Below are 114,346 nucleotides of genomic sequence, written 5' to 3' on the forward strand. Positions count from 1 at the left end.
ACCGGCGCGATGATTGGAAGGATAGATACGGTCAAAGGACATTCCTGGCTCCGAATAGCGTTGATGCCCGCACCCCGCAGGCTTCTACGTTCCCTTTTTCGGTCGGAAGCCCGTCGCGGTTACTGCTGTAACCGCTGCGACAACGGTGACGAATAGCCCGGTGTACTCACCTGCAGGGATCCGCCATGTCCATCTTTCGCAAGCTTTGCGCTATCACGCTCTTCAGCCTGCTGTTTGCCACGCCGTTGCTGGCCCAACCCATCCAACCCTTCACCACCGCAGCGCTCAAGGCCGCCCAGGCGGCCGGCCAACCCGTGCTGGTGGATGCGTATGCAAGCTGGTGCCCGACCTGTCGCAAACAGGCGCCCACGATCGATGCCATGGCGAAAGACCCCGCCTTCGCAAAGCTGCTGATCCTGCGACTTGACTACGACAACCAGACTGCCGAAAAGCGCGCGCTGGGAATTGTCACGCAGAGCACCTTGATCGCCTACGACGGCAGCAAGGAAACCGGCCGCAGCGTCGGCGTGACCGATCCCGGCCAGATCAGGAAACTGGCGCAGTCAGCCCTGCCCTGAGCACGCTCAGAAACTGAATTCGTGGCCAATGCTTGCCCACCACGTGCCGGCGGCAGGATTGGAGAAATGCAACCGGCCTTGCCGATCCGGCTCGCCAGTCGTGACATGACGATAGACGCCAGCCTTGTTCCATCCCCGTGCATACGCCAGCGCCACGTCGAAGCCGCCAAGTCGGCGCGATAGCGTGGCGCTGGCATCTTGCCAGCTGTAGCTGGAGAAATGATTCACGCGCTGCCTTCCATAGTGAAGCGCAAGGCTGTAGCCATGCCCGAGGTCGACGTTGCGCGCAAGATCGATATATCCCGAACCGCGCGAATGGCTGTTCGCACCGATGCCAAGCGTTTGGCTGTTGTCGCCGAAATAGTCGCGGCTCACGGTAAGCGAATAGCTCAGCGACCATTCGCACCATGTCATGCCCGCTACCAGTTCCGAATAGCCATACCGGGTATTCGTCGCGGTAACCCTGGCACCTGGATAACGATAATCATACAAGGCGACCTGGTAATTCAGCGCCCCGAACTTTCCACGCTTTCCGGCATAGATATCCCATTCGACGCGCCCGCCTTCGATTGCATACGGGCTGATCGTCGAGAGCCAGCTACCTGCATACCATCCGTTCGGTGCCCCGTACTCCACGCCACCCTGCAACGCGGGCCTGCCCCAGCTTTGCTGGAAGCCGCGCGATACATACTGCGATGCCGCGGTGAGATTGCCAGCCAACGCGCCGCGTCCATCCTCGGCGTGAGCGCATGTAACGGCACAGCCAAGCGCCACGATCGGCGCGATCCGCCTCTTCATGACGAACTCCTATCGCGCTAGCGCTGGGCTTCGTTCGCCAATGCTTTCACCAGTCCACGCATGTACAGCAGCAGCACCAGTGAAAACGGCAAGCCGCACAACACCACCGCGGTTTGCATCGCGGTGAAGTTGCCCCCGCTTGCGTAAAGCAGGCCGATGGTCACCACGGTGGTGGTACTCGCCCAGAAAATGCGTAACCAGACTGGCGCGTCCTCTTCTCCACCGCCGCCCTGGGTGGACAGGTTGGCGATCATCAAGGTGCCCGAATCCACTGGCGTAAGGAACAGCACGAAGCCGATGATCACCGTGACGCCGGCAACGATGCGGGTGAAGGGCAGATATTCGAACAACTTGAACAGGGCCATCGGCGGATTGGCCTGCGCCACTTCGCCAAGTTCCTTCGCTCCGTGGTTGAACACCAGGTCGATCGCGGTATTGCCGAAGATGGACAGCCACGCCAGCGTAAAGCCAAGCGGTATCAGCAACACGCCAAGTATCACTTCGCGAATGCTGCGCCCGCGCGAGATGCGTGCGATGAACATGCCTACGAACGGCGCCCAGGCAATCCACCAGGCCCAATAGAACAGTGTCCATTCGCCCAGCCACTTGCGTGCCGTGCCATACAGGTAGAGGTTGAAGCTGCTTTGCACGAACGATGAGAGATAGTCGCCGACGTTCTGCACCATGCCGTCGAACAAGTGCAGCGTGGGTCCGCACGCCAGCACGAACAGCAGCAGCACGCACAGCAATCGCACGTTGAGATCGGAAAGCATGGCGATGCCTTTTTCCACGCCCGATACCGCCGCGATCGTGGCGACCACCATCATGACGATGACCAGCATGGTCAGCACGTGCGGTGTCGCCGGAATGCCGAACAGATAGTGCAGGCCGGAATTCAGCATCAACGCGCCGATCCCCAGGTTGGTCACCATCGATACCAGCGTCGCCAGAATGCCGAAGCCATCCACCGCATGCCCGATCCAGCCGTGGATGCGATCGCCAAACAGCGGATACAGCGCCGAACGCAAGGCAAGCGGCAAGTCTCGCCGATATGCAAAATAACCCAACGCGACGGCCATCAGCGCGTACAGCGCCCAGCCATGCAGGCCCCAGTGCAGGAAGCTGATCGCCATCGCCTGGCGCGCCGCCTCGGCGGTGCCACCGATGCCTTGCGGCGGCGAGAGAAAGTGATCGAGCGGCTCGTAGGCGCCGTAATAGATCAGCGCAATCCCGATGCCCGCGGAAAACAGCATGGATGTCCACGACACATAGCCGAACGCGGGTGCTTCGTGATCCTTGCCGAGCTTGACGTTTCCGTGCCGGGAGGCCGCCAGCCACAGCACGAAAACCAGGCAGGCCATCATGATCAGCACGTAATACCAGCCGAAGACGCGGGAAATCCATGCCTGCGCGTGGTCCAGCCAGACGGCGGCGGCCTGGGGCTGGAGCACCATCAGCGCGCCCAGCAGCAGGATCACGATGGCCGAGCAGAAGAACACCTTGGGATTGAGCCGCATGGCCGTCGCGACCGGGCTTTGCGTGTGTTTCTTATCCATGTACCTGCATTCCGTTGCGAATCCGATCATGCGCCAGCACCACTTGGCCGAGATCCAGGGCGTGTGCACGCTCGAGTCTATCGATTCCTGATTGAACGTTCAATCAAGATAAACTAAGCTTCCAGGCCTGTTCCGACCAGACTCTTGCTCCGTTATGCCCAAGCTAGGCATGCCACCGATCCGGCGCGATCAATTGATCCGTGCGACCTTCGACACCATCGACAGGGTCGGGCTGGCCGATGCCACCATCGCGGAGATTGCCGGACGCGCGGGCTTGTCCACGGGCATCATCAGCCATTACTTCGGCGGCAAGGACGGGCTGCTCAACGCGGCCATGCGGCAGATCCTGCGCGACCTGCGCAACGCGGTCGCGCGCCGCGCCGTCATGGCCGCGCCCGATCCCCGGTCCCAGCTGCGCGCCATCGTCGAGGGCAATTTCGACCCCTCGCAGGTGAGCGCGACCGCCATGCGCGTCTGGCTCACCTTCTGGGCGGCCAGCATGCACGATGCACAGCTGCGCCGGCTGCAACGCGCCAACGATCGGCGCCTCTATTCCAATCTCAGCCATCAATTCCAGCGTGTGCTGCCGCCTGAGCCGGCACGCACGGCCGCACGCGGACTCGCCGCCATGATCGACGGCCTGTGGCTGCGCGGAAGCCTGGCCGGCGGTGAATTCGATGTCGCACAGGCCCAACGGATCGCCTACGAATACCTGGATCAACACCTGCCGGAGCGCGCGCACTGAAAGCGCCGACGGCCGCAAGCATGGAGAGCACATGGCCCATCACGAACCGCAAAAGCTTTATATCCACGGTACGCGCGCCGACGCGACCAGCGGCGAAACTTTCGAAACCGTAAATCCCGCCAATGGCGACGTCATCGCCCAGGTGCAGCGCGCTTCGCAAGCCGACGTCGAGCGCGCTGTCGCGAGCGCCGAACAAGGCCAGCGCGAATGGGCCTCGTTCACCGCGATGCAACGCTCGCGCGTCATGCGGCGGGCCGTCGACATCCTGCGCGAGCGCAACGACGAACTGGCGCTGCTAGAGACCCTGGATACCGGCAAGCCCTATGCGGAAACCTCCACCGTGGACATCGTCACCGGTGCCGACGTGCTGGAGTATTACGCCGGCCTCGCACCCGCCCTCGAAGGCGAACAGGTGCCCCTGCGTGAATCGAGCTTTTTCTACACGCGCCGCGAGCCCCTCGGCGTCGTGGCGGGCATCGGCGCCTGGAATTACCCGATCCAGATCGCGCTTTGGAAGTCCGCCCCGGCGTTGGCGGCAGGCAATGCCATGATCTTCAAGCCGAGCGAAGTGACCCCGCTTACGGCGTTGAAGCTGGCGGAAATCTATACGGAAGCCGGCCTGCCCGCCGGCGTGTTCAATGTGCTGCAGGGTGCCGGACGATCGGTCGGCCAGTGGCTGACCGAACATCCCCGGATCGAGAAGATCTCCTTCACCGGCGGCGTGGAAACCGGCAAGAAAGTGATGGCCAGCGCGGCATCCTCCTCGCTGAAGGAAGTGACGATGGAACTGGGCGGCAAGTCGCCGCTGATCATCTTTCCCGATGCCGATATCGAGCGCGCCGCCGATATCGCGGTGATGGCCAATTTCTTCAGCTCCGGCCAGGTGTGCACGAACGGCACGCGGGTGTTCGTGCACCGTTCGATCCAGGCGCCTTTCGAGGCAGCGGTGCTGGCACGCACCGCGCGCATCCGCATGGGCGATCCCACTGAGCCGTCGGTGAATTTCGGCCCGCTGGCGAGCTTTGCGCATATGGAAAAAGTGCTGTCGTTGATCGCGCAAGGCGAGCGCGAAGGCGCGCAGCTGCTTGCCGGCGGCCGGCGCGCCACCGATGGCGCGCTGGCACGCGGCGCCTATGTGCAACCGACGGTATTTACCGACTGCGCCGATGACATGACCATCGTGCGCGAGGAAATCTTCGGCCCTGTAATGAGCATTCTCAGCTGGGAGGAAGAAACCGAAGTGATCGCGCGCGCGAACAACACCTACTTCGGGCTCGCCGCCGGCGTGGTCACGCCCGATCTCGCATGTGCGCATCGTGCCATCCATCAATTGCAGGCAGGCATTTGCTGGATCAATACCTGGGGCGAATCGCCGGCCGAAATGCCGGTAGGTGGCTATAAGCAATCCGGTGTCGGCCGTGAGAACGGCATCAGCACACTGGCCCATTACACGCGCATCAAGTCGGTGCAGGTGGAACTGGGACCGTTCGCCTCGGTGTTCTAGACCACGTTTGCGCGATGCCGGCACGGGGTCCGTCGCTGGCATCGCCGCTGCCTTCATTTGCCGCCATCACACAAGGAATCGACATGGCCGACATTCGGGAATACGACTACATCATTATCGGCGCAGGTTCCGCCGGCAATGTACTGGCAACGCGCCTGACCGAAGACGCGCATGTCACCGTGCTGTTGCTGGAAGCAGGCGGACCGGATTATCGCGTTGATTTCCGCACGCAGATGCCCGCCGCCCTCGCCTATCCATTGCAGGGCCGGCGCTACAACTGGGCCTATCTCACCGATCCCGAGCCTTATATGAACAATCGCCGCATGGAATGCGGCCGCGGCAAAGGACTGGGCGGTTCCTCGTTGATCAATGGCATGTGCTACATCCGCGGCAACGCACTCGACTACGACCACTGGGCCAGGCGACCCGGGTTGGAAAACTGGACGTATCTGGATTGCCTGCCTTATTTCAGGAAGGCCGAGACACGCGATACCGGACCGAACCTCTATCACGGCGGCGACGGCCCGGTGAGCGTGGCGACGCCCAGGCACGGCAACAACGTGTTGTTCCATGCCATGGTCGAGGCCGGCGTGCAGGCAGGCTATCCGCGTACCGACGACCTCAACGGTTACCAGCAGGAAGGCTTCGGCCCGATGGATCGCACGGTCACCCCGCGCGGCCGCCGTGCCAGCACCGCACGCGGTTACCTGGACCAGGCGCGTGCCCGTCCCAACCTCACCATCGTTACGCACGCATTGACCGACCGCATCCTGTTTGCAGGCAAGCGCGCCGTAGGCGTGACGTGGCTGCAACGCGGCCACGCACAACAGGCGCATGCACGCCGCGAAGTATTGCTGTGCGGCGGCGCCATTGCTTCGCCGCAGATCTTGCAACGCTCTGGCGTAGGTCCGGCCGAGCTGCTGCGCGGACTGGATATTCCGTTGGTTCATCACCTGCCCGGCGTCGGCGCGAACCTGCAGGACCATCTGGAGATGTACATCCAATACGAATGTACCCAGCCGGTATCGCTGGCGCCGGCATTGAAACTGCATAACCAGGCAAGAATCGGCGCCGAATGGCTATTCTTCGGCAGCGGCATCGGCGCCAGCAACGAATTCGAGGCCGGCGGCTTCATTCGTTCGCATGAAGACTTCGAGTGGCCAAACCTGCAGTACCACTTCCTGCCGATCGCCGTGAACTACAACGGCTCCCATCCGATCAAGGTGCACAGCTTCCAGGCCCACGTCGGCTCGATGCGTTCACCCAGCCGCGGCCGCATCCACCTTCGTTCGAAAGACCCACGGCAGCCCCCGAGCATTCTCTTCAACTACATGTCGCACGAGCAGGACTGGCGGGAATTCCGCGCGGGTATCCGCATCACGCGCGAGATCTTCCAGCAGCAGGCGCTTGCTCCTTATCGCGGCCGGGAAATTTCGCCCAGTGCCAATTTGCAAACCGATGCCGAGCTGGACGCCTTCATCCGTGCGCACGCCGAAACCGCCTATCATCCCTCTTGTTCGAACCAGATGGGCAACGACGACATGTGCGTGGTGGACGGCCAGGGCCGTGTGCATGGCATCGAGGGCCTGCGCGTGGTGGATGCCTCGATCATGCCGCAGGTAACCACTGGCAATCTCAATGCGCCGACCATCATGATCGCGGAAAAAATCGCCGATGCGATTCGCGGCAGGGATCCGCTACCGCGCGCGCAGGCTCCTTATTACGTCGCCAACGGCGCACCGCTGCGCTCGGCTTCCTGATCGACCCCAAGGATGCCAGCGCCTGTTCATACCCTTCGCATCGTGCCGAAGACTGTTTGCTCGCCAGCCAAGGAAGAGCGACGGCGTATCCGCCGTACACGACCGAGTGATGACGCCGCCTGGCGGCCAGACAGACCCGACTCGTAGGTGAGCGTTGCATGGCCGCCGTGCGATAGCGCGCGGCTTGCCTTGGCAGCCAGCCACGAACGCTAACGCGGGCTATGCGATGGTGCGAACAGTCCCTGGAGCATCCGATCGCCACTCGGTCTATGCTGGCCCTACATGCCGAGGGCCAGCCATGCATAGCCGCAACCTGTTGTTGGCATCGATCGCGACGCTAGCGCTCACGGGTTGCGTGGCCCCGGCCGCCAGGCATGCTGACCGAGGCCTGCCCATATCCTGGACGGACTACCGCTGCAGCGACGGGCAAACCGTGCAGGCGGCTTATCCAGATGCCGATACCGCCTTGATCAAGGTCCATGGTGAAGCGCATACCTTGCATGTCGCCCTGTCCGGCAGCGGCGCCCGCTATACCGGTGACGGCTGGCAATGGTGGACCAAGGGCATGCACGACGGGATGCTGGCACCGCTGGCATCCGGCGAAACCATTGCCAGTTCGCCGAGCATCGACTGTCAGGCCCGCTGATATCACGCGGCTCTAACGAATGGCCATGCCCGTCATCAAGACGTCCGCACATCGCCACGGTAATGACGCATGGGCTTAATCGGCGCGTCATGGCCCAAGCGCATGCTTTCACCATCGGTCAGGAGTATTTCCGATGGTTCCGCAATACGTGTTTCCCTCTAGCCGCGGCTTGTTCCGCATCGTCCGGCATGGTCATCGCTGGCGCTCGCTGGTCGAGGCAAACGAAGTGGCGCGGCACGATTCCGCGCAACAGGCGTTGGACGCGCTGCGTCAGGCGTGGCCGCGGGCACGCCTGCCCCAGGCATTAGGCGAATGGCGTTACTTGCCCGAGCCGGGCGATCGGGCGCACGCCCGGCTGGCTCGCGCGACCCACGTTTCCAGGATGGCGGGCTTTGATCCCTCCCCGGCCCACGTGCGTCGTTCGCGTCGTTCGCAAGGCCGCACAGGGCGAGGCGTGCCCGAGCATGGTGATCGTTCACCATGGCTATAAGAGTGCGGTGGCTGATCCGCCTGTCCGGCTACCTGCTGCCCGCAGGGGAGTTCATTCGTTCGCGTTGATCACTTCGAGAAAGTCGCGGCCATAACGCTTGAGCTTGGCTTCGCCGATACCGCTGATCGATGCAAGGTCTTCTTCGCTTTCCGGCATTGCGCGCAGCATGGCCAGCAGCGTGGCGTCATGGAAGATGACGTAGGCGGGCACGCCATGCTGTTTGGCTAGGCGTGCGCGCAAGGCGCGCAGCGCGTCCCACAGCGGCTGCTCGTAGGCTTCGATACCGAGGCTCGCGCCCGTCACCAGCTGGCTGTCGCGCCGGCGCGATGCGCGGTGTGCCGGTCGTGTTTCTTCGCGCATGTGCACGCTACGCTGGCCGATCAATACGTCGCGACTGGCTGCCGTAAGGCGCAGGGTGCCGAACCCTTCCGCATCGGTGGCGAGCAGGCCGGCCGCCAGCAACTGCCGGAACACCGAACGCCATTGCTTTTCGTCCATGTCCGCGCCAATGCCGAACGTGGTCAGGCGATCGTGGCCAAGCTGGCTCACACGTTCGCCGTCGATACCGCGCAGGATATCGATGACGTGCCCCGAGCCGAAGCGTTGTCCGCTGCGATACACCGCGGACAAGGCTTTTTGCGCGGGAATGGTGGCATCCCAGGTTTTTGGCGGATGCAGGCAGTTATCGCACTGACCGCAGGGTCCGTGGTAAGCCTCGCCGAATGCGGCGAGCAGCAGCTCGCGGCGGCACTGCGTAGCTTCCGCGTAGGAAAGGAGTAGATCCAGTTTCGAGCGTTCGATGCGCTTGCGATCATCACCGGATTCGGATTGCGCGATCATCTGGCTCATCGTCACCACGTCGGACAGGCCGTAGACCATCCACGCATCGGCCGGCAAGCCGTCACGTCCCCCGCGGCCGGTCTCCTGGTAATAGCCTTCCATGCTGCGCGGCAGGTCCAGATGCGCCACGAAACGCACATCCGGCTTGTCGATGCCCATGCCGAACGCGACCGTCGCCACCATCACCACGCCATCCTCGCGCAGGAAGCGCTGCTGGTTCGCGGCCCGTGTCGCGGCATCGAGGCCGGCGTGATAAGGCAACGCCTCGATGCCCGCCTCGGCCAGCCACGCCGCCGTTTCATCCACCTTGCGCCGGCTGAGGCAATAAACGATGCCGGCATCGCCGCGATGCCCATCAAGAAAGCCAAGCAACTGGCTGCGCGGGTTGTGGCGTAATGCAACGACGTAGCGAAGGTTGGGCCGGTCGAAACTGGACACGAACCGTTGCGCGTCCTGCAAGGCCAGCCGCTCGACGATTTCCTCGCGCGTGCGCGGATCGGCGGTGGCGGTAAGCGCGATGCGCGGCACCTGCGCGAAGCGTTGGTGCAGGATCGTCAGCTCACGGTATTCCGGCCGGAAATCATGTCCCCATTGGGACACGCAATGCGCTTCGTCGATGGCGAACAACGCCACTTCGGTCCGCTCGAGTAATTCGAGGAAACGCGCGGTGAGCAAACGTTCCGGCGCCACGTAGAGCAGGTTCAGTTCGCCGGCCAGCAGCTGGCGTTCGACCTCGCGCTGTTGCTGGGCGTCGAGGCTGGAATTGAGGTAGGCCGCGGATACGCCGGCCTCGCGCAAGGCATCGACCTGATCCTGCATCAAGGCGATCAGCGGCGACACCACGATCCCCGTGCCCTGCCGCAACAGGGCGGGAATCTGGTAGCACAGCGATTTGCCGCCGCCGGTGGGCATCAGCACCAGCGCATCGCCGCCGTCGGCGACGTGCTCGACGATGGCTTGCTGCGGACCGCGGAAACTGGCGTAACCGAAAACGCTCTGGAGAATATCGAGGGGACTGGCAGGCATCGGCGAAAGGCTAGCGTGGCTCACGGGAAACGGAAAGAAACAAACAGTGACACCAGATATTCAAATCCATGCAAATGCATCAACCGGCGACCTCAGCGGAAAATTGTAGGCATCGACCACTACGCCATTGCGCGCCTGCCGCGGGGTTCATTCCCATCCCCACACGGCCCGATCCACATCCGCGTCCAAGCCAAACCGCGACAGCGGCACGCGCCCATTCTTCACTTCGACACCTTCGGCACGCAGCCGCCGGCATTGCTCGCGGAAGCCGCGGCTGCCAGGCGGCATGGCGATATGGCCGCTCGAACGCAGTACCCGGTACCAGGGCAGCACCATGCCATCGGGCACCTCGCCCAGCAGCCGCCCCACCAGGCGGGCACGACCCGGCAAGCCGGCCCGCGCGGCAATCGCGCCGTAACTGGCGACGCGCCCGGCTGGAATGGCGGCGATCGCCGCGAAGACTCGCAAATATTCCTCTTTCATGGTGCACCTTCACCAAGCTCGTGGCAGAGTACCAGCCATCCGTCTTCCCTTTGGGACAGCCGCATGCATCACTTCGAAGCCGTGCGTTCGCTGATCGGCAGCCTGCATACCCTGCGGCAGAACGATCCCTATCTGATCAGCTTCGATCTGGCGCTTCCGCATGGCCGCCACCAGGGCATCTACCTGGCCGAACTGGAAGATGAGCACGGACACCGCTACCTGCGCATTTCCACGCCGATCGGCCCGCTCTCCGGCACCGATCCCAAGCGCTGCCTGCGCTTCAACTGGGAACAACGCAACGGCTTCCTGGCCGTGACCGACCTGGATGGCTCGCCCTACCTGCACCTGTGCGAGAACCGGCCCTATGAACTGCTCGACCAGCAGGAGCTGCGCCGGCTCATCGGCGAGTTGGGCAGCCTTGGCGACCAGTTGGAGCAGGTGATCGTGAACGGCGGCGACAGCTTCTAGGGGCGGGCCACCCTATTCGCGTGGCTCGCGCCGATCCATGATTAGCCAAACTGCCGGGCCAGGTACACGAACGCGCAGGCGACCAGCGCCGTCACCGGCAGCGTGAGAATCCACGCCCAGACCATGCGCTCCACCACCGACCAGCGGATGGCATTGAAGCGCTTGGCCGCGCCCACGCCCATGATCGACGACGACACCACGTGCGTGGTCGACACCGGCAGGCCAAAAGCCGACGCGCCGAGGATCACCAGCGCCGAGCTGCCTTCGGCCGCAAAACCGTTGATCGGATGCAGCTTCACCATTTTGTGGCCGAGCGTCTTGATGATGCGCCAGCCGCCGCCGGCGGTACCTCCGGCCATGGTAAGCGCGCACACCACGGCCACCCATGACGGCACCGCGAAACCGCCGTGGGTCGATTCATGGATGCGCAGGAACGACAGCCATGCGGGCAAGCTGTCGAACTGCCCTGCCGCCGTCGCGCTGGCCAGCGCCAGCGCGATGATGCCCATGCTTTTCTGCGCATCGTTCATGCCGTGCGCCAGCCCCATCGCACTGGCCGACAGAATCTGCGCCTTGCCAAAAAAACTGTTCACGAACGGCGTGCGGCCGAGGTAACGCAGGAAGCTGCTGCGGCTGGCGAACCAGGCCAACAGCGCGTAGAGGCCGCCCATCAACAGAAAGCCGAGTACGAAACCCATCACTGGCGACACCACCATCGGCAGTACCACCTTGGGCAATACGCCCTTGCCTTCCCACCAATGCACGCCGCCCTGGGCCCAGATCACCGCCCCGAACCGCCCGCCGGATTCGGCGATGGCCGCGCCCACCAATGCGCCGACCAGCGCATGGCTGGAGCTGGATGGCAGGCCCAGCCACCAGGTAATCAGGTTCCACACGATAGCGGCCAGCAGGGCGCAGACCAGCAATTGCGGACCCGCGTCGACCACGCCGGTGTTGACGATACCCGCGGCGATGGTGGCCGCTACCGCAGTACCCCACAACGCGCCGATCATGTTCGTCACGGCGGCCAGCAGCACCGCCTGCCCCGGCGAAAGCACCTTGGTGGCGACCACGGTGGCAATCGAGTTGGCGGTGTCGTGAAAGCCGTTGATATAGGTGAAGACGAGTGCGATCAACACCACCACGGCGACCAGGCCAAGGCTCATGCGCGCGCTCCAACGACCCGTTCGCAGCGCCTGTGCGGGCCGCATGGCGTTTGCCTGGGCCGCATGCCTGGAGCAAGCGCGTATTCCAGGCGCGGTGCATGCGGCTGTCGCGGGCAGGCTTCCGGCGCATGCCATGCATGAAGGAGAGCGTGCAAGGCGTGCTCCTCAGGAATTCTTCAACACAATGGAATAGACGATGTTGCCGACGTCGCGGCATTTGTCGATGGCCTTCTCGATCAGCTCGAACAAGTCCTTCGCCAGCATCGCGCGCATCGCATCGTCACTCTCAAGGTAGAGCGTGCGGTAAGGCGCCAGCAGCATGCGGTCGCCTTCCGACTCCAGCGTCTGCAGGCGATCCTGCAGCTTCTTCAGCGGATCGATGCGCAGGCCGTGGCGCAGTTCACCGATCATCTGCACCACCACTTCGGTAGAGCGCGCCAGCACCAGCGCCCGCTGGCCGAAATCCACGCCAGCCAGCCGGGCGGCAACGATCTCGTAGCGCTCGGCGAATTTCTCCACGCTCTTGGGAATCTTGTAGAGCGCGGTATTGAGAGCCTCGATATCCTCGCGATCCAGCGCGGTGACGAAAGTGTTCACCAGCTCCTCGCTGATCTGCGCCGCCAGCGCCTTTTCCCGCGCCCGGGCGCGCGAGAACGCCGCCATGACGGGCGCGTGGTCGGCCTGGGTCACCAGCTCATGCAGGGCCTTGGCGCTTTCGTGGGCCGCTTCGGCACTCTGTTCGAGCAGGCCGTAGAACTTGTCGCCTTTGCCGAAAATTGTCTGGAGTGAAAACATGCAGGAAGGACCTGGGCAGCGCGGGAGGGGCAAACGTGCCGCGCATGTTACAGGACGGCCGGAGCCAGGGACGAGAGGCCAGCCGCCGCGCCGCAGGGGACCCACGGGCAAACCCGGCCCACCGCGCCACGCCGGGCGTCGCCCCGCGCTGCAGCGGGCGCCTCGCCTCGCAGCCCCCGGTGTGTCTTACACTGATTGGCATGTCACGACCAACCGCCCCGTCGCGATGCTGACCACGATCGCGCTCGTTGTTGTCCTCGCCCTCTGCAACGGCTTCTTCGCGCTCTCCGAAATGGCGCTGGTTGCCTCGCGCAAGAGCCGGCTCAAGCAGATGGCCCGCACCAGCCGTCGCGCGCAGATCGCGCTGCGCCATGCGGAGGCGCCGGAGCATTTCCTCTCGACCGTGCAGGTCGGCATTACGCTGGTGATGCTGATTACCGGCGCGGTAGCCGGCGATGCCGTGGGTTCGCGCATCGCCGACCTGCTGCACAATGGCAGCGTGTCCTGGCTTATCCCCTATACCCGGATCATCGGTATTGTGCTGGGCTTCGCCGTGATTTCCTTCATCCAGATCGTGATCGGCGAACTGGTGCCCAAGCGATTGGCGCTGTCCGCGCCGGAGAAGGTTTCTACGGTTGTCGGCATGCCGATGCTGGTGCTGTCGCGCGCCACCGCGCCGTTCGTATGGATGCTCAACCGCTCCAGCAGCGCGCTGCTGAAAGTACTGCGCGTGAAGGATCGCGGCGAAAGCGCCGCCACGGAAGAGGAAATCCGCCTGCTGGTGGCCGAAAGCACCGAGCAAGGTGTGCTCGATGCGGACGAGCAGGCCATGGTGAACCGCGTGCTGCGTCTGGGCGACCGCACGGTGGATAGCGTGATGACCCCGCGCACACGTATCGCGTGGCTCGACATGAACGCTCCGCTAGAAGAAAACCTGGAGATATTGCGGCAAACCTCCTACTCGCGTTATCCGGTCTACCGTGGCGATGAAAGCGATATCGTCGGCGTAATGGAAGTAAAGACCTTGCTCGGCAGCATGACGCTTGGCAAGCCGGAACTGTTCCGTACCCTGGCCAAGCCGCTGTACGTGCCCGCTACCGCGCGCGCGCTCGACCTGCTCGAAGAATTCCGCGACGCGGAAACGCCGATGGCGCTGGTGGTGGACGAGTACGGCGACATCGACGGCATCGTCACCCTCAACGATCTGTTGGCGGCGGTGGTGGGCGCCAGCCAGCTCGGCCACGGCGGCGAGGAAAGCCAGCCGATCGTGCAGCGCGCGGATGGCAGCTGGCTGGTGGACGGCGCGATTTCTACCGACGACCTGCGCGAACTGCTGCAGCTGGACCATTTGCCGGGCGAACAGGAACACGAATTTCGCACCGCGGCAGGCATGGTGATGGCGGCGCTGGGCCGCATTCCGCAAACCGGCGAAGTCTTTGCCTGGCGCGGCATCCGCTTCGAAGTAGTGGACCTGGACGGTGCTCGCATCGACAAACTGCTGGTGACGCCGGCACCGCGCATCAACGTGGCCGACGACGAACAATAGCGGGCAGCAGCGCGGAAGGCAGCGGGCGCCATGCGGCCGGCAGCCGGACGCGCGCGGGCCAGGCTATTTTTTTCCGGCGGCCAGGCGCGCCATCCGCTGCGCATCGGCAAAGATACCGTGCAGCATGCGCAGTTCGCGCTCATCCATCTGCGCGCGCTGGAACAGCTTGCGCAAGCGCAGCATGATGGTGGTCGGCGCGCGCCCCTTGTGGAAGTCGATATCGTCCAGCATCTGCGCCAGGTGTTCGTAGAAACGCTCCATCTGCGCCGCATCCGCCGGCGGCTCGTCATGCAGCGACGGCGGGGCCGTCGCGCGCTCGCCGAGCGAAGCCATGCGCAGTTCGTAGGCCATCACCTGGACCGCCTGCGACAGGTTGAGCGAGCTGAAATCGTCCACGCTGGGAATGCGCACCATCGCGTGGCAGCGCGCCAGCTCCTCGTTCTCCAGGCCGGTGCGTTCGTTGCCGAACACCAGCGCCACCTGTCCGCCGCGTTCGGCCGCGGCAAGCGCCTGGATGGCCGCCTCGCGCGGCGTCAGCTCGGGCAGGTTCACGCCGCGGCGGCGCGCCGACAGGCCCAGGGCGAGGCTGCTTCCTGCTAGCGCATCCACCAGTCCCGGATGGACCCCGGCGCCATCCAGTACAGCGTCCGCGCCCGCCGCCAGGGCGGAGGCCTCCCGGTCCGGAAAGCGATGCGGCAGGACCAGTTCCATGCGGGTGAAGCCCATGGTCCGCATGGCCCGCGCCGCGCTGCCGATATTGCCTGGATGGGAGGTGCGCACGAGCACGAAGCGCAAACGATGGGGAAGGTCGTCGATCATGCCTGGGCGCGCGCCGTGCGTAGGAGGGTGGCAAGGATAGTGGGAGGAAGCACCAGCGGCGAGCGGCGCAACCGCGCAAGCTTGCGATTCCGGTGCCGCCATCGGCTTGCATCCGCCCTGCCCGCGCCCGGCCGCTCGCCCCTCCCACCCCGCTCTGTTAACATTCCCGGCCGCTAACCCGTTCTTTTGCCAAGCCAAAGCCATGACCAGACCCGCCGTCAACGTCGCGGTACGCGCCGCGCGCTCCGCCGGTAACGTGATCCTGCGTTACATGAACCGCATCGAGGGCCTCAACGTTGTTGAAAAACAGCGCATGGACTTTGCGTCCGAGGTCGACCGGCTGGCCGAGGCGGAAATCGTCAAGGAACTGCGTCGCGCCTATCCCACCCATGCCATCCTCGCCGAGGAAAGCGGCGCCACCGGCAAGGGGCCGCTGGTATGGGTGATCGATCCGCTGGATGGCACCCATAACTATCTGCGCGGTATCCCGCACTTCAGCGTTTCCATTGCCCTGCTCGACAAGGGCGAACCGGTCTATGCGGTGGTATTCGATCCACTGCGCGATGAATTGTTCACCGCCAGCAAGGGCGACGGCGCATATCTCAACGATCGCCGCATCCGCGTCGGCAAGCGCGAAAACCTCAACGGCGCCATGATCGCCACCGGCTTTCCCTATCGCCAACGCGCTCATCTGGATTCGCAGCTGGCGATGACCCGCGCCCTGCTGACACAGGCCGAGGATATCCGCCGCTCCGGCTCCGCCGCCCTGGACCTGGCCTACACCGCGGCCGGCCGCTACGACGGTTTCTTCGAGATCGGCCTCAAGCCGTGGGATATGGCGGCCGGCGTATTGCTGGTGCGCGAAGCGGGCGGCCAGTACGGCGATTTCGCCGGTCGCGACGGTATTCCCGAAAGCGGCAACATCGTTGCCGGCAACCTGCATGTGGTGAAGGCAATGGTGGAAACGATCGGCGCCCACGCCACCCCGGCGCTGCTCAGGGCATAACTGGGCCGTAACCAAAAAAAGCGCCCTCGGGCGCTTTCTGTCATTTGGCACGGATGCATTTTCATACCGTGATCTCGATGCGGTTGCCGTCCGGGTCCAGCACGACACTTTCATAATAGCCATCGCCCGCGCGGCGCGGCCCGTCAAGCACTGGATAGCCTTCTTCCCTCAGGCGCTGCGTAAGCAGATCGACTTCCTGCTCCGAGCCCACCGCTATCGCCATGTGCGTCAACCCCATGCGCTGTACGCCTGGCGCAGCAGCCGCGGGCGCCAGGGCGGTCGTCTTCATTACCTCCAGGCGAGCCCCGTCGTCAAAACGCAGGAAACAGGATTCAAACCCCTTGCTGGCATGGATATACCGGCGGCCCGCCTTCGCACCGAAATGCGACGCATAGAACAGGACACATCTATCGGCTTCAACTCCGTCTAAAGCGCGTGCGAATTTTGAGGCGACGCCAATAACGCTGGCAGAACGCATACGCGGTAACCAAGCACATCCGGACCTGGTCGCGAAATAACAAGAGCTGAAACCACAGAGCAAGATCACGTCCAGCACGCTCGCATCCAGCAGCACGCCAAGGAAGGCGAACTGTGGATTCAGCACCAGCACGGTGACCAGCGCGATCACCATGATACCGACCAGTTTTCGCCACCAAGGCATGCTTGCCTTGACGCCGCCCGGGATCTTTCCTGAGATCACGACGGCCCCCATCTCCTCAATCGGGAATTTGCCTGGCCTCACGCAGCACGTTGCGCAGGAAAGGCACGGTCACGCGGCGCTGCGCCGCCAGGGATGCCTGGTCGAGCCGATCCAGCAGATCGAGCAATGCGCCAAGGTCGCGCGCGTAACGGGCAAACAGCCAGTCAAGCACCGTGTCGTCCAATTCGATGCCGCGAAGCGCGGCCTGGCGCTTCAATACCTCGCGCCGCTCGACGTCGTCCAGCGGCTTGAGCACGAACTGCGTGCATGCGCCAAGGCGGGAGCGAAGGTCCGGAAGCACGAGCGGCAGCTGTGCTGGCGCCGCTTCGGCCGCGAAGATCAGCGAGGTAGCTTCCGCGCGGGCACGGTTGTAAAGATCGAACAGGGCATGCTCGGCCTCGCGTTCACCGGCGAGCGCATCCAGGTGATCGAGTGCAATGCACTCGCTGCCGGCCACGCCGCGGATCGCCGCGGCATGCTCGCGCAGGTTCTTCAGCGGCAGGTATTGCACGGTGCGCCCGGCCTCGCTGGCGGCTTGGCACGCGGCCATCAGCAGATGGCTTTTGCCGCTGCCGGTCACGCCGCTCAGGTACACCCAGGGTGCATGCGCTTGCGCGGCGAGCGCATGCACCGCCGCTACCGCCGCTTCATTGGCGCCGGCATGGAAATGTTCGAAGCGCTGGCGACGCGGCCAGCGCAGGCTCAACGGCAACTGCGCGGTCATGGCTTGTGTGGTTCGTCGACTTTGGCGACCTTGGCGTCGGCTTGTAGCTCGCCGTTGGCGTCTTGGCCAACCTTGACGTCCACTTCGGCGATCACGGTATCGGGCTCGCCTTCTTCCGTGTAAAGCTCGCTGAGCCGATAGCGTTGCGCCAGGTACCGCAGCAACACCACGATCACCGAGGCGGCCGGCAGGGCCAGCAACACGCCCAGGAAGCCGAACAGGTAGCCACCCGCCAACACCGCGAAGATCACCGCTACCGGGTGCAGGCCGATCTTTTCGCCCACCAGCCGCGGCACCAGCACATAGCCTTCCAGCAGTTGTCCGACCACGAAAACGCCGACCACCATCAGCAGGTGCGGCCAGTCGCCGTGCAGCACCAATGAAGCGATGATCGCCGCGGCGAATCCGGTGATGAAGCCCAGGTACGGCACGAAGCTGAGCAAACCCGCGACCATGCCGATCAGCGGGCCTACCGAAATACCGATCAGGGTCAGCGCCACGCCGTAATAGATGGCCAGCGCCAGCATCACCAGCAATTGCCCGCGCACGAAGGCGCCGAGCACCGCATCGGATTCGCGCGCCAGGTGTGCGACGGTCGGTTCGACCGAGCGCGGCAGGATGCGGTCGATCCACGCCACCAGGCTGTCCCAGTCGCGCAGCAGGTAGAACCACACCACCGGGATCAGCACCAGGTTGGTAAGCCACATCATCACGCCGAAGCCGGAACGCGAAATGCTCCCGATCACGCTGCCGATGGAACCTAAGTGCTCCTTGAACTGGGCGACCAGCCGGTCGGTGTCGAAGGTCCCCGGATCCAGGTGCAGTTTCGTCTGCAGCCAAGGCAACGCGGTGTCCCTGGCCCATTCCACATAGCGCGGAAAGTTTTGCACCAGGTTTTCGATCTGGCGTGCGATCAGCGGTACCAGCAGCAGCAGCGCGGCCGCGATCAGCAGGACCAGCACCACGAATACGATACTGACCGCCAGCGTGCGCCCAAGCCCCAGGCGTTCCAATCGATTGGCCAGCGGGTCGCCCAGGTAGGCCAGCATGGCGGCGATCGCGAACGGCATCAGTACCGGCGCAAGCAGCCACACCAGCAGACCGATGAAAACGGTGATCGCCAGCATCTGCCAGCGGCGGGATGTCTCTTGGCTTATGGACACGGACAGTTCATCGGTAGCGGACAGACCCAGGGAAGTGTGGCCTATCTAACGGGCTGTTCAAAGCCTTGCGGCGGGCACCGGAAGCGCTCACGAGGTTCGGCGCGCATGCCAGGCCCGGCGCGACCAGCGCAGTACATAGTCCAGGCCGCTTGCCACGCACAGCCCGGCGACCGGCCAGATGAATGCCGGCGCTGGCGGTGATGGCCACTGCGCCAGCGTCAACAACACAGCCAGCAGGTACGCGATCTGCATCAGCGTGCAGGCTTTGGACAGCAGGCTCTGCTGCGGATCGATGCGGCCGATCAGCAGCCGCCAGAGCAATGCGCCGGATGCGATCACCAGGTCCCGTCCGCACACGACCAGCGCGAGCCAGATCGGCGTCTCCCGCAACCACGCCAGGATCACGAAGCAGCTGATCAGCAACAACTTGTCGGCGACCGCGTCGAGCATGCCGCCTAGCCGGCTTTGCCAGCCATAACGACGGGCAAGGAACCCATCCACGCCGTCGGAGATGCCGGCCACGGCAACCAGCGTCAGCGCCGCCGGCCAGTTCCGTTGCAGCAGTATCCCGCAGATCGGCGCGACCAGCGCCACCCGCATTATCGATATGGCATTGGGCAAATGCCGCCAAGGCGAAAGCGACGCGGCAGGCATCGCGCCAGTCATGCGCTTTCAGTGCAGCCAACGCAAGCTGACGTCTGCGCCGTCGTGCGCACTGCCCTGGATCAAGTGTCCGCCGGCGGCAAGATTGGCGGCCAGGCCATCCAGGGGCATGCCCGCCTTCACGGCCAGCAGCACGCCATCGTCCTGCCCGCCCAGCGTGCTGAGCTTCTGCACCGATGGATCGGCGCGCAAGGTCGCCAGCAAGTTCGCGTAATCCATTGCCGTGTGCAGTCCGGTGATCCACAGCTTGCCATCGACCGTGGTCGCCCCGATGACGTTGAGCGCCTGGCCCAGGCGGTTGGTGGCGTTGGCACCGGCATCGGCGAACAGGCCGTCTTCGCTGTCGCCCTGTGCGTTCCAGTGTTGCGCCTGGCCACCACTGACCAGCGTCCAGTCGGCAGCTTTGCCGTGGAGATCGCCGATCAGCACCAGGCCCGTGTGGTAGAGCCGGCTGATGGCCGACAGCGCGGCCGGATCGGCAGCCGCCAGTTTTGCCAAGTCCGGCAGCTGGGAGGGGTCGGCGTAGCTCACCGCATAGCCCTGCTTGGCGACCGCGTCGCTGAGCGCACCCAGGTCGTCCTTGCCAAGCAGGTTGCCATCGCTTCCCTTCACTATCAGCAATAGCGGCGGCTTTACGCCGGCCGTGGCGGCACCCATCTGGGTAACGAGGCGCTGCACGGCGCCTTGATCGAAGGTGATCGACAAGCTCAGGCTCGGCGGGCTGCCCGCGCCGCGTTGGTATTGGAACTGCTTGACGATGCCACCGGCGTTCTTCAATGCGTCGGCATAACCATCCTTGCCGCTCAGGTCCTGGCCGCCGGAAACGCGCGCCAGCACTTGCCCGAGGGCGGTGGAAAAAGCCTGGCTGCGTTGCGCGTCGCTGACATCGGTGACCGGCACCGCCACCGTATAGGGCGAGGTCGTCTGAGCGGGGGCCATCCGCGGCAGGCCGCCGACGAGACCAAGCAACAGGGTGGCGATCAGCAGGCGTGACAGACGCATGGGCGGGGCCGTGTCCAGGGCGGGGATTGCAGGAAAGTCTGCCCAATCCAACCCTTAACGTCTATCATTGCATGTTTTCCGAGGCCGGGTTCCACCATGTCCGACGCCCTTACCTACCGCGCCGCCGGCGTGGATATCGATGCCGGCAATGCCGTGGTCGAACGCATCAAGCCGCTGGTCAAGCGCACCTTCCGCCCGGAGGTCATGGGTGGCCTGGGCGGCTTCGGTGGCCTTTTCAACCTGGGTACGCGCTACCAGGAGCCGGTGCTGGTCTCGGGCACCGACGGCGTGGGTACCAAGCTCAAGCTCGCCCAGCAGCTCGGCCGGCACGATACGATCGGCATCGACCTGGTCGGCATGTGCGTCAACGACGTGCTCGTGCAGGGCGCCGAGCCATTGTTCTTCCTCGATTACTTCGCCACCGGCAAGCTCGACGTGGAGACCACGGTCGCCGTGGTCGGCGGCATCGCCAAGGGCTGCGAATTGGCCGGCTGCGCCTTGATCGGCGGCGAAACGGCGGAAATGCCCGACATGTATCCGCCGGGCGAATACGATCTGGCCGGCTTTACGGTGGGCGCGGTGGAAAAGGCCGCGCTACTGAGCGGCGACACTATCGTTGCTGGCGATGTCGTGCTGGGCGTGGCCTCTTCGGGTCCGCATTCGAATGGCTATTCGTTGATCCGCAAGATCGTCGAGCGCGCGGGCAATCCGCTGGAGTTGGATCTTGGCGGCGTAAGGCTCGCCGATGCGCTGATGGCGCCGACCACCATCTACGTAAAACCGCTGCTGGAACTGCTGAAGCTGGGCACCGTGCACGGCATGGCGCACATCACCGGCGGCGGGCTAAAAGAAAACATCATCCGCGTGGTACCTGACGGCCTCGGCCTGAAGCTGGACGCCAACGCCATCGTACTGCCGCCGGTGTTCGACTGGCTGATGCGCGAAGGCAACGTGGCGCGCGAGGAAATGTGGCGCACCTTCAACTGCGGCGTGGGTTTCACCGTACTGCTGCCACGCGATGCCGTCGCCGCCGCATCGGCCTTGCTGGCCAGGCATGGACTGGATAGCCGGGTCATCGGCGAAGTGATCAAGGCGCAAGGCGACGAGCGCGTGCATATCAGCTGATAACTCGAACAACCCTTTCCTTTCCGGAAAATCCGGATGAAGGGGTCGCTACGAAGTGATGCCGGACTGCCGTTTTCATCGGATATTGGCCTGGCCGTTCGCGCTTTACTCCCTGTTCTTTCCGAAGCAAAGAAAGCCTCCGCCCAGGCACACAATGCCCTCACCGTTTCGCATCGCCATCCTCGCTTCCGGCCGCGGCAGTAATGTCGCCGCCTTGCTGGCCGCGCGCGAACGCGGGGAACTGCCAGTGGAGTTCGTGCTGGTTGCCAGCGACAAGCCCGCCGCGGGCGCGCTGCAACTAGCGCAGTTGGCGGGCGTGCCCACCGTCGTGCTCGACCCGCGCGATTATGCCGAACGCCGCGATTACGACTTCGCCCTGTTCGAACGGATCGCGGCAAGCAAGCCGGATCTGCTGGTACTTGCCGGCTTCATGCGCATCATCGACGGCGACGCCTTGCAGCCGTGGGCCGGCCGGATGATCAATATCCATCCGTCGCTGTTGCCGAAATACCGTGGCCTGCACACTCACCGTCGAGCGCTCAAGGCTGGCGATGCCGAGCACGGCGCGAGCGTGCATTACGTGACGGCCGAACTCGATGGCGGCCCGGTGATTGCGCAGGCGCCGCTGTCGATCGAAGCGGGCGATGACGAAAATACCCTGGCTGCCAGGCTGCTCCCGCTCGAACACCAGCTGCTGCCCGCGGTGGTGGCGCTTATCGCAGCCGGCCGGTTGGCCCTCGACGAAAACGGTGTCAGTTTGGATGGCGAACGGCTCCGCCATCCTTTGCGATGGCAGCACGGGAATTTGCTCTGCTAAGCGCGCAACGACGTGTTCAGGATTTGTGCGTACACTGCCGATCCATGCGCACCCTCAAACTACCCCGCACCCTCCTCGCCGGCTTTGCGCTGGCCGTATTCACCACCGCCGCGCTGGCCGCGCCGCCGACGCCTTTCACCGCCACCTACCAGGTCTCGCGCGATGGCGAAGCCATGGGTGAAGCCACCATCACGCTCAAGTCGCTGGGCCATGGCGAGTACGAATACAGCAACCAGATTCACGGCACTTCCGGCCTGGCCGCGATGCTTGGCGCGAATTCCAGCGACGTCACGCGCTTTCGCTGGAACAACGACGCACCCGAGACCGAGACCTACAATTCCAAGGTGAGCGCGCTCAAGACCAGGCAGCGCGTGATGCAAGTGAACTGGAACGCTAAGCAGGTCAGCGTCAACGAAGGCAAGGGCGTCACCACCTATGCCGCCACGCCCGGCATGGTAGACCGCAACACGATGTCGCTGGCGCTGGGACTCGCGCTGCGCGCCGGCAACCAGAACGTGACCTTGCCGGTGGGCGTGAAGCAGCGCGTGGAGCAGCAGCAATTCAAGGTGCAGGGAACCGAATCGATCAAGGTGCCGGCCGGCAGCTTCCAGGCCGAGCGCGTGACGCGCACCGATTCGGACAAGCACTTCGATGCCTGGTATGTGCCGAAACAATTCCCGCTGCCGGTGAAGATGGCGCAGAGCGATGGCGGCGATTTGACTTTGGAGCTGGTGCGCTACAGCTCGCCATAAAGAAAAAGGCCGCGTCGGCGGCCTTTTCCATCTGCATCTGCGGGTGTCGCTGCGTTTAATCCGGCAGCACGCCCTGTCCCATTCAAGTCGGCAGTCGGCGAATCTTCGCACCCAGCGTGCCGAGCTTCTCTTCGATGTTCTCGTAGCCGCGATCGATGTGATACACGCGATCGACCGTGGTGTCGCCCTCGGCGACCAGTCCGGCCAGCACCAGGCAGGCCGATGCGCGCAGGTCGGTCGCCATGATCGGCGCGCCGCTCATCTTGTCCACGCCCTGGATGATGGCGGTATTGCCCTCGAGGCGGATGTCCGCACCCAGCCGCTGCAATTCATGCGCATGCATGAAGCGGTTTTCGAAGACGGTTTCGGTGATGATGCCCACGCCCTCGGCCACGCAGTTGAGCGCGGTGAACTGCGCCTGCATGTCGGTGGGAAACGCCGGATACGGCGCAGTGGTGATGTTCACCGCCTTCGGGCGGCGGCCTTGCATGTCCAGTTCGATCCAGTCCGGGCCGGTGGAAATGTGCGCGCCGGATTCCTCCAGCTTGGCCAGCACCGCATCCAGCGTATCGGCGCGCGCATTGCGGGCCCGCACCTTGCCGCCGGTCATCGCCGCGCCCACCAGGAAGGTGCCGGTTTCGATGCGATCGGGCAGCACTTCGTAGGAAGCGCCGTGCAGGCGCTCCACGCCGTGGATCACCATGGTCGAGGTACCCGCGCCTTCGATCTGCGCGCCCATCGCATTGAGGCAGTTGGCCAGGTCGACCACTTCCGGCTCCTGGGCCGCGTTGTCGATGACGCTGGTGCCGGAAGCCAGCACCGCCGCCATCATCACGTTTTCGGTCCCGGTCACGGTGACCATGTCCATGACGATGTGCGCACCTTTGAGCCGCTTGGCGCGCGCGCGGATGTAGCCGTTCTCGACATCGATATCGGCACCGAGCGCCTGCAGGCCGCGAATGTGCTGGTCGACCGGACGCGAGCCGATCTGGCAGCCGCCGGGCAGCGAAACCTCGGCCTGGCCGAAGCGCGCCACCAGCGGTCCGAGCACGAGGATCGAGGCGCGCATGGTTTTCACCAGTTCATACGGCGCGAAATAACGATCGGTGGAACGCGGATCCACCTGGATCTTCATGCGGTCGTCCACCACCAATTGCACGCCCATCTGGCCGAGCAGTTCCATGGTGGTGGTCACGTCGTGCAGGTGCGGTACGTTGCTGATGGTTACCGGTTCGTCGGCCAGCAGGCAGGAGGCGAGAATCGGCAACACGGCGTTTTTCGCGCCGGAAATACCAACTTCGCCGCGTAGCGGCTCACCGCCGCTGATCAGGATCTTGGCCATCGGGAATCCTTAAGGAAGCAAAATCCGGCAAGCGGCTGCAGCGGCCATCAACGGCGCGCAGCGGCTTCTTCCGGCGTAAGAGTCTTGAGCGCGAGCGCATGGATCGCGCCCCCCATCAGGTCGCCCAGCGTGGCATAGACAAGACGGTGACGCGCCAACGGCAATTTGCCCGCGAACTGCGCAGCGACCACTTCCGCCTCGAAGTGCACGCCATCGTCCCCTTGCACGTTTGCCCGTGCGCCGGGCAGGCCGGTTTCGATCATTGCCTGGATGCTGGCTGCGTCCATTGTTTTTCCAATACTGGGATCCTGAACGCTGGCTGCCGCTTGCGGCGGGGCGAGCCATTGGCGTCAGGCATCAAGATAGAATGCGAATATGCCATGTTAATGGAAATCCGCTGTCGCAGAAACGACACGGAGGTGGCACCCCGCTCCAGCTGCCGAGGACGCATGAACGCACCCATCGCCAAGCCCAAATCCACCCAGGTGGATGCCGCCGCCATCGTGCGCAGCGCGCGCACCGTGATCGCCACCGAGGCGGCCGCCATCCGTGCCCTGGAGCCGCGCGTCGACCAGACTTTCGTCGAGGCCTGCCGGCTGATCCTTGGCTGCAAGGGGCGCGTGGTGGTCACCGGCATGGGCAAGTCAGGCCATATCGGGCGCAAGATCGCCGCTACCCTGGCCTCCACCGGCACCCCGGCCTTCTTTGTGCATCCCGGCGAAGCCAGCCATGGCGACCTGGGCATGATCCTGCCGCAGGACGTGGTGCTGGCCCTGTCCAACTCGGGCGAGACCGACGAAATCCTGTTCATCCTGCCGGTGATCAAGCGCCAGGGCATCCCGCTGATCGCGATCACCGGCAACCCGGATTCCTCGCTGGCCGGCCAGGCCGACGTACACCTGGACGCAGGCATCTCGGCCGAAGCCTGCCCGCTTGGCCTCGCCCCCACCGCCAGCACCACGGCCGCGCTGGTGATGGGCGACGCACTTGCCATCGCATTGCTGGAGGCACGCGGGTTTACCTCCGAGGACTTCGCGCGTTCCCATCCAGCAGGGAGCCTCGGGCGCCGCCTGCTGCTGCATATCAGCGACGTGATGCACACCGGTCCGGGCATCCCCATGATCGCCCCCGATGCCAGCCTTACCGAAGCCCTGATGGAAATGACCCGCAAACATTTAGGCATGACCGCGGTGGTGGATGACGATCGGCATCTGCTGGGCGTATTCACCGACGGCGACCTGCGCCGCGCGCTGGACGACGACGGCGTCGACCTGCGCAATGCCCGTGTCAGCGACCTGATGACGCGCGGCCCGAAGGTCATCGGCGCGGACAAACTCGCCATCGAGGCGGCGCAGCTGATGGAGAAATACCAGATTCACGCCTTGCTGGTGGTCGACGACGCGCAGCGCGTGGTCGGCGCCCTGAACATTCACGACCTGCTGCGCGCGCGCGTGGTTTGACGGACATCGCATGCCTTACCTCTCCGACCTTCCCGCCGACCTGCTTGCCCGCGCCGCCAACATCCGCCTGGCGGCGTTCGACGTCGACGGCACGCTGACCGACGGCCGCCTCTGGTACAGCGAGGGCGGACACGAAACCAAGGTTTTCCACGTGCACGATGGCCTCGGCCTGAAACTGCTGCAGGCGCATGGCGTGCAGGTAGCCATCGTCAGCGCGCGCATCAGCCACCCGGTGGCGCTGCGTGCGGAAGAACTGGATATCGCCCACGTCTACCAGGGCCAGGGCGACAAGCGCGAATGCCTGCGGCAAATACTTGAAGCGCTGAAGCTGCAACCCGAACAGGCCGCCTTCGTCGGCGACGACCTGCCCGACCTGCCCGCGATGAACCTCGCCGGACTTGCCATCGCGGTAGCCAATGCGCATCCGTGGGTAGCCGAGCAGGCTCATTGGCGCACGCGCCTGGGCGGCGGCCTGGGCGCGGTGCGCGAAGTATGCGATCTCATCCTGCACGCACAGGGCAAGAGCGCGGCCGAACAGGAGCGCTGGCGGTGAACGTGCGCCGATACCTGCGCGACAACCGCACCACCGTCGCCATCGTGCTGCTGGCCATTGCCGCGCCGGCGAGCTGGATGCTGCAACGCTGGGTCGTGGGCGCGCCCGCGGTCAGCGATTTCATCGGCCCGCCCATTTCCGACTACGTGCTCTACAACTCCAAGGTATGGAGCTACGACGTCACCGGGCTGCTGAGCTTCACCATGACCTCGCCGCGCATGGATCGCCGTGGCGGGGACGAATCGCTGTACATCAATGCGCCAGTGTTCGACATCACCGCCAAGAAACCCGGCGTGCCGGACTGGCATGGCAACGCACCCTACGGCTGGGTCAATAAGAGCGGCACGCTGATGCGACTGGATGGTTCGATGTACATGCAGCGGCCGGCCTACGTGCTCGCGGGGAAAGCAAATCCCGTGTCAACATTATGCACCTCCAATGTCACCGGCTGGCCGAAAGAGAACCGCATGGAAACCGCGGATCCGGCCACCATGACGCAGGGAGCAAGCGTAATGAACGGGGTCGGCATGCGTGCCAGTCTCAACGACAATCACCTGGAGCTGCTTCATGAAGTGCATGGCACGATCTATTCCAGCCAGAACAATGCTACGGCTAAGCCTATTGACTGCCGGGCTATTGCTCATGCAGCCGGCACTGGCCAGACAGGATGATCGCAACCAGCCGATCAACGTCGTGCATGCCGATCATATGGACGGCTACAACGCACCCAACTCCGTCACCACGCTAACAGGCAATGTCCTGATTACGCAGGGGACGATGAAGCTGACCGGACAGCTCGCAAAGATTTACACCGCGAAGGAAGACACATCCGTCGATCACATCACCGTGACCGCGACGCCGAAGAAGCAGCCGCATATCGAACAGATCGACGACAACGGCAACCTCATGACGGGCGATGCGGATCAGCTGTATTACGACAACGTCAACGGCGTCGCGATCCTCACCGGGCACGCGCACATCTGGCAGGCCACCAAGGGCGAGTCCTTTGGCGCCAAGCTCACCTACAACCAGAACACCGGTTACATCGTCGGCGAAAGCGGTAACGAAGGCCCGGTACATATGACGTTCCTGCCGAAGCAGAAACCGGTTACGCCCAAACACCCGGCGCCCGCGGGCAGTACACCCGCCAAACCCGGCGCTCCTGCCTCGAGCACGGCCAAGCCGGCTCCGGCCTCCACCGCACCGGCGCCTGCCAGCAGCGCGCCGACCAAGGGATAACCGCTACATGCTTTCCGCTGAAGGCCTGCAAAAAAGTTTCCGCGCGCGCCAGGTCGTGCGCGATTTCGCGTTCTCGATCCGCCAGGGCGAAGTGGTGGGCCTGCTCGGCCCCAACGGCGCCGGCAAAACCACCTGCTTCTACATGATCGTCGGCCTGATCGAGGCCGATGGCGGGGCGATCAAGCTCGACAAACAGGACATCACGGGCCTGCCCATGCATGCCCGCGCCAAGCTGGGCATCGGCTACCTGCCACAGGAGGCCTCGGTATTCCGGCGCCTCAGCGTGGCCGATAACATCATGGCCGTGCTGGAGCTGCGCGAAGGCCTCGACCAGCGCAAGCGCGACGCCGAGCTGGAGAGCCTGCTGGACGAACTGAAGATCTCGCACATCGCCGGGCAAAAAGGCATCAGCCTGTCCGGCGGCGAGCGCCGCCGCGTGGAGATCGCCCGCGCGTTGGCCGCGCAGCCGCGCTACATGTTGCTGGACGAACCGTTCGCCGGCGTCGACCCGATCTCGGTCGGCGAAATCCAGCGCATCGTGCGCCATCTCAAGGAACGCGGCATCGGCGTGCTGATCACCGACCATAACGTGCGCGAGACGCTGGGCATCTGCGACCGCGCCTACATCATGAACGAGGGCGAGGTGCTCTCGCGCGGTACCCCGGCGCATATCCTGGCCGACGAAAAGGTACGCGAGGTCTATCTGGGCCGCGAATTCCGCTTGTAATACTCCAACTAAATCGCTCGCACAAGCCGCAACATTGCGCCGTTTCACATCGCCATGCACAGGCGGCCATTCCGGCTCCGGCAGCTATGGCCGGTCTTCCGTTGAAGGGTTAGGATGATGCCAACGTCACCCCTTTGGCAGGCATGAAACCCGGACTTCAGTTCCGCCTTAATCAACAGCTGGCTCTCACGCCGCAATTGCAGCAAGCCATCCGGCTGCTGCAGTTGTCGCAGTTGGAGCTGGCCGCCGAGTTGCGCCAACTTGCCGAAAGCAATCCGTTGCTTGAATTTGCCGAAGATGCCGATGCCGAGCAGGACGAGGCCGAAGGCGAAAGCGAGTTCGACATCAAGGCTTCGGCGCCAGGCAGCGATACCTCATCCAGCAACGATAACGATGAAGTACCGGAATGGACCGAACCTGACATCCGTTCCGACGAACCGATCGATTTTTCTTCCGGCAACGGCAGCGGCAGCGGCTCGAACAACCACGACGATGAAGGCATGGAACCGCAGAACGCGGCGGCCGAATCGTTGCAGGAGCACCTGCTGTGGCAGCTCAACCTCACGCCGATGGAACCGCGCGCCAAGGCCATCGCCACGGTGCTGATCGACGCGCTGAATACGGATGGCTATCTGGCCGAAGGCATGGATGCCGTGCTCGCCGCGCTGCCGCCACACTTGAAAGCCACTGCCGAGGAAGTGGAGAGCGTGCGGCGCCGGCTGCAACACTTCGATCCTGCTGGCGTGGCCAGCATCGATCTTCCCGATTGCCTGCGCGCGCAGCTGGAACAGTTCGATCCCGCCACGCCATACCGCGACCTGGCCTTGCGCATCGTCGAGAGCGAACTGGAACTGCTTGCCCGCAACGACATGGCCAAGCTCGCGCGGCGGTTGCATGCCAGCGAGGACGAAACCGCCGGCGCGGCCATCCTGATTCGCAGCCTGGACCCGCGTCCGGGCGCGGCCATGGATACCACGCCGGTCGAGTACGTCGCCCCCGACGCCTATGCGCGCAAGGAAGGCACGCGCTGGCGGGTTGCCCTCAATCCCGACAGTCAGCCCAAGCTGAGCCTCAACCAGCATTACTGCAACCTGATCGCCCAGGCGCGCAGCGACGACGCCAGTTGGATGCGCGGGCAATTGCAGGAAGCGCGCTGGCTCATCAAGAGCCTGGAATCACGGGCCGAGACCTTGCTCAAGGTGGCGGAAGCCATCGTGCGTCGGCAAAGCGCCTTCCTCGACTATGGTCCGGAAGCGATGCAGCCGCTGGTGCTGCGCGAGGTAGCCGAGGAGGTGGGCATGCATGAGTCAACCATTTCACGTGTCACCACTCGCAAGTACATCCATACGCCGCGCGGAACATACGAACTGAAGTATTTCTTTTCCAGCGGCGTTTCCACCGAGGATGGCGGCAGTGCATCGGCCACCGCGATCCAGGCCATGCTACGCAAGCTGGTCGACCAGGAAGACCCGCGCAAGCCCCTGTCCGACCAGGCGCTCGCCGAAGCGTTGCACGGCAAGGGCATTCAGGTGGCGCGACGCACCGTCGCCAAGTACCGGGAAATCCTGCGCATCCCCAGTTCCAGTGAACGACAGCGCAACAGCTGAATCACGCCGGTACCGTTAAGGATGCTCTGATCAATGCTACGCAGGCGTCACCAGCTCTGTCTGTTCGCAGACCATAGGTTCGTCGGCGCACGCGGGGAGGGTACATGGATGTACCCGGCTTTGAGGAGCGAGGAAGGCAGACTGGCTGGCTGTCGAGACGACGGACCGCACGCGGGGAGAGTGCATGGATGCACTCGGCTTTAAGGAGCGAGGAAGGGATGCGGACAGACAGAGCTGGCCCCAACATGTTGAATTTAAAGCGATGGGGTGATGACCAGAAGGCTCGCAGAGTGCGCCGCGCGGCTTGGCAAGACGGCCAGTCTTCCCGGCGCCGCACAACACACTCTGCGAGCCTTCTGGACATCATGCCGCCTACGTAGCATTGATCAGAGCATCCTTAAGTCGGGAACTTGCGACTTAATGGAACGATCCCATCTCTGAGAGTAAGGTTTGGCTTCACGGTTTAGCTTCACGACGCAATGATCGTGTTCACGGCGATCGGCGCGTCGACCAACGCCGCCGCTGGCGGCCAGCTCTAGAAGGAGGCGCACCATGCAATTCCAACTCAGTGGTCAAAGGATCGATGTCACCCAGGCCCTGCGCGACCACGTCACGGCCAAGCTCGATCGATTGACCCGCCTCGACGACCGCATCGTCAGCCTGAACATCGTGCTTTCGATCAACAAACTGCAGCAGCGGGCCGAAGGAACCATCAGCGTGGCCGGCAACGCGCTGCACGCCGAAGCCACCGAGAGCGACATGTACGCCTCGATCGATATCCTGTTCGACAAACTCGTGAACCAGCTGCGTCGCTACCGTGAAAAGCTGTGTGACAAGCACCAGCGTGAAGTACGCGAGGTTCGCCAATACGTTTGATACCGCCGGCCCGCCCCTCCCGGGGCGGGCTTTTATCCTTCCAGCACCCGGCCACAACCCGCCGCATCGCCCAAACTGGCACAATGTTCCTGCCGCCGCCCCCGAACAGGCAGCCCTGCGGCGCAAAGGAACGTCCGTGGACCGGCTTACTGCACGACAACTCTTCGATGACATCCACGAGCGCATGGCCTTGCGCTGGATCGCAGGCGTGCGCGGTGAAGGGCGCGTGCTGGAATACGGCTCCACGCCGGCGCGCCGCCCATCGCTGGTGGGCTATCTCAACGTCATCTATCCGAACAAGATCCAGATCGTCGGCACCGAGGAACTGAGCTACCTCGACAGCCTCGACTCGCGCCAGCGCTGGGAAGTCATCCACAAGGCGGCCGCCACGCAGCCGGTTGCTTTCATCGTCACCAAAGACCAGACGATTCCCGCGGATCTGCGCGAAGTGGCGGAAGAAACCGACACCCCGCTGTGGATCAGCACCAAACGGGGCCACGAGTTGCTGACATGGATGCAATACCATCTCGCGCGTTCCATGGCACCGCGCGTCACCTTGCACGGCGTGCTGCTGGAAGTGTTCTCGATCGGCGTGCTTATCACCGGGGAAGCCGGCTCCGGCAAGAGCGAACTGGCGCTTGAACTGATCAGTCGCGGCCACCGGCTGGTGGCGGACGACGCGCCGGAGTTCACCCTGATCGCGCCCGATGTCATCGACGGCGCCTGCCCGGAACTGCTGCAGGACCTGCTGGAAGTACGTGGACTGGGCGTGCTCAACGTGCGTGAGATGTTCGGTCATACATCCGTAAAGCCATCCAAATACCTTCGCCTGGTCGTGCACCTCAAACCGTTGCGCGATGGCGAATACACCGATGGACTGACGCGCCTCACTGGCGACGTAGGCCATCGCGAGATTTTCGATGTCCAGGTACCGATGATCACCCTGCCCGTCGCACCCGGCCGCAACCTGGCCGTGCTGGTGGAGGCCGCCGTGCGCAGCCATATGCTCAAGAGCAAGGGCATCGACCCGGCCCAGAGCTTCATGGACCGCCAGGCCCACCAGATGCGTCGACTTCCGCCTTGGTAATCCTATGAGCCAATACGAAGGCCTTATCTCCAACGACGATCCGGATGCCATCCATCTGGTGGTGTTGACCGGCATGTCCGGCGGCGGCAAGACCGTTGCCCTGCGCGCATTGGAAGATCTGGAGTTCTACTGCGTAGACAACCTGCCCAGCGCCCTGCTGCCGCAGCTGGTCGAAGCGGCGACACGTGGCGACAGCCATCGCCGGCGCATCGCCGTCGGCGTGGACGTGCGCAATCGCGATGAAGATTTCCAGCACATGCCCCGGGTGCTATCGGCGCTTGCCGCCACCGTGCACGTACACCTGATCTTCCTCGACTGCAACGACGCGGTCCTGATCAAGCGCTATTCGGAAACCCGCCGCCGCCATCCTCTTGCGATACGTGGCATGTCGCTGGCCGACGCGATCGCCGAGGAACGTCGCCGGCTGCGGCCGTTGATGGCAATCGCCGAGCGCGTAATCGATTCCAGCGACTTGAATGTGCATCAACTTCGTCGCCTGATTGCCACCGGCTACGCGCAGACCACCGCCGGTCTGACCCTGATGTTTCAATCGTTCGCTTTTCGACGCGGACTGCCGCTGGATTCGGACTTCGTTTTCGACGCGCGCTGCCTGCCCAACCCGCATTGGGAACCCACGCTGCGCCCGTTGTCCGGCAAGGACGGCCCGGTACGCGAGTTTCTCGAACGGCAACCAGTGGTCGGGGAGTACTTCACCGATACCGCGCGCTGGCTGGACGCCTGGCTGCCGCGCTTCGAAGCGGACGACCGCAGCTATGTCACTATTTCCATCGGCTGTACCGGTGGCCGCCACCGTTCGGTCTATCTGGTCGAAAAACTTGCCGCGCACTATCGCACTGGCCGCGAAAGCGTCCTGACTTTCCATCGTGAACTTGAGTGAGTCCCATGCTGTCACTGACAAGCCCAATCAAAGCCGCCGTGTCATGACTGTTGGCGTGCTGTTGATGACCCACGAGTCGGTCGGGCAGGCGCTGGTGAAAGCCGCACGTCACGTGCTGCCGAAACTGCCGCTGCGGGTCGCCACCGTGGAAGTGCCCGCACGGTCCGATCCGGATGTGATGCGCACGCTGACCGCCAAGCATGCGCGCGAGCTGGATCACGGCGAGGGGGTGCTGGTGCTGGCCGACCTTTACGGCGCCACGCCCTGCAATATCGGCTTATCGCTCAGTACGGTGGGCGTGAGGCTGCGTTGCGTTTCGGGATTGAACTTGCCCATGTTGCTGCGCGTACTCAATTACGCCGACAAGCCGCTGGATGAACTTGCGGAAATCGCGGCCAGCGGCGGCCGCGGAGGAATCTTCATAGACCATGCTTGAAAAAGAACTCGTCGTCTCCAACAAACTTGGCTTGCATGCCCGCGCATCGGCAAAACTGGTGCAGCTCGTGCAAGGTTTCAAATCCACCGTGTGGCTGGTCAGCAAAGGTCGCGAAGTGAATGCGCAAAGCATCATGGGCGTCATGATGCTGGCCGCGGGCATCGGTACGCCGCTCATCGTGCGCGCTGACGGGCCGGACGAATCGGCGGCACTCGATGCGGTGCTGGATTTGTTCAATCGTAAATTCGACGAAGGGGCGTAAGATGATCGACTCGGGAATCGCACGTCGCGAATCGGGAATGCCGGCCTCACCGTCTCCGGGTGCGTGGGCCTGGGCGCTTCCCATCCACGAATCGCGATTCGCGATGTATGCGCCGACCGGGGCCAGTCCATGAGGCAAATCCTCGCCGGCACGATGGCTTCGCGCGGCATGACGCTTGGCCGCGCACGGCTGGTCCAGCCCAGCCGCTATCTGGTCGATACACGCCCATTGAGCGAAGAGGACATCCCGTCGGAACTGGAGCGGCTGCATGCCGCGCTCGATACCGCGCGCCTGGAACTGCACGAGCTGCGCGGCAAGCTGCATGGCGCGCTGGCACGCGAGGTCAATGAATTCATCGACGCGCACAGCCTGCTGCTCGATGATGCCGAGTTGTTGCGCGGCCTGGACGAAATGATCACCATCGGCCGTTACCGCGCCGGTGCCGCCCTGAAGAAGCAGCGCGACCGTCTTGCCGGCGTATTCGGCGCCATGGACGATCCCTACCTGCGCAGCCGCATGGAGGACATCGACCAGGTCATCGGCCGCGTGATCTCGGCGCTGCAACGCCAGACCAGCGTGGAAGAACGCAAGCTTGCCGCGCGCGTCGGCGAGATCCTGGTCGCCGATACTTTGGCTCCCGCCGACATGGCGCACCTGGCGGGGAACGGCCTGCTCGGCGTGATCACCAGCTCGGGCAGCCCCTATTCGCACAGCGCGATCCTGGCGCGCAGTCTCAGCCTGCCGATGCTGGTTGGCACCCGCGATGCGCTGTCGACCATTCATGACGACGACCTGATCCTGCTCGATACCGAGCATGGCGAGGCGGTGGTACATCCCACCGCGCAGGATCTGGCCCGCTATCGCGCCTGGCAGCGCGAGGCCGCCCAGGAAGGCCGTCGCCTCGCCAGCCTGGCCAATGCGCCCACGCGCACCCGCGACGGCATCGACATGCGCCTGCTGGCCAATGCTGAATCCGCCAGCGATGTCGCACTGGCGCGCACGCGCGGCGCGGATGGCATCGGCCTGTATCGCACCGAATTCCTGTTCTTGCGGCACAAGGGCCTGCCGTCGGAAGACGAGCAATTCATCGCCTATCGCGATGTAGTCCTCGGCATGGGTGGCGCGCCAGTTACCATCCGCACCCTCGATCTGGGTGCGGATAAGGCCGATGCCGCCGGACTGGTGATTCGTGGCGAGGAAAACCCCGCGCTGGGCGTCCGCGGCGTGCGCCTTTCGCTGCGCCATCCGGCAGTGTTTACCACGCAGATTCGCGCGATCCTGCGCGCTGCCTGCTATGGGCCGGTGCGCGTGCTGGTGCCGATGGTGACCCAGCCAGACGAACTGATCGCCGTGCGCACGCTGTTCAAGCTGGCGCGGCAGGAACTCAAGCGCGAGAACGTGGACCTGCCGGAAAAGCTGGCGCTGGGCGCGATGATCGAAGTGCCTGCCGCGGCGATCAACGTGCGCGCATTGCTCGAGCACGCCGACTTCCTGGCGATCGGCACCAACGATCTGGCGCAGTACGTGCTCGCTGCCGATCGCGGTAACGACGCTTTGGAAAATATCTACAACCCGCTGCAGCCCGCCCTGCTGCGCCTGCTCTCGCACGTGATCTCCGCCGGTCGCCGCGCCGGCAAGCCAGTGAGCCTGTGCGGCGAGATCGGCGGCGACGTCCAGTTCACCGCCCTGCTGCTGGCACTGGGCCTGTGCGAATTCAGCATGCATCCCAGCCGCATTCTGCACGTGCGCGATCGTCTGGCCACGCTCGACCATGGCGTATTGCGCAGCCAGGCTCCCAAGCTGATTCGTGCACGCACGCACGAGGAAGCAGAATCGCTGTTGGCAGCCATCGTGGGTTGCGCACCGTAACCACCTCTGCCCTGCGTTGATTCCACTCGCGGCGCTTTGGTCACGGCGGCGCACCGAAGTTCATGGGAGCCGGCTGGCCACGCATCGCGGCACAGCGGCGAAAACTCATGCCACCGAATGCAGGAACGCCTCCAGCGCGGCGCCGCGGTATTTTTCCCGATGCAGCAGGATCGAGAGCTTGCGCCGAAGATCCAGGAACGGCGTTTTGAGCGCAACCAGCCGTCCTGTCGCCACGGCGTCCGTTACCGCCACTTCCGGCAAGCAGGCAATGCCCAGCCCTGCCGTGACCGCTTGCTTGATCGCCTCGATCTGGTCCAGTTCCATCACCGTCTCGCCAGGCGGCAGTTGGGCAAGCGCCCGCTCACTGGTGGCGCGCGTGGCCGAACCGGGTTCGCGCAACACCCAGCGCGCGCCGGCGAAATGTTCGGGCTTGAGACCGCGCTTCCTGGCGAGCGCATGGCCTGGCGGCGCGCACACCACCAGCGCGTCATCGCGCCAGGGACGCACTTCGAGCAATGGATGCGTCACCGGACCTTCCACACAGCCCACATCCAGGCTGTGGTCGAGCAAGGCGGCGGCGATATCGCCGGTATTGGCCACGCGCAGGCGGATCGCCACCTGCGGGTGGGCCCTGACGAACTCGCCCAGCAACTCGCCTACCCGGTAATTGCCGACCGTATTGCTCGCGCCAATCCGCAGGTCGCCCGCCAGCGACGTGGTCTTGCCGCTAGCCCGGCGCCCGAATTCAGCGTGGCGTTCGAGCAGCTCCTGTGCCAGCGGCAACAATTCCCGCCCGCGCGCATTGAGCCGCAGGCGTCCGCGTTCACGGTCGAAGACCGGCGCATCCAGCTGCCGCTCCATTTCCGCCAGCGCCATGCTGGCTGCCGGCTGGGTCAGGTAGAGCCGTTCGGCGGCGGCACGCACGCTGCCATGCATCGCGATTTGCACAAAAACTTCGAGCTGGCGCAGGCTGACATTTAGCATCAGCTTAGTTTATAGGCTTGATTAGATATTTCAAATTTTCCTAATAGGCTGCGCCGAGGACAATGCATCCAGTCCCCAAGGCCACCGCCATGAACGCCGTATCGGTTTCCCCCGCCGCCCTTTTCCCTGCCCTGCGCCTGCGCGCATCGGGCCTGTTGCTGGCGCTCGGTATTTCCCTGCTCGCCTGGTACCTGGGCCAGGTCCTGCCGCTGATCGGTGGACCGGTGTTCGGCATCCTGCTCGGCATGACGGTGCGCAATCTGCTCGCGCCATCGGACGGCTTCAATCCCGGCATCCAGTTCGCCAGCAAGCAGATCCTGCAATGGTCGATCATCGCGCTCGGCTTCGGGCTCAGCCTGACCCAGGTGGCGCGCACGGGCCTGCAATCGTTGTCGGTGACCCTGGTAACCATGTCGGTAGCCTTCATCAGTGCCCTGCTGCTCGGCCGCATGCTGAAGGTGCATGACAAGCTGAAGGTGCTGATCGGCGTGGGTACGGCCATCTGCGGCGGCTCGGCCATTGCCGCGGTCACGCCGATCATCAAGCCCGACGATCACGACACGGCGTTTGCGATCTCCACCATCTTCCTGTTCAACGTGGTGGCCGTGCTGCTGTTCCCGCTGCTTGGGCACCTGATGCATCTGTCGGACCTCGGCTTCGGCATGTGGGCGGGCACCGCGATCAACGACACCTCCTCCGTGGTGGCTGCGGGTTACAGCTACAGCAAGGCGGCCGGCGATTTCGCCACCATCGTGAAGCTGACGCGCGCCACCTTGATCATTCCGGTCTGCCTGATCCTGGCCATCGCCGTAGCGGTGCGCGAAAAACGCGCGGCGAAGCAGGCGGGCACCGCCGACCATTTCAGCCTGGCGCGTATCTTTCCCTGGTTCATCCTGTGGTTCCTGGTGGCCTCGGCGATACGTACCCTGGGTTTCGTGCCGGGCGTGCTCTTGCCGGCGATCCACCTGGCGGCGGAATTCATGATCATCGTGGCACTGACCGCGATCGGCCTGTCCGCCAACCTGCGCAAGATGGCCTCCACCGGTGCGCGACCGATCCTGCTGGGCCTGGGAGTATGGGCGGCGGTATCGATCAGCAGCCTGCTGGTGCAGTGGGTGATCGGGCAACTGTGACCGGAAATGGAAGATCGCGATGCTGTTACGGATCGCGCGGCGCACGTTCGGCCATGGTTAACGCCACTTTGTCGCGCAGGTATACCGGCAACGCGAGCTCCGGCGCGTGCGCACGCCCCGCCTTGAATTCGGCTACGGCCAACGTCGCCACATGACGCGCCTGCGGAAAGCAGGCGCCATCTGCTGAAACCGGCTCCGCGCCCAGCCTGGCGCGCAAGGCTTCCGCGTAAACAGTCCAGCCGGTGCCGACCACTCGCCACGCATGCGCTGGCGGCAGGAGCAGCGAATCGGCCGTGCCGACACGCTCCTCGTCCAGCGCAACCAGGCCGCCGTTGTCGTCGCGCCGATAGCTGGCCGCATAGATCTCGCCCATGCGGGCATCGATCACCGCCAGGATCGCCGCGCCATCCTCACCCTCCGGTGCCTCCAGCGCCAGCGCCGCCAGCGATGAAACGGTTACCACCGGCAAGTCCAACGCCAGCGCCATGCCCTGCGCCAGCGACACCGCCAGGCGCACACCGGTGAACGCGCCAGGCCCGCGACCGACCGCGATAGCGTCCAGCGCGTGCTTGCCGATACCGGCTTCGGCCAGCAATTCATCCGCCATCGGCAGCACGCGCTCAGCGTGCCGGCGAGGAGCAAGTTCGGTTCGGGCGATAACCGTTTCGCCGTGCACCAGCGCGACGGAACAGGCTTCGGTGGCGGTTTCGATAGCGAGCAGATTCATCGCGCCATTCTCGCAGAGATGGCGCCCGGGCGCGGCACCGCCCCTCCCTTCGAGGCACCGTGGTATCCGGCAAGCCCATGAACATCCTGGAACTGGATCAAAAGCCCTCGCACTGGCCGACAACAAGACGACGCAGGTGTTGCGATAGCTGGCGCCCGCCGCAGAGGGCATATTTTTGGCAGGTCCCGCCGCGGCCCGTACAATGGAGCACTCCACCTAGACCAGCGCGCACCCTCCGGTGCGCAAACGCGAGCCCCTGATGGAAAAGAGTTTCGAGCCCCGTCCGATCGAGTCGAAGTGGTATGCCCGCTGGGAAGCTGGCGACGTCTTCCATCCATCGGGACACGGCGAGCCCTACTGCATTTTGCTGCCGCCGCCGAATGTCACCGGCACCTTGCACATGGGCCACGCTTTCCAGCAGACCGTGATGGATATGCTGATCCGCTATCAGCGCATGCGCGGCATGCGAACGCTGTGGCAGGTTGGCACCGACCATGCCGGCATCGCCACGCAGAAGATCGTGGAAAACCAGCTCGCCGTCGAGAGCAAGACACGCCATGACCTGGGCCGCGAGCCGTTCGTCGAGCGCGTGTGGCAATGGAAGGAAGAGTCCGGCTCCACCATCACCAACCAGATGCGCCGCCTCGGCGTGGCCGCCGACTGGTCGCGCGAACGCTTCACCATGGACGAAGGCCTGTCGGCCGCCGTGCGCAAGGTGTTCGTGGAGTGGTACCGCGCCGGCCTGATCTATCGCGGCAACCGCCTGGTGAACTGGGATCCGGTATTGGGCACGGCCGTGTCGGACCTGGAAGTGAACAATGTGGAACGCGACGGGCACATGTGGTCGATCCGCTACCCGATCATGGATAGCCGCGACAGCCTGGTCATTGCCACCACCCGTCCGGAAACCATGCTGGGCGACGTCGCCGTCGCCGTGCATCCGGACGACGAACGCTACCAGCACCTGATCGGCAAGACGCTTGCCCTGCCACTGAGCGGCCGCCAGATTCCGGTGATTGCCGACGACTATGTCGACAAGGCGTTCGGTACCGGCTGTGTGAAGATCACGCCCGCGCATGACTTCAACGACTATGCCATCGGCCAGCGCCACAAGCTCGCGCCCATCGAGATCTTCACGCTCGACGCGAAGGTGAACACGAACGCGCCAGCCAGATATCAGGGCATGGACCGCTACGAGGCACGCAAGCTCGTGCTCGCCGACCTGGATGCCGCCGGCCTGCTGGTTGAAACCAAACCGCATAAGCTGCAAGTGCCGGTGAGCCAGCGATCGGACGCGGTCATCGAGCCGATGCTCACCGACCAGTGGTTCGTCGACCTCACCAGCGACAAGGGCCGCCAGGCCATCACCGAACCCGCGCTCGATGCGGTGCGTTCGGGCGAGGTCAAGTTCGTGCCGGAGAACTGGGCCAGCACCTACACGCAGTGGCTGGAAAACATCCAGGATTGGTGCATCAGCCGGCAACTGTGGTGGGGCCACCGCATTCCGGCCTGGTACGACGAAGCCGGCCAAATTTTCGTGGGCGAAGATGAAGCCGACGCGCGCAAACATGCCGCAGTCGCTCCGATCGGCGCACTGAAGCAGGACGAAGACGTCCTCGACACGTGGTTCAGCGCCGCGTTGTGGCCGTTTTCCACGCTCGGCTGGCCGGCGCATGGCCCGGTCGCCAACGAGCGCGGCGAGATCGTCGCCAACTGGGAAACCGACCGGATCTTCCTGCCCAGCGCCGTGCTGGTCACCGGGTTTGACATCATCTTCTTCTGGGTCGCGCGCATGGTGATGGCGACCAGGTATTTCACTGGCAAGGTGCCATTCCGCGAGGTGTACATCAACGCCATCGTGCGCGACGCGGAAGGCCAGAAGATGTCCAAGTCCAAAGGCAACACGCTCGATCCACTGGATCTCATCGACGGCATCGAACTGGAGCCGCTGGTGGCAAAGTCGACCCGGTCGCTGCTGATTCCGCAAGTACGCGAGAAGGTCGAAAAGCGCATCCGCAAGGATTATCCCAATGGCATTCCCGCCATCGGCACCGACGCGCTGCGCTTCACTTTTGCCGCACTGGCCAGCTACAGCCGCACCATCAATTTCGACATCAAGCGCGCCGAAGGCTACAAGGCGTTCTGCAACAAGTTGTGGAACGCAGCGCGCTTCGTGCTGATGAATTTGCCGGAGGGCGAATTGCCCGCACCGTCAGGCACGCCGGCGACGGAGGCCGAGCGCTGGATTCTCACCCGGCTCAAGCTCACGCTCGGCGAAGTCGAACAGCATTTCGTTACCTATCGCTTTGATTTGTTGGCGCAGGCGTTGTACGAATTCGTGTGGAACGAATATTGCGACTGGTTCCTGGAACTGTCCAAGCCCGCGCTCAATGGCGATGATGCCGCAGCTGCGGCTTCGACCCGGCATACCCTGCTGGTGGTGCTGGAAACGGTGCTGCGCGCGTTGCATCCGATCATTCCGTTCATTACCGAGGAAATCTGGCAATCGGTGGCGCCGAAACTCGGCATCCAGGTCGAAAGCATCCTGCAACGCCCATGGCCGCACGCCAGCGAGATCGTCGCCGACGAAGCCGCTACAGCCGAAATCGAATGGTTCAAGAACGTGCTCAGCGGCATTCGCCGCATCCGTTCGGAAATGAACATCGCGCCAGGCAAGACCATTCCGCTGCTGCTTGCCGATGGCGATGCCAACGATCGTGCGCGTGCCGCCAAGTTTGCCGCGCAAATCAGCTTTCTCGCTCGCGTGGACACCCCGCAATGGATTGCTTCGGGCACCGACGAGCCCGCTGCCGCGGCCGCCGTGGTCGGCTCCCTGCGCGTGCTGATTCCGCTCGCCGGCCTGATCGACCTTGGCGCGGAAAAGGCACGCCTGACCAAGGAAATCGGCCGCATCGAGGTCGAGATCAAGAAATGCGAGGGCAAGTTGGGCAATGCGAACTTCGTCGCCCACGCACCGGCCGAGGTGGTCGCGCAGGAACGCCAGCGCATCGCCGATTGGGGCACCCAGCTAAGCGCCATGCGCGAGCAGTTGCAGAAACTGGGATAACCCCGGCCCTCCCTCTCCTTGCCGGGAGAGGGAGCAACAAACTCAGGACAGCGGAAACTCCAACGCCATCACGATCGCATCTTCGCGACCGCCATGCGCGGGGTAGTAGCGCGGCCTTCGCCCGATCTCGCGAAAGCCCAGCGACGCATACAGTTGCTGGGCATTCGGATTGGACGGCCGCACTTCCAGGAACACCCGCTCGGCGCCATTCCAGCGCGCGATATCCAGCAGCCGGCGCATCAGATGACGGCCAAAACCCTGCCCGCGATGCTCCGGTCCGATACAGACATTGAGCACGTGTGCCTCGCCGGCACCCACGGAAAGAATGCCGTAGCCGATGACCTGCCCTTCGCTGCACAGCACCCAGCAAGGATGCCCGGCCTTCAGGCAGTCGCCGAAGATGCCCGCGGTCCAGGGAAAATCGTAGGAAGCGATTTCCAGCGCGCCCACCCGCGGCAGGTCTTCGCGCCGCATCGCGCGCATCTCCAGCGAGGGGCGCGCTACTGCAACCATTACGGCTGCCCGCCTGTCCATGCGCGGCGCATGGCCCGCAATGCCTGCCATAGCCGTCGCTTGGACGCCGCCTGCGCAAGCAGGTCTGCGGGCGCATCGGCCAGCACGATCTGCGCATCGCGCATGACTTCCGCCGGCAACGCACGCCCAAGCGCATGCGCCTGCGCCTGACCAAACACCAGATAGGCGCCGGCATGCGGCACCGCCATGGCTTCGTTCTCGGCCGCCTCGATACGGGGCGCACGCGCTAGCCGCGGACCGAATGCGTACAGCGCACGGCCGATCAGGTCCAGCTCCCGTACCGCACATCCACGCGGCAGCACCACGACTACACCGTTACTCGCAGCGATTTCCGCGGGTGTCTCGCCAAGCTGCGCGATCGGCGCCGCAGCAGCTTCGCGCCTGCGCCAGGGCACCACGCCCAATGCGCGCAGCATGCGGGCACGATGGGCGGGGCTGGCGGCTGTCGCGCTCATGCCGTTCCTCGCCGTGGGCGACGGCGGCGCGTAGCCAGTCCCCACAGCGTCACCACCGGACCGGACAACAGGTAAAGCGTAAACACCGCCAGCAAGACGCGCGGCGGATCGACGAAGAAAGGCACCAGGATCAATACCGCGACAAGAATCCACAGGAACGGCACCTTGTCCCCCATCGGCAGGGATTTGAAGCTGTAGTAGCGGAAGCGGCTTACCATCAACAAGCCTACGATCACGGCCATGAATGGCGTGAACATGTCCAGGGTGGTACCGGAAACGCCGAAATTATCCATGCTCCACACGAAGGACATGCATACGGCGGCGGCAGCCGGACTGGGCAGCCCCTGGAAATAACGCTTGTCGATCACGCCAACCTGGGTATTGAAACGCGCCAGGCGCAACGCGGCGCACACGGCATAGATGAATGCCGCCGCCCAGCCGACCTTGCCCCACAGCGGGCCATACTGGCCGAGGCTCGACAACGACCAGTTGTACATCACCAGCGAGGGCGCCAGGCCAAAGCTCACCAGGTCCGAGAGCGAGTCGTATTGCACGCCGAATTCGCTCTGCGTATTGGTCAGGCGCGCGACGCGGCCGTCCATGCCATCCAGCAGGGCGGCCACGAATACGGCAATGGCGGCGTCCGCGAAGCGGCCACCGATACTGACCACGATCGCGTAAAAACCGGCGAACATGGCGCCGGTGGTAAACAGGTTCGGCAGGAGATAAATACCGGGATGCCGCGGCGCCCGGACTGGCGTGGTGTCGCTCATGAATCCATCCGTGACGGGATGCGCGAAGTGTAGCAGGGGGCCAAAACACCTCGGAACGTGCAAGCAAGCACGTTATTGGACATTCCGGCCCAGCTGGCGCTTGAGTCCGGCCCAGCACCGGATGTTAACTAGCGCGTCGCCCCTTCTTCACTTTTGCCGGAGTCTGCCATGCGCTCGTCCATCGCTCTCGTGCTGCTGCTGGTCGCGCCGCTGGCCTGCGCCCAGGTCTACAAATGGACCGACGCCCAAGGCACCACTCATTACTCCGAAGCACCGCCGCCGCCAGGCACCAAGTACAGCCAGGTCACCGTCAGCGGCGACGATCAGCCGGCGGCGGCTTCCGCCGGTTCGTCGGATGCGTCCTCCCCTGCCGCCGCCCAGGCCAGCGGCAACGCTTCGCAGCCGTCCGTGCCCGACACACCGCAAAATCGCGCCAAGCTGTGCGCCTCGCTGAAGGCGAACGTCGGCGCGCTGCAAGGCAACGGTCCGGTCGTGATGCAAGGTCCCGGCGGCCAGCAGCAATTGCTCAACGCGGACCAGCGCAAGCAGCAGCTCGACGCCAGCCAATCCCAGTTCAATCAATATTGCGCCAACAGCCAATAGGCCCGCGAGCGCGGCGCTTCGTCCGCCCATGGCCCAGCCGGGATGAGCAACGTCCGGTAACGGCAGCATCCACCGACAGCGGCTTCCATGGTCACCGTCTGCAAGGATTGCCTGCAGCCGCAGGCTCCACGGGCGCGGGGCGAACGCCAAAAGCTTTCATCCACCGCGTTGCGTTTCCGGGTTCGGGGCGAGGGCCCGGCTATAATCGCCGTTTTATCCGCCGGACCCATCGCCCATGCGCCTTAGCCAATTCCATCTGGCCACCGTCAAGGAAGTCCCCGCCGAAGCCGAGATCGCCAGCCACCAGCTGATGCTCCGCGCGGGCATGATCCGCAAGCTCGCTTCCGGCCTGTACACCTGGTCGCCGCTGGGCCTGCGCGTGCTGCGCAAGGTGGAGCAGATCGTGCGCGAGGAAATGAACCGCGCCGGCGCGATCGAAATGCTGATGCCTTCGGTACAACCACGCGAGTTGTGGGAAGAAACCGGGCGCTGGGAAAAATTCGGCGGCCAGCTGCTGAAGATCAAGGACCGCAAGGAACAGGAGTTCTGCTACGGCCCCACCCACGAAGAAGTCGTCACCGACTTCGCGCGCAACGAGCTGAAGAGCTACAAGCAGCTGCCGGTCAACTTCTACCAGATCCAGACCAAGTTCCGCGACGAGATCCGCCCCCGCTTCGGTGTGATGCGCGCGCGCGAGTTCCTGATGAAGGACGCCTATTCCTTCCATCTCGACCAGGCATCGCTGGCCGAAACCTACGAGGCGATGTACCAGGCGTACACCCGTATCTTCACTCGCCTTGGCCTGAAGTTCCGCGCTGTGCAGGCGGACACCGGCGCCATCGGCGGCAACGCCAGCCATGAATTCCAGGTGCTGGCCGATTCCGGCGAAGACGCGATCGTGTTCTCCGATGGCTCGGACTACGCCGCCAACGTCGAAAAGGCCGAAGCGCTGGCACCTGCTGTCACGCGCCCGGCTCCCGCGACAGCGTTGCAGCGTGCGGAAACGCCGCGCGTGCGTAGCGTCGAAGACGTCACCCGGCATTTCGGCATCACTGCCGATCGCGTGCTGAAGACCGTGCTGGTGCGCGGCAAGGATGGCGGCCTGGTGGCGCTATGCCTGCGCGGCGACCACGACATCAACGAAGTGAAGGCCGCCAAGCTGGCCGAACTGCCGGACGAATCCGTGCTGGCCAGCGAGGAAGAAATCCTCGCCGCTGTCGGCACGCGCCCCGGCTTCATCGGGCCGGTCGGCCTGCCCGACTCGATTCCCGTGATCGTCGACCGCAGCGCCGCCGTGCTTGCCGATTTCGTTTGCGGCGGCAACGCCAACGACGCGCACTACACCGGCGCCAACTGGGAGCGCGACGCACGTATCACGCGGGTGGAAGACATCCGCCAGGTGGTCGCCGGCGATCCCTCTCCGGACGGGCACGGCCAGCTGCGCTTCGCACGCGGCATCGAGGTCGGCCACGTCTTCCAGCTCGGCAGCAAGTATGCCCAGGCGCTGGATGCCACCGTGCTCGACGACCAGGGCAAGAAGCAGGTGATGTTGATGGGCTGCTACGGCATCGGCGTCAGCCGCATCGTCGCCGCCGCCATCGAACAGCGCCATGACGAAGCCGGCATCCTCTGGCCCGAAGCGATGGCCCCTTGGCGCGTGGCCGTGTGCGTAATCAATCCCAAGCACGCGCCGGACGTGAATGCCGCCGCCGAATCGCTCTACAACGAACTGGTGGCCCGCGGCATCGAGACGGTTTGGGACGATCGCGGCCTGCGCCCCGGCGCCATGTTCGCCGACATGGAACTGATCGGCATTCCCCATCGGGTAGTAGTCAGCGAACGCGGCCTGGGCGCCGGCACCCTGGAATATCGCGCCCGCGACGCGGCCGAGAGCCTCGCCATCACTCGCGATGAGCTATTGGAACTACTCGGATGAAAATCGTTTCATCCTCCAAGGTAAAGGCCGCCTCGTGCGGCCTTTTTTATGGTCCGTCCAAGGCGCGGCGTTTATTGCGGCGCGCAGTGCCATTAACGCCCCGCCATATATTCCGGTAACGGATTGAGCCGCCACCGGACGATTATTGCCTCCATATTGCTTTGCAAATCCATCATTCATGCGAGATAATCAAAAATGCTTCCGGGCATTTATCCCATAATCCCAGTCCGGACTGTCCCTCCATTACCCCATCCATTGCTCATTTCCCCGGAGTTGCCTCATGGCCATTGATATCAAGAATCTCAACCATACCCAGCTCAATGACCTGATCAGCAAGGCACAGCAGCGCCAGGACGAATTGCGCAAGGAAAAAGTCGGCAAGCTGCGCGAAAAGGTGCACGCCCTGCTGAAAGCCGAAGGTTATTCCTTTGAAGACGTGTTCGGCGCCGCCGGCCCTGGCCGCGGCAAGCGTCGCAGCACCGGCTCCGTCGCGCCGAAATACCGCAATCCCGCCGATCCGGAACAGACCTGGTCCGGCCGTGGCAAGCGCCCGCGCTGGTTCAACGATGCACTGAAGGCCGGCAAGAAAGAAAAAGACCTGGCGATCTGAGCTGCGGTTTAAGTTCATGCCAAAAACGCCGGCGCATGCCGGCGTTTTTAATTAATGATTCGGTCCGTTGCCCGGCATGCCCCAAAGCTTGGGCTTGCGTGTGCCCGGAATACGTATTCGAATCCGCCGCATTCGAAAGATTAAAGCGATCGCCGCGGCGCAACCAGCAATTCGCCGAACATCAGCCCGCCGACCAGGGATATCAGCAAGGTCACCAGCAATAACCCGGAATCGAACCCCAACGAGGTATTGCGCGCCAGCAAATAGGAAACGCTGCGGAATCCCACGCTGCCAGGCACCAGCAGCAAAATGCCCGGCTCACGCACCACTGCGCCCGGGCGCCCGGCATAACGGGCATACAGATTCGCCATGGCGCTCAACAACAAACCACCCAGGAACACGCCGAATGGCGCGCCCGGCAAATTGATCGAGATCTCGCCGCCCAGGCGCGTGGCGAGATACCCGACGATCACTGCCGCGATCACCACCGGCCAGTCGCGCCAGGCGGCGCGGAACAGCATGGCAAAGGCGATCGCCGCTACCAGCAGCGCCGGGTAATCCATCCAATCCGGCAGCGCCGGCAGCTCGAAATCGCGCGGCGCGATGGCGAATACGGCACAGATCTGCGTGGCGGCCACGGTGCCGAACGTCAGCTTGAGCAGCGTCGCCATCGCCCCGCCCATGCGCGCCATGCCCGAGACCAGATGCTGGCTGGAGATCTCGCGTACCGCGGTAGTCAACGACATGCCCGGCACCAGCACGATCAACCCGGCCAGCACCACCGACTTGATCGCCAGCGGCAGCACGAAGGCGCTGAACACGATGGCGACCAGGGTGGCAACCATCGCGCAGATTGCATCGCTGGCTACCGCCAGGCGCGGGCGCGTCGCCGAAAGGATGGTAATGGTGCCGATGATCAAGCCAACGAAGGCCGCCACCAGCAGATCCACCCACGAACTGTGCAGGAACAGGGCGTCGATCGCCGCCGCGGACAGGCCGTAGCTGACGATCACGCCAGCCTGCTGGCGCGGTGTATCGGGCAGTTCCAGTGCTCGCAGCAGGCGGAAACCTTCGCGCAGATCCAGTTCGCCGGCGATGACCTGGTCGGCGATCTCGTCCGCGCGGCACAGCTTGTCCAGGTTTACGTCGCCCGGCAGCAGCCGCACCACCTGGGTCGCCTGCGCTACCCGGCCTTCGTCGCCCTGCGCCAGGTCGGCAAAGGAAATGATGATCGCCGTCGGGCTGGACCACACGTCCGCACTCAGGCCAATGCGCTGCGCCGAACCGGTGATCGCCATTTCCAGGCGCGGCGACGAGGCGCCGTATTTGTGCAGGCGAGTGGCGAGTTCCACCAGGAAGGCAATGCGGGTATTGAGCGCCGTCGTGGCGAATTGCACGCTCATGCACCGGCCATCCTGGGCAGGGCGGCGGCAACGGAAAGTATTGGCAAGCGATGGACGATGGCTACGGGCATGCCGCCATTCTTACCGGAAGCGCTGCATTTGGGTAAGCCAAAGACGCGCATCATCGCAACGTCCCTGCCCGCCTGCCGCGCATACGGCTAAACCGGCCGTACCTTCAGCAGCGTTCCTTCCACCGCCACCACTTCCACCGTGCTGCCAGCCGGCAGGTCCGGTCCGCTCACCAGCCATTGGCCATCGCCCACGCGCGCCTTGCCCTGGCCGTTGACGATCGCCTCGATCAATTCGTAACGCTTGCCGATCAACTGTTCGCCGCGGCGATTCAAGCGCTCGTTGCCTGGCTGGTCGCGTTGCAATGTCGGACGCACGCCGTACCAATAGGCCGCGCAGGAGCCGAACGCCAGCACCACGAAGGCGATGGCCTGGGACAGCAACGACAGTCCCGGCATGACCAGCACCAGCACGCCGGTGATGGCGGCGCCGATGCCGATCCATAGCATGAAGAAGCCGGGCATCATCACTTCGATGGCAATCAACACCAAAGCGACGATCCACCACAGATAATGCACAGCAATGCTTGTGGACATGGAAGCTCCGTGAAAGTGTCGACAGGCCGACCGCGCGCGGCCGGCGCTCAACTCAACGGCGGTTGGCGGCGCACGGCAAGTTTTTCCTGCTGTTGCGCCAGCGAATCCTTCGCCAGTTCAGCGATGCCCGCCAGCGACCCGAGAATGCCGGTTGCTTCCATCGGCAACATCAGCATCTTCTGGTTGGGCGAATGGGCCATTTCCTTCAGTGCCTCCACGTATTTGTTGGCGACGAAGTAATTGAGCGCGTTGACGTTGCCGCTGGCGATCGCATCGGAAACCAGCTTGGTGGCCTGCGCTTCGGCCTCGGCCAGGCGGATGCGCGCTTCGGCTTCGCGGAACGCCGCCTCCTTCTTGCCTTCGGCGGCGAGGATCGCCGACTGCTTCTCGCCATCGGCCTTCAGCACCGCCGCCTGGCGGAAGCCTTCCGCCTCCAGGATATTGGCGCGCTTCTCGCGCTCGGCCTTCATCTGGCGCGCCATCGAATCGACCAGGTCGCGCGGCGGGGCGATGTCCTTGATCTCGATGCGATTGACCTTCACGCCCCAGGGATGGGTGGCTTCGTCCACCACCTTCAGCAGCTTGGCATTGATCGCGTCGCGCTGGCTGAGCGACTCGTCCAGGTCCATCGAACCCAGCACCGTGCGGATGTTGGTCATGATCAGCGCGAGCGCGGCCTGCTCCAGGTTGGATACCTCATACGCCGCCTTGGCCGCATCCAGCACCTGGTAGAACACCACGCCATCCACGCGCACCACGGCGTTGTCCTTGGTGATCACGTCCTGGCTCGGCACATCCAGTACCTGTTCCATCATGTTCATCTTGCGGCCGATGTCGTAGATGAAAGGGATCAGGAAATGCAGCCCCGGCGAGAGCGTGCGGGTGTATTTGCCGAAACGTTCGACCGTCCATTCGAAACCCTGCGGAACGATGCGCACCAGCTTGGCCAGCACGATCATCGCGACCACGACCACGATCAACGCAAACACGATTCCCATGGCAACTCCTCCTTTGGCAAGGCGGAGTATAGGACAGGGTGCGGGACAGGCTGGCTACCGGCCCTACGCCGTGGCGGCGGCGGACAGCGGCAGCACCAGGGTGACACGCAAGCCGCCATCCTCGCGGTTGGCCAGGGCGATGCGCCCGCCGTGTGCCTCGCTGATCTCGCGCGCCAGCGCCAGGCCCAGGCCGGTGCCGGAACGCTTGGTGGAATAGAACGGCAGCAACGCCTGCGCCAGCACGGCCTCGCTCATGCCTGGGCCGCGATCGCCCACCTCGATGCGCAGTTCATGCCCGACCACGTTCAGCGCCAGGGTGACGCCCTCCGGCGTGCTGCCCGATTCGTGCGCGTTCTTGATCAGGTTGATCAGCACCTGCTCGATCTGCGCCGGATCGAACCAGCCAGGCTGCTCGGGTGGTTGCTCGTGCAACTGGAACTGGCAATGCAAGGCCAGCGCGTCGAGAAACGGCTTCCAGGCCACCGCCACCGGACGGGGCGCCGGCAGCTTGGCAAACCGCGCGTAGCCGTCGATGAATCCATGCAAGTGGCGGGCACGCTCGCCGATGGTGGCGAAGACTCCCGGCAGCCGCTGCACGTCGCCGCGGCGCGCCAGCTCGGCACCCGAATGCGCAAGCGAGGAAATGGGCGCCAGCGAATTGTTCAATTCGTGGCTCACCACGCGGATCACGCGCTTCCACGCCGCCACTTCCTGCCGCGACAATTCGCGCGTCATGCGCCGGAACAGTTGCAGGCGATGCGGACGCCCCTGCAGCCGGAACGCGCGCTGCGATAGATGGAAGGTCTCCTCGCTGCCGTCCATTTCCACGCTGAAAAGCGCATCCTCGCTGCCTTCGGTAGCCTTGCGCAGGGCCTCGGGCGCCGCGGCGATCAACTGCGTGAAATCCAGGCCGTTGAGGCTGCGTCCTTCGTTGAACAGATGCCTGGCTGCGATGTTGGCATAGGCCACGCGACTGTTGGCATCGGTCAGCACGAGCGCAACGGGTGTGTTCTGCACCACCGTATCGAGCAGCAGCTCGCGTTGCGCCAGATTCTGTCGCTGTTCGCGCAGCGTCTGTCCCAGGTCGTTGTGCACGCGGATCAGGTCGCCCAGTTCATCGCGACGGTCAAGCGCAATGGAAATGCTGAAATCGCCGTCGCGGTAGCTGGCCACCGCACCCTCGAGCGCGCGCAGCAATCGCTTCACCGGCTCCATCACGATATGCGCGAACCACCACGACAACGGCAACAGGATGACCACGCAAAGGGTGACCGCTTCGGCGCGGTCGGGCTGCGCGATGGTCACGCCGAGACTGTCGTGCATCCATGCCAGCATCTGCGGCAGCGGCCAGTGCGTCACGCCCACATACAGCAACGCGCCGGTTAGCGCGGCCACGCCGAGCAGGATCGCCAGGCGTCCTTCCAGTGACCTCAGCCGCATGATGCGATCACGGCCTGGAGTATGCGGTGGTGCATGAATGATCTCCCTGGAGAATGTGATGGTTCTACACGCCGCACCGTCCACGCACCACTGTCGGGAAGCCTGCTCAAAACTGCCATGCCGCTTTCTTCTTCGGGAAAATGGAGCAACTCACGCCTGCGAGATCAACCCATACCGTTCCATGCGCCGATACAGCGCCTGCCGTGACAATCCCAGCGACTGCGCGGCGCGGCTGACCACCCCTTCCGCCTTGTGCAGCGCCGACTCCACCAGCTCGCGACTCGGCTCGTCCAGATTGCGCACGGCAGCGCCCGCATGCTGCGGCAGGTTGAGCTGCTCGGGCGTGATCGGGCCGTTGCCGGACAGCAGCGAGGCGCGTTCGATGGCGTTTTTCAATTCGCGCACATTGCCGGGCCACGGATAGGCCAGCAGCGCTTCGCGCGCCGCATCACCAAGCTCGGCACGCCCAGCCAGGAAATGTTCGGCCAGCGGCAGGATGTCGTCGATGCGCTCGGACAGCGGCGGCAGGTTCACATCGATCACGTTGAGGCGGTAATACAGATCCTCGCGGAAGGTGCCGGCACGGATCATTGCCTTGAGGTCGGCGTTGGTCGCGCTCAGCACCCGCACCTTCACCTTGCGCGTGCGGCCGGAGCCGAGCCGCTCGAATTGCCCGGTTTCCAGCACGCGCAGCAGTTTCATCTGACCGGGCAACGGCAAGTTGCCGATTTCGTCCAGGAACAGCGTGCCGCCATCGGCCAATTCGAAACGTCCCTCGCGCGCCTTGTTGGCGCCGGTGTACGCGCCCGCTTCGGCACCGAACAATTCAGCCTCGATCAACTCGCCCGGCAGCGCGCCACAATTGACCGCCACGAACGGGCCGTTCTTCACCGATGAATTGGCGTGCACGATGGCGGCAATGCGCTCCTTGCCAGCACCGTTGGGGCCGGTAATCAGGACCGGCACATCCGAGCGCGCCACCTGGCACGCCAGATCCAGCGTGCGCGCCATCGCCTCGGACGCGAATACCAGGCCATCCAGCTCATACTTGCGCTGCAAGGCATCGCGCCGCTTGCGTCGTTCCTGCCGCGTGCGATTCACCTCGCGCGTGGACTCGGAAAGCTCCAGCAGGTTCTCCACCGTGGCCAGCAGCTTGGCGTCGTCCCATGGCTTGGCGAGATAGTCGGCAGCACCGGCCTTGACCAGTTCCACCGCGGTTTCCAGGTGTGTCCAGGCCGTCAGCAAGATGACCGGCAGGTCGGCATGACTCTGGCGGATGGCCCGGAACAGCGCCACGCCCTCCTCGCCGGAGGTGGTATCGGCGGTGAAATTCATGTCCTGGATCACCACGTCCACGGCGCCCCGCTCCAGTACCCGGAGGCCTTCGTCGGGCGTGAGCGCCACCAGCGGCCGCACATCGTGCAACGAAAGCAAGAGCGACAGCGCCTCGCCCACGGCCGGGTTGTCATCGATGATCAGTACGGTTCGCATTCGTTTTCTACACATGCAGGCATGGATGCCGCTCCGATCCAAAAGGTTGCCATGCCGATCGGCCTACGTATATGAAATTCGCTCACACCGACCTCGTCGCCACCACCGGCGGCACCGCCGCCGCGCGCAGGGCCGGACCCAGCACCGCCAGCTGGCCGAGCAGCCAAAAGACCATGGCACTGCATGGCAGGTAATACCAATGCATGAGCCGCATCTCGTAGTGCTTCATCAAAAAGAGGTTGACGCCGAAAGCCATGGCCATCCCGATCGCTACGCCAGCCGTAGTCAGCAAAAAGTTCTCGGCACGAAAATAATCGAGGATCTGTCCACGCGATGCCCCTAGTGCTCGACGGATACCAATTTGTCTTCGTCGCTGCTGCACCCAGAAACTGGTGAGGCCGACAATACCAAATGCGGTCACCGCCAACATCACGGCGCACACTACCACCAGCATGCCAACCATGCTGTTTGCATCAGCGAAATAACTTTCGCGAATATCGGTGTAGCGTTGTGCCTTGACCAGCGCGCCAGGATTCAACGTGCGTAGCCTGGCTACCGCTTGCCTCATGATTCGATCGCGATCTTTGGGTGCGCTCCGTAGCACGTAATAGTCCAGCGACCCACTTGGCCCGGTGAAACCTAGCGCGCTGGCGGGGCTGATCGGAAAGAAGCCACTGTCGTAGAAGCCCTGTCCATCCTTTCCGCGCACGCCATCGTCCGGGCACAGCACGTCACCCACCACTCCCACCACGGTGTACCAGAGCGGGCTGGAATACAGTATTTTGCCCAGAGCCGTTTGTCCTGGCCACATGCGTTGCGCCAGGCTGGCGGTAATGATCACTACATGAGCGCTGGGCATAAGCTGCGGACCGAGCGTGCTGTTGGCATATTCCTCAGCATTGAAAAAGCGACCTTCGATCAGGTGCAGGCCCATCGCCCTATCAGCACCCTCGCCAAGCAAGTAGTACTCGACGTCCACATCACCGGTGTCGTTGACCGTTGCCTCCGGTCGCGTACCGAAGCTCCAGTCCAGGCCTTGGCCGTTCAACGGCGTAGCACTGGTGGTCGCTGCCTCCTTCACGCCGGGAATGTCCCGGAGCACGGCCAGATCGCGAGGGATATCGCTTGCGGCGGTCTTTGGATCGACGCCATTGAGACTGACGACTGATAGCCCCCGCTCGTCAATGGCGTTAGTCAGCCGGATGTCATCCATGCTTTGGCCGATCATCGACATGGCATTACATAGCACTGCGCAGGCCAAGGCAATCTGCGCCACGACCAACAGCGATGGAACACGATGCGCGCGAAGACTGGCAAGTATCGGATGAATGGCCATGCTCATCATCCCGCCTTGACTTGATTCGCCGGCGCCACCCCGCTGGCGCGCCACGATGGCAACAATCCCGCCGCCAGGCTTGCGGCCAGTGCAACAGCAAAGGTCAGCAGAAACATGTGCGTGTCCAATCGCGCAAGGCTGGCGTATTCGGCCGGCTGATGCCGTGTTCCCCATAGGCCAAGCTCGGCAAATAGAAGGCCGAACATGCCGCCAGCTACACCAATCACGCCAGCTTCCACCATGAACTGAGCGAAGATCGCCATTCGCGTCGCTCCCAACGCACGCCGCACACCGATTTCCTGTGCTCGGCGCAAACACTTGGCCAGCAGCAAGCCAACCGTATTCATCACGCATATCAGCAAGAAGCCAAAGGAAAGTCCCGCTTTCAACTTGACCGTGTCGGGCACTATTTCCTCTCTGCGCATTAGCTCCATGAGGCCAGGCAGCGCTACATCGGTGCGATAGAAACGCCCTTGTGCGATCTGCTCATGCACGTAACGAACCAGGAAATCCAGATAACTTTTTTTCGCGTCTGACCCATCAAGCTCCACCCAAAAGCCTAACCACGTACACGGCATCGTTCGCGGATTGCGCTGATCGCCGATACCGAAACAGCTTCCCGGCTGGCCAGCCACCCCGACATCCAATGCAGCATCCAGAGGCATGAATAAGGCATCGCCTTCACCGTAGGCATGCCCGTCCAGTTCGCCCCCGTAGAAGCGCGGTTGCGGTGCCCAATGCTTCAGCACGCCGACAATGCGAAAATCGTGATCGTTGACGCGAATACTTTTGCCGACACTGTTTTTACCACCGAACCATTTATCGTTGAGATATCCGGCAATCACTACGAGATCTTCCCGCGCAGCATCATCTGCCGCACTCCAACCGCTGCCGTACTGAAATGGCGCATCGAATATCGGAAAGAAATCCGCCGTAGCTACCACGGCGTTGCCAAAATAGGGATGACCGCCTTGCGCTCGGGTTACCTTGGCCGGCCCTGTCCCTACCGCCGTCTGGTAAGTTGCTTCATGTGCATGCAACAGATTCATGGCGTCGACATAGGTGAGCGTAAACGGCGGCCTTGTCTGGCCCGGCAGATATCGCTCCCTGGTAAATGGATCTACCTGCGGATGGAACAGCCTCGCGCTTTTTAGAGGTAACGGATCGCCCGAAAGCAACGTCACGACGGTCAATGTTGTGATCGAAGCTCCGATACCCAGCGCCAGTGTAAGCACCATCAATGCCGTCAACACTTTGTTGCGTCGAAGACTTCTTAGCGCCAGTTCCAGGTAGTAGCCGAACATCCCTCTACTCCGCGACGTGGGTGTCATGACGGAACAGCAGCATTTATACCGACCTCGTCGCCACCACCGGCGGCACCGCTGCCGCGCGCAGGGCCGGACCCAGCACCGCCAGCTGGCCGAGCAGCCACATCGCCGCCGCGCTCGCGAGCAGGTAGGCGACCGGCAGGTGCGTGACCTCGTAAAGCCGCATCAAGACAAGATTCAAGGCATAGGCCAGCAGTACGCCGAAGGCGATGCCCAAGCTGACGATGAGAAAATTTTCGGTCTGGAAATAGCGCAGGATATCTGCGCGCGTCGCGCCTATCGCCCGTCGGATACCGATCTGCCTGCGCCGCTGCTGCACCCAGAAACTGGCCAGGCCGACAATGCCCAGGGCCGTCACCAGCATCAAGGCCAGGATCACGCCGACCAGCAGCCCGGCCATGGACCGGTCGTTGCGGAAATAAGCTTCACGCAGATCGCTGATGGCGCTGCTGTTGTCATGATCGATCACCACATCGGGCGCGATCTTTTTTACGGTCAGCATCGCCTGGCGAAAGACGCGCGGCAGTTCGCGCGGGTCCGCCTGCAACAGGTAGCTGCCGGCGAGCTGCGCGCCCGGCTGCACCGGCACGAACACCGACCAGTCCCTGCCCGCCGGACCACGGCTTTCCGGCTGCGGAATGACCAGATGATCGATCACGCCGATCACCCGGAAATGAAAATGGATACACCAGAATTCCTTGCCCAGCGGACTGCTTCCCGGCCACAGCGAATCGGCCAGCGAGCGAGTGATGAGCACCAGCGAATCATCCGGCACGAAGCCATCGATGGGTCGATAGTCATCCGGCACCGGCATGCGCCCGGCGACCAAGCGCAGGCCAAGCATGTGCAGGCTTGCCGCGTCGCCGGTATAGGTATTTACCACGTTGTTGTAATGCTGGCCGGCAGGATCGGTGGTAATGCCATTCATGCTGCCCAGCTGGCTGAAAGGAACACCGTTGATGATGCCGACGGACTTCACGCCAGGGATCGCCGACAGGCCTGCCACCATGCGCGCGTTCAAGTCCTTGGCATGCTGCGGGTCGTAACCGTCGACGTCGATCAGTGCCAGCGATCGCTCATCCACGCCACTGACCATGTGCATGGCGTCGACGCGGTTGAAGATCAGGAAGCAGGCGTTGCACAACACCGCGCACGCGAGCGCGATTTCCAGTGCGATCAGAAAGGTCGCCAGTCGATGACGACGCAGCGCGGTGAGGATGGGCTGAATCTGCATGGCGCTCGTCCTCAGAGTGTTTTCAACTGCAGCGCGGGCGCGATGCGGCTGGCGCGCAAGGCCGGTAGCGTGCCGGCCAGCAGGCTTACAAGCACGGCCAACAGGAACGTGGTGAAGAACATCGGCAGGTCCAGGTGGGCCAGGTCCGCATACGCCACCGGCTGGCTGCGTACCCATTGCAGGCCGAGCATGGCGAGCAGCAGGCCGCCGCCCCCACCCAGCAAACCGATGACACCCGCCTCGATCAGGCATTGCATGAAGATCTGCGAGCGCGAAGCGCCCAGAGCGCGGCGCACGCCAATTTCGCCACCGCGGCGCAGGAACTTCGCGAGCAACAGACCGACGGTGTTGCACAGGCATATCACCAGAAAGGAGAGCGCCAACCAGGTTTGCAAGCGCACGTCGCCAGGGATGACCTGATTGAAGTCCAGCCATGCCATCAGGTTGCGCAGGCGCGTGTTGTCCACGTAACCGATGCGTCCCATCGCCTGTTGCTGCGCGGCGTAATCGGCCAGGAAGTTGCGGTATGCAGCGACTTTGGCCGCGGTGTCCAGTTCCACCCACAACCCGATCCATACACAACCGGCATCCACCAGATGACCGGGCTGTTTCGGTACTTCCCAACAATTGAACTGGCGGAAATTGCCATCATTGATCTCCAGCCCGGTGCTGAACGGCGTAAAGACGTCTTCCGGCTTCGAGTAATAATCATCCGTCTGGCCATGCGCATAACGGCCGCCCACCACATCGTAGAATTGCGGCGTCGGTCGCCATGGCTTCAACACGCCGACGATGCGCACGTCGGCGTCACGCAACCGCAAGGTCCGTCCCGTGCTGTCGGCACCGCCGTACAGCTTGTCGTTGAGATTGGCCGAAATCACGGCCACGCGCGCATGGCGCAGATCGTCGTCGCCGCTCCACGGACCACCGTATTGGAACGGAACATCGAACATGGTGAAGAAATCCGCGGTCGTGGACAGCAGCATGCCCATCAATGGCGGCTGGTCGATATCCGGAGCAAGCATCTTCACCTGGCTGTCGACGACCAATGCCTGCCGGTCCGCCTTGCGTGCGCTCCACAAGTCGAGCGCCGAACGATAATCGAGCATGTCCGGCGGCTCCTTGGGATTGCCCGCCGCAAATTTCGGCATGCCGTCGACCTGCGCATAGAACAGTCGATCGCTCTTGCCCGGCATCGGATTGCCGGACAGCAGGTGCATCACGGTGAGCGTGGTCATGCTTGCGCCGATACCCACGGCGATCGCCAGCACCATCAGGCTGGTGAGTACCTTGTTGTGTTTCAGGCTGCGCAGCGCCAGATCGACGTAGTACTCAAACATGGCGTTCCCCTCGCACACTCATACCGACCTCGTCGCCACTACCGGTGGCACAGCGGCCGCACGCAAGGCCGGGCCGAGCACGGCCAACTGCCCGATCGTCCATAGCAACATCGCGCCAACCGGAAAGTAGATCGCCGGCAGGCGCGGCAACTCGTAGTGCACGATCAGGAACAGGTTGATGCCATAGGCCAATACCATGCCGAACACGATGCCCATGCTGGTCAGCAGGAAATTCTCGGTTTGGAAATAGCGCAGGATGCTGCTGCGCGTAGCGCCCAGCGCACGCCGCACACCGATGCTGCGATTGCGCTGGGCCACCCAGAAACTGGCCAACCCCACGATGCCCAGGGCGGTCACGATCAACAGCGCCAGGCAAACGCCGACCAGGATGCCGGTCATCGCGCGATCGTCCTGGAAGAAATCGTGCCGACGCTGGTCGAATGTGCCTTTTCCCAGCACGATGCGATTGGGATCGAGCGTGTTCAGCTTGGCAAGGGCCGCGCGCAGTACCCGGTCGCGATCCTGCGGTGCGCAGCGCAGGAGGAACGCGGTGCCCTGCGTCATCGGCGTGCGGATCGGCATGATCGCACTGAAGTCCGCGCCCTTGCCGGGGCTGGGCCGCAGCAACTGCGCTATCACGCCGACCACGGTGAGCGAGATGTGCTTGCCTACGTACAGCTGCTTGCCGAGCGGATCCTGGCCCGGCCACAGGCGTGCCGCCACTGCACGGGTGATCAGTAACGCTCGAGGTATGCCGCTCAGGTCACCGGTGCGCAATGCCGCATACACGCGCGACACATCGACGTATTCCTCAGGCCGCAAATTGCGTCCGGACACCAGTTTCACGCCCAGCGTCCGGGTCAGGTCTTCGCCGAAATATTGCGAGACGTTGATCAGGTCGTGCTGCTGTGCCAGATCGGTTCGCACGCCCATGTTCGAGGACGAACCACTGAAGGGAAACTGATTGGCCAAGGTCACCGATGTGACGCCGGCGATCGATTGCAAAGCCGCGATGTCCGCAGCCGAACGCGCCGCATTATCCGGGTGCTCGCCGATATAGGCCATCTGCACGAATACCAGTTCGTGCTCGGCGACGCCGCTGTCCGCGTGCATGCGCTCCAGGCGTTGCCCGATCAGGAACACGGCGTTGCAGATGATCGCGCAGGTCAGCGCGATTTCCATCACCAGCAGGAAGGCAGTGAACTTGTGGCGCCCCAAGGTGGAAAGGATCGGCCGAATGTCCATGTCAACTTCCTTTCAATTGCAGTGCCGGCGTGATGCGGCAGGCGCGCCATGCCGGCAGCACCCCCGCCAGCAGGCTGGCGCCAATGGAAAACACGAAGGTGACCAGCAGCATGGCCAGATCCATGTGGGCGAGCTTGGCGTAATCGGCCTGCTGCTGGCGCACCAGCCACAGGCCAAGCATGGCCAGCAGCAGGCCGCCGAAGCCGCCGGCGAGGCCAATCACACCCGACTCCATCAGCAGTTGTCCGAACAGCGCGCGCTGCGACGCGCCCAGCGCCCGGCGCACGCCGAGTTCGCCGGAGCGGCGCATGAATTTGGCCAGCATCAGGCCAACCGTATTGACCAGGCATACCACCAGGAAACCCAGCGCAAGCCATGTTTGCAGCAGGGTGTCGTCGGGCACCACCTGCATGTAATCCAGCCATTGCATGACGTTGCGCAGGCGCACGTTCGGCGGGCGCTCGAAACGCCCCAGCGCGTGCTGGTCGCGCGAATAGTTTTCCAGGAAGGCCTTGTACGCCGCGACGCCGGCCGGGTTGTCCAGTTGTACCCAGAGCTGCAGCCAGGTGCAATTGACGTGCTCGAGATTGTTCGGATCGCCGCCGGAGTCGCCCCAGCAATCCACGCTGCCGTCGTGCTCCATGCGCAAGTCACGCGAGGTCGACAACGGGACGAAGATATCTTCGTCCCGGTTGTAGTAACCCATGTACAGCTCGTAGAAATGCGGATTGGGATGCCAGTTGCCCAGCACGCCGGCAATACGGAACGCCGTGCCCTGCAATTGCAAGGTGCGGCCCACGCTATTGCTGCCGCCGAACAACTTGTCGTTCAGGGCACTGCTGATCACCACCACGCGCGCCTTGGCGTCGTCTTCGGCGACGCCCCAGCCATTGCCGTATTCGAAAGGCACGCCGAACATCGGGAAAAAGTCGGCGCTGGTGTAAAGCGCGCTGGCCTGGAACGCATCGATGTCCGGCTGCGCCGGCTGCAGCGGCACCATGCCGCCGGTCATCAATGCCTGGCGGGTAGCGCGCCTGGCGCGCAGCAGGTTCATGCCGTCGGTCCAGGTGAGTTGCTCCGGCGGCTCCGGATCGGCGCTGAGGCCTTTCATGTCCTGTGGATCGAGCTGCGGGTAATACAGCGATCCGCTGCGCCCTGGCAGCGGATCGCCCGACAGCACGTGCAGCACCGTCAGCGTGGTCATGCTCGCGCCGATGCCTAGCGCAACGGCCAGCACCATCAGCGCGGTCAGCGCGCGGTTTCGCCTGAGGCTGCGAACCGCCAGATCCAAGTAATAACCGAGCATGCCCTGGTCCCCCCGAAGCCCCGATTTCACACCGTGCGCGTGGCGACCACCGGTGGCACGTTGGAAGCGCGTCGCGCCGGCACGAACACCGCGGCCTGCCCCAGCACCATCACCACCGCCAATCCGGCAAGCACGTAGACGATGGGCATGCGATCCATTTCGAAGTTCCTGATCAGCAGCATGTTCAAGCCAATCGCCAGCACAATGCCGACGACCGCGCCGGTGCCGGCGATCAACAGGTTCTCCAGTTGGAAGTAACGCAGGATGTCGATCTTGCGTGCGCCCAGCGCACGCCGCACGCCGATTTGCCGATGGCGCTGGCCGACCCAGAAGCTGGTAAGTCCGACGATACCCGCCGCCGTCACGGCAAGCAGGATCAGGCATACCACCCCCATCAGCACCGCCATGCCGACGTCGGCGCGATAGGCTTCGGCACGGATGTCGGCAAACGACTTGACGCTGTCGTCATCCAGCACGCGCATGGGATCGACCGCATAGAGCGCTCCCGGCACGGCGCGCATCGCCGCCTGCATGCGTCCGGGCTTGGCCCGGACCACGTAGCGCGAGAAATTGGCGTTCAGCCGGACCGGTGCGATGGTCGCGTTCCATACGAAGCTGCTGGCCCAGCTATCCACGGACGGCACCTGCAGGCGCGCCACTTCGCCGATGATGGTGCTCGGCTTGTTGTCACCGTTGAGGTAGATCACCTTGCCCACCGCATTGCCCTGCGGGAACAGCTTGTCCGCCAGCGCCTTGGTGACGATCACGATGTCGGGCTGCGAGTTGTCGCGGAAGCCCTTGTTGACGACGTCCGCGGCAGTGAAATCGCGGCCGGCGATGAGGTGCACGCCCAGCGTAGCCAGGAAGTGTTCGTCGCCGAAGTAATACGTGGTGCGCGCATTGCCCGAACGCATGTCCACCCCAGGCTTGAGCGATGCCGAACCGTTCCAGCTCGAGTTGAGCAAGGGTAGCGAATCGGTCGGCGTTACCGATGCGACATCCGGCAACGCGCGTAGCGCGGCCAGATCCTCGCGCTGCATGACATCCAGTTTTTGCAGGCTGGCCTTGTCATCGCCAGTTGGCGCCCCGACCCATTGCTGCTCGACCATGAAGAGATTGTTCTCGTCCATGCCGGTAGGCCGGCGCACGTGATCGACGCGCGTGTAGATGATGAAGGTGGCATTGCAGACGATCGCCAGCGTCAAGGCGATCTGCAACGCAATGAGTACGACGCCGGCCTTGTGCTTGCGCAACGCGGCGACAATCGGTGGCATGGTCATGGCATCGCTCCTCAGTTTGACTTGAGCTGCAGCGCAGGTTGCACGCGCGAGGCCCGGAAGGTGGGATAAAGACCCGCCAGCATCGTCGCGATGACGGCCACCAGCAGGGTAAGCAGCAGCAAGCCGAGATCCAGGTGCGCCAGCGTTGCGATTTCCTTGGGCAACACCCAGCCCACGCTTTCCACCCCGACCCAGGTCAGCAGCAGCCCGAGCACGCCACCGGTAAGCCCGACGATGCCCGCCTCGGTCAGGAATTGCGTATAGATGGCCAAACGCGGCGCACCCAGCGCGCGCCGCACGCCGATTTCCGAACTGCGGCGCAGGAACTTGGCGAGCAGCAATCCGGCCGTATTCACCAGGCAAACGACCAGCAGGCCCAGGGCCACCACCAGCGAGATCTTGGTGTCGCTGGGCACGACGTGCTCGGAATCGAGCCAATCGTGCAGATCGCGCAGGCGGTTGTTCAGCGGCCAGCTGAAACGTCCGGCGCGTTTCTGGTCAAGGAAATAGCCGTCCAGGTAATCCTTGTAGGCGGTGGCGGCGGCCTTGTCGTCAAGCTCGGCCATATAGGCGATCCACACGCAGGTCGATTGCTGCAGACCAACGAAGCCGGAACCCTGGGGAATTTCCGCGCAATTGGTGTTGCCGTCGTTGGGCATGCCGACGTCGATGGCGCGCTCGAACGGCACGAATACGTCCTCGTGCCCGGTCGTGAAGCCACCGGTATTGACCACGTCGTAGAAGACCGGCTTGGGCGTCCAGTTATTCAGCACGCCGACCACGCGGTAATCCTTGCCGTCGATATTGACCGTCTTGCCTACGCTATTGGCGCCTGCGAACAATTTCTGGTTGATCTCGCCATTGAGCACCACCACCGCGGCACGCTCGGCGTCGTCGGCAGCGCTCCAGCCGCTGCCGTATTTGAACGGCACGTCCAGCATCGGGAAGAATTCGCTGTATACCGCATGGCCACCGACATTGATCGGATGCTTGCTCGCATCCGGCGGCACGATCGAGGGCGAGATGCGATACAGCGCCGACTGGTATTTCGCGCGATGCGCGCGCATCAGGTTGATCGCATCGGTGTAATCCATCGCATCCGGCGGATCATTGTTGTTGCTGCCATCCTGGCGCCCTTTCGGACCCCAGATATCGATCTGCGGTACATACAGCCGCGAGGATTTCCACGGAATCGGATCGCCCGATACCGCACGGAATACCGAATAGCTGGTCATGGAGGCCGCCACCCCGAACGCGATGGCGAGAATCATCAGCACGGTAAGGCCAGGGCTTCGCTTGAGACTTCTTACCGCCAGATCCACGTAATAGCCCAACATGGGGCACCTCCATTGAAAGGAAAACCGGGTATCGCGGATCGGCAATGGAAAACAGCAGGGCCACGCTGCGAGCAGCTTCGCGCCGATGTTTCCATGATTGCCGATTCACCTTCCCACTCATTCACACCGATCGCGTCGCTTCCACCGGCGGCACGTGCGAGGCACGCAACGCCGGCGCCAATACGGCGCCCTGCCCCAGCAGCAACAGCGTCGCCACGCCCAACAGCACGTAACCCGGCGCCAGGCGTTCCATCTCGAACTGCTTCATCAGCCAAAGATTCAGCACCACCGCCAACAGGCCGCCGAGCGTGACGCCAGCCAACCCGATCAACAGGTTTTCGGTAAGGAAATAGCTGAGGATGTCGCGCTGCGTCGCGCCCAGCGCGCGCCGCACGCCGATCTGCTTGCGGCGCTGGCCGACCCAGAAGCTGGTCAGGCCCACGATGCCAGCGCCGGTGATCGCCAGCATGATCATGCTGATGCCGCTCATCAGGATCGCCATGCCGCGATCGCCGCCATAGGCAAGCTGGCGCACTTGCGCAAACGTCTGCACGCCGTCTTTCGGGCTGATCACGCGCATGCGATTGGCGGCATACAGGTCTGCCCGCACCCGGTGAGCGACCGCTTCCAGCTGGCCAGGCTGGGTGCGCAGCACATATTGGGTTATCGGCTCCAGCTGGCGATAAGGCACCAGCGTCGAGTAATCCGCCCATTTGGCAAAGCCGGTATCTACCCACGGCGTGCGCATGCGCTCGACCACGCCGATGATGAGGCTCGGCTTGGCACTGAGATAAGCCACCTTGCCTACTGCCGAGCCATCCGGAAACAGCAGCCGGGCAAGCGCGCTGGTAATGATGATCACGGACGGCTCGACCCGGCCGTGCCGATCGATCTGCCCGATCTCATCGGCGTGGAAGTTGCGGCCGGCCGCCAGCTTCAGGCCGAGCGTGGATAGCGCGTTCGCATCGGCGAAATAGATCGCGGTGCTCGATATGGGTTTCAGCTTGTCCGGCGTATGACCGATACCGTAGGCAATGCCGCCATCGCTCAACGGATAAGTATTGGTGGCATAAACGTTCGCCACGCCGGGAATCTTGCGCAGCGTAGCCAGGTCTTCGGCCATCAAGGCCGCGATCTGGTCCGCGCCGGGCTTGCCCGCCCACTCATTGCCCACCACCAGCAGGTGCGGTTCGTCGATGCCGCTCGGTTGCGCCAGGCGGGCCAGCCGTTGCTGGATGATGAACAATGCATTGCAGACGATCGCCAGCGTCAGCGCGATCTGCATCGCGATCAGCAGGGTGCCTGCCTTGTGGTGCCGGAGCGCGGCGATGATCGGCTTTATCTGCATCGTGGCCGCCTCAGTTCGATTTCAGTTGCCACGCGGGCTGCACGCGCGCGGCACGCCAGGTGGGATAAAACGCGGCCACCACGGTGGCGACTATTGCGCAAAGCAGGGTCAGGCCCACCAGGCTTGCGCTCATATGCGCCAGGCTCGCGATATCAGGCTGGAAAATCAGGCCGATGCTGAGCACGCCAACGCCGGTAAACAACAGGCCCGCCACGCCGCCGGCAACGCCGATCATGGCCGCCTCGGCCAGGAACTGCACCCAGATTTCCCGGCGCGAAGCGCCGAGCGCGCGACGCACACCGATCTCCGCCGAGCGGCGCAAGAATTTGGCCAGCAGCAAGCCCACGGTATTGACCAGGCATACCAGCAGAAAGCCCAGCGACAACAGCAGGGACATGCGCGTTTCGGGTGGAATTACCTTTTCGTGGTCCAGCCACTGCATCAAATTGAACAATTTGGCGTCAGGCGGCCAATTGAAGCGTCCCGCCCGATCCTGCTCGGCGCCATAGCCTTGCAGATAGTTTCGATAGGCGCGCACCGCGGCGCTATCGGGCAGTTCGACCCATAGCGACACCCACGCGCAAGTGGATTGCAGCCAACCCTCCCAGCCGGCGTTATAGCCGGAATTCCCATGGCAATCGTTGTTGCCGGCGGTGTCGGTATGTATATCCACCGCATAGGTAAACGGCAGGAAAAAATCGGGTGGATCGCCGAAGCCATCCGAATTGTTGACATCATAAAAGCGCGGGCGTGGATTGAAGTTCGCCAGCACGCCGATCACGCGGTAATCGTGATCGTCCAGGCGCACCGTGCGGCCTACGCTGTTCGCGCCACCAAACAACTGCCGGTTGAGCTGGTTGCTGATCACGACCACCGGCGCATGCGCATCATCCTGCGCGGCATCCCAGCCGCTACCGTAGAGGAACGGCGCCTGGAACATCGGAAAGAAATCGGCATAGGTGGCATAGCCCAAGACATGCATCGGTTCCCGCCCGGCATCCTGCGGGATAGCGGTATAGGCCACCGGATAGATCGCCGCCTGCCGCGCAGCCCGGTGGTCGCGCATCAAGGCCATGGCGTCGGCGTAGCTGAGCGCATCCGGCAGGTCACGACCTTCGGCGCGGCTTTGCGGACCCCACAGGTCGATGATCGGCACGAACAGCTGGGAGGACTTTTCCGGCAATGGATTGCCGGATACCGCGCGGAATACCGCATAGGTGGTCATCGATGCGGCCACGCCCACACCGATGGCCAGTACCATCAGCGCGGTCAGCAGCGGATTTTTCCGCAGGCTGCGCGCACCCAGGCGCAGATAATAGGCCAGCATATGAATCCGCGATTCCCCACTGTCTTTGGCCGATTGCGCGTTCATGCCGGTCGCGTGGCCTCCACCGGTGACACGCGGGAGGCACGCAACGCCGGCGCGAATACCGCGCTCTGTCCCAACAGCAACAACACGATCGCCGCGACCAGCAGATAGCTGCCCGGCAGATGCTCCATTGCGAAGCGCGCCACCATCCATAAGTTGATACCGACCGCCAGCACAATGCCGACGAACACCCCAGCCGCGCCGATCAGGAAATTCTCGGTCATGAAATAGCTGAGGATGTCGCCGCGCGTCGCGCCCAAAGCGCGGCGCACGCCAATCTGCCGGCGTCTTTGGCCGACCCAGAAACTGGTCAAGCCGACAATGCCCGCGGCAGTGATCGCCAGCAGCACGGCACTGACGATGCCCATCAGGATCGTCATGCCGTAATCACGCTCATACGCCTTGGCGCGGATCTGCGCGAATGTCATCACGCCATCCTTCGGATCGAAGATGCGCAGGCGGTTTTGCGCGAGCAACGTCTTGGGCGCATCGCGCATCGCTGCCGCCAACTGGCCGGGCCGGGCGCGGACCAGGTAATAGGTACCATCGACCGCGATATCCCGCATCGGCACCAGCACGACGTTATACGCATAGGGCGTATCGTCGCTGCCCATCAAGTGCGATTGCAGCGTATCGGTAATGCCGATGATGGTAGAAGGCGTATTGTTGCTCATGGCATAGATCTGCTTGCCGAGCGCATCGCCATCCGGAAACAGTACGTGCGCCAAATCCTTGCTGACGATGATCACCGGCCACGACTTGGTGTCCTGCAGGGACGTCGCCTTGATTTCATCGGGAGTGAAATTGCGCCCCGCGACGAGCCTTACGCCCATCGTGCCGAGCGTATGTTCATCCGAGAGATAGATCGCCGAATCCGTCGTCATCCGCACCTGCTGCGGTTTCATGCGGATGAAGTTGTCCCATCCGCCACCACGCAGCGGATAGCTGTTGAGCGACGTGGCATCCTGCACGCTGCCCAGCTGGCGCAACGCAGTGAGATCGGCCTGAATCTGCACGTCGATGTTGCGATTGGATGAGGTATCCGCCCACATGTTCGAGATGACGAAGAGATTCGATTCCTCCATGCCCGAAGGGCGTTCGACGCGGGCGACGCGCTCGTGAATGATGAACAGCGCGTTGCAGACGATCGCCAGCGTCAACGCGATCTGGAATCCAATCAGCAACGTGCCTGCCTTATGCCGGCGCATTGCGACGAGTATGGGCTTGATCTGGATCATGGTCGCCTCAGTTGGATTTCAGTTGCCACGCCGGCTGCACCTGGGCGGCGCGCCAGGTCGGATAGAACGCGGCAATCACCGTTGCGAACACCGCGACGGCGAGCGTGGTAATCAGCAACGAAAAGTCCAGGTAGGCCAGCTGCGCGATCTCCGGCTCGAACAGCAAGCCGATGCCTTGCATGCCCACGATCGTCAACAACAGACCTAGCGCGCCGCCGGCCAGGCCAATGGCGGCCGCCTCCATCAGGAACTGCGCATACACTTCGCGCCGCGTCGCGCCGAGCGCGCGGCGCACCCCGATTTCCGCCGAACGCTGCATGAATTTGGCGAGCAGCAAACCGATCGTATTGACCAGGCAGATCACGAAGAAGCCGATCGATACGGCTAGTGAAATGCGGCTCTCCGTGGGAACGACCTTATTGAAATCCAACCATTGCAGGACATTGCGCAGGCGCACGTTGGGCGCCCACTGGAAGCGTCCGGCACGCTGCTGGTCCGCCGCGTAGGAGGTAAGGAAATCCCTGTATCGCTGCGCATCGGCCGGACTCGGCAGCTCGACCCAGAACGGAATCCAGGCACACTCGCGATGCAGCCATTCCTCATCGCTTGCAATGTGCATCGGCGCGCCGCCGCAGTTGTTGCGTCCGGACTGAGCGATATTCAGGTCGATGGCGCGATTCAGGTCGACATACAACTGCGGCGGATCGGCGAACTGCATGCCGTCGAACACGTCGTAGTAGCGTGGCTTAGGATCCCAGTGCCCGGTCACGCCGACGATGCGGTAAGTGCGCATGCCTAGCGTTACATCACGGCCGACGCTGTTCGCGCCACCGAAAAGCTTTTGGTTCAGCGCGTCACTGATGACCGTCACCGCGGCATGCGCATCGTCATCGGCCCTGGCCCATGGAGCGCCATATTTGAACGGCACGTCGAACATGGTGAAGAAGTCGGCCGTGGCCGCATAGCCGTCCGCGGTAAAGGGCAGGCCCTGCGCATCATTCGGCAGTACCGACAAGGCGACATCGTAGAACGCGGCTTCGCGCCGAGCCTGGTGGGCGCGCAGCAGCGCCATTGCATCGGTGTAGTTGAGCGCTTCCGGCGGCTCATTGCCGGGCTCGTTGTATTGCGGCCCGCGATTGTCGATTTGCACGTTGTACAGCTGGCCGGATTTCCACGGAATCGGATCGCCCGAAACCACCCGGAACACCGACCAGGTGATCATCGACGCGGCTACGCCGAAGCCGATCGCCATCACCATCAGCGCGGTGAGCACTGGGTTGCGCTTGAGGCTGCGCATGCCGAGCTGGAAGTAATAGGCGAACATGGGTTGGAAAGTCCGATCTCTGGTGAGGTTGTGGCATGGGTGGTCCCTCACCCCGACCCTCTCCCCGGAGGGAGAGGGAGCGGTTGCGTCAGCCGCGAATCTGTCCGGCGGCCGCCGTATAAGCGGTGTGGAAGCGCGGATCTTCGGCCAGATCCACCACCTGGCCGTCGATGATGTGCACGTTGCGCTGCGCGCGCGCGGCAAGTTCCGGATCGTGCGTGACCATCACGATGGTGGCGCCTTCGCGGTGGATTTCTTCCAGCAATTCCAATACGCCGCGGGCCATCTGCGTATCCAGGTTGCCGGTCGGTTCGTCGGCGAGCAGCAGGCGCGGGCTGCCGGCGAGCGCGCGGGCGATGGCGACGCGCTGTTGCTGGCCGCCGGATAACTCGGCCGGATAGTGCTTGGCGCGCGAAGCCAGGCCAACCCGTTCCAGCGCACCCATGATGCGCTCCTTGCGCTCGGGCCCCTTCATGCCACGGTAGCGCAGCGGCACCTCGACGTTGTCGAACACGTTGAGATCGGGAATCAGGTTGAAGGCCTGGAAGATGAAACCGATTTTTTCATTGCGGATCTTCGAGCGCGCGTTGTCGTCGAGCCGGCTGACCTCGATGCCGTCCAGGTGGTATTCGCCGCCGGTGAAGGTTTCCAGCAAACCCGCGATGGTGAGGAACGTGGTCTTGCCCGAACCGGATGGACCGGTGACGGCCACGAACTCGCCTTCCTTGACGTTGATGTTGAAATCGCGAAGCGCGTAGGTTTCCACCACTTCGGTGCGATAGACCTTGGAGAGATGCGTCATCTTCAGCATGAGTTTGTCCTTCGGTTGATGGATGCCCCTCCTCCCGTTCGCAGGAGGAGGCTGGGACGGGGTGAAGGCTTGCCGCAATGGCTCACCCCACCTCAGCCCTCCCCTGCGAGCAAGGGAGGGAGTAACTGTCAGCGGCTGATCACTACCCGCTGCGCGCCTTTGAAGTTGTCGGTGCCGGAAATCACGATGTTGTCGCCTTCCTTGAGGCCATCGAGGATCTCCACTTTGTCGATGCTGCTTTCGCCCGCGCGGATCGGCGTCTTGGTGGCGATGCCATCGCGCACCACGTAGGCATAGCTGCCGCCGGATTCGTCCACGAAGGAACCGCGCTGCACGGTGAGCACGTTCTCGCGATGATCGAGCAGGATGCGCACGGACAGGCGCTGGTTCTGGCGCAGTTGCTTGGGCGTGCTGCCTTCGAAACGCACGCGGGCGGCCACTTCGCCGTTCACCACTTCGGGCGAGATGGCGCTGACCACGCCCTTCCAGGTGTTGTCGTTGCCGCTGATTTCGCCAGTCATGCCGATGGCCAGGTCGCGGGCGAAGCTTTCGGGCACCTTCACTTCCACTTCCAGCGCTGACAAGTCGATGACGCTTAGCAACTGCGCATCCTTGGCGACGGTGGCGCGCTCGGCGATAAACAGCTGGCCCACCTGTCCGTCGACCGGCGAACGCACATTGAGGTTATCGACCTGGCGCTGCAGGTCTTGCACCAGCAGCAGCTGGCGATCGTGCGCGAGCTTCTTCGCCTTGATGTCGAAGACCTGGCTGTCGTTGCCCAGGTTGCGATCGGCCTCGGCATGGCTGAAGGTAATCGATGCCTTGCGCAGCGCGTCGTTGGCGCGATCCACGTCCATCTGCGATACACCGCCCGCCTTGTAGGCCTTTTGATAGCGGTCCAGGTCGCGCGCGGCGGTTTCTTCGTCGATCTTGGCGTTGTCGTACACCTTCTGCATCTGGGACGTCTTCGTGCGTGCGTCGATCTGCGCGCGCAGGTAGTCCACTTCCATCGCGTCGGTGTTGGATTGTTCCTGCGCGAGCTTGTTGAGCAGTTCGGGGCTGTCGATGACCGCCAGCACCTGGCCCTTCTTCACCGTATCGCCGGCGTGCACTTTCAAGGTGACCGCGCCGCCATAGGTGGCGTACAGCGTCGGGCTCACCGCGGCGACCACTTGTCCTTCGGCGGCGATATCGCGCACGAAGGGACCTCGCTGCACGGTGGCGAATGCGAGACGCGAGGCGCTGACGGAGGAATCGGCGGAAAACAGGCGCGCGATGCCCGGCATGAAGATGCCCAGCACGATCACGGCAGCCACCGCCGCGCCGATCCACAACAGCTTCTTCCTGGGATTGGGCTTGACCTGGATCAGGCGATCCTGGGCTGAGGTGTCTCGAATCATGGTGCGTTCCTTGGCCGCGGACAGTGCGGCCCCACACCTGACTCAGCAATCTGCGTGCCAGCGCGAAAGTGGAAGATAATTTCTTTTTAATCAATCACTTACTTAACAATCGCCGGCTCGTGGCGCTGTCCGCGGACACTGGCCGGACAGCGGACAGACGCCGTCCGTTCCAGCGCCTGTTCCCACTATTGGCGTGATCCGCGCTGAGCTGCTTGCTCGCCAGAAGGAAGAGCGGGGGCGTGCACGTCCGTACAAGAGCGCATGATGACGTCGTGCGGCGGGCACAAAGAGCCGCCCTTCGGGTTTAGCGTGGCGCGCGTGGCTCCCACTGCACGTGGCGAGCAGGCAACGCTACTGCGGGCTGCGCGAACAGTTAGTGCGGACAGGGCCCCTGGTTCGTCAGCACGGCCGACTCCGCGTGGGCGATGCGCGCGGCGATCCGGTCGCCCAGCGGCGACAAGCGTGCGGGCCGTCCAGATTCCAGCACGGCGATGCCCGCCAGCTCGCGTAACCGGAACGCGGTCACGCTGGCGCTATCGGGCCGGAACCGGATGACGCCGGCGGACACGGGCGTTCGACGTTCTGGCTCACATGGCGCCATCAGAGCTTCCCACGCGAAGTAATCCGTGTCGGGCAGCAAATGCAGCCGTGCCTGCGTGCGACCGAAGGCATCCATGCATTCGAACCACTCGCGCGGACCATCGTCGGTCACCGCACTGGTGGCCACCAGCCAGCGTGTGTCCAGTAGCGGGGCGAAAGCGCGATGCCCAACCAGCAAGCCGCGCGGCAGGGCCTGCACCGGCGGCTCGCCGGACGCGACATGCAGGTAGAGCACGCTGCCAAGGGCCGGCAGCTTGCGCCACAACGCCAGCGGATGAATTCGCCGGCTGCGGCGCGATACGACTGTCAACGGCGCATGGCGACAAAGCGATGAGGAACGGGCAGCCAACCAGCCGAACATGGCGATCTCCTGAAGATCAGGCTGGCATGCGCCCGGGCGCGCTGGCGGATAGGGGAAGCAGCCTCTCGAACACGAGGGCCGCGATTTACTTGGTGAGGATCAACTTGCCGTTGCGGGTCACGCGCAAGTGGTACTCGCTGCCCAGGTGCTGGATGACCAGTTCGCGCTCGCCGGCCAGCAGGCGCTGGCTGGAAATACGCCGTACCGCGGCGGCTGGCTGGTGGCTTTCCATGCTCGCCAGCATGGGCGATGGCGCAGGACGGGAAAGGGTTAGCGTACCGGTGGTGGACATGGCTCGGCTCCGTCGTCGGGTGACGGATCAAATGATAATAATTCTCATTTAATAGTCAAGCATGCCGACGCGAAGCCGGTTTCCGTCCGGCAAGTGGACATCATCCATCGTCCACTGCGTAGTCCACAGCCCAATGCGCGTCATGATGTGAGCGCTGGTTCGCCCTTCATTCCAGCTCTCCTGCAGCAGGAACAGTCCCTAAGCCAGCGCGCGCTCGATCCGTTCTTTCAAGCCAAGGTCAAAACGCGGCAGCAGTTCCAGGGCGCCGAGATTCTGCTCCAACTGCTCTTTCTTGCTCGCACCGAGCAATACCGTGGAAACGTTGGGATTGGCCAGGCACCAGGCGATCGCCAATTGCGCCGGCGTCGCGCCCAGTTCGGCGGCAATGACCGGTAGCTCGCGAACTTTCTCCACCCGTTCGCCGCCCTCGCCCAGCACCATTTCGCGCAGCCATTCGTAGCCCGGCTGCATAAGGCGCGAGCCCTGCGGCACGCCCTGGCTGTATTTGCCGCTCAGCAGGCCCGACGCGAGCGGCGACCAGATCGTGGTGCCCATGCCGTAGCTGGCATAAAGCGGCGCGTATTCGTGCTCAACCCGTTCGCGATGCAACAGGTTGTACTGCGGCTGTTCCACGACCGGCGCATACATATGCATGGCTTGCGCGATGCGATGCGCTTCATGGATCGCCGTGGCCGGCCATTCGCTGGTGCCCCAGTAAAGCACCTTGCCCTGGCGAACCAACGTATCCATCGCCGCGACGGTTTCCTCGAGCGGCGTTTCGGGATCCGGGCGATGGCAGAAATAAAGATCCAGGTGCCCCACGCGCAGGCGTTCCAGCGCCTGGTTGCAGGCCTCGATCACATGCTTGCGCGACAGGCCGCGCTGGGTCGGCCGCGGTTTTTCCGCCGAGCCGAAGTACACCTTGCTCGACACGCAGTAGCTATCGCGCGGAAAGCGCAGGTCGGCCAATACGTCGCCCATCAGCCGCTCGGCTTCGCCATGGTTGTAGGTTTCGGCGTTGTCGAAAAAATTGATGCCGCGATCCCAGGCCAGCGCCAGCATGTCGCGCGCCTCCGAGCGCCCCACCTGCCGCCCGAAGGTCACCCACGCGCCAAAGGAAAGGGCGGACAATTGCAGGCCGGTACGGCCGAGGCGGCGGTATTGCATGGGAATCTCCTGATCTGCGGCAGCGCCGGATGGATGGTGATCGGCGCCATCTACCGGCGCGTGGATGGAAACCCTTTATTCCACTTTGAAGTCGACGATGCTGCTGTCGAGCGCACCATCGGGATTCTGCAAGCGAAGTACCAAGGCCACGGCGTATTTTTCCAGATAGGCGAGTTTCATTTTGCTGGTCACCATGCCGTTCGTGTCGATGGCCTGGCAGTCCAGTTCGCGCGCCGGACCCTGGATGGCTGCATTCAACGTCGAGGCGCTGTAGCGCTTGCCGCTGTCGCAAACGACCTGTCCCGGATCGCCGAAGGTGGCTCCTCCGGACAGGCCATACAGGTAGGTGAAGTTCATATGGCCGTCCGTGCTCGTGTCGAAGCGCAGCAGCTTGCGCGCCTCGACCACCGGCGGGGCTGCGTCTGCCTCCGCAGGAACGCTTTGGGTAAGGAATGGAAAATAGCCACGGTAATCCAGGTCGAACCGGGTCGTTTTTACCGTGCCGTTGCTGTCTTGCACGGAGGCGATTCGGCGTACCAGTCCATGACCGGCATTTTCCAGCGTGAGCTGCTCCTGGTACACGGCGGGATTGGGTTGATCGGCAGCGGTGTAGGTATCGCGCGTGCGCACGATGATCCGATTGAACGGCACCGGCGCAAGGCCGGCGCGCAGGATGGCGTTCTGCACATCCTTATCCAGCGCTTCCATACTGAAGTGCTGCGCAAAACCTGCCTGTTCGCCCTGCGCGTCACCCGGCGGAGCCGATGGGCCAACCTGGCCGGCAGGCATGCCGTCGGCCAGCCCGGCGTATCCCGCGATCAGCATCGAAGCCAGCACTGGCGCGAAAAACCTGTTCTTCGTGGCAACGCCCATAACGCACCTCCATTGATAGCTTGCAATACCCGCGCGCCACTCAAGTCAGCAGGCGCACGAACAACCAGAGCACGGCCGCGGCGAAAACACCGGCGACCACATCATCGACCATGACGCCCAGTCCGCCTTTCAAATGCCTGTCCAGCCAACGGATCGGCCACGGCTTCCAGACATCGAACAGGCGGAACAGCACGAACCCGGCAACGACAGTCCACCAGGGCGCCAGCAGCACGGGCAGCAAAGCGATCCATTGGCCGATGAATTCGTCCCAGACCAGACTGCGGTGATCATCCACGCGCAAGGCGCGGCCTGCCGCATCACACGCCCACACGCCGATGGCGAAGCCGATCACGATCACCAGCAGGTTGAGCGGCAGCGGCAAGTGACGCAACCACAGCCACGGCAGGATCGCCGCGAGCGAACCGAAGGTACCCTGTGCCAGTGGCGCCAGTCCGGAACCGAAACCGCAGGCCAGCCAACCCGCAGGGGTGGCAAGCAAGGCGCGGCGTTGCGCGGCAGTGAGTGTTTTGCGGTCGCTCATGCGGCGAAATGATCCCAACCTGGGCGAGCAGTTGCCCGCTGGCGCCCGTCGCGATCGCGCACGCAAACGCCCTCGCCTGCCACGATGCGCCCGATCCGGGTGGCGCCGCAACCGAGCCGCGCCAGCTCCGCCTGTGTCGCCGCGAGCTTCTGCGGCGAAACGGTGAAGCACAATTCGTAGTCATCGCCGCCACTGAGCGCGAAGTCGAGCGATGCGTCATCATCGAACCAATCCAGCAAGGCGGACGAACGCGGCAATAAAGACGCATCGATCTGCGCGCCGACCGCGCCGGCGGCGCAGATATGGCCGAGATCGGCCAGCAGACCGTCCGACACATCGATGCATGCGCTGGCGCAATCGCGCAAGGCGAGCCCGGCGGCGATGCGCGGCACGGGACGATTCAAGCGTTCGATCAGCCATGCCGACCGCGGATCGTCTTGGCCGCCCTGCTGCACCAGCCGCAGTCCTGCCGCGGCATCGCCGAGCGTACCGGTGACCATAACGAGATCGCCGACTTGGGCACCCGTGCGCGTGAGCGCCTTGCCCGCCGGTACAAAACCATGCACCGCGACACTGATGGTCAGCGCGCCGCGCGTGGTATCGCCCCCCACCAGCGCAAGGCGATATGGCTGCGCCAATTGCGCGAAGCCGGTGGCGAGGCCATCGATAAAATCCGCATCCGCGTTCGGCAAGGTCAGCGCCAACAGCGCCCATGCTGGCGTCGCACCCATGGCGGCCAGGTCGGAAAGATTGACGGCCAGCGCCTTCCAGCCGATATCCGCGGCGGCAGTGCCGCGCGGAAAATGCACGCCCTCGACCAGCGTATCGATGGCGACAGCCAGTTCCTGGCCGGCAGGCACGGCGAGCAGCGCGGCATCGTCGCCAATCCCCAGGCGCACATCGTCACGCGCCTGGGCGGTGCGTTCGCGGATGCGGTCGATGAGCGAGAATTCCATAAAGCGCTTTTACTCAGTCTCCGCCGTGGAGAGAGTGAAAGGACGGATCAACCGCGCTTCTCGGCCACGCGGACCTGCGCGGCCAGCTTGTCCAGCACGCCGTTGACATAGCTATGCCCATGGTCCGCGCCGAAGCGCTTGGTCACTTCGATCGCCTCGTTGATGATCACGCGGTAGGGCACGTCGGGGCGGAACTTCAATTCGTAGACCGCCAGTCGCAGCGCCGCGCGTTCGATCGGGTCGATCTGCGCCACCTCGCGGTCGATATGCGGCTTGAGCGCCTCATCGATCACCTCGACATGGTTTGCCACGCCGCGCAGCAGGTCCTCGAAGTAGTCCAGGTCGGCCACTTCCATATCCTGTTCGTGGCGGAACTGGTCGATGACGGCGTGCATCGGGCTGCCGCTCATCTGCCATGCGTACAAGGCTTGCAGCGCACGCCTGCGGGCGCGCGAGCGGGCGGCCAGGTCGATACCTTCCGGACGCTGGTTCATTACAGCTTTCCGTACAGGTTGACCATTTCCAGCGCGGCGATGGCGGCGTCGGCGCCCTTGTTGCCGGCCTTGGTGCCGGAGCGCTCGATGGCCTGTTCGATGGTATCGGTGGTGAGCACGCCGAAAGCCACCGGCACGCCGGAACCCAGCGCCGCCTGGGCCAGCGCCTTGGCGCATTCGCCGGCCACGTAGTCGAAATGCGGCGTGGCGCCGCGGATTACCGCGCCCAGCGCGATCACCGCGGCATAGTTGCCTGAATGTGCCAGCTTATGCGCCGCCAAACCGATTTCCCAGGCACCGGGCACGCGGACCAGATCGATGGCGTCGTCGCTTACGCCATGGCGCACCAGCGTATCGCGCGCACCGGCCACCAGCGGTTCGACGACGAAGCCGTTGAAACGGCCCGCGACGATGGCAAAACGGCCCTTGGGCGTGGCGAAATCGCCTTCGATGGTCTTCATGGAGCGTGGATTCCTGATTGAACGGGCGCGGCCGCGCGAGCCGGCTATTTTACGGGTTTGGGCACAAGCCTGCTTGGATCAGCCCATGGACGGCTCATGCGGCTGGCGCAGATGCGGGTAGCCGTTGAATTCCAGGCTGGCCCGCTGGCCCACCACGCGCAATCGCGCCGGCGCGCCGAACGGCAGGGTGAACTTGTCCGGATCGTGTCCGAAGGGCATGCCGGAAAGCACCGGAAGGCGAGCGGTACGGCGGATCTGGGCAAAAGCGTCGGCCAAGTCATAGCCATTGTCGTAGGCAGCGGGACGGCAATGGGTGAAGTCGGCGAGGACCAGCGCCTGCTGTCGCGCCAGCACGCCGGAAAGATGCAGCTGGTACAGCAGGCGTTCGATCCGGAACGGCGGCTCTCCTACATCCTCCACGAACAGAATGCCGCCGTCGATGCGCGGAAAGTAGGGCGTGTCGAGCAAGCTGCACAGCATCGCCAGGTTGCCGCCCCAAAGCGGCCCTTCCACCGCCAGCTCCGCGCTTTCCCCGCACTCCCAGCTCGCGTTGCCTTGCGGTGCGCTGAGGGTGCGCCAGAAGTGCCGCCAGGTCAGCGGACTCAGTTTGACCGGGCCAAAATCCGGACCGAGCATCGGCCCACCGAACGTCACCAGTCCAGACTTCGCGTACAACGCCATTTGCAAAGCCGTGAAATCGCTGTGGCCGACCAGCGCCATTGGCTGGCCGGCAAGGCGTTCGCGCAACGCCGCGTAATGCACATGTTCCAGCAGGCGCGTCACGCCATAGCCGCCGCGGATGGACAAGGCGATGTCCGGCAGCGCATCGAGCGCAGCCAGGCTGTTGATGTCCGCAACGCGCTGCGCATCGCTGCCGGCATAGCGCAACGCGAGGCGATCGAGCACCTCCCCGCCTTCCACCATGCATCCGGCATCGCGCAGGCGCGCCACGCCGCGCGCCATGGCGTCACGATCGTGCGGATAGCCAGAGGGAGCGATCAAGCGTATGCGGCAGGAATGATTGGCCTGCATCGGTTCTTCCTGGTTCTCTTTTCCCATCATGAGGACACGGATCAGCGCTGCTTTTTTACGGAGCCATGCTTGCCGCAGCGACCGTCGCCTGGCCGTGCAATACGAAATCGCGCGAGGAATGGCCAACCTGGATCGGATAGCTGCCCGCGGCAATCTGCCAGCGATGTCCCGTTACGTCAAAGACGGCGAGCAAGCGCGGATCGATGGTGATGGATACCGTGCGGCTCTGGCCCGGCTGCAGCGCGACCTTCTGGAATCCGGCCAGCCGTCGCGGCGCCTCCCCGCTGTTGGCGGGCATCTGCACATATACCTGTGGCGTATCCATGCCAGCACGCGCGCCGAGGTTGCTGACCTTGAACGTCAACGTGACGCGGTCACCCTGCGTGTCGATGTGCAGGTCGGTGTAGTCGAAGCGGCTGTACGAGAGGCCGAAGCCGAACGGGAACAGCGGCTGCAAATGCTTTTCGTCGTACCACTTGTAGCCAACCGCCGCGCCTTCGATGTTGTAGTCCACCTGTTGCGCGTTGGTGATCTGCGGGCGCGGCAATTGCTGCTCATCCTGCGGGAAGGTGATAGGCAGGCGTCCGGAAGGATTCACCCTGCCGGCAAGCACGTTGGCGATGGCCTCGCCGCCGCGCGCACCCGGATACCAGGCCTCCACCACCGCGCTGGCTTTCGATAACCAAGGCATCTTCACCGGACCGCCGTTCTCCAGCACCACCACGGTATGCGGATTGGTCGCGGTCACCGCATCGATCAGATCGTCCTGTTTGTCCGGCAGGGAAAGATTTGGCTGGTCGACGCCTTCGCAGGTCCATTGCGTGGCGAACACGATGGCGACGTCAGCGGATTTCGCCAGCGCCGCGGCGCGTACCGGATCGCTGCCGTCGGCATAGCTCACGTTTGCGTCCGGCAACAGTTTCTGCAGCGCTTTCAGCGGCGAAGAAGGATCGTAGACTTGCCACTGCCAATCCGGCCCTTTCACCGCCGGTATGGCCGGGCCGCCGATCGGCCATACCTGCGCGGAACCGCCGCCGGACAGCACGCCCGCATCGGCATGGCCGCCGATGATCGCCACGGTTTTGATATCGGTCTTCAACGGCAGTTGCGCGTGCTCGTTCTTGAGCAACACGATCGCCTGTTCGGCGGCGTGCTGCGAAACCAGTGCGTCGGTCTGGACTTGCAATGGCTTGATCACGGGCGGGTGATCGAACAATCCCACCGCGTACATCGAGCGCAAGATGCGGTGGACCATGTCCTCAAGCCGGCTGCGCGGAATCTCGCCCTTGGCGATGGCCTGCATCAGCGGTGCGCCGAAGGTGCTGCTGGCATTGCCGAGGCTGGCGCCGGTAACGAGATCGACCCCGGAGACCTGGTCGGTACCGGCCATCGCATCCATCACGCCATGGTCGGCGCCCCAATCGGTCATCACCCAGCCCGGATAGTGCCAGTCGCCTTTGAGGATGTCGTCCAGCAGATGCTTGTTGGAGCAATCCCACACGCCGTTGACCTTGTTGTAGCCGCACATTACCGAACCGGGATGGCCGTCTTCGATCGCCAGTTCGAAGGCCAGCAGGTCCGACTCGCGCATCGCGCGCTCATCGATATTCGAGCTGACAGTGAGACGGTTGGTCTCCTGGTCGTTCAACGCATAATGCTTGATGGTGGACAGCACGTGCTGCGATTGGATGCCGCGGATTTCCGCGCCGTCGATGCGCGCGGCCAGCAGCGGATCTTCGCCGAGGTATTCGAAATTGCGGCCGTCGCGCGGCTCGCGCGTGAGGTTGATGCCGCCCGCCAACAGTACGTTGATGCCCTGCGCGTGCGCCTCGCCAGCGATCATGCGCCCGCCGTCGTAGGCGACCTGCGGATTCCAGGTGGCGGCCAATCCAAGCAACGACGGCAACGGCGTGGCGTTGCCGGCTTCGCCGCGCACGTGGTTGGGCTGCTTGCCCGGGCCCGCATCCAGCGGATAGTTATGCACGCCGATGCCCGCGTCGTTTTCCTGCAAGGCAGGAACGCCGAGCCTGGGCAGCGCCGGCACGTAGCCGGCCGTGCCGATGCCGCCGGGCGGCTGCTGCGGAAGCATGGTGTTGAAGCTTTGCACCATGTGGTGCAGGTCATCCAGCGACATGCGTTGCTGCAATGTCGTGGCGCGCTGGTCCGGCGACGAGGTGGTTTGATCCGCGAACGCCGCCGGCAGGCAAGCCAGCGAAAGCGCCGTGTAAAGGACAGTTCGCGCGACGGCGCTGGTGCGTGGCGAATCGATGCGCTTCATCCTTATTCCTCTGGCAAGTTCGATCGACAGAGAATGCCATGAATTTGCGCGTCGGGCGGCGCTGCGCCCCCGGTTCCGGCAGGCGTCAAGGTGACATCATTCGGCGTGTTCGATGACCTCCAGGCCGAATCCGGTCAAGCCGACCAGCTTGCGCGGCGTACCCAGCACGCGCAGGCGATGCACGCCCAGATCGGTAAGGATTTGCGCGCCCAATCCGTGCTGGCGCCATTCATGCTGCTGCATCTCCTCGGGTGCCTGCGCGACGGGTTGCCGGCGCAGGCGGCGCAACAGCGCGTCGGGCGTGTCCTCGCCGGAAAGCACCACCAGCACGCCCCGGCCTTCATCGGCAATGCGGCGCAGCGCGGAAGTGACGGTCAGGCCCAAGTCTTCGCGCTGCAGATGCAATACATCGGACAAGGTGTTGCGCACATGCACGCGCGCAAGCACCGGCGCGCCATCATCCACGCTGCCGCGCACCAGCGCGAAATGCAGGCCGTGCCGGATCGCATCGCGATACGCCACCAGCCGGAACGGGCCAAACTCGGTCTGCACCTCTTCCTCGTGCGCGCGTTGCACGGTTTTTTCGGTTTCCAGCCGGTAGCGGATCAAGTCGGCGATGGAGCCGATCTTGAGGCCATGTTTTTGGGCGAAAACTTCCAGCTCCGGACGGCGCGCCATCGAGCCGTCTTCGTGCAGCACTTCGATCAGCACGGCCGCCGGCTCAAGCCCGGCCAGCGCGGCGAGATCGCAGCCCGCTTCGGTATGTCCGGCGCGTGTGAGCACGCCACCGGCTTGTGCGGTGAGCGGGAAAATATGGCCGGGCTGCGACAAATCCTGCGGCCTGGCATCGGCCTTCACCGCCACCTGGATGGTGCGCGCGCGGTCGTGCGCGGAAATGCCGGTGGTGACGCCTTCGGCCGCTTCGATCGATACCGTGAAATTGGTGTGATACGGCGAGGTGTTGTCGCTCACCATCGGGCGCAGGCCCAGTTGGCGCGTGCGTTGCTCGGTAAGCGTAAGGCAGACCAGGCCGCGCGCCTCGCGCACCATGAAGTTGATATCTTCCGGCCGCACCATCTGCGCGGCCATGATCAGGTCGCCCTCGTTCTCGCGATCTTCGTCATCGAGGATGACCACCATGCGGCCGGCGCGGATGTCCTGGAGGATTTCGGGAATGGTGTTGAATGACATGGGTGTACCTTGAAAAGTGCGGTGATGCGCGCCTGCTGCTCGCTCTCATGGTTGCGGGCAGCGCGCGTCCGGTTATCGGGAAAAACAAAGCTGGATGCGGTTGGCGAAGGAATCCCGGGCAAGGCGCTCAGGCAAAACCATGCTGCTTGAGAAAGGCCTCATCGATGCGCGGCGCTTCGCCGCTGCCCAGCAACCGCTCGATATAGCGCGCGACCACATCCACTTCGATGTTCACGGCATCGCCCGCGCGGCGCGCATGGAAGGCAGTGTGTTCCACCGTGTGCGGAATCAGGTTCACGCCGAAGCGCTGGCCGCTCACTTCGTTGACAGTGAGGCTGGTGCCATCGATGCAGATGGACCCTTTCGACGCGATATAGCGCGCCAGCGCGGGCGGCACGTCGAAGGTCCAGCGTTGCGAACGGCCGTCCGGCGCCATGGAAACGACCTTGCCCACGCCATCGACGTGGCCGGAAACGAGGTGTCCACCCAGGCGATCGGCCAGACGCAGTGCCTTCTCCAGGTTGACCGGATCGCCGGCCTTGTGCCTGCCCAAGGTGGTGAGCGACAAGGTTTCGTTGGAGACGTCGGCGGCGAAGCCGCGCGCCGCCAGCGTCACCGCGGTCAGGCAGACGCCTGACACGGCGATACTGTCGCCCAGTTGCACATCGGACAGATCGAGACCGGCGGTATCGACGTGCAGCCGCACGTCACCGCCACGCTGCTCCAGGCGCGCGATGCGGCCCACGCTTTGGATGATGCCGGTAAACATCAGCGCACCTCCACGGAGAAGGCGGGCGAGACTTGGAAAAGACAGGTAAGCATGAACGTTCTCCACGCAAGCATGTGGGAACGTCCCAAGGCATGGCGCGCGCACACCGCTTGCGCGATGCGTGCCGCCGTCTTCTTTCATCCGGACTGTGCGCCATGGCGATGAGCCGCTGTGGCGTGAACCGTCGGCTCCGGCATTCGACCGGATCTGCTGACCTTCCGATGGAGCCGGAAGCGCTCGCGGGCTCGTGCCTTGCGGCACCTACCGCCGGTGGGGAATTTCGCCCCGCCCTGAAGACGTTGGTTATGCCGGACCAGCCGGCCGGCGCAGTTTAGCACCGGCCAGACCGGTCATCCGCCCCGGCCGGTGGATGCAGCGTTCACCGCTGCGGACGCAGCCGCAGCCGCCAGTCCTCGCCCACTTGCCGCTGATCGATGGTCCGCAGCCGCCAGCGGGCGGCCATTTCGGCAAGCGGCGGCAGGTGCATCAGCGGCCGCGCGCTGTCGCCCAGCATGACCGGAGCGACATACAGCAGCAGTTCGTCGGCCAGTCCCGCCGCGAACAACGCACCGCACAAGGTGGGGCCGGCCTCGACGTGCAATTCGCTGCAACCGCGTTCGGCGAGCAAGGCCAGGACCGCCTGCATATCCAGCCTTCCATCGTGTTCGGCGATGGCGATGGGCTCCACGCGCTCGAAACGACCATCGGCCATCGGCGCGGCAGCACCATGCAGCAGCAGGGTCGGCACTTGGCCGTCCAGGACATGGCTGCCCGCGGGTGTGCGGAGGTGGCGATCGAGGATCACGCGCATCGGCGGCGTGAATGGGGTGTCGTCCAGCCGGACCGTAAGCCAGGGATCGTCCGCCAGCACGGTGCCGATGCCGGTGAGGATGGCCGAACTGCGCGCTCGCCAATGCTGCACATCCATGCGCGCCGCCGCACCGGTGATCCATTTCGACTCGCCGTTGGCCAAGGCGGTGCGACCGTCCAGGCTCATCGCCAACTTCACGCGCACCCAGGGCCGCTGGCGCTCGATACGGCTGAAAAAACCAATATTGAGCTCCCGCGCCGCCTCTTGCATCAGGCCGCACTCCACCGCGATACCGGCCGCGCGCAGTTGCCCGATGCCGCGTCCTGCAACCTGCGGGAACGGATCGTTCACGGCGATCACTACGCGGGCGACGCCAGCGGCGACCAGCGCGTCGGCGCAGGGTGGCGTGCGGCCATGATGCGCGCAAGGCTCCAGCGTGACATAGGCGGTAGCGTCGCGTGCACGCGCGCCGGCTTCACGCAACGCATGCACTTCCGCATGCGGTCCGCCGGCTCGCTCGTGCCAGCCCTGCCCTACGACCTGCTCGCCATGCGTCACGACACAGCCGACCCGCGGATTAGGTTGCGTGGTGTATAGCCCCCGCTCGGCCAGCCGCAGGGCCTGCGCCATATGGGCGGCGTCGACGGCGGCGCGGGTCATGGAAGGATCTGAATATCGATATGCATGATGCTCAGTGTGCGTGATCGACCGCCATTTGTCGCGCCGGCGAGGACGGGAGTACGCTCGAAGTCTTGTAATTTACTGCCGGAAAAACAGCCATGATCTACGACAGCATTCTCGACACCATCGGCAATACTCCGATCGTCCGCCTGCACCGCGTGGCACCCGCGCACGTCACGCTTTATACGAAAGTGGAGGCGTTCAATCCCGGCGGCTCGGTCAAGGATCGCCTGGCCATCGCCGTGATTCTCGACGCGGAAAAGAAGGGCTTGCTCAAACCCGGCGATACGGTGGTCGAGGCGACCTCCGGCAATACCGGCGTTGCGCTGGCGATGGTCTGCGCCGCGCGCGGCTACAAATTCGTGGCGACGATGACCGAAACGTTCTCGGTCGAACGCCGCAAGCTGATGCGTGCCTACGGCGCGAAGGTGATCCTCACGCCTGCCGCCGAACGCGGCAGCGGCATGGTCAAGCGCGCCGAGGCGCTGGCCGAGAAACATGGCTGGTTCCTGCCCCGGCAATTCCAGAATCCGGCCAATCCCGCTTATCACCGCAGCACCACCGCGGCGGAAATCCTGCGCGATTTTGCCGGCAAGCGGCTGGATGCCTTCGTCACCGGCTGGGGCACTGGCGGCACGCTCACCGGCGTCGGCGAAATGCTCAAGCTGGCCCGCCCGGACGTGAAGATCGTGGCCTCCGAACCGGCCGGCGCGTCGCTGCTGGGCGATCAGCCGTGGCAACCGCACAAGATCCAGGGCTGGACGCCGGATTTCGTGCCCGAGGTGCTCAACCGGAACGTATTCGACCTGGACCTGCCGGTCGATGACGTGCTCGCCCGCGACACCTCACGCCGGCTGGCGAAGGAAGAAGGGATCTTCGTCGGCATTTCGGCCGGCGCCACGGTAGCCGCCGCGCTGAAGTACGCGGAAACGGCCGAACAAGGCAGCGTGATCCTCGCCATGCTGCCGGATACCGGCGAGCGTTATCTGTCTACTTTCCTGCTCGAAGGCGTGGAGGAAGGATCGGACGAGGCCTGGCTGGAGAGTCTGGGTTAGGCGTTATCGCCTATTTCCCTGGGAGAGGAAGAAAAAAAAGCGATGCGCCTGTGGGTTTTGCCCCCTCTCCCCGCCGGGGAGAGGGCTGGGGTGAGGGGCCAGTCGAAGCGCGAGCTGGACGCCCCCTCATTCGCAACCGACGCAACGAACGATTCCATCACCGCGAACTCCCGGCACGCATGCGCACCCGGGAAGAACGCAGCCATCATCAGCTCTTGCGATGATGACGCTTCGCCGCCGCGGCTTCGCCAAGCAAGGACAGCTGCAGGTTTTCCAGACCGGGCAGGTCGCGCTCCAGCTTTTCGATTTCCTCGCGGAACGCATGCACGTCTTCGAACTTGCGATAGACCGAAGCAAAGCGCACATACGCCACCTGGTCCAGCTTCTTCAGTTCGCGCATGACCAGTTCGCCGACCTGGCGCGACGGCACTTCGCGCTCGCCGCTCTTGCGCAGATCGTCGATCACGGCCCGCACTGCCGCGTCCACGTCATGGCTGGCCACCGGCCGCTTTTGCAAGGCGCGCTCGAAGCTGGTGCGCAACTTGCGTTCGTCGAAGCTCTCGCGTCGTTCCCCGCTTTTTACGATCGCCGGCAGTTTCAACTCCGCCGTCTCGAAGGTATTGAAGCGCTCGCCGCACTGCGGGCATTCGCGCCGGCGGCGCACGGTCGCGCCATCGTCGGCCAGGCGTGAATCGATCACGCGGGTATCTTCATGCTGGCAGAAAGGACAATGCATCAGCAGGACTCGCAACCCGGCATCATGCCGGGTTGCGCACGCGCACAGGCGCAAATCGGCCGCTCAGCCATAGACCGGGAATTTCCGGCACTGCACCGAGACCTTCTCGCGCACGGCCTTGATCACGCCGTCGTCGGCCGGAGCATCCAAGACGTCGCAGATCCAATGGGTGAGTTCGATCACATCGGCTTCCTGGTAGCCGCGTGTCGTGATCGCGGGCGTACCCACGCGCAGGCCCGAGGTGACGAACGGCGAGCGCGGATCGTTCGGTACCGCGTTCTTGTTGACCGTGATGTGCGCCTTGCCCAGTGCCGCTTCCGCGTCCTTGCCGGTCAGTTCGCGGCCGATCAGGTCGATCAGCATCAGGTGGTTTTCGGTGCCGCCGGAGACCACCTTGTAGCCGCGTTCGATCAGGGTCCTGGCCATGGCCTTGGCGTTCTTCACGACCTGCGCCTGGTAAGTCTTGAACGACGGTTCCAGCGCTTCCTTGAAAGCGACCGCCTTGGCAGCGATCACATGCATCAGCGGACCGCCCTGGATGCCGGGGAACACGATCGATTGCAGCTTCTTTTCGATCTCTTCGCCGGCGTCCTTGGCGATCACGAAACCGCCACGCGGGCCGCGCAGGGTCTTATGCGTGGTGGAGGTAACCACATGCGCGTGCGGCAGCGGGCTGGGATACACGCCCGCCGCGATCAGGCCGGCGACATGCGCCATGTCGACGAACAGGTAGGCGCCGACCTTGTCGGCGATGGCGCGGAAGCGCGCCCAGTCCATCACCTGCGAATAGGCGCTGAAACCGGCCACGATCATCTTCGGCTGGTGCTCGACCGCAAGGCGTTCGACTTCGTCGTAATCGACCAGGCCTTGCTCGTTCACGCCATACTGCACCGCGTTGAGCAGCTTGCCGGAAATGTTGACCTTGGCACCGTGCGTAAGGTGACCGCCATGCGCAAGGCTCATGCCGAGAATCGTGTCGCCTGGATTGAGCAGCGCGAAATACACCGCCTGGTTGGCTTGCGAACCGGAATGCGGCTGCACGTTGGCATAGGTGGCGCCGAACAATTGCTTGAGGCGCTCGATGGCAAGGCGCTCGGCCACGTCCACGTATTCGCAGCCACCGTAGTAACGCTTGCCCGGATAGCCTTCGGCATACTTGTTGGTCAGGACCGAACCCTGGGCTTCGAGCACGCGCGGGCTGGCGTAGTTCTCCGAAGCGATCAGCTCGACATGGTCCTCCTGGCGGCGGGCTTCGTCGGCAATGGCCTTGGCCAGTTCATCGTCATAGCCGGCGATCGTGTCGGTCTTCGGGAACATTCGAGCCTCGTGGGTATGCAAGGGTGGGAGCGGCGGGGTGAATCTCGAAAGTGTAATGGCAGGGGGTGTTTGCGGCCACCGGCGGGCTTGTCCCGTGCGTTCCGTGCCATGTACCGTACAGCGTACTCAATGACGTACAGAAGGGAGTATCCGCATGGCATCCGCTCCTTCCCGGCTCGCCCGCGCATGGCGTTGGCTTGCACTGACACTTGTTCTGGTCCCGGCGATGCTGCTTGCCCAGACCGTCACCGGCGTCGGGTTTCATCACATCACCATCCATGACCCGGTGAACGGCAATGCGATGCCGGGCTGGGTGTTCTATCCGACCACCCGTGCGCCGGGCGAGACCACGATCGGCCCCTACCATGTCGCTGCCACCCTGGACGCACCGGCGATGCCGGGGGCCAAGCCGCTGGTGGTGATCTCGCACGGCAGTGGCGGTTCAAATCTCGGTCACCATGCGCTGGCGACCTATCTGGCGAGCCATGGCTTCATGGTCGCCACGCTGGAACACCCAAAAGACAACTTCCACGACGTGAGCGGCGTGGGGACCGCGGCGGTGCTGGTTGGCCGACCGATTCAAATCAAAGCGACGATCACGACCCTGCTCGACGATCCTCGCTGGAAGCCTTTGATCGATGCCCATCGCATCGGCGTCGCCGGTTTTTCGGCGGGCGGCTACGCAAGCCTGCTGATCGTCGGCGCCGTGCCGCAATTTCGCCGTTTCGTCGACTTCTGCAATCGCTATCCGAACGATCAGGGCGTTTGCCACGACGCGAAACGCATGCGCGCTGAAGCGCGAAGTCATGGCCAAACCCTGGAACAGGTGATGGACGACATCGAAAGCCAGCTCGCGCGTTGGGGCAATACCGCCGATCCGCGCGTAAAGGCGGCGTTCGTGATGGCGCCGCTAAGCCTGGTCTTTGATAAAGCAGGTACGGCAAAAATCGATCGTCCCGTTTTTCTTTACTACGGGCAGGACGATCACGTGCTGATACCCAAGGAAAACGCCGAACACATTCGCCCGCTGGTGAAGACGCTGGTTGCCGTGAAGAGAGTCCCGCTCGCCGATCACTGGGTATTCCTTGACCCTTGCTCGCCGGAACTCGCCAAAGATGCAAAGGAAATTTGCAGCGACCCGCCCGGCGTCGATCGTGTGAAAGTGCATCAGCAGATGCAGGCCGATGCGCTGGCGTTCTTCCGCAAGGCGCTCGGCGTGCAAACGCCATGACGCGGGATCCACGTGCCCAAAGCGCTTAGCGAAAGCGAAACCGAAGCTTTCCGCGCACGCATCTGCAGTGCGGCGGCAAAGCTGTTCGTTGAAGAAGGCCCGGCGGCGGTCACCATGCGCCGCCTGGCCAACGAACTGGCATGCGGCACGATGACGCCGTATCGCTACTACGACAGCAAGGAAGAAATCATTACCGCGGTGCGCACACGCGGCTTGAATCGCATGGCCGAGGCGCTGGAAAACGCACTGCATACGCCAGGTGACGGGCGAACGCGCAGTCGCCAGGTACGCGACGCTTACCTCGACTTCGCGCGGCGTGACACGGCCACGTATCGATTGCTGTTCGAATACCCCGAGGCCAACCGCGACAACCCGGCCGGTCGCGACGCCCACGCACGCATGTGGCGCTGCATCGCCGCGGACACGCAGGCGATGATCGATGAGGGCGTGATCGAGGCCGAAAGTCCCATCCTCGCCCACCAGCTATGGGCCGCCTTGCATGGCGCCGTGATGCTGGAGATCGCCGGACTGCTGCCGGAAGGCGTCGATGCCGCCGCGCTCCATGCGCGCACCTTCGTCGCGCTGATGGAAGCCGCCCGTCCCAAGCCACGGCCGTGAGCGCCGGCGTCATCGACGCGGACATATCGGCAGCAGCGGCGGGCAAGGCTACGGCATCGACATCCAGGCATCGACCTCCGTCAGTCAGCAACATGTTGCTCTGCGACTCGACGTGCCGCCCTTCTGCGTGCACTCAAAGCATCGCGGCGCAAGTGTCTGGTCCGGCAAAAATGACGCTGCCACGGCATCCGCTCGCAGCCGGGCAGCAAAATGCTGCGTCCGGCACATGACCCCCCGGTCACCGGGATTTGCGCGGGAGCCGCTATAATGCCGGGTTTGATACCCACGCCCGCGCATCGCCTGTCTTTCCAGGGCAGCCACGCGCACGCCTCCGGAGCCAGCATGCAATACATCTACACCATGAACGGGGTCAGCAAGATCGTTCCCCCGAAGCGCCAGATCATCAAGGATATTTCGCTGAGCTTCTTCCCCGGCGCCAAGATCGGCCTGCTGGGCTTGAACGGCGCGGGCAAGTCCACCGTGCTGCGCATCATGGCCGGCGTGGATACCGACTTCCAGGGCGAAGCCCGTCCGCAACCGGGTATCAAGGTCGGCTATCTCGCCCAGGAGCCGCAGCTGGATCCGGACAAGACCGTGCGCGAAGTGGTCGAGGAAGGCGTGTCGGTGATCCTCGACGCGCAGAAGCGGCTGGAGGAGGTGTATGCCGCCTATGCCGAGGAAGGCGCCGATTTCGACAAGCTCGCCGCCGAGCAGCAGGAGCTGGAAAACCTGCTCGCGGTGAACGATGCGCACGCCCTGGAGCGCCAGCTGGAAGTGGCCGCCGACGCGCTGCGCCTGCCGCCGTGGGAGGTGAAGGTCGGCCCGCTGTCCGGCGGTGAGAAGCGCCGCGTGGCGCTATGCCGCCTGCTGCTGTCCAAGCCCGACATGCTGCTGCTGGACGAGCCCACCAACCACTTGGACGCCGAGTCGGTGGAATGGCTGGAGCATTTCCTGCAGGACTATCCCGGCACCGTGGTGGCCGTCACCCATGACCGCTACTTCCTCGACAACGCCGCCGAGTGGATCCTCGAACTCGACCGCGGCCGCGGCATTCCGTGGAAGGGCAATTACACCGAGTGGCTGGAACAGAAGGACGCGCGCCTCAAGCAGGAAGCGCAGCAGGAAAAGTCGCGCCAGCGGGCGATCGAGAAGGAACTGGAATGGGTGCGCTCGGCGGCCAAGGGCCGCCAGTCCAAGGGCAAGGCGCGCTTGAACCGCTTCGAAGAGCTGAACTCGGTCGAATACCAGCGCCGCAACGAAACCAACGAAGTGTTCATTCCGCCGGGCGAGCGCCTGGGCCAGGAAGTGATCGAGTTCAAGAACGTCAGCAAGTCGTTCGGCGACCGCCTGCTGATCGATGATCTCTCGTTCAAGGTACCGCCGGGTGCCATCGTCGGCGTGATGGGTCCGAACGGCGCGGGCAAGTCCACGCTGATGAAGCTGATCACCGGCGTCGAGCAGCCGGATGCGGGCGAAGTGAAGCTCGGCCATACCGTGAAGCTCGCCTACGTCGACCAGTCGCGCGGCGCGCTCGATGCCAAGAACAATGTATGGCAGGAAGTGTCGGGTGGCGCGGACATCCTCACCATCGGCAACTTCGAGATCCAGTCGCGCGCCTACATCGGCCGCTTCAATTTCAAGGGCACCGACCAGCAGAAGATCGTCGGCAACCTGTCCGGCGGCGAGCGCGGCCGGTTGCACCTGGCCAAGACCCTTTTGCAGGGCGGCAACGTGCTACTGCTCGACGAACCGTCCAATGACCTCGACGTGGAAACCCTGCGTGCGCTGGAAGACGCGCTGCTGGAATTCCCCGGCTGCGCGATGGTGATCTCGCATGATCGCTGGTTCCTCGACCGCATTGCCACACACATCCTGGCATTCGAAGGCGATTCGCACGTCGAGTTCTTCCCCGGCAACTACAACGAGTACGAGGCGGACAAGAAACGCCGCCTTGGCGATGAGGCCGCCAGGCCGCATCGCGTGAAATACAAGAAACTGGCCTGACGCGCCTTTCCTCCCTCTCCCCTCCGGGGAGGGGGTCGGGGTGAGGGGCCACGGCCTGCCCCGAACCTGATTAGAATCACGCTCCGCTCTATCCACTCCGCAAGATTGCCGCTCATCCCCGCCCCCACCGGAGGAGTGGGAGCAGAAAGCGACAAGGGAAAGACACGATGCACTTCATGCAGACCCTGCACCAGGCATGGACCCGCAACAACTCGCTGGTCTGCGTGGGTTTCGACCCGGAACCGTCGAAATTCCCGGCGCACCTGCACGGCGATCCGGATGCCGTGTTCGCTTTTTGCAGCGCCATCGCCGATGCCACCGCCGACCTGGTATGCAGTTACAAGCCGCAGATCGCACACTTCGCCGCCTTGCGTGCCGAAGCAGCGCTGGAACGCCTGATCGCGCACATCCATGAGAAACATCCCGGCATCCCGGTGATCCTTGACGCCAAGCGCGGCGACATCGGCAGCACCGCGCAGCATTACGTGACCGAAGCCTTCGACCGCTACGGCGCCGATGCGGTGACCCTCAATCCCTACCTCGGCCGCGATTCCGCGCAGCCGTTCCTGGATCGCGCCGACAAGGGCGTGATCTTGCTTTGCCATACTTCCAATCCCGGCGCCGCCGATCTGCAGGATCTCGACATCGGCGGCAAGCCGCTGTACCAGCATGTGGCGCAGATCATCGCCCGCGACTGGAACACGCACGGCAATTGTGCGCTGGTCACTGGCGCCACCTGGCCGGCGCAGCTGGCCGAGGTGCGCGCGCTGGTCGGAGACCTGCCGTTGCTGGTGCCGGGCATCGGCGCACAGGGCGGCGACGTGGAGGCCGTGGTGCGCCATGGCCGCACCCAGGCCGGCACCGGCCTGATAATCAATTCCTCGCGGGCGATCCTGTATGCCGGCAACGGCGAGGACTTCGCGCAAGCCGCCCGTGCGGCCACCCTCGACCTGCGCGCCAGCATCAATCGCTACCGACAGGCCTGATACGCCCGATCCCTGTTTCCGGGTAAGCCCTTCCAGCTTCAAGGACGCCACGTTCATGCCGGACTTCGATCTGCTGATGCTGCTCGGTTTCGTCTTTCCCGGGCTCGTGATCTGCCTTATCCACCGGTACCTCACGCGGCGTTTGCGCTGATGTACATGGGCCACTATGCGATTGCCGTCGGTGCGCGCCGCTGGATGCGGCCGCTGCCCATGGCCTGGTTATTGTTCGCCTCGATCGAACCGGACCTGTACGACGTCGTGGGCCATGTCGTTCCCGCGCTCAGTATCGGACCCGATACGCACACGATCCCCGGCGTGCTTGGCGCGGCAGTGATCGTCACGGCACTCGGTGCCATCCTCTTCCGGCGGCTGATGCTGGCAATAGGCACGGGTTTGCTGGTGCTCTCGCACGTCGGCGTGGACTACCTCACCAGCCGGCTGCCGCTTTGGCGGCATGGCCCGGTGCTGGGCTTGCATCTGTACGCCACGCCATGGGCGGATTTCCTGCTTGAGGCAGTCACCATCGTGGCCGGCATCGCCCTGTATGCGAACTGCCCTGACTTGCGCCGTCCGGCCCGCGGCGGCCTGATCGCGATGGGATTGCTGATGCTTGGCATGCAGGCGATATGGAATTTCGGATTCGTCAGCCGCTGAATTCGTAAGACATTCCGGTCCGGATCACCAGGGCAGACATCCGGATCTGCGCGCGTCGCCGCCGCTGCCAAGCCAGGCGCGCTATGTCAGTATCAGCATGGGCATCGGCATGGTGCCGGCCACAATAACCATACGAAGGAAACGTATGCAGCCATTGAACGGGTGGGTGCGGGACAAAGCCGCGGTAACGGGGAAATATCTGCATCGGGCATCGCTGGTGCTGTGGATCGCCATCGGCGCCCTGGGCCTGCCATGCGTGGCACGTGCCGCCAGCCCCGATCCGGCACTGGTCTCGAAAATCGACGCCGCCACTTTCGAAGTGGTGATACCCAAAGCGGTCGACGATCCACTCACCTACGAAAAGCCGCTCCCGCTGGACCTCTTGCCCTACCAGGAACGCACCGATAAATATTTTTCCGTTGGCACCGCGTTTGCGCTCGGCGATAACCGCTACGTCACGGCCGGGCACGTGCTGACGATCGGGTTCGGCGACCTCAGCGGTCCACCCGCGCTGCGCGATGCCAGCGGCCACGTCTACGCCATCGACAAGATCGAGAAGTTTTCGCTGCAGCAGGACTTCGTGGTGTTCTCGCTGAAGAACCCGCCCGCCAGCGCGGCGCTGGAAGCCAACGCCAAGCCTGCCTTGAACAGCGTGGTCTACGCCGTGGGCAATGCGTTGGGTACCGGCGTGATCATCCGCGATGGCCTGTACACCTCCGACACGCCCGAAGAAGAAAACGGCCGCTGGAAGTGGATGCGCTTTTCCGCCGCCGCTTCGCCCGGCAACAGCGGCGGCCCGCTGCTGGACCAGGACGGCAAGGTGATCGGCGTGGTGTTGATGAAATCGGCCAACGAAAACCTCAACTATGCGCTGCCGATCGGCGAAGTGCTGCATGCACCCGACCACCTGGCGGTGATGGACAAGCAGATGGCCTATCAACTGGACGTGCTGGACTACGACCAGCATGGACGCTTCAAGGCGCAATTTCCGTTGCCGGCCAGCTACGCCGATTTCAGCCATACGTTCCTGCAACTGCAAAACCAATACAGCGAACAGCAATTGAAAGCGCTGCTGCAGCAACAAAGTGGCGATCTGTTCCCGCACGGTGCGGGCGCCAACCGGATTCTGCACGGCACGCCCGAGCTGAGCTTCTTTCCCGAACTGATCGTGCACGATCGCAGCGGCCAGTGGAATTACGCCGGCCGCGAACTCAATCGCGTACCGCTCAGCGGCAACGGCTATATCGCCAGCGGTTATGTCGGCCACAACCTGCTGATCCACCTGCGCCGCCCCGACGACGTGAAAGCCGTCACGTTCTATGGCGACCCGACGCAAATGATGGACCTGATCCTGAAGACCGGCTACTGGGACCGGCAGGTAGGCCCGGAGAAGATCAAGATCACCTCGCTGGGCCAGCCCGCCACCGTTGCGACCTATACCGACAACTGGCAGCGGCACTGGAAAGTAGCGGTCTGGTCCGAGCCTTACATCAATGCGCAGGTGGTGCTGTTCGCACTGCCCGTGCCGGACGGCTACGCCATCATGATGCGCATGAATCCGGCCGCGATAACGCATAACAGCCTGATCGACATGAAAGCGCTCACCGATTTCGTCAACGTCGACTACGGCGGCAACCTGGCGCAATGGAAAGCATTCATGGCCGACCGCTCGCTGCTCCCCGGCGCCATGCAGGACACGCACATCGAAGCCGACTACGGCAAGCATTTCAGCTACGACTCCAGCAACATCGCCTTCGGCTATCCGTCGACGTTGCAGAGCGTGGCGCCGGACAACATGCTTGCCGTGGGCTTCGGTTACTACGACAACCATGGCAAGACCGACCTGGAAGCTTCAGCCATCCAGATCCACCTCGACGCCACCGACCCGGACCGCATCAGCGTCAAGCGCCACATTGCGCCCAGCGCGGACCTCGACGACAACTTCAAGCAAGCATGGGGCAAGCTGCTGCACAAGCAGCATCCCTATGACGGCGTGCCCTACAGCGATGGCGACGAGATGGATATCGCCAGCGTGATCGCTCCACCTGCAGGCACGCCCACCGAACTCTATACGGTGTTCTATGGGACACAGGGCTCGCACAAGCCCGAAGACATGCAGGCGAAGCTCGACCTGTTGACGCAGCAGTTCAAGCTCAAGGCGCATTGAATCGATGCGTATAGCGAGCGCTCCTCATCCTTCCTGCGAGCGGAAGGATGAGATCTGCCCTAGCTAAAGCTGGATTGCGGCCCGGCTCCATGGTGCAAGCCAGGCCCTTCTGCCGGCCTGGCTTACACCAAGCTGTCGACCCCTTCCAGCTTTCACGCAACATGTTTACTCGCACGGCGCGAAATCCTGCGCTTCCTCCCGGCTACAGCAGCCGCACCGCGATACCGTGAACAGAGGCGGCCAGGCATTCGCAATGCGCTCATATTGTTTCGCGATAATGGCGCGCCAGCGTGCTTGCTCCGCAAGCGAGCGCTGCTGACATAATGCCCCGTCGCCACTGAAGGACTGATGCGTGAGCTTGTGGTTTCTTATTTTCCTTAGCGTGCTGCAAGGTGTGACGGAGCTTTTCCCGGTCAGCAGTCTCGGCCACACCTTGCTCGTCCCGGCGTTGTTCGGCATGCATATCGACAAGCATGCGCCGCAGCTGATTCCGTTCCTGGTCGCCCTGCACCTTGGCACCGCGTTCGCCCTGCTCGGCTATTTCCGCCATCGCTGGATGGCGCTGATCCAAGGCTTCTTCGCCTCGCTCGGCGGCCGGCGCAATGACGAAGGCCACATGATGTGGGCGCTGATCATCGGCACGGTGCCTGCCTGCATCGTCGGCCTGCTACTGGAAAAGCGGCTCGAATTGGTGTTCAAGGACTTGCGCATCGTGGCAGTCGCGCTGATCGCCAACGGGGTGCTGCTATGGCTGGGCGATCGCCTGCAACGCACGCGCGCGCACAAACCGCCGGAAAAGCTCAGCTTCCGCCAGGCGTTCCTGGTCGGACTGGCACAGGTCGGCGCGTTGATCCCGGGATTTTCGCGCAGCGGCCTCACCATGATCGCCGGCTCTGCCACCGGCCTGGACCAGGAAAAGGCCGCGGAATTCTCCTTCCTGCTCGGCACGCCGATCATCCTGGCCGCCGGCCTGCTGGAAATACCCAAGCTCTTCAAGGCTCCCGGCCAGCTGGGCGATGCGCTCCTGGGCGGCGTGCTGACCGCCATCGCGGCCTGGCTGAGCCTGCGCTTCCTGATGCACTATTTCGAAGGCCGCGGACGGCTGGCGGTGTTCGGCACCTATTGCGTGATCGCCGGCGCGTTTTTCCTCGGCTGGTTCCTGCTGCATCCGCAACCCTGAGGATGATCCAGCAGTCCACATCGCACTCGACCGCTGCGACGCTCAAACCGGCGCAAGCGGCCGCTTAATCGTCCGCTTGCCGATCCATGCCGGGGAACAATATCTCGGTAAATCCGAACTTGGCGAAATCGGTAATCCGCGATGGATACAGGCGCCCGATCAGGTGATCGCATTCGTGCTGCACCACGCGGGCATGGAAGCCTTCGGCGTTGCGGTCGATACGCTCGCCGCGCGGATCGATGCCTTCGTAGCGGATCAACGAATAACGGTTGACCGCGCCACGCAATCCCGGCACGGAGAGACAACCCTCCCACCCTTCTTCCATATCTTGCGACAAGGGCGTAATCACCGGATTGAGCAGTATGGTCTGCGGCACGGCCGGCGCGTCGGGATAGCGCTCGGAATGGTCGAAGCCGAAGATCACCAGTTGCAGGTCCACGCCGATTTGCGGCGCGGCGAGTCCGACGCCGCCGGCATCGTGCATGGTTTCGAACATGTCGGCGATCAGCGCGTCCAGTTCGGCGCTGCCGACCATGGCATCGGGCACGGGCGGCGCAACACGCAGCAAGCGCGGATCGCCCATCTTCAGAATTTCGCGAATCATGTCCACCACCTCACAGGCGTTGCCTGGGCATCTTACTGCGGACCGGATGGGCTGAAAGCAAGCCCGTTTCCGGCTGCGCGGCGAACCGGCCGACATTCCGGCCGGTATTGACCCCTGCCGCCGACAGGACGACCCTAGGGATGCTCGCACTATTCGCGTGACCCGCGCGCCGAAAGCTGTTTCTCGCCAGACAAGGGAGAGCGAGGGAATGTACGTCCGTACACGACCAAGTGATGACGCCGCCTGGCGGGCAAACAGACCCGGCCCTTCGGGCTACGCCAATAATGCGAACAGGCCCCAGAAATCCGCCCGAAGCCTCCGAGCGGCTCGGGCGACGCCATTTGTTCCATATGTCCTGCATCGAACAGGCTCTTATCGATCCGGAGATCTTCCATGGAAACCATCGCAATGAAGCCGGCCGGCATGCTGGGCAAGGTTCTGTGGGCCTTGCTCGCCCTCATCGGTGCCGCATGCCTGGGCGTGATCGCGTTGCGACGCGGGGAGCCGGTCAATGCAATCTGGCTGGTGGCGGCGTCGGTCGCGATTTTCCTGATCGGCTACCGCTTCTATGGCCGCTTCATCGAGCACTACGTCTTGCAGATGGATCCGGGGCGCGCGCCGCCGTCGGTGTTGCGCAATGACGGACTGGACTACGTGCCTACCGACAAATGGGTCGTGTTCGGCCATCATTTCGCGGCAATTGCCGGCGCGGGCCCGCTGGTGGGACCGGTACTGGCGGCACAAATGGGCTATCTGCCCGGCACGCTGTGGATCCTGTTCGGGGTGGTATTCGGCGGCGCGGTGCAGGATTTCATGGTGCTGGGCCTGTCGGTCCGCCGCGATGCGCGTTCACTCGGCCACATGCTGCGCGAGGAACTCGGTCCGCTGGCCGGCGTGGTGGCGATGTTCGGCCTGCTGGCCTTGATGATGATCGTGCTGGCGGTGCTCGCGTTGGTCGTGGTCAAGGCGCTGACGCATAGTCCATGGGGCACCTTCTCGGTTGCCTGCACGATTCCGATCGCGCTGTTGATGGGCGCCTACCTGCGCTGGCTGCGCCCGGGACGCATCCTTGAGGTATCGATCATCGGCCTGGTGCTGCTGGTGTCGTCCATCGCCTATGGCGCGCACGTCGCGACAACGCCGGACCTGGCCGCCCTGTTCGATTTCGACGCGAAATCGCTGGCGTGGTTGCTGATCGGCTATGGCTTTTTCGCTTCGGTATTACCGGTATGGCTGTTGCTGGCGCCGCGCGATTATCTGTCCACGTTCCTCAAGATCGGCACCATCGCGCTGCTGGCGATCGCGATCCTGTTCGCCGCGCCGCAACTGCAACTGCCCGCGGTGTCGCGCTTCATCGATGGCACCGGACCGGTGTTCCAGGGCCGGCTGTTTCCGTTCCTGTTCATCACCATTGCCTGCGGCGCGGTATCGGGATGGCATTCGATCATCGCTTCGGGCACCACGCCCAAGCTGCTCGCCAATGAAGGTGAGGCGCGCATGGTCGGCTATGGCGCCATGTTGATGGAAGCGTTCGTAGCGATCATGGCGCTGATTGCCGCTGCGTCATTGCACCCTGGCGTGTACTTCGCCATGAACTCGCCCGCCGCGCTGATCGGCCACACGGTGGAACACGCGGCCGGCGTGATCAGCCAATGGGGCTTCGTGGTAACACCGGACGAACTGTCGCGCACCGCGCACGACATCGGCGAAACCAGCATCCTCAGCCGCGCCGGCGGCGCGCCCACGCTGGCGGTGGGCATGGCGCAATTGCTGCACAACATCCTGCCGGGCGAGCGCATGATGGCGTTCTGGTATCACTACGCGATCCTGTTCGAGGCCCTGTTCATTCTCACCACGGTCGACGCCGGCACGCGCGTGGGCCGCTTCATGATCCAGGAGATCGCAGGCCTCGTGCATGAGCCGCTGAAGAATACGGAGTCATGGATCGGCAATGTGCTCGCCACCTCGATCTGCGTGGCCTTGTGGGGTTATTTCCTGTACCAGGGCGCGGTCGATCCGCTCGGCGGCATCAATACGCTGTGGCCGCTGTTCGGCATCGCCAACCAGATGCTGGCCGCGATCGCGCTGATGCTCGCCACGGTGGTCACGGTGAAGCTCAAGCGCGAACGTTATGTCTGGGTACCCGGCATTCCGGCACTGTGGCTGGTGATCTGCACGTTGACCGCGGGCTGGGAGAAACTCAGTGGACCGATCAGCTTCACCCACTCTGCACAGGCTTATACGCAAGCCATGCAGGCCGGCACCTTGATGGCGCCGGCCAAGAGCCTGGGAGAGATGCAGCGCATCGTTACCAATAACAGCGTGGATGCGACGCTTACCGCCGTCTTCATGTTGCTGGTGCTGACCATGCTCGGTTTCAGCCTCTATGCCTTGGTCAGGGCGTGGCGCAGCCGTAAGCCGACAGCCCACGAAACTCTGCGCGTACCGTTGTCCGGCGTAGCGAGCACAAGTCCATGACGACGTTCGCCCATGTGTGGCGTCGGCTGGTGCAAACCGCGCGCCTGAGTTGCGGCGTACCGGACTACGAGGTCTACATCGCGCATCTGCGCACGCATCATCCGGAGCGGAAGATTCCCAGCTATGCGGAATTTTTTCGCGAACGCCAGGCTGCCCGCTACAAGGGGACCGGCGGCCGCTGTTGCTGAATGCGCGAATTTCCAAGCCTGGAAAAAGCACGGCCATGTCCACATAACGACATGGCCTTTCCTTATCATGCATCTTCTCTCCCTTCACCGCGCAGGCCGTGACCGATCACCATGTCTCCCAGCGACCGTCACCTGGCCAAGCCCACTTCCGAGATCGAGACGCAGCACAGCCTTGGCTTGCGCGTGATCGCGGTCTACAAGGCGATCAAGACGGTATGCCTGATCATCGTGGCCTTCGTGGCGTTCCACCTGCATCAGGAAAGGAACTTCGATCGCCTGATGCATGCGCTGGAGCATCTTTCGCTGACCGATACCAACGGTTTGCGCTGGCGCCTGGTGGAAATGCTGGAGCAGATGGGTCCAAGCAAGTTCGTCGCGATCGGCAGCGTGGCGCTGGCCTACGCCGCCATCTTCGCCACCGAGGGCACTGGCCTGTGGTTGCGCAAGCATTGGGCTGAATGGTTCACGGTCGTCGCCACTGGCTCGCTGATTCCGGTGGAGATGTACGAAGTCATCCATCGCTTCGGTCTGCTGAAGCTCGGTGCGCTGCTGGCGAACGTCGCGATCGTTGTCTACCTGGTGCGGCTGGCGCTGCAGCCACACCGGCGCTCTTAACGGTGTAGCCCGGCACACATCGTGTGCCGTGGCTCAGACCTCGTGGTGCACGGCTTCGGCGGGCAGCCTGTTTTTGCTGTCGCGGCGCGGCGCCAGTTCGACCAGGTACATCGCGGCCAGCACCAGCGCGCCGCCGCAAAGCATGCGCCAGCCCAATACATCGCTGCCCAGCGCCACGGCGAAACCTGCCGCGAAGACGGGCTCGGTAGTCATCACGATAGCCGCGCGCGTGGCCGGCAAATGCGCCTGCGCCCAGGTTTGCATCAACATGGCACCGGCGCCGGCGATCAACGCCATGTAGAGCACGGCGATCCACGCATCGCGATCAGGTGGCAGCATCGGGCCGCCGTGGCCGATCGTGGCGAGCAGGCACAGCAGCGCGATCACCGCCATCTGTACCGCGGACAGGCCGAAGGCTTCCTCGGCGCGCGACCATTGCCCAAGCCCGACGATATGCAAGCCATAAAGCAGTGCGGACGCCAGCGTCAGCCAGACGCCGGTATCCACGGAGAATCCATTGAGCGAGAGCAGCGCCAGGCCGAACGTCGCCAGGCCCACCGCCACCCAGACGACAGGCGGCATGCGCTGGCGCAACAGCAGCGTGGCGAGCATCGGCGTGAATACCACATACATGCCGGTGACGAACCCGCTGACGCTGGGCGAGATCAACGCCAGGCCGGAGGTTTGCAGCAACTGGCCGGCCCCGTAGAGTGCGCCAAGCAGTACGCCGCGCAGCCATTGCTTTCGCTCCAGCCGCGCCACGTGGCGATGGAACAGCGCAAACATCACCACGGCGGCAAGCATGAAGCGCACCGCCAGAAAATCCGCGACCGGCATGCGGCCGACCACGTCCTTGATCAGCACGAAGGTGGAACCCCACACTGCCGTCATCGCCAGCAGACCGAAGGTTGCCAGCGTGCTGGTGCGCGACAGGGAAGTCATTGCCGGGCCAGCCGCCACAGCTGCGCGGGTACCTGCACCAGGAAATGCGCCCACACGCCCAGCCACACCGCCGCGGCGAGCAATGGCTTGCGCGCCGCCGGATCGAACTTGCGAAACCAGCGCCACATGCCGCGATGCTTGTGATAACTCACGAACACCGGACGATGCCGGCTCGATCCACCTTTGCCATGCGACACGCGAACGTCGCCGGCCAACAGCACGCGCCAGCCGGCATCGCGCACGCGACGGCACAGGTCCAGGTCTTCGCAATGCAGGAAATACTTTTCGTCGAATCCATCCAGCGATTCGAATACGCGCCGCGGCATCAGCATCACGGCGCCGGAAACGGCTTCAGCCTCGACGGGATGATCGGGCATGTCGCCAGCGAAGTTCACACCATCCATGTCGCGCTTGAACAGCGTGGCAAGCGCGCGCTGCAATACCGGATCGCGCCGATAAGAGGCCGGATCGGGCACGCCCCGCGCATCGCATACCACGGCGCCGACCAGCCCGGCCCTGGGTTCGGCGCCGAGCACTTCCAGCAGGCGCCGCAGCGCGGCCTGCTGGAGCAGGCAATCGGGATTGAGGATCAGCACATTCTGTCCGCGTGCCTGTGCCGCGGCACGATTGACCGCCGGGCCGAAGCCGAGATTGGTGCGGTTATATATCAGCCTGAGCCGCGCATCGTTCTCGCGGGCACGAGCAATCGCCTGGGGTATGCCATCGGACGATGCGTTGTCGATCAGCAGCAATTCCAGCGAAGTGGTGCACGCCAGCACGCTATCGACGCAATCGCGCAAGCTCGGACCGCTGTCGGCGGCAACGACGATGACGCTGAGCTCGGGCGTGGTCGTATCAAGCGTTGGCATGTTTATCTTGTGGTCGATACGACATCATTCTTCCCATTGATCCTGGCCAAGCACGTGCGAGAGCGCCAGCGGCGGCTTGTCTTCACCACGGCTCAACCACGCTTCGCCGGCATGCCAGCCATACAGCCGCCAGCCACGCAACCGGTATTGGCGGTCGCGGACGCGATCGTACAGCAGCACGCCACGCCCGGCGGCGATCGGCAGCGCGATCCAGCGCTGTCCCGGCGCCACCGAGGCCTGCGGCTCGATGTGGTCGATCAGGGTGTTCGCTCCGATGCGGCAACGGCGTCTTCCGACCATTGCGATGTTGTTCGCTGCGCCGTTTGCCGGATCATCCAATGCCATCCAGACAGGCGATTGCAGCTCGATCAGGGTGGCGGAAGGCCCGATCGGCGCCAGCGCGATTTCGTTCCATGCCGGCGATGCGGCCGCCAGGCTGGCACTGCGTAGCGGCTTGTGGTCCTGCCATGACTCGAGCAACACCAGCAGCGAGAAACCCGCCAAGGCTGCCAGCAACGTCAACGTCACACCCGACGGATGACCATCGAAGGCACGGTAACCGGCCACCAGCACGCCAGCCAGGCCCCAGCGCAATGCGCGGCGAAGGATTGCCCCATGACGCAGCAGCCGCGGTACTCGCGCCAACTGCGCCACGGCGAGCCCCAGCAGCAACGGCAGGCCGGTCCACCAGGGCAGGAACGCAAGCAGACATGTCCACGCGATGGCCGCCAGCCATCGACGCCAAAGCGTGGCGAGGCTCAGCCGCACCACACCCTTGCGTTGCGGAACATGCGCATCCACGGCGAATCCTCGCCCCACGCCTCCGGACGCCAGCTCATCTGCACGCTGCGAAACACGCGCTCGGGATGCGGCATCAGGATCGTTATGCGTCCATCCGCCGCGGTGAAGCCGGCCAGGCCGCCAGGCGAGCCATTTGGATTGAGCGGGTAGTTCTCGGTCGGCTTGCCGCGATTGTCGACAAAGCGCGCCGCGGAGCCCGATTTGCCCGGGCTGCACGCCTGCGGAAAGCTGACCCGGCCTTCGCCATGCGCCACCGCCACCGGAATCCGCGACCCGGCCATGCCCTTGAAGAAGATGCTTGGTGAATCGAGCACCTCAAGCGTGGCCAGGCGCGCTTCGTATTGCTCGGATGCATTGCGCAGGAATTTCGGCCAGTGCTGCGCGCCAGGAATGATGTCCTTGAGCTGGCTCATCATCTGGCAACCGTTGCACACGCCCAGCGCGAACTTGCCAGGATCGGCAAAGAACGCGGTGAACTCCGCGCGCAGCAGCTCGTTGTACAGGATCGACGCTGCCCAGCCGCGGCCGGCGCCCAGCACGTCGCCGTAGGAAAAGCCGCCGCACGCGGCAAAGCCGCGAAAATCCCCAAGCCTGACGCGCCCGCTGGCGAGGTCGGACATGTGCACGTCCACCGCCTCGAAGCCAGCGCGGGTGAATGCTGCTGCCATCTCGACCTGTCCGTTCACGCCCTGCTCGCGCAGGATCGCCACGCGCGGGCGCGCGGAGTGCTTCACATACGGTGCGGCGATGTCCTCGGCCGGATCGAAGCTGAGCTTCGGGCTGATGCCCGCATCGTTATCGTCGACGCGCCATTCCAGTTCGGCATCGGCAGTGAGCGGGTTGTCGCGCAAGCGCTGCATGGCATGGCTGGTTTCGTTCCACGCCTTGAACAGCTGCGTCCAGTTCCATTTGAACAGCGTGTCGCCATTGAGATGGAGCTTGATGCCGAGCTTTTCCTTTGGACGGCCAATGCGGTTGCTCATGCCGGCAAGGCTGTGCTTGATCAACAGCGATTCGAACGCCTCGCGGTTGGCGGCGGACACCTGCAGCACGGCGCCCAGTTCTTCATTGAACAAGGCGCGCAGCGTGGCTTCGCCCCAGCCATCCAGGTTGATTTCCAGGCCACAATGACCGGCGAAGGCCATTTCCAACAAGGTAACGATGACGCCGCCATCCGAACGATCGTGGTACGCGAGCAACAGGCCGCTGCGATTGGCTTCCTGCACCAGATCGAACAGGGACTTCAGGCGCCTGGCGTCATCGAGATCGGGCGGCACGCCGCCGCCGCGATTGAATACCTGCGTGAGCGATGAACCGCCCAGCCGTGCGCGGCCCGCACCGAGGTCGATCAGCCACAGGTCGGAATCACCCTGTTGCAGCTTGAGTTGCGGCGTGAGCGTGCGGCGCACGTCGCCGACGCGCGCAAAACCGGTAATGACCAGCGAAACCGGAGCTACCGTGCGTTGCGGCGTATCGCCGTCGTTCCATACCGTCTGCATGGAGAGCGAATCCTTGCCGACCGGTATGGAGATATCGAGTTCGGGGCATAGCTCCATGCCGACCGCCTTTACCGCGTCGAACAGCGCGGCATCTTCGCCCGGATGGTTGACCGCGGCCATCCAGTTGGCGGAAAGCCGCACCTCGCTCAAGGAGGCGATCGGTGCGGCGGCCAGATTGGTAATCGCCTCGCCCACCGCCAGGCGCGCCGCATCGGCGCTGTTGAGCAAGGCCACCGGCGCGCGCTCGGCCATTGCCATCGCTTCGCCCTTGTAGCCTTCGAAATCGAGCAGGGTCACCGCGCAGTCGGCCACCGGCACCTGCCACGGCCCGACCATCGGATCGCGCGCGCACAGGCCACCGACCGTGCGGTCGCCAATGGTGATGAGGAAGCTCTTGCTGCCCACCGTCGGCAGGCGCAATACGCGCATCAAGGCTTCGTCCATGCCGATGCCGCTCAGATCCGGCACCAGGTCGACACGCGGCTTGACGTGACGGGCGTCGCGATGCATGCGCGGCGGCTTGCCGAACAACACATCCATCGGCAGATCGATCACCACCAGGTTTCGGCGCGGGTCGGTCACGCGCAGCACCCGTTCGGCCGTGGCCTTACCGACCACGGCATAGGGACAGCGCTCGCGCGCGCAATAGGCCTCGAATTCCGGCAGGTCCTTGCTGGCGATCGCCAACACATAGCGTTCCTGCGACTCGTTGCTCCATACCTGCATCGGCGACAGCGACGGATCATCGCAAGGCACTTTCGACAAATCGATCTCGCCACCCACGCCCGCGTCGTTGAGCAGTTCGGGGATGGCATTGGACAGGCCGCCGGCACCGACGTCATGGATGCTGACGATGGGATTGTGTTCGCCACGCGACCAGCACGCATCGATCACTTGCTGGCAGCGCCGCTCCATCTCGGCGTTGTCGCGCTGCACGGAAGCGAAATCCAGTTCCGCACTCGACGCACCGGAGGCCACGGACGAGGCCGCGCCGCCGCCAAGGCCGATCAGCATCGCCGGGCCGCCCAGCACGATCACCGCGTGGCCGGGCTGCAGCTCGTGCTTCTGCACATGATCGTTGCGAAGATTGGCCAGTCCGCCGGCAATCATGATCGGCTTGTCATAGCCGCGACGCACGCCGGCTTCGCCCGTTTCGTGCTCGTAGGTGCGCAAGTAGCCGCCCAGGCAGGGACGGCCGAATTCATTGTTGAACGCAGCGGCGCCGAGCGGGCCGTCGCGCATGATCTCGAACGCGCTGGCCATGCGCGGGGGCAGTGGACGTTCCACTTCCCACGGTTGCGGATGACCGGGAATGCGCAGGTCCGAAACGGAGAAACCGGTCAACCCGGCCTTGGGCTTGGCGCCACGGCCGGTCGCACCCTCGTCGCGGATTTCGCCACCGGCGCCGGTGGCCGCGCCGGGCCATGGGGCAATCGCGGTGGGATGGTTGTGCGTTTCGACCTTGATCGCGTATTCGATGCGTTCTTCGCTGGCACGCCAGATACCGTCGGTGCCGCTGGTGAAACGCTTGCCGGTGCTGCCCTCGATCACTGCGGCGTTGTCCTTGTAGGCGGACAGCGTATGCGCGGGCGCGTGCTGGTGCGTGTTCTTGATCATGCCGAACAGGCTCTTGTCCTGCGCCTCGCCATCCAGCGTCCAGCTGGCGTTGAAAACCTTATGGCGGCAGTGTTCGGAATTGGCCTGCGCGAACATGAAAAGCTCGGCGTCGGTGGGATCGCGGCCGAGCTCGGCGTAGCACGCGGCGAGGTAGTCGATCTCATCCTCGGCCAAGGCCAGGCCCAATTCGCCGTTCGCCTTGGCCAACGCGGCGCGCGAATCGGCACCCAGCGCAATCTGTACCAGATCGCCGGGCTGTCCGCCGAGGAACAGGCCCTGCGCCTGCTCCAGGCCGGTGAGCACCGATTGCGTCATCGCATCGTGCAGCACCGCCAGCACGCCGGCATATTTCGCATCGCCTGCGGCGGGCAGGCCGCTGATCTGCCAGGCCATGCCGCGTTCGACGCGGCGCACGTCGAAACCGGCGCCGTGCAGGATATCGGTGGCTTTGCTCGACCAGGGCGAAATGGTGCCCAGGCGCGGCACCACCCACAGCGATGCCGCTTCGGGCCGGTTGTCCTTGGCTTCCAGCGCTTCGAGCAGGTGCCGGCGCTGTTCGCCTGCGGGCTCGGCAGCGGCGTCGACGAAATAGACAAACCAGCACGCCTGTACCCGTGCGCCGCGATGCAGGGCATCCAGGCGGGCATTGAAGCGTTCCAGGCGAAACGGCGAGAGGGCGCTCTGCCCGTCGAGTGCGATCATGCGGGGGAAAAGGCGCTGTAGCGGCGGAGCGCAACATTGTACCTTAGCGGCACGCCCACTGCTTCGGCCTGCCTGTCTTGCCGGCCGAAGATCCGAAAATCAGGCTGGACCTATGCCGGTCGGCGTGCATTATTGCTTTGTCAATCGATCCGCGCGCGGCAGTCAATGCATGGCTTGCGTCCAGACCATTCCGTAGCGGCGTGTGATCGCTTGGCCGGCACTTGGCAATGGGCAGTGATCAACCACCCGCGGCGGAATGCTCCTTGACGGCTTCGAGCATGTCCGGCGGCGACAGATAGCCACCGATCAAGGTGCCGTCCTCGGCATAGACCGCCGGCGTACCGGTGACGCCGAGCTTCAGTCCCAGGTCGAACTGGTCCTTGACCGGATTCTTGCAGGTGGCTGCCTTCACTTCGCCGCCTTTCTTGGCGGCGGTGAACGCATCGTTGCGATCGGCCGAACACCAGATCGAGACCATCTCCTTGTAGGTGGCGGTAGGCTTGCCGTCGTCGCCAGTCACGCCGGCGCGCGGCCATGCCAGATACTGCACGGCAATGCCTTCCTTGTTGAGCGCACCGATTTCCCCGTGCAGTACACGGCAATACGGACAGGTGACGTCGGTAAACACGGTCACCGTGTATTTGGGATGTTCGGGCGCAAACACGATGCGATCGGACACCGGCACCTTCGCCAGCTCGGTCTTGCGATAGGTCGCCCAGGCGTCGTCGGTGAGGCTGATGCCCTTGGACGCATCGATCAGGTCGCCGTTCAATACGTACTTGCCGTCGCCGCTGACGTAGACCAGGTGCCCGGAGGCGATCACCTGGTAGAAACCGGGCAGCGGCGCGGGCGTAACCTGCTCGATGGTCGCCTTGGGCACCAGCCGCAGAACGGTCTGCCGCACGACGTTTTCGGGTGTGGCCGCCGCTGGCGGCGGCACTGAAACCGTCGCCCCGGCGAACACGACGCCCACCTGGGCCGCGAGCAAGCCGGCGCACAGTTTCATCCAGACATTCTTCGACATCACGACCTCGCTGCTGCGGCGTCGCTCGGGATCACGCGCCGGGGGAATCGAGCGAGTATCGCATACCGATCGTAAATGACTGTTTACGGCTACCCGCGCGGATGGTGCTGGGCATGCAGCCGTTTCAGTCCCTCCTTGGCGACCAGCGTATAAATCTGCGTGGTGCTCAGCGCACTATGTCCGAGCAGCATCTGCAAGGCACGCAAATCGGCGCCATGGTTCAACAGGTGGGTGGCGAAGGAGTGCCGCAGCACATGCGGTGAAATGCGCTTGGCATGGATGCCTACCGAGGCGGCATAGCGCTTGACCAGGGTCCAGAACATCTGGCGCGTCATGCCTTCGCCGCGCTTGCTGAGAAACAATGCCGGCGGCTGCCGCCCTTTGGCGAGCGCGGGACGGGCCTGCGCGAGATAGGCCTGGATACGTTCGAGCGCAACCTCGCCCACGGGCACCAGGCGATCCTTGCCACCCTTGCCGGTGACGCGCAGCACGCCCTGGCGCGGATTCAACGCCGCCAGCGGCAATTCGACCAGTTCGGAGACGCGCAGGCCCGAGGCATACATCAGTTCGAACATGGCGCGGTCGCGCAGGCCCAGCGTGGTGGCGACGTCGGGCGCATCGAGCAGGCCTTCGATCTCGCGCTCGGCCAGCGCCTTGGGCAAGCTGCGCGGCATCCGGGGGCGTTCGATCAGCAAGGTGGGATCATCGAAACCCGGTTCATCGCGCACCACCGACGTGTAGAAGCGACGGAACGCCGATTGCCGCCGCGCCATCGAACGCACGGCCACCGGCTGCGAGCCATGGAAGGCGGAAAGATCTTCGCGGCGCGCGGTGCGCAGGCTGCGGCCGCGGCCGGCAAGCCAGCGCGACAGTGCTTCCAGGTCGCGCCGATAAGCCTCCAGCGTGCGCGCGGCCAGCCCATCCTCCGACCAGACACGCTCGATAAAGGCGGCGATTTGTTGCGCATCGGCCGCGGTGACAGTGGCCGGCCCGTCAAGCGGCGGCTCTTTACGTGTACTCGCTTTCATGCGCACGATGCTGGGCATTGCGCAGACACCTTGCAAGCATCCGATGACACACGCGACAACGAGCACCGCCGTTTGCCCACTCTGGCGACGATTGATCGCCCTGCTCTACGACATGGTGGCGATACTGGCGATCGTCATGGTGGTAGGCCTGCTCTGCCAGCTGGCCACGCAAGGGCAATTGATCACGGGCGGTGCCCAAGTGCATATCGCTTGGTGGTACCAGCCGTTGCAGGCGCTGGTGGTCGCGGCGTATTTCCTGGTGTCGTGGCGGCGCGGCGGCCAGACGCTGGGCATGCGACCCTGGCGGATCCGGCTGATCGCACGCAACGGTTCTTTGCTGACGCTAAAGCAGGCATGGCTGCGCCTGCTGGTGGCCGCCTTGCCGCTGTTGCTGTTGCTGCTGGCGCCCAGGTTCGGCCTGCGGGTGGCCGGCTGGACGGTGGTAGCGGCCTGGATCGTCTGGTTTGGCGTGGCGCTGTTCGATCCGCGCCGCCGCAGCATTCCTGACCTGGCGGCAGGTACCGAGATCCGCCGCGATTAGGGCCCTACCGCCGAGCGCGGGCAATCATACGAACCAACCTGTTGATTCATAAGGAATCAAAGGCCTGCCGCATTGCAGCATCCGTGGCCGTAACCGGGTATCATGCAGGCTTTGGATCATCGGTTCCGCCCACCATGCTCTACCAACTCCACGAATGGCAGCGCGCCTTCCTCGGCCCGCTCAGTCACTATGCCGAGGCAAGCGCCCGCCTGCTCACCGATCCCAGCAGCCCGCTGGCCCACCTGCCCGGCGCGCAGCGCATGGCGGCCGGCTACGAGCTGATCCACCGCATCGGCAAGGATTATGAAAAGCCGGCCTTCGGCATCCATAGCGTGGAGGCGCACGGCAACCAGATCGCCATCGTCGAGCGCGTCGACCTGGAAACACCGTTCTGCCAGCTGCGCCGCTTCAAGCGCTTCAGCGACGATCCGCAAACCATCGAGAAGATGAAATCCGAACCGGTGGTGCTGGTCGTAGCCCCTCTTTCGGGCCACCACTCCACTTTGCTGCGCGACACCGTGCGCACGTTGTTGCTCGACCACAAGGTCTACATCACCGACTGGATCGACGCACGCATGATCCCGACCGCGGCCGGCCCGTTCCATCTGGACGACTACGTCGCGACCATCGAGCAATTCATCCGCCACCTCGGCGCCGAGTCGCTGCATGTGGTCTCGGTATGCCAGCCGACCGTGCCGGTGCTGGCGGCGATTTCGCTGATGGCGGCGCGCGGCGAAGCCACGCCGCGCAGCATGACCATGATGGGCGGTCCGATCGATCCGCGCCGCAGCCCCACCCAGGTCAACAACCTCGCCACCACCCAGCCGCTGAGCTGGTTCACCGGCAACGTCATCCACACCGTGCCAGCCAACTATCCCGGCCACGGCCGCGAGGTCTACCCGGGCTTCCTGCAACATGCCGGCTTCATTGCGATGAACCCCAGCCGCCACCTCAACTCGCACTGGGATTTCTACCTCAACCTGCTGCGCGGCGACCTGGACGATGCGCAGACGCATCGCAAGTTCTACGACGAATACAACGCCGTGCTGGACATGCCGGCCGAGTATTACCTGGACACCATCAGCACCGTGTTCCAGCAGTTCCTGCTGCCGCGCGGGCTGTGGGAAGTGAACGGCGAGCGCGTGGATCCATCGTCCATCAAGCGCACCAGCCTGCTCACCATCGAAGGCGAGCTGGACGATATCTCCGGCATCGGCCAGACCGAAGCCGCGCACGATCTTTGCACCGGCATTCCGGCATCGCGCCGCGCTCACCGGATGATCCAGGGCGCCGGCCACTATGGCATTTTCAGCGGCCGACGCTGGCGCGAAACGGTGTATCCGCAAGTGCGGGATTTCATCCGCCGCTCGGAACTCGCGCTGGTGTCCAAACAGGCCTGAACCTCCAGGACGCCATCCGCAGGCCGGGTCAGCGCCGGCCTGCGTTGCGGTGACCGGGGCTTACGCGAAGAAGCGCTTGAACGCTTCGATCACGTGTGTCACGCCGGCATCGTCGATATCCAGATGCGTCACCAGGCGCAGCGTCGGCAGATAGCCGATGCTGATGCGGATCGATGCCGCGCGCAGGTGCGCATCGAGTTCGCGCAGGCGCGCCGCCGGCACATCCACGAACACCATGTTCGTATGCGATCCGAGCAGGCGGACGCCCGGCACATCGCGCAGGCCTTCGGCCAGCCGCGCCGCGCGCGCGTGATCGTCCGCCAGGCGCGCGACGTGATGATCCAGCGCGTGCAGGCAGGCCGCCGCCAGCATGCCCGCCTGACGCCAGCCGCCGCCGGCCACCTTGCGCCAGCGGCGCGCCTTGTCGATCAGCGCAGCGGAACCCACCAGTACGGAACCCACCGGCGCACCAAGCCCCTTGGACAAGCACACCGACACGCTATCGAAGCACTGCGCAATCTCGCGCGCCGGCACTTGCATGGCAACGGCCGCGTTGTAGAGCCGGGCGCCATCCAGATGCAATGCCAGCTTGCGTTCCTGTGCAAACGCCTGCGCGGCGCGCAGGTAATCGAGCGGCAGGACGCGACCGTGCCAGGTGTTCTCCAACGCCAGCAGGCGCGTGCGCGCGAAATGCGGATCGATCGGCTTGATCGCCGCCGCGACCTGGTCCAGCGGCAGCGAGCCGTCGGCATCGTGCGCGACAGGTTGCGGCTGGATCGAACCGAGCACTGCCGCGCCGCCGCCTTCGAATTTATACGTATGCGCATCGGCACCGACGATGTATTCGTCGCCGCGCTCGCAGTGCGCCATCAGCGCCAGCAAGTTGGATTGCGTACCGGATGGAACGAACAGGCCGGCCTCGAAGCCGAGATCGCCGGCAAGGCGCTGCTGCAGCGCGTTGACCGTGGGATCTTCGCCGTAGACGTCATCGCCGACCTCAGCATCCAGCATGGCGGCGCGCATGGCCGCTGTCGGCCGGGTCACCGTGTCGCTGCGCAGATCGACCCATTCCATGACGTACCTCTATGAGCTTGTGAAGGAATACGCCACTTTGCCGTCCATGCCCGCGCTCGGCAAGCATTACGGAGCGCTGATCGCCGCTCGCCATGACGCCGGTGGCAGGATCGCGAACAGCCCTTCGCGCTTCACGCGGCGGGCCAGCCGCAACAGCGCATCGTCCCGGGTCAGCAAGGCCACGGCTCCAGCCTGCCGCGCCAATTGCAGGAATTTCTGGTCGTCGGGATCGCGGCAGCGCGGCAGGCCCAGGTCGTGCGAACTGGTGGCATCCGGCAACGTCAGGCACCGGACATGCGTATCGAAAAGCACGGCGGCATGCATGCGCCGGTCTTCGCTCAAACACAGCTGCGGATAGGACAGCACGGCTTGCCACTCCGTCCGGCAATCGTCGCGCGTCACCGCCTGGATCTGGCGGCCGCTCATGGCGGCAAGCAATGATGCGCAGGCCGGATCGTCGAATACGAACAGATCCAGGCACACATTCGTATCCAGTACATAGCGAGGCAACGCGGGCGACATCGCGTCGCCCGTATCACGCATGCTTGCGGAAATAGAGCCAGGCCACGGCCACCAGCAGCAGCGCCGGCAGTACGTTCGCCAGCAAGGGCGGAATGCCGTACACGGTGCCGAAGCTCACGATCGCCTTCTGCACGAAATACCAGCCGATCGCCAGGATCATGCCCATGAAGATGCGCTTGCCCAGTCCACCGGAGCGCAAGGCGCCGAACGCGAACGGCATGGCGCATAACACCAGCACCAGCACGTTGAGCGGATACATCACGCGGCTCCACAGCGGAATCTCGTAAGGCTTGGTGTTTTCGCCGTTCTTCTTCTTGTAGTCGATGATGTGCTGCAAGTCGCGAATGGCCAGGTACTGCGGCTGCACCAGCGATTGCTGCAATATTTCAGGATCGAGCCGGGAATCCCAGCGCTCGCTGGTAAAGGTCTGGCTATGCACGCCGCTGTCGTCCAGCGTGGTGCTGCGCACATGGTCCAGCACCCATTGCTTGCCGACCTGCTCGGCGGTGTTGGCCTGTTCGAAGCGACTCAGTTGCTGGCCATCCGGGGTGAGCGTGAACACGCGCACATCGATCAATTGCACGAAGGAATGATCTCCCACCGTGCGCAGCGTGCTGTTCTTGGCATTGATGATGCGTTCGCCATCGCGCGCCCACAGGCCGCTGCTGGTCAGGCCCAGATTGCCGCCGGAACGCAAGCGCAACTGCAATGCCTGGGCCTGCTGGTCGCCCCACGGGCCGACCGTTTCGCCCATGACGACAACGCCGGCGATCAGCACCGCCACGATACCGACCGCCGACACGGCAATGCGCAGGCGCGACATGCCCGCCGCGCGCAGCGCCGTCAGTTCGCCGGTGGAAGCAAGGCCACCGAGGCCGAGCAGGCCGCCGATCAGCGCGGCAAAGCTGAACATCTCGTACATGCGGCGAGGAATCGTCACCACCACATAGAAGATCGCGTTGCTCAACGTGTAACCGTTGCGCCCGATAAAACCGAGCTGGCGCACGAACTGCATCATGGCATCCAGGCCGATCAGCACCAGCCACACCAGCAACATGGAGCCGAGCACGGTCACGCCGATCAGCCAGTCCACGCGCTTGATCCGCAAGCTCGCCATCATGCCCTCGCCTTGCGCTGCGTGCGCGGCACATAGTGACTGCGGAAAATCCAGGCAGCGATCGCGAACAACGCAAGGCTCAGCAGCCACATCGGCGTCGCGTGATGCCAGTGGCCCTTGGCCAGCTGGCCGCGGCACAGGGCCAGCAGGTTGTAATACAGGAAGAACCCGAGCACGGCGACCAGCATGCGTCCATAACGCGGTTCGCGCGGGGTCTGGCGCGACAGCGGCATGGCCAGCATCAGCAGGGCAAGCGTCATCAGCGGCACCACCGTGCGCCAGGCGAACTCGGCGCGCGCGTCGGGCGTGACGTTTTTCATCAGGTCGATCATGTCCAGATTATGGATCGGGTCGGTCTGGTCGTCGGACTGGATCGTCGACAGCGCGCTGTCGTTGCGCTCGTATTGCATGCGGCGCCAGTTGTCGGCGCCCAGCGGGATCTCGTATTGCCAGCCCTTATACAGCGCCAGGTAGCGGTTGCTGCCATCGCTGTTGGAATACAGGTGGCCGCGCTTGCCGGTCGCCATCTTCATCACCAGGCTGCCGTCCTTGTTGGTACGTTCGGCCGCCAGGAAGGTGTTGCCGAGTTCCTGGCCGTCCCGGCTCAGGTAATCGACCAGGATGATGCCGCCCTTGCCGGGCAGCTCGGTGAAGCGGCCGGCGTCGAGTCCGGCGGCGATGATCGAGCGGTTGGCGGCGGCGACCAGATCATCGGAGGTGCGCGAGGCCAGCGGCCCCAGCCACATCGACACCATGCTCACCAGTGCGATCATGACCACCGCGATGATCGCCATCGGCCGCAGCAAGCCGGCCATGCCCATGCCCGAGGAAGAAAGCACGTGCATCTCGCTCTCGCGGTACATGCGCCCGAACGATTGCAGCACGCCCAGGAAGCCCGCCAGCGGCAGCATGCTGGAAAGGCTGTCGACCATGTTCAGGCCCAGCACCTGGAACATCACGCTGGCCGGGAAGCTGCCCTTGGCCACTTGCTCCAGCACGTGCGCGAACGAGGTGCCGGCCATGATCACCAGCAGCACGATGACGGTGGCGCCTACGGTCTGGCCAAGCTCGCGCAGGAAGTATCGGTCTAGGATGCTCAGCATGCGATAGAATCGTGGGTTCCATGCCCTTCGCCATGGAAGGGGCAAACCCTAAGTCTAGCCGGTTCGACGCAGGCCGGCCTCCCGCAGGAACTTGATGATGACGCTTCAATTCAGCCTCGGCTCCGCCGCCCCCGAAACCGTCGACACCCCTTGCATCGTCGTCGGCGTCTATGAAAATGGCCTGCTCACCAGCGCGGCCGCGCGCGTGGACAGCGCCGCCGGCGGTGCGATCAAGCGCCAGGTGGAAAGCGGCGATATCAACGGCAAGGCTTGCAGCACCACCGTGCTGTTCGCGCCCGAGGGCGTGCATGCCAAGCGCGTGCTGGTGGTGGGGCTGGGCGCGCAGAAAAGCTTCGACGCCGCGCGCTTCCAGAAAATAAACCTCGAAGCCGTGCGTGCGCTGGCGCGCCTGCCGATCGACAGCGCCGTCTCGTTCCTGGCCGAAGTGGACGTGCCCGGCCGCGATGCCACCTGGCGCGTGCGCACCGCCGCGCTGGCTGCCGACTATTCGGCCTATCGCTATACCGCCACCTTCAAGCCGCGCGAAAAGTCCACGCAGCCCGAACTGGGCCAGCTGATGTTTGCCGGCGCCGATGACGCGCAGGCGGGCATCGACCAGGCTGCCGCGATCGCCGAAGGCGTGCGCTTCGCGCGCGAGCTGGCGAACCTGCCGCCGAACATCTGCAACCCTGCCTACATCGCCGAACAGGCAAGCCAATTCGCCGAATCGCAGGAGCAGGTCAGCTGCAAGGTGCTCGACCATGAGGAAATGGCCACGCTCGGCTTCGGCTCGCTGCTCGCGGTCGGCCGCGGCTCGGCCAACAAGCCCAAGCTGGTGGTGCTCCAATACAAGGGCGGTGCGGCCGATGAAAAGCCCTATGCCTTGGTCGGCAAGGGCATCACCTTCGATACCGGCGGCATCAGCTTGAAGCCCGGCCCGGGCATGGAAGAAATGAAGTTCGACATGGGCGGTGCGGCCGGCGTGCTCGGCGCGTTCGTGTCGGCGGTGAAGATGGGCCTGAAACTCAATCTTGTGTGCGTGGTGCCGGCGGTGGAAAACATGCCCGACGGCGATAGCTACCGCCCCGGCGACGTACTCACCAGCCTGTCCGGCATCACCATCGAAGTGCTCAACACCGATGCCGAAGGCCGCCTGATCCTGTGCGACGCGCTCACCTATACCGCGCAGACCTTCCAGCCACGGACGCTGATCGACGCGGCGACGCTCACCGGCGCCTGCGTGATCGCCCTGGGCAAGCACGCCAGCGGCCTGATGAGCAAGCACGACGACCTGGCCGAAGAACTGCTCAGCGCCGGCGAAAACACGCTCGACCGCGCCTGGCGCCTACCGCTGTGGGATGACTACCAGGTCCAGCTCGACTCCGGTTTCGCCGACGTCGCCAACATCGGCGGCAAGAACGCTGGCGCGATCACCGCCGGCTGCTTCCTTTCGCGCTTCACCGAAGGTCAGCGCTGGGCACATCTGGATATCGCCGGCACGGCCTGGGACGAAGGCCGCAAGGGCCTGGCTACCGGTCGCCCGGTAGCGCTGCTGGCGCAGTGGCTGATCGATCGCGCCGGAGG

Annotated in this window: 107 protein-coding genes and 1 riboswitch (1 of these 108 cut by a window edge); of the genes, 43 read left to right on the forward strand and 64 right to left on the reverse strand. The window is 63.9% G+C overall.

The genetic code is table 11. The features are described from left to right. Window positions 1-185 precede the first annotated feature (185 nt). The gene (locus ISP15_RS13440; protein ID WP_404548051.1) at window positions 186-578 is read left to right on the forward strand and encodes a thioredoxin family protein; all 393 of its coding nucleotides are present in this window, start codon (window positions 186-188) and stop codon (window positions 576-578) included. A 6-nt stretch (window positions 579-584) separates the two neighbouring features. Here the strand turns inward: ISP15_RS13440 and ISP15_RS13445 are convergent, their stop codons facing one another. Beyond that, the gene (locus ISP15_RS13445) at window positions 585-1,376 is read right to left on the reverse strand and encodes a TorF family putative porin (protein WP_404548052.1); all 792 of its coding nucleotides are present in this window, start codon (window positions 1,374-1,376) and stop codon (window positions 585-587) included. Window positions 1,377-1,393: 17 nt separating this feature from the next. Next, window positions 1,394-2,932: a BCCT family transporter gene (locus tag ISP15_RS13450; RefSeq protein ID WP_404548053.1), complete on the reverse strand. Its 1,539-nt coding sequence runs from the start codon at window positions 2,930-2,932 to the stop codon at window positions 1,394-1,396. A gap of 154 nt (window positions 2,933-3,086) precedes the next feature. Here ISP15_RS13450 and betI point away from each other — a divergent pair, with 154 nt between their 5' ends. The 5 genes from betI to ISP15_RS13475 all read left to right on the forward strand — a co-directional run bounded on the left by betI (window position 3,087) and on the right by ISP15_RS13475 (window position 8,077). Further along, window positions 3,087-3,677 (forward strand): transcriptional regulator BetI, encoded by a 591-nt coding sequence (gene betI / locus ISP15_RS13455; RefSeq protein WP_404548055.1) that lies wholly within the window; start codon window positions 3,087-3,089, stop codon window positions 3,675-3,677. A 31-nt stretch (window positions 3,678-3,708) separates the two neighbouring features. After that, on the forward strand, window positions 3,709-5,181 hold the full coding sequence (gene betB / locus ISP15_RS13460) for a betaine-aldehyde dehydrogenase (protein ID WP_404548056.1): 1,473 nt from the start codon (window positions 3,709-3,711) through the stop codon (window positions 5,179-5,181). A gap of 83 nt (window positions 5,182-5,264) precedes the next feature. Next, window positions 5,265-6,941 carry a choline dehydrogenase gene (betA, locus tag ISP15_RS13465; RefSeq protein ID WP_404548057.1) on the forward strand — a complete coding sequence of 559 codons (1,677 nt, stop codon included), beginning with the start codon at window positions 5,265-5,267 and terminating at the stop codon, window positions 6,939-6,941. 298 nt (window positions 6,942-7,239) lie between these two features. Next, the gene (locus tag ISP15_RS13470) at window positions 7,240-7,587 is read left to right on the forward strand and encodes an MliC family protein (RefSeq protein WP_404548058.1); all 348 of its coding nucleotides are present in this window, start codon (window positions 7,240-7,242) and stop codon (window positions 7,585-7,587) included. 133 nt (window positions 7,588-7,720) lie between these two features. Then, a complete protein-coding gene (locus ISP15_RS13475; protein WP_404548059.1) occupies window positions 7,721-8,077 on the forward strand; it encodes a hypothetical protein in 357 nt (118 codons plus the stop codon). A 51-nt stretch (window positions 8,078-8,128) separates the two neighbouring features. Here the strand turns inward: ISP15_RS13475 and recQ are convergent, their stop codons facing one another. Then, the gene (gene recQ, locus ISP15_RS13480) at window positions 8,129-9,943 is read right to left on the reverse strand and encodes a DNA helicase RecQ (protein WP_404548060.1); all 1,815 of its coding nucleotides are present in this window, start codon (window positions 9,941-9,943) and stop codon (window positions 8,129-8,131) included. Between the two features lie 147 nt (window positions 9,944-10,090). Continuing rightward, window positions 10,091-10,426 (reverse strand): MGMT family protein, encoded by a 336-nt coding sequence (locus ISP15_RS13485; RefSeq protein WP_404548061.1) that lies wholly within the window; start codon window positions 10,424-10,426, stop codon window positions 10,091-10,093. Window positions 10,427-10,489: 63 nt separating this feature from the next. Between ISP15_RS13485 and ISP15_RS13490 the strand changes: the two genes are divergently transcribed. After that, window positions 10,490-10,894, forward strand: coding sequence for a hypothetical protein (locus ISP15_RS13490; RefSeq protein ID WP_404548062.1), 405 nt, complete (start codon window positions 10,490-10,492; stop codon window positions 10,892-10,894). A 41-nt stretch (window positions 10,895-10,935) separates the two neighbouring features. Here the strand turns inward: ISP15_RS13490 and ISP15_RS13495 are convergent, their stop codons facing one another. Then, window positions 10,936-12,060 carry an inorganic phosphate transporter gene (locus tag ISP15_RS13495; RefSeq protein WP_404548063.1) on the reverse strand — a complete coding sequence of 375 codons (1,125 nt, stop codon included), beginning with the start codon at window positions 12,058-12,060 and terminating at the stop codon, window positions 10,936-10,938. 165 nt (window positions 12,061-12,225) lie between these two features. Beyond that, the gene (locus tag ISP15_RS13500) at window positions 12,226-12,855 is read right to left on the reverse strand and encodes a DUF47 domain-containing protein (RefSeq protein ID WP_404548065.1); all 630 of its coding nucleotides are present in this window, start codon (window positions 12,853-12,855) and stop codon (window positions 12,226-12,228) included. Window positions 12,856-13,081: 226 nt separating this feature from the next. Here ISP15_RS13500 and ISP15_RS13505 point away from each other — a divergent pair, with 226 nt between their 5' ends. Then, window positions 13,082-14,401 (forward strand): hemolysin family protein, encoded by a 1,320-nt coding sequence (locus ISP15_RS13505; RefSeq protein ID WP_404548350.1) that lies wholly within the window; start codon window positions 13,082-13,084, stop codon window positions 14,399-14,401. Window positions 14,402-14,464: 63 nt separating this feature from the next. Here the strand turns inward: ISP15_RS13505 and ISP15_RS13510 are convergent, their stop codons facing one another. Next, entirely contained in the window at window positions 14,465-15,220 is a 756-nt protein-coding gene (locus ISP15_RS13510; RefSeq protein ID WP_404548067.1) for an RNA methyltransferase, read from the reverse strand. A 202-nt stretch (window positions 15,221-15,422) separates the two neighbouring features. On the opposite strand from ISP15_RS13510, the gene ISP15_RS13515 reads away from it, so the two are divergent. Next, window positions 15,423-16,226, forward strand: coding sequence for an inositol monophosphatase family protein (locus tag ISP15_RS13515; RefSeq protein ID WP_404548069.1), 804 nt, complete (start codon window positions 15,423-15,425; stop codon window positions 16,224-16,226). Between the two features lie 61 nt (window positions 16,227-16,287). Here ISP15_RS13515 and ISP15_RS13520 read toward each other — a convergent pair whose 3' ends face one another. The 5 genes from ISP15_RS13520 to ISP15_RS13540 form a co-directional block, all read right to left on the reverse strand. Next, window positions 16,288-16,938: a VOC family protein gene (locus ISP15_RS13520; RefSeq protein ID WP_404548071.1), complete on the reverse strand. Its 651-nt coding sequence runs from the start codon at window positions 16,936-16,938 to the stop codon at window positions 16,288-16,290. A 4-nt stretch (window positions 16,939-16,942) separates the two neighbouring features. Continuing rightward, a complete protein-coding gene (hda, locus tag ISP15_RS13525; RefSeq protein ID WP_404548073.1) occupies window positions 16,943-17,650 on the reverse strand; it encodes a DnaA regulatory inactivator Hda in 708 nt (235 codons plus the stop codon). Beyond that, window positions 17,647-18,807, reverse strand: a complete 1,161-nt coding sequence (locus ISP15_RS13530; protein WP_404548351.1) for an AI-2E family transporter — start codon at window positions 18,805-18,807, stop codon at window positions 17,647-17,649. Before ISP15_RS13530 ends, hda begins: the two co-directional genes overlap by 4 nt. Before the next feature lie 93 nt (window positions 18,808-18,900). Beyond that, window positions 18,901-19,479, reverse strand: coding sequence for a CDP-alcohol phosphatidyltransferase family protein (locus ISP15_RS13535; protein ID WP_404548075.1), 579 nt, complete (start codon window positions 19,477-19,479; stop codon window positions 18,901-18,903). 6 nt (window positions 19,480-19,485) lie between these two features. Then, entirely contained in the window at window positions 19,486-20,478 is a 993-nt protein-coding gene (locus ISP15_RS13540) for a DUF2066 domain-containing protein (protein ID WP_404548077.1), read from the reverse strand. 96 nt (window positions 20,479-20,574) lie between these two features. On the opposite strand from ISP15_RS13540, the gene purM reads away from it, so the two are divergent. From purM to ISP15_RS13555, 3 genes are all read left to right on the forward strand, one after another. Beyond that, the gene (gene purM / locus ISP15_RS13545; protein ID WP_404548079.1) at window positions 20,575-21,603 is read left to right on the forward strand and encodes a phosphoribosylformylglycinamidine cyclo-ligase; all 1,029 of its coding nucleotides are present in this window, start codon (window positions 20,575-20,577) and stop codon (window positions 21,601-21,603) included. Window positions 21,604-21,757: 154 nt separating this feature from the next. Continuing rightward, window positions 21,758-22,420: a phosphoribosylglycinamide formyltransferase gene (gene purN, locus ISP15_RS13550; protein WP_404548081.1), complete on the forward strand. Its 663-nt coding sequence runs from the start codon at window positions 21,758-21,760 to the stop codon at window positions 22,418-22,420. A 44-nt stretch (window positions 22,421-22,464) separates the two neighbouring features. Next, entirely contained in the window at window positions 22,465-23,172 is a 708-nt protein-coding gene (locus ISP15_RS13555; protein WP_404548083.1) for a DUF3108 domain-containing protein, read from the forward strand. 82 nt (window positions 23,173-23,254) lie between these two features. Here ISP15_RS13555 and murA read toward each other — a convergent pair whose 3' ends face one another. After that, a complete protein-coding gene (gene murA, locus ISP15_RS13560; protein WP_404548085.1) occupies window positions 23,255-24,514 on the reverse strand; it encodes a UDP-N-acetylglucosamine 1-carboxyvinyltransferase in 1,260 nt (419 codons plus the stop codon). Between the two features lie 47 nt (window positions 24,515-24,561). After that, entirely contained in the window at window positions 24,562-24,801 is a 240-nt protein-coding gene (locus tag ISP15_RS13565) for a BolA family protein (protein WP_404548087.1), read from the reverse strand. Between the two features lie 162 nt (window positions 24,802-24,963). Between ISP15_RS13565 and ISP15_RS13570 the strand changes: the two genes are divergently transcribed. From ISP15_RS13570 to ptsP, 12 genes are all read left to right on the forward strand, one after another. Beyond that, window positions 24,964-25,974, forward strand: a complete 1,011-nt coding sequence (locus ISP15_RS13570; RefSeq protein ID WP_404548089.1) for a KpsF/GutQ family sugar-phosphate isomerase — start codon at window positions 24,964-24,966, stop codon at window positions 25,972-25,974. Between the two features lie 10 nt (window positions 25,975-25,984). Further along, complete coding sequence (locus tag ISP15_RS13575) at window positions 25,985-26,527, forward strand: KdsC family phosphatase (RefSeq protein WP_404548091.1); 543 nt, start codon at window positions 25,985-25,987, stop codon at window positions 26,525-26,527. After that, window positions 26,524-27,198, forward strand: coding sequence for an LPS export ABC transporter periplasmic protein LptC (lptC, locus tag ISP15_RS13580; RefSeq protein ID WP_404548093.1), 675 nt, complete (start codon window positions 26,524-26,526; stop codon window positions 27,196-27,198). The genes ISP15_RS13575 and lptC overlap by 4 nt, the downstream gene beginning before the upstream one ends. Next, on the forward strand, window positions 27,170-27,766 hold the full coding sequence (lptA, locus tag ISP15_RS13585) for a lipopolysaccharide transport periplasmic protein LptA (RefSeq protein WP_404548095.1): 597 nt from the start codon (window positions 27,170-27,172) through the stop codon (window positions 27,764-27,766). Before lptC ends, lptA begins: the two co-directional genes overlap by 29 nt. 7 nt (window positions 27,767-27,773) lie before the next feature. Further along, on the forward strand, window positions 27,774-28,493 hold the full coding sequence (lptB, locus tag ISP15_RS13590) for an LPS export ABC transporter ATP-binding protein (protein WP_404548098.1): 720 nt from the start codon (window positions 27,774-27,776) through the stop codon (window positions 28,491-28,493). A 143-nt stretch (window positions 28,494-28,636) separates the two neighbouring features. Next, a complete protein-coding gene (locus ISP15_RS13595; protein WP_404548101.1) occupies window positions 28,637-30,100 on the forward strand; it encodes an RNA polymerase factor sigma-54 in 1,464 nt (487 codons plus the stop codon). Window positions 30,101-30,652: 552 nt separating this feature from the next. Next, window positions 30,653-30,976: a ribosome hibernation-promoting factor, HPF/YfiA family gene (gene hpf, locus ISP15_RS13600; protein ID WP_404548103.1), complete on the forward strand. Its 324-nt coding sequence runs from the start codon at window positions 30,653-30,655 to the stop codon at window positions 30,974-30,976. A gap of 136 nt (window positions 30,977-31,112) precedes the next feature. After that, a complete protein-coding gene (hprK, locus tag ISP15_RS13605) occupies window positions 31,113-32,063 on the forward strand; it encodes an HPr(Ser) kinase/phosphatase (protein ID WP_404548105.1) in 951 nt (316 codons plus the stop codon). Between the two features lie 4 nt (window positions 32,064-32,067). After that, on the forward strand, window positions 32,068-32,961 hold the full coding sequence (rapZ, locus tag ISP15_RS13610) for an RNase adapter RapZ (RefSeq protein ID WP_404548107.1): 894 nt from the start codon (window positions 32,068-32,070) through the stop codon (window positions 32,959-32,961). A 43-nt stretch (window positions 32,962-33,004) separates the two neighbouring features. Continuing rightward, the gene (locus tag ISP15_RS13615) at window positions 33,005-33,397 is read left to right on the forward strand and encodes a PTS sugar transporter subunit IIA (RefSeq protein ID WP_404548109.1); all 393 of its coding nucleotides are present in this window, start codon (window positions 33,005-33,007) and stop codon (window positions 33,395-33,397) included. After that, window positions 33,390-33,659 carry an HPr family phosphocarrier protein gene (locus ISP15_RS13620; RefSeq protein WP_404548111.1) on the forward strand — a complete coding sequence of 90 codons (270 nt, stop codon included), beginning with the start codon at window positions 33,390-33,392 and terminating at the stop codon, window positions 33,657-33,659. The genes ISP15_RS13615 and ISP15_RS13620 overlap by 8 nt, the downstream gene beginning before the upstream one ends. A 129-nt stretch (window positions 33,660-33,788) precedes the next feature. Continuing rightward, complete coding sequence (gene ptsP, locus ISP15_RS13625) at window positions 33,789-35,528, forward strand: phosphoenolpyruvate--protein phosphotransferase (RefSeq protein WP_404548113.1); 1,740 nt, start codon at window positions 33,789-33,791, stop codon at window positions 35,526-35,528. A 105-nt stretch (window positions 35,529-35,633) separates the two neighbouring features. Here the strand turns inward: ptsP and ISP15_RS13630 are convergent, their stop codons facing one another. Then, entirely contained in the window at window positions 35,634-36,512 is an 879-nt protein-coding gene (locus tag ISP15_RS13630) for a LysR family transcriptional regulator (protein ID WP_404548117.1), read from the reverse strand. Window positions 36,513-36,601: 89 nt separating this feature from the next. On the opposite strand from ISP15_RS13630, the gene ISP15_RS13635 reads away from it, so the two are divergent. Continuing rightward, a complete protein-coding gene (locus tag ISP15_RS13635) occupies window positions 36,602-37,645 on the forward strand; it encodes a YeiH family protein (protein ID WP_404548119.1) in 1,044 nt (347 codons plus the stop codon). A 25-nt stretch (window positions 37,646-37,670) separates the two neighbouring features. Here ISP15_RS13635 and tsaB read toward each other — a convergent pair whose 3' ends face one another. Continuing rightward, complete coding sequence (gene tsaB, locus ISP15_RS13640) at window positions 37,671-38,372, reverse strand: tRNA (adenosine(37)-N6)-threonylcarbamoyltransferase complex dimerization subunit type 1 TsaB (RefSeq protein ID WP_404548121.1); 702 nt, start codon at window positions 38,370-38,372, stop codon at window positions 37,671-37,673. Between the two features lie 259 nt (window positions 38,373-38,631). On the opposite strand from tsaB, the gene ISP15_RS13645 reads away from it, so the two are divergent. Continuing rightward, on the forward strand, window positions 38,632-41,439 hold the full coding sequence (locus ISP15_RS13645) for a valine--tRNA ligase (protein WP_404548123.1): 2,808 nt from the start codon (window positions 38,632-38,634) through the stop codon (window positions 41,437-41,439). A gap of 42 nt (window positions 41,440-41,481) precedes the next feature. Here ISP15_RS13645 and rimI read toward each other — a convergent pair whose 3' ends face one another. The 3 genes from rimI to pssA are packed head-to-tail and all read right to left on the reverse strand — an operon-like array spanning window position 41,482 to window position 43,201. After that, complete coding sequence (gene rimI / locus ISP15_RS13650; RefSeq protein WP_404548125.1) at window positions 41,482-41,952, reverse strand: ribosomal protein S18-alanine N-acetyltransferase; 471 nt, start codon at window positions 41,950-41,952, stop codon at window positions 41,482-41,484. Beyond that, window positions 41,952-42,428, reverse strand: coding sequence for a hypothetical protein (locus tag ISP15_RS13655; RefSeq protein ID WP_404548127.1), 477 nt, complete (start codon window positions 42,426-42,428; stop codon window positions 41,952-41,954). The genes rimI and ISP15_RS13655 overlap by 1 nt, the downstream gene beginning before the upstream one ends. Continuing rightward, window positions 42,425-43,201 carry a CDP-diacylglycerol--serine O-phosphatidyltransferase gene (pssA, locus tag ISP15_RS13660; protein WP_404548129.1) on the reverse strand — a complete coding sequence of 259 codons (777 nt, stop codon included), beginning with the start codon at window positions 43,199-43,201 and terminating at the stop codon, window positions 42,425-42,427. The genes ISP15_RS13655 and pssA overlap by 4 nt, the downstream gene beginning before the upstream one ends. A 168-nt stretch (window positions 43,202-43,369) precedes the next feature. Here pssA and ISP15_RS13665 point away from each other — a divergent pair, with 168 nt between their 5' ends. The 3 genes from ISP15_RS13665 to ISP15_RS13675 all read left to right on the forward strand — a co-directional run bounded on the left by ISP15_RS13665 (window position 43,370) and on the right by ISP15_RS13675 (window position 46,350). Then, on the forward strand, window positions 43,370-43,804 hold the full coding sequence (locus tag ISP15_RS13665) for a DUF4124 domain-containing protein (RefSeq protein ID WP_404548131.1): 435 nt from the start codon (window positions 43,370-43,372) through the stop codon (window positions 43,802-43,804). 235 nt (window positions 43,805-44,039) lie between these two features. After that, window positions 44,040-45,740: a proline--tRNA ligase gene (locus tag ISP15_RS13670; protein ID WP_404548133.1), complete on the forward strand. Its 1,701-nt coding sequence runs from the start codon at window positions 44,040-44,042 to the stop codon at window positions 45,738-45,740. A gap of 280 nt (window positions 45,741-46,020) precedes the next feature. After that, the gene (locus tag ISP15_RS13675; RefSeq protein WP_404548135.1) at window positions 46,021-46,350 is read left to right on the forward strand and encodes an H-NS histone family protein; all 330 of its coding nucleotides are present in this window, start codon (window positions 46,021-46,023) and stop codon (window positions 46,348-46,350) included. Between the two features lie 140 nt (window positions 46,351-46,490). Here ISP15_RS13675 and ISP15_RS13680 read toward each other — a convergent pair whose 3' ends face one another. The 32 genes from ISP15_RS13680 to ribD all read right to left on the reverse strand — a co-directional run bounded on the left by ISP15_RS13680 (window position 46,491) and on the right by ribD (window position 82,669). After that, a complete protein-coding gene (locus tag ISP15_RS13680; RefSeq protein WP_404548137.1) occupies window positions 46,491-47,753 on the reverse strand; it encodes a threonine/serine exporter family protein in 1,263 nt (420 codons plus the stop codon). Between the two features lie 158 nt (window positions 47,754-47,911). After that, on the reverse strand, window positions 47,912-48,358 hold the full coding sequence (locus ISP15_RS13685; RefSeq protein ID WP_404548139.1) for an NfeD family protein: 447 nt from the start codon (window positions 48,356-48,358) through the stop codon (window positions 47,912-47,914). Between the two features lie 47 nt (window positions 48,359-48,405). Next, window positions 48,406-49,356 carry an SPFH domain-containing protein gene (locus tag ISP15_RS13690; RefSeq protein ID WP_404548141.1) on the reverse strand — a complete coding sequence of 317 codons (951 nt, stop codon included), beginning with the start codon at window positions 49,354-49,356 and terminating at the stop codon, window positions 48,406-48,408. Window positions 49,357-49,419: 63 nt separating this feature from the next. After that, window positions 49,420-50,796, reverse strand: a complete 1,377-nt coding sequence (locus ISP15_RS13695; RefSeq protein WP_404548143.1) for a sensor histidine kinase — start codon at window positions 50,794-50,796, stop codon at window positions 49,420-49,422. 150 nt (window positions 50,797-50,946) lie between these two features. Continuing rightward, window positions 50,947-52,287 carry a sigma-54-dependent transcriptional regulator gene (locus ISP15_RS13700; protein ID WP_404548145.1) on the reverse strand — a complete coding sequence of 447 codons (1,341 nt, stop codon included), beginning with the start codon at window positions 52,285-52,287 and terminating at the stop codon, window positions 50,947-50,949. Window positions 52,288-52,369: 82 nt separating this feature from the next. Further along, window positions 52,370-53,623 (reverse strand): ABC transporter permease, encoded by a 1,254-nt coding sequence (locus ISP15_RS13705; RefSeq protein WP_404548147.1) that lies wholly within the window; start codon window positions 53,621-53,623, stop codon window positions 52,370-52,372. 5 nt (window positions 53,624-53,628) lie between these two features. After that, on the reverse strand, window positions 53,629-54,927 hold the full coding sequence (locus tag ISP15_RS13710) for an ABC transporter permease (RefSeq protein ID WP_404548149.1): 1,299 nt from the start codon (window positions 54,925-54,927) through the stop codon (window positions 53,629-53,631). 43 nt (window positions 54,928-54,970) lie between these two features. Continuing rightward, window positions 54,971-56,185 carry an ABC transporter permease gene (locus tag ISP15_RS13715; protein WP_404548151.1) on the reverse strand — a complete coding sequence of 405 codons (1,215 nt, stop codon included), beginning with the start codon at window positions 56,183-56,185 and terminating at the stop codon, window positions 54,971-54,973. An 11-nt stretch (window positions 56,186-56,196) separates the two neighbouring features. After that, a complete protein-coding gene (locus ISP15_RS13720) occupies window positions 56,197-57,525 on the reverse strand; it encodes an ABC transporter permease (RefSeq protein ID WP_404548153.1) in 1,329 nt (442 codons plus the stop codon). Between the two features lie 18 nt (window positions 57,526-57,543). After that, window positions 57,544-58,770, reverse strand: a complete 1,227-nt coding sequence (locus ISP15_RS13725; RefSeq protein ID WP_404548155.1) for an ABC transporter permease — start codon at window positions 58,768-58,770, stop codon at window positions 57,544-57,546. Window position 58,771: 1 nt separating this feature from the next. After that, window positions 58,772-60,076, reverse strand: a complete 1,305-nt coding sequence (locus ISP15_RS13730; protein WP_404548157.1) for an ABC transporter permease — start codon at window positions 60,074-60,076, stop codon at window positions 58,772-58,774. Window positions 60,077-60,102: 26 nt separating this feature from the next. Next, entirely contained in the window at window positions 60,103-61,356 is a 1,254-nt protein-coding gene (locus ISP15_RS13735) for an ABC transporter permease (RefSeq protein WP_404548159.1), read from the reverse strand. Window positions 61,357-61,367: 11 nt separating this feature from the next. Continuing rightward, a complete protein-coding gene (locus ISP15_RS13740; protein WP_404548161.1) occupies window positions 61,368-62,693 on the reverse strand; it encodes an ABC transporter permease in 1,326 nt (441 codons plus the stop codon). A gap of 121 nt (window positions 62,694-62,814) precedes the next feature. Next, a complete protein-coding gene (locus ISP15_RS13745; RefSeq protein ID WP_404548163.1) occupies window positions 62,815-64,041 on the reverse strand; it encodes an ABC transporter permease in 1,227 nt (408 codons plus the stop codon). A gap of 10 nt (window positions 64,042-64,051) precedes the next feature. Next, the gene (locus ISP15_RS13750) at window positions 64,052-65,368 is read right to left on the reverse strand and encodes an ABC transporter permease (RefSeq protein ID WP_404548165.1); all 1,317 of its coding nucleotides are present in this window, start codon (window positions 65,366-65,368) and stop codon (window positions 64,052-64,054) included. 41 nt (window positions 65,369-65,409) lie between these two features. Next, window positions 65,410-66,648 (reverse strand): ABC transporter permease, encoded by a 1,239-nt coding sequence (locus ISP15_RS13755; RefSeq protein WP_404548167.1) that lies wholly within the window; start codon window positions 66,646-66,648, stop codon window positions 65,410-65,412. Between the two features lie 7 nt (window positions 66,649-66,655). Further along, window positions 66,656-67,972 (reverse strand): ABC transporter permease, encoded by a 1,317-nt coding sequence (locus tag ISP15_RS13760; RefSeq protein ID WP_404548169.1) that lies wholly within the window; start codon window positions 67,970-67,972, stop codon window positions 66,656-66,658. Between the two features lie 88 nt (window positions 67,973-68,060). Next, window positions 68,061-68,783, reverse strand: a complete 723-nt coding sequence (locus ISP15_RS13765; protein WP_404548171.1) for an ABC transporter ATP-binding protein — start codon at window positions 68,781-68,783, stop codon at window positions 68,061-68,063. A gap of 128 nt (window positions 68,784-68,911) precedes the next feature. Beyond that, complete coding sequence (locus tag ISP15_RS13770; protein WP_404548173.1) at window positions 68,912-70,183, reverse strand: efflux RND transporter periplasmic adaptor subunit; 1,272 nt, start codon at window positions 70,181-70,183, stop codon at window positions 68,912-68,914. Window positions 70,184-70,556: 373 nt separating this feature from the next. Beyond that, window positions 70,557-71,144 carry a hypothetical protein gene (locus ISP15_RS13775; RefSeq protein WP_404548175.1) on the reverse strand — a complete coding sequence of 196 codons (588 nt, stop codon included), beginning with the start codon at window positions 71,142-71,144 and terminating at the stop codon, window positions 70,557-70,559. Window positions 71,145-71,229: 85 nt separating this feature from the next. Then, window positions 71,230-71,436: a hemin uptake protein HemP gene (gene hemP, locus ISP15_RS13780; RefSeq protein ID WP_404548177.1), complete on the reverse strand. Its 207-nt coding sequence runs from the start codon at window positions 71,434-71,436 to the stop codon at window positions 71,230-71,232. A gap of 198 nt (window positions 71,437-71,634) precedes the next feature. Then, on the reverse strand, window positions 71,635-72,603 hold the full coding sequence (locus tag ISP15_RS13785) for a potassium channel beta subunit family protein (protein ID WP_404548179.1): 969 nt from the start codon (window positions 72,601-72,603) through the stop codon (window positions 71,635-71,637). Window positions 72,604-72,678: 75 nt separating this feature from the next. Then, window positions 72,679-73,476, reverse strand: a complete 798-nt coding sequence (locus ISP15_RS13790) for a hypothetical protein (protein ID WP_404548181.1) — start codon at window positions 73,474-73,476, stop codon at window positions 72,679-72,681. A 40-nt stretch (window positions 73,477-73,516) separates the two neighbouring features. Further along, window positions 73,517-74,017: a phosphatidylglycerophosphatase A family protein gene (locus ISP15_RS13795; protein ID WP_404548183.1), complete on the reverse strand. Its 501-nt coding sequence runs from the start codon at window positions 74,015-74,017 to the stop codon at window positions 73,517-73,519. Continuing rightward, window positions 74,014-74,973: a thiamine-phosphate kinase gene (thiL, locus tag ISP15_RS13800; protein WP_404548185.1), complete on the reverse strand. Its 960-nt coding sequence runs from the start codon at window positions 74,971-74,973 to the stop codon at window positions 74,014-74,016. Before thiL ends, ISP15_RS13795 begins: the two co-directional genes overlap by 4 nt. A 47-nt stretch (window positions 74,974-75,020) precedes the next feature. After that, entirely contained in the window at window positions 75,021-75,467 is a 447-nt protein-coding gene (gene nusB / locus ISP15_RS13805) for a transcription antitermination factor NusB (RefSeq protein ID WP_404548186.1), read from the reverse strand. Continuing rightward, window positions 75,467-75,928, reverse strand: coding sequence for a 6,7-dimethyl-8-ribityllumazine synthase (gene ribH, locus ISP15_RS13810; RefSeq protein WP_404548188.1), 462 nt, complete (start codon window positions 75,926-75,928; stop codon window positions 75,467-75,469). The genes nusB and ribH overlap by 1 nt, the downstream gene beginning before the upstream one ends. A 78-nt stretch (window positions 75,929-76,006) precedes the next feature. Next, window positions 76,007-76,960 carry a muramoyltetrapeptide carboxypeptidase gene (gene ldcA / locus ISP15_RS13815; RefSeq protein ID WP_404548190.1) on the reverse strand — a complete coding sequence of 318 codons (954 nt, stop codon included), beginning with the start codon at window positions 76,958-76,960 and terminating at the stop codon, window positions 76,007-76,009. A 55-nt stretch (window positions 76,961-77,015) separates the two neighbouring features. Next, complete coding sequence (locus ISP15_RS13820; protein ID WP_404548191.1) at window positions 77,016-79,238, reverse strand: beta-glucosidase family protein; 2,223 nt, start codon at window positions 79,236-79,238, stop codon at window positions 77,016-77,018. A gap of 96 nt (window positions 79,239-79,334) precedes the next feature. Then, a complete protein-coding gene (ribBA, locus tag ISP15_RS13825) occupies window positions 79,335-80,429 on the reverse strand; it encodes a bifunctional 3,4-dihydroxy-2-butanone-4-phosphate synthase/GTP cyclohydrolase II (RefSeq protein WP_404548192.1) in 1,095 nt (364 codons plus the stop codon). Between the two features lie 127 nt (window positions 80,430-80,556). Next, window positions 80,557-81,198, reverse strand: a complete 642-nt coding sequence (locus ISP15_RS13830; RefSeq protein WP_404548193.1) for a riboflavin synthase — start codon at window positions 81,196-81,198, stop codon at window positions 80,557-80,559. 125 nt (window positions 81,199-81,323) lie between these two features. Beyond that, window positions 81,324-81,500: riboswitch (FMN riboswitch) on the reverse strand. A 77-nt stretch (window positions 81,501-81,577) separates the two neighbouring features. Further along, window positions 81,578-82,669 (reverse strand): bifunctional diaminohydroxyphosphoribosylaminopyrimidine deaminase/5-amino-6-(5-phosphoribosylamino)uracil reductase RibD, encoded by a 1,092-nt coding sequence (ribD, locus tag ISP15_RS13835; protein WP_404548194.1) that lies wholly within the window; start codon window positions 82,667-82,669, stop codon window positions 81,578-81,580. A gap of 119 nt (window positions 82,670-82,788) precedes the next feature. On the opposite strand from ribD, the gene cysK reads away from it, so the two are divergent. After that, on the forward strand, window positions 82,789-83,745 hold the full coding sequence (cysK, locus tag ISP15_RS13840) for a cysteine synthase A (protein ID WP_404548195.1): 957 nt from the start codon (window positions 82,789-82,791) through the stop codon (window positions 83,743-83,745). Between the two features lie 208 nt (window positions 83,746-83,953). Here the strand turns inward: cysK and nrdR are convergent, their stop codons facing one another. Continuing rightward, window positions 83,954-84,481, reverse strand: a complete 528-nt coding sequence (nrdR, locus tag ISP15_RS13845) for a transcriptional regulator NrdR (protein WP_404548196.1) — start codon at window positions 84,479-84,481, stop codon at window positions 83,954-83,956. A 63-nt stretch (window positions 84,482-84,544) separates the two neighbouring features. Next, window positions 84,545-85,798, reverse strand: a complete 1,254-nt coding sequence (glyA, locus tag ISP15_RS13850) for a serine hydroxymethyltransferase (RefSeq protein WP_404548198.1) — start codon at window positions 85,796-85,798, stop codon at window positions 84,545-84,547. Window positions 85,799-85,952: 154 nt separating this feature from the next. Between glyA and ISP15_RS13855 the strand changes: the two genes are divergently transcribed. From ISP15_RS13855 to ISP15_RS13885, 7 genes are all read left to right on the forward strand, one after another. Then, a complete protein-coding gene (locus ISP15_RS13855) occupies window positions 85,953-87,029 on the forward strand; it encodes an alpha/beta hydrolase family protein (RefSeq protein ID WP_404548200.1) in 1,077 nt (358 codons plus the stop codon). 12 nt (window positions 87,030-87,041) lie between these two features. Next, window positions 87,042-87,647 carry a TetR/AcrR family transcriptional regulator gene (locus tag ISP15_RS13860; RefSeq protein ID WP_404548201.1) on the forward strand — a complete coding sequence of 202 codons (606 nt, stop codon included), beginning with the start codon at window positions 87,042-87,044 and terminating at the stop codon, window positions 87,645-87,647. Between the two features lie 342 nt (window positions 87,648-87,989). Further along, complete coding sequence (gene ettA / locus ISP15_RS13865; protein WP_404548352.1) at window positions 87,990-89,651, forward strand: energy-dependent translational throttle protein EttA; 1,662 nt, start codon at window positions 87,990-87,992, stop codon at window positions 89,649-89,651. A 167-nt stretch (window positions 89,652-89,818) separates the two neighbouring features. Next, complete coding sequence (gene pyrF, locus ISP15_RS13870) at window positions 89,819-90,637, forward strand: orotidine-5'-phosphate decarboxylase (RefSeq protein ID WP_404548202.1); 819 nt, start codon at window positions 89,819-89,821, stop codon at window positions 90,635-90,637. Between the two features lie 150 nt (window positions 90,638-90,787). Continuing rightward, window positions 90,788-91,291: a hypothetical protein gene (locus ISP15_RS13875; protein ID WP_404548203.1), complete on the forward strand. Its 504-nt coding sequence runs from the start codon at window positions 90,788-90,790 to the stop codon at window positions 91,289-91,291. 145 nt (window positions 91,292-91,436) lie between these two features. Continuing rightward, window positions 91,437-93,458 (forward strand): S1 family peptidase, encoded by a 2,022-nt coding sequence (locus tag ISP15_RS13880; RefSeq protein WP_404548204.1) that lies wholly within the window; start codon window positions 91,437-91,439, stop codon window positions 93,456-93,458. 352 nt (window positions 93,459-93,810) lie between these two features. Then, window positions 93,811-94,638, forward strand: coding sequence for an undecaprenyl-diphosphate phosphatase (locus tag ISP15_RS13885; RefSeq protein ID WP_404548206.1), 828 nt, complete (start codon window positions 93,811-93,813; stop codon window positions 94,636-94,638). 64 nt (window positions 94,639-94,702) lie between these two features. On the opposite strand, the gene def is transcribed toward ISP15_RS13885, so the two are convergent. Next, on the reverse strand, window positions 94,703-95,242 hold the full coding sequence (gene def, locus ISP15_RS13890; protein ID WP_404548207.1) for a peptide deformylase: 540 nt from the start codon (window positions 95,240-95,242) through the stop codon (window positions 94,703-94,705). Window positions 95,243-95,665: 423 nt separating this feature from the next. On the opposite strand from def, the gene ISP15_RS13895 reads away from it, so the two are divergent. The 3 genes from ISP15_RS13895 to ISP15_RS13905 all read left to right on the forward strand — a co-directional run bounded on the left by ISP15_RS13895 (window position 95,666) and on the right by ISP15_RS13905 (window position 98,523). Beyond that, a complete protein-coding gene (locus tag ISP15_RS13895; protein WP_449757821.1) occupies window positions 95,666-97,720 on the forward strand; it encodes a carbon starvation CstA family protein in 2,055 nt (684 codons plus the stop codon). Then, window positions 97,717-97,908, forward strand: coding sequence for a YbdD/YjiX family protein (locus ISP15_RS13900; RefSeq protein ID WP_404548209.1), 192 nt, complete (start codon window positions 97,717-97,719; stop codon window positions 97,906-97,908). The genes ISP15_RS13895 and ISP15_RS13900 overlap by 4 nt, the downstream gene beginning before the upstream one ends. 111 nt (window positions 97,909-98,019) lie before the next feature. Next, window positions 98,020-98,523: a DUF2127 domain-containing protein gene (locus tag ISP15_RS13905; protein WP_404548210.1), complete on the forward strand. Its 504-nt coding sequence runs from the start codon at window positions 98,020-98,022 to the stop codon at window positions 98,521-98,523. Between the two features lie 33 nt (window positions 98,524-98,556). On the opposite strand, the gene ISP15_RS13910 is transcribed toward ISP15_RS13905, so the two are convergent. From ISP15_RS13910 to xerD, 6 genes are all read right to left on the reverse strand, one after another. Further along, window positions 98,557-99,465 (reverse strand): DMT family transporter, encoded by a 909-nt coding sequence (locus tag ISP15_RS13910; protein ID WP_404548211.1) that lies wholly within the window; start codon window positions 99,463-99,465, stop codon window positions 98,557-98,559. Next, the gene (locus ISP15_RS13915; RefSeq protein ID WP_404548212.1) at window positions 99,462-100,334 is read right to left on the reverse strand and encodes a glycosyltransferase family 2 protein; all 873 of its coding nucleotides are present in this window, start codon (window positions 100,332-100,334) and stop codon (window positions 99,462-99,464) included. The genes ISP15_RS13910 and ISP15_RS13915 overlap by 4 nt, the downstream gene beginning before the upstream one ends. A gap of 24 nt (window positions 100,335-100,358) precedes the next feature. Next, a complete protein-coding gene (locus ISP15_RS13920) occupies window positions 100,359-101,135 on the reverse strand; it encodes a hypothetical protein (protein WP_404548213.1) in 777 nt (258 codons plus the stop codon). After that, the gene (gene purL, locus ISP15_RS13925) at window positions 101,093-104,953 is read right to left on the reverse strand and encodes a phosphoribosylformylglycinamidine synthase (RefSeq protein WP_404548214.1); all 3,861 of its coding nucleotides are present in this window, start codon (window positions 104,951-104,953) and stop codon (window positions 101,093-101,095) included. The genes ISP15_RS13920 and purL overlap by 43 nt, the downstream gene beginning before the upstream one ends. 238 nt (window positions 104,954-105,191) lie before the next feature. Beyond that, window positions 105,192-105,977, reverse strand: a complete 786-nt coding sequence (locus tag ISP15_RS13930; RefSeq protein WP_404548215.1) for a thioredoxin fold domain-containing protein — start codon at window positions 105,975-105,977, stop codon at window positions 105,192-105,194. A gap of 89 nt (window positions 105,978-106,066) precedes the next feature. Then, on the reverse strand, window positions 106,067-107,005 hold the full coding sequence (gene xerD / locus ISP15_RS13935; RefSeq protein ID WP_404548216.1) for a site-specific tyrosine recombinase XerD: 939 nt from the start codon (window positions 107,003-107,005) through the stop codon (window positions 106,067-106,069). 43 nt (window positions 107,006-107,048) lie between these two features. Between xerD and ISP15_RS13940 the strand changes: the two genes are divergently transcribed. Both ISP15_RS13940 and ISP15_RS13945 read left to right on the forward strand, forming a co-directional pair. Next, window positions 107,049-107,546, forward strand: a complete 498-nt coding sequence (locus ISP15_RS13940; RefSeq protein WP_404548217.1) for an RDD family protein — start codon at window positions 107,049-107,051, stop codon at window positions 107,544-107,546. A gap of 134 nt (window positions 107,547-107,680) precedes the next feature. Continuing rightward, window positions 107,681-108,946, forward strand: a complete 1,266-nt coding sequence (locus ISP15_RS13945; protein ID WP_404548218.1) for a polyhydroxyalkanoate depolymerase — start codon at window positions 107,681-107,683, stop codon at window positions 108,944-108,946. Window positions 108,947-109,006: 60 nt separating this feature from the next. Here ISP15_RS13945 and ltaE read toward each other — a convergent pair whose 3' ends face one another. The 4 genes from ltaE to lptF all read right to left on the reverse strand — a co-directional run bounded on the left by ltaE (window position 109,007) and on the right by lptF (window position 112,762). After that, on the reverse strand, window positions 109,007-110,020 hold the full coding sequence (gene ltaE / locus ISP15_RS13950; RefSeq protein WP_404548219.1) for a low-specificity L-threonine aldolase: 1,014 nt from the start codon (window positions 110,018-110,020) through the stop codon (window positions 109,007-109,009). Window positions 110,021-110,086: 66 nt separating this feature from the next. Next, a complete protein-coding gene (locus ISP15_RS13955) occupies window positions 110,087-110,542 on the reverse strand; it encodes a putative toxin-antitoxin system toxin component, PIN family (RefSeq protein WP_404548220.1) in 456 nt (151 codons plus the stop codon). Window positions 110,543-110,555: 13 nt separating this feature from the next. Then, window positions 110,556-111,659: an LPS export ABC transporter permease LptG gene (gene lptG / locus ISP15_RS13960; RefSeq protein ID WP_404548353.1), complete on the reverse strand. Its 1,104-nt coding sequence runs from the start codon at window positions 111,657-111,659 to the stop codon at window positions 110,556-110,558. Next, entirely contained in the window at window positions 111,659-112,762 is a 1,104-nt protein-coding gene (gene lptF / locus ISP15_RS13965; RefSeq protein WP_404548221.1) for an LPS export ABC transporter permease LptF, read from the reverse strand. Before lptF ends, lptG begins: the two co-directional genes overlap by 1 nt. A gap of 97 nt (window positions 112,763-112,859) precedes the next feature. Here lptF and ISP15_RS13970 point away from each other — a divergent pair, with 97 nt between their 5' ends. After that, window positions 112,860-114,346 carry the 5' portion of a leucyl aminopeptidase gene (locus tag ISP15_RS13970; RefSeq protein ID WP_404548354.1) on the forward strand. Its footprint extends 10 nt past the window's final position, so only the first 1,487 of its 1,497 coding nucleotides appear in the window; the start codon lies at window positions 112,860-112,862; the stop codon falls past the right edge of the window.

Origin of the sequence: Dyella jejuensis (assembly GCF_044904675.1) — a bacterium.
Lineage (GTDB): Bacteria > Pseudomonadota > Gammaproteobacteria > Xanthomonadales > Rhodanobacteraceae > Dyella_B > Dyella_B jejuensis.

Excerpts from the sequence above, each read along its gene's own strand:
- rapZ (WP_404548107.1), top strand. The coding sequence starts at position 32,068 with ATGAGCCAATACGAAGGCCTTATCTCCAACGACGATCCGGATGCCATC.
- ISP15_RS13655 (WP_404548127.1), bottom strand. The coding sequence starts at position 42,428 with ATGAGCGCGACAGCCGCCAGCCCCGCCCATCGTGCCCGCATGCTGCGC.
- ISP15_RS13715 (WP_404548151.1), bottom strand. The coding sequence starts at position 56,185 with ATGCAGATTCAGCCCATCCTCACCGCGCTGCGTCGTCATCGACTGGCG.
- ISP15_RS13740 (WP_404548161.1), bottom strand. The coding sequence starts at position 62,693 with ATGTTGGGCTATTACGTGGATCTGGCGGTAAGAAGTCTCAAGCGAAGC.
- pyrF (WP_404548202.1), top strand. The coding sequence starts at position 89,819 with ATGCACTTCATGCAGACCCTGCACCAGGCATGGACCCGCAACAACTCG.
- recQ (WP_404548060.1), bottom strand. The coding sequence starts at position 9,943 with ATGCCTGCCAGTCCCCTCGATATTCTCCAGAGCGTTTTCGGTTACGCC.
- ISP15_RS13575 (WP_404548091.1), top strand. The coding sequence starts at position 25,985 with ATGCCTTACCTCTCCGACCTTCCCGCCGACCTGCTTGCCCGCGCCGCC.
- ISP15_RS13765 (WP_404548171.1), bottom strand. The coding sequence starts at position 68,783 with ATGCTGAAGATGACGCATCTCTCCAAGGTCTATCGCACCGAAGTGGTG.
- ISP15_RS13905 (WP_404548210.1), top strand. The coding sequence starts at position 98,020 with ATGTCTCCCAGCGACCGTCACCTGGCCAAGCCCACTTCCGAGATCGAG.
- ISP15_RS13615 (WP_404548109.1), top strand. The coding sequence starts at position 33,005 with ATGACTGTTGGCGTGCTGTTGATGACCCACGAGTCGGTCGGGCAGGCG.
- lptG (WP_404548353.1), bottom strand. The coding sequence starts at position 111,659 with ATGGCGAGCTTGCGGATCAAGCGCGTGGACTGGCTGATCGGCGTGACC.
- ISP15_RS13895 (WP_449757821.1), top strand. The coding sequence starts at position 95,666 with ATGCTGGGCAAGGTTCTGTGGGCCTTGCTCGCCCTCATCGGTGCCGCA.
- lptB (WP_404548098.1), top strand. The coding sequence starts at position 27,774 with ATGCTTTCCGCTGAAGGCCTGCAAAAAAGTTTCCGCGCGCGCCAGGTC.
- murA (WP_404548085.1), bottom strand. The coding sequence starts at position 24,514 with ATGGCCAAGATCCTGATCAGCGGCGGTGAGCCGCTACGCGGCGAAGTT.
- ISP15_RS13445 (WP_404548052.1), bottom strand. The coding sequence starts at position 1,376 with ATGAAGAGGCGGATCGCGCCGATCGTGGCGCTTGGCTGTGCCGTTACA.
- ISP15_RS13760 (WP_404548169.1), bottom strand. The coding sequence starts at position 67,972 with ATGTTCGCCTATTACTTCCAGCTCGGCATGCGCAGCCTCAAGCGCAAC.
- ISP15_RS13730 (WP_404548157.1), bottom strand. The coding sequence starts at position 60,076 with ATGCTCGGTTATTACTTGGATCTGGCGGTTCGCAGCCTCAGGCGAAAC.
- ISP15_RS13555 (WP_404548083.1), top strand. The coding sequence starts at position 22,465 with ATGCGCACCCTCAAACTACCCCGCACCCTCCTCGCCGGCTTTGCGCTG.
- ribD (WP_404548194.1), bottom strand. The coding sequence starts at position 82,669 with ATGACCCGCGCCGCCGTCGACGCCGCCCATATGGCGCAGGCCCTGCGG.
- hda (WP_404548073.1), bottom strand. The coding sequence starts at position 17,650 with ATGACCGCGCAGTTGCCGTTGAGCCTGCGCTGGCCGCGTCGCCAGCGC.
- pssA (WP_404548129.1), bottom strand. The coding sequence starts at position 43,201 with ATGAGCGACACCACGCCAGTCCGGGCGCCGCGGCATCCCGGTATTTAT.
- ribBA (WP_404548192.1), bottom strand. The coding sequence starts at position 80,429 with ATGTCATTCAACACCATTCCCGAAATCCTCCAGGACATCCGCGCCGGC.
- ISP15_RS13565 (WP_404548087.1), bottom strand. The coding sequence starts at position 24,801 with ATGGACGCAGCCAGCATCCAGGCAATGATCGAAACCGGCCTGCCCGGC.
- ettA (WP_404548352.1), top strand. The coding sequence starts at position 87,990 with ATGCAATACATCTACACCATGAACGGGGTCAGCAAGATCGTTCCCCCG.
- ribH (WP_404548188.1), bottom strand. The coding sequence starts at position 75,928 with ATGAAGACCATCGAAGGCGATTTCGCCACGCCCAAGGGCCGTTTTGCC.
- thiL (WP_404548185.1), bottom strand. The coding sequence starts at position 74,973 with ATGGAATTCTCGCTCATCGACCGCATCCGCGAACGCACCGCCCAGGCG.
- ISP15_RS13635 (WP_404548119.1), top strand. The coding sequence starts at position 36,602 with ATGAACGCCGTATCGGTTTCCCCCGCCGCCCTTTTCCCTGCCCTGCGC.
- ISP15_RS13830 (WP_404548193.1), bottom strand. The coding sequence starts at position 81,198 with ATGTTTACCGGCATCATCCAAAGCGTGGGCCGCATCGCGCGCCTGGAG.
- ldcA (WP_404548190.1), bottom strand. The coding sequence starts at position 76,960 with ATGCAGGCCAATCATTCCTGCCGCATACGCTTGATCGCTCCCTCTGGC.
- ISP15_RS13475 (WP_404548059.1), top strand. The coding sequence starts at position 7,721 with ATGGTTCCGCAATACGTGTTTCCCTCTAGCCGCGGCTTGTTCCGCATC.
- ISP15_RS13900 (WP_404548209.1), top strand. The coding sequence starts at position 97,717 with ATGACGACGTTCGCCCATGTGTGGCGTCGGCTGGTGCAAACCGCGCGC.
- xerD (WP_404548216.1), bottom strand. The coding sequence starts at position 107,005 with ATGAAAGCGAGTACACGTAAAGAGCCGCCGCTTGACGGGCCGGCCACT.
- ISP15_RS13750 (WP_404548165.1), bottom strand. The coding sequence starts at position 65,368 with ATGCTGGCCTATTATCTGCGCCTGGGTGCGCGCAGCCTGCGGAAAAAT.
- ISP15_RS13745 (WP_404548163.1), bottom strand. The coding sequence starts at position 64,041 with ATGCAGATAAAGCCGATCATCGCCGCGCTCCGGCACCACAAGGCAGGC.
- purM (WP_404548079.1), top strand. The coding sequence starts at position 20,575 with ATGTCCGACGCCCTTACCTACCGCGCCGCCGGCGTGGATATCGATGCC.
- ISP15_RS13490 (WP_404548062.1), top strand. The coding sequence starts at position 10,490 with ATGCATCACTTCGAAGCCGTGCGTTCGCTGATCGGCAGCCTGCATACC.
- ISP15_RS13675 (WP_404548135.1), top strand. The coding sequence starts at position 46,021 with ATGGCCATTGATATCAAGAATCTCAACCATACCCAGCTCAATGACCTG.
- ltaE (WP_404548219.1), bottom strand. The coding sequence starts at position 110,020 with ATGGAATGGGTCGATCTGCGCAGCGACACGGTGACCCGGCCGACAGCG.
- ISP15_RS13735 (WP_404548159.1), bottom strand. The coding sequence starts at position 61,356 with ATGACCATGCCACCGATTGTCGCCGCGTTGCGCAAGCACAAGGCCGGC.
- ptsP (WP_404548113.1), top strand. The coding sequence starts at position 33,789 with ATGAGGCAAATCCTCGCCGGCACGATGGCTTCGCGCGGCATGACGCTT.
- rimI (WP_404548125.1), bottom strand. The coding sequence starts at position 41,952 with ATGGTTGCAGTAGCGCGCCCCTCGCTGGAGATGCGCGCGATGCGGCGC.
- glyA (WP_404548198.1), bottom strand. The coding sequence starts at position 85,798 with ATGTTCCCGAAGACCGACACGATCGCCGGCTATGACGATGAACTGGCC.
- ISP15_RS13485 (WP_404548061.1), bottom strand. The coding sequence starts at position 10,426 with ATGAAAGAGGAATATTTGCGAGTCTTCGCGGCGATCGCCGCCATTCCA.
- tsaB (WP_404548121.1), bottom strand. The coding sequence starts at position 38,372 with ATGAATCTGCTCGCTATCGAAACCGCCACCGAAGCCTGTTCCGTCGCG.
- ISP15_RS13875 (WP_404548203.1), top strand. The coding sequence starts at position 90,788 with ATGTACATGGGCCACTATGCGATTGCCGTCGGTGCGCGCCGCTGGATG.
- ISP15_RS13500 (WP_404548065.1), bottom strand. The coding sequence starts at position 12,855 with ATGTTTTCACTCCAGACAATTTTCGGCAAAGGCGACAAGTTCTACGGC.
- ISP15_RS13705 (WP_404548147.1), bottom strand. The coding sequence starts at position 53,623 with ATGGCCATTCATCCGATACTTGCCAGTCTTCGCGCGCATCGTGTTCCA.
- ISP15_RS13540 (WP_404548077.1), bottom strand. The coding sequence starts at position 20,478 with ATGCGTCTGTCACGCCTGCTGATCGCCACCCTGTTGCTTGGTCTCGTC.
- ISP15_RS13665 (WP_404548131.1), top strand. The coding sequence starts at position 43,370 with ATGCGCTCGTCCATCGCTCTCGTGCTGCTGCTGGTCGCGCCGCTGGCC.
- ISP15_RS13440 (WP_404548051.1), top strand. The coding sequence starts at position 186 with ATGTCCATCTTTCGCAAGCTTTGCGCTATCACGCTCTTCAGCCTGCTG.
- ISP15_RS13695 (WP_404548143.1), bottom strand. The coding sequence starts at position 50,796 with ATGCGGCTGAGGTCACTGGAAGGACGCCTGGCGATCCTGCTCGGCGTG.
- ISP15_RS13450 (WP_404548053.1), bottom strand. The coding sequence starts at position 2,932 with ATGGATAAGAAACACACGCAAAGCCCGGTCGCGACGGCCATGCGGCTC.
- ISP15_RS13510 (WP_404548067.1), bottom strand. The coding sequence starts at position 15,220 with ATGATCGACGACCTTCCCCATCGTTTGCGCTTCGTGCTCGTGCGCACC.
- ISP15_RS13620 (WP_404548111.1), top strand. The coding sequence starts at position 33,390 with ATGCTTGAAAAAGAACTCGTCGTCTCCAACAAACTTGGCTTGCATGCC.
- lptF (WP_404548221.1), bottom strand. The coding sequence starts at position 112,762 with ATGCTGAGCATCCTAGACCGATACTTCCTGCGCGAGCTTGGCCAGACC.
- ISP15_RS13595 (WP_404548101.1), top strand. The coding sequence starts at position 28,637 with ATGAAACCCGGACTTCAGTTCCGCCTTAATCAACAGCTGGCTCTCACG.
- ISP15_RS13790 (WP_404548181.1), bottom strand. The coding sequence starts at position 73,476 with ATGGGCGTTGCCACGAAGAACAGGTTTTTCGCGCCAGTGCTGGCTTCG.
- ISP15_RS13570 (WP_404548089.1), top strand. The coding sequence starts at position 24,964 with ATGAACGCACCCATCGCCAAGCCCAAATCCACCCAGGTGGATGCCGCC.
- betI (WP_404548055.1), top strand. The coding sequence starts at position 3,087 with ATGCCCAAGCTAGGCATGCCACCGATCCGGCGCGATCAATTGATCCGT.
- ISP15_RS13505 (WP_404548350.1), top strand. The coding sequence starts at position 13,082 with ATGCTGACCACGATCGCGCTCGTTGTTGTCCTCGCCCTCTGCAACGGC.
- ISP15_RS13520 (WP_404548071.1), bottom strand. The coding sequence starts at position 16,938 with ATGGGGGCCGTCGTGATCTCAGGAAAGATCCCGGGCGGCGTCAAGGCA.
- purN (WP_404548081.1), top strand. The coding sequence starts at position 21,758 with ATGCCCTCACCGTTTCGCATCGCCATCCTCGCTTCCGGCCGCGGCAGT.
- ISP15_RS13515 (WP_404548069.1), top strand. The coding sequence starts at position 15,423 with ATGACCAGACCCGCCGTCAACGTCGCGGTACGCGCCGCGCGCTCCGCC.
- ISP15_RS13680 (WP_404548137.1), bottom strand. The coding sequence starts at position 47,753 with ATGAGCGTGCAATTCGCCACGACGGCGCTCAATACCCGCATTGCCTTC.
- ISP15_RS13955 (WP_404548220.1), bottom strand. The coding sequence starts at position 110,542 with ATGTCGCCCGCGTTGCCTCGCTATGTACTGGATACGAATGTGTGCCTG.
- def (WP_404548207.1), bottom strand. The coding sequence starts at position 95,242 with ATGATTCGCGAAATTCTGAAGATGGGCGATCCGCGCTTGCTGCGTGTT.
- ISP15_RS13630 (WP_404548117.1), bottom strand. The coding sequence starts at position 36,512 with ATGCTAAATGTCAGCCTGCGCCAGCTCGAAGTTTTTGTGCAAATCGCG.
- ISP15_RS13700 (WP_404548145.1), bottom strand. The coding sequence starts at position 52,287 with ATGCGAACCGTACTGATCATCGATGACAACCCGGCCGTGGGCGAGGCG.
- ISP15_RS13725 (WP_404548155.1), bottom strand. The coding sequence starts at position 58,770 with ATGGACATTCGGCCGATCCTTTCCACCTTGGGGCGCCACAAGTTCACT.
- nusB (WP_404548186.1), bottom strand. The coding sequence starts at position 75,467 with ATGAACCAGCGTCCGGAAGGTATCGACCTGGCCGCCCGCTCGCGCGCC.
- ISP15_RS13770 (WP_404548173.1), bottom strand. The coding sequence starts at position 70,183 with ATGATTCGAGACACCTCAGCCCAGGATCGCCTGATCCAGGTCAAGCCC.
- ISP15_RS13820 (WP_404548191.1), bottom strand. The coding sequence starts at position 79,238 with ATGAAGCGCATCGATTCGCCACGCACCAGCGCCGTCGCGCGAACTGTC.
- ISP15_RS13470 (WP_404548058.1), top strand. The coding sequence starts at position 7,240 with ATGCATAGCCGCAACCTGTTGTTGGCATCGATCGCGACGCTAGCGCTC.
- nrdR (WP_404548196.1), bottom strand. The coding sequence starts at position 84,481 with ATGCATTGTCCTTTCTGCCAGCATGAAGATACCCGCGTGATCGATTCA.
- ISP15_RS13720 (WP_404548153.1), bottom strand. The coding sequence starts at position 57,525 with ATGTTTGAGTACTACGTCGATCTGGCGCTGCGCAGCCTGAAACACAAC.
- ISP15_RS13670 (WP_404548133.1), top strand. The coding sequence starts at position 44,040 with ATGCGCCTTAGCCAATTCCATCTGGCCACCGTCAAGGAAGTCCCCGCC.
- ISP15_RS13535 (WP_404548075.1), bottom strand. The coding sequence starts at position 19,479 with ATGACTGGCGCGATGCCTGCCGCGTCGCTTTCGCCTTGGCGGCATTTG.
- ISP15_RS13690 (WP_404548141.1), bottom strand. The coding sequence starts at position 49,356 with ATGGGAATCGTGTTTGCGTTGATCGTGGTCGTGGTCGCGATGATCGTG.
- lptA (WP_404548095.1), top strand. The coding sequence starts at position 27,170 with ATGCAGCCGGCACTGGCCAGACAGGATGATCGCAACCAGCCGATCAAC.
- ISP15_RS13645 (WP_404548123.1), top strand. The coding sequence starts at position 38,632 with ATGGAAAAGAGTTTCGAGCCCCGTCCGATCGAGTCGAAGTGGTATGCC.
- ISP15_RS13940 (WP_404548217.1), top strand. The coding sequence starts at position 107,049 with ATGACACACGCGACAACGAGCACCGCCGTTTGCCCACTCTGGCGACGA.
- ISP15_RS13775 (WP_404548175.1), bottom strand. The coding sequence starts at position 71,144 with ATGTTCGGCTGGTTGGCTGCCCGTTCCTCATCGCTTTGTCGCCATGCG.
- ISP15_RS13685 (WP_404548139.1), bottom strand. The coding sequence starts at position 48,358 with ATGTCCACAAGCATTGCTGTGCATTATCTGTGGTGGATCGTCGCTTTG.
- purL (WP_404548214.1), bottom strand. The coding sequence starts at position 104,953 with ATGATCGCACTCGACGGGCAGAGCGCCCTCTCGCCGTTTCGCCTGGAA.
- ISP15_RS13915 (WP_404548212.1), bottom strand. The coding sequence starts at position 100,334 with ATGCCAACGCTTGATACGACCACGCCCGAGCTCAGCGTCATCGTCGTT.
- ISP15_RS13785 (WP_404548179.1), bottom strand. The coding sequence starts at position 72,603 with ATGCAATACCGCCGCCTCGGCCGTACCGGCCTGCAATTGTCCGCCCTT.
- hemP (WP_404548177.1), bottom strand. The coding sequence starts at position 71,436 with ATGTCCACCACCGGTACGCTAACCCTTTCCCGTCCTGCGCCATCGCCC.
- ISP15_RS13910 (WP_404548211.1), bottom strand. The coding sequence starts at position 99,465 with ATGACTTCCCTGTCGCGCACCAGCACGCTGGCAACCTTCGGTCTGCTG.
- cysK (WP_404548195.1), top strand. The coding sequence starts at position 82,789 with ATGATCTACGACAGCATTCTCGACACCATCGGCAATACTCCGATCGTC.
- betA (WP_404548057.1), top strand. The coding sequence starts at position 5,265 with ATGGCCGACATTCGGGAATACGACTACATCATTATCGGCGCAGGTTCC.
- ISP15_RS13880 (WP_404548204.1), top strand. The coding sequence starts at position 91,437 with ATGCAGCCATTGAACGGGTGGGTGCGGGACAAAGCCGCGGTAACGGGG.
- ISP15_RS13495 (WP_404548063.1), bottom strand. The coding sequence starts at position 12,060 with ATGAGCCTTGGCCTGGTCGCCGTGGTGGTGTTGATCGCACTCGTCTTC.
- hpf (WP_404548103.1), top strand. The coding sequence starts at position 30,653 with ATGCAATTCCAACTCAGTGGTCAAAGGATCGATGTCACCCAGGCCCTG.
- ISP15_RS13855 (WP_404548200.1), top strand. The coding sequence starts at position 85,953 with ATGGCATCCGCTCCTTCCCGGCTCGCCCGCGCATGGCGTTGGCTTGCA.
- ISP15_RS13945 (WP_404548218.1), top strand. The coding sequence starts at position 107,681 with ATGCTCTACCAACTCCACGAATGGCAGCGCGCCTTCCTCGGCCCGCTC.
- ISP15_RS13710 (WP_404548149.1), bottom strand. The coding sequence starts at position 54,927 with ATGTTCGGCTACTACCTGGAACTGGCGCTAAGAAGTCTTCGACGCAAC.
- betB (WP_404548056.1), top strand. The coding sequence starts at position 3,709 with ATGGCCCATCACGAACCGCAAAAGCTTTATATCCACGGTACGCGCGCC.
- ISP15_RS13755 (WP_404548167.1), bottom strand. The coding sequence starts at position 66,648 with ATGATCCAGATCAAGCCCATACTCGTCGCAATGCGCCGGCATAAGGCA.
- ISP15_RS13930 (WP_404548215.1), bottom strand. The coding sequence starts at position 105,977 with ATGTCGAAGAATGTCTGGATGAAACTGTGCGCCGGCTTGCTCGCGGCC.
- ISP15_RS13795 (WP_404548183.1), bottom strand. The coding sequence starts at position 74,017 with ATGAGCGACCGCAAAACACTCACTGCCGCGCAACGCCGCGCCTTGCTT.